Raw genomic sequence first — 115,343 nt, 5'->3', positions numbered from 1 at the left:
CAGTGTTGATGCCAGCAGCGCGGGTGAACTGGTTGTCGTCCAGCAGGTTGATTTTGTAGTCAACGTAGGTGGACATGTTTTTGTTGAAGTAGTAGGTAGCACCAACATCAACATATTTCAGGATATCTTCGTCGTCGTAGTTACGACCATTGATGACACCCAGGTTTTTACCTTTAGACTGCAGGTATGCTACAGACGGACGCAGACCGAAGTCGAACTGGTACTGAGCAACAGCTTCGAAGTTCTGTGCTTTGTTCGCCCAACCCAAGGAACCTACGCGAGTTGCGTTGTAGGTCTGGGTGTACTGAGCAGCCAGGTAGATGTTGTTAGCGTCGTATTTCAGACCACCAGTGTAGGTTTCAGCACGGTCGCCGTTACCCAAATAACGCTCACCATAACCGTTCAGACCGAAGTTCTGAGCATCAGTACGTTTGGAGCTGGAAACTGCAGCACCGATACCGAAGCCTTCGTAATCATAAGTGATAGAACCGCCGACACCGTCGCCGTTCTGACGCAGAGCGCCACGACCGTTGTTGGTCATGCCTTCGCCGCTTACGCTACCGTTTTTGCCCTGGTACTGAACTGCAAAGTTCAGGCCGTCAACCAGACCGAAGAAGTCGGTGTTACGGTAGGTCGCGAAGCCGTTACCACGCTGCTGCATGAAGTTGTCAGAACCGTAGGTGTCGCCACCGAATTCTGGCAGTACGTCGGTCCAGGAAGTTACGTCGTAAACAACGCCGTAGTTACGACCGTAGTCGAAAGAACCAACGTCCTGGAATTTCAGACCAGCGAATGCCACACGGGTCCAGGAGTTTTCTTTGTTGTCTTCAGAGGTATTGCCCTGGATCTGATATTCCCACTGGCCGTAACCAGTCAGCTGGTCAGTAACCTGAGTTTCGCCTTTGAAACCAAGACGTACATAGGTCTGGTCGCCGTCTTCTGACTTGTTGTCAGAGAAATAGTGCAGGCCGTCTACTTTACCGTACAGATCTAATTTGTTGCCGTCTTTGTTGTAAACTTCAGCAGCATTTGCTGCGCCTGCTACCAGCAGAGCTGGGACCAGGAGGGACAGTACTTTAACTTTCATGTTATTAACCCTCTGTTATATGCCTTTATTTGCTTTTTTATGCCACTGCATACTGATTAACCCTCATTAATCAGTCGGCAGGTCCATTCTCCCCAAAAATGCAGAATAATCCAACACGAATATGATACTAAAACTTTTAAGATGTTTCAAATATCCACATAGGTATTTCAAAATGTAAATATGATGGAACTTTTTCAAATTCTAATGGTTGAGCAAATAACGCACTAAACATCAAGTAAGATTATTTCGACCTTTAAAACAATAACTTAATCTTAAGTCTTTGACCGCACTGAATGTTAAAACAAATTCTTCACTCGCAACTAAAATATCTCTCGCTATCATCATTAACTTTATTTATTACCGTCATTCATTTCTGAATGTCTGTTTACCCCTATTTCGGCCGGATGCATCGCATCCGGTTTTTTTTACCCTTCTTTACACATCTTTTATTTTCCTGTGCTACCATAGCAAAATTATAACAATCGTTAACTATTTCGTAAAAAACGACAACAATTACCGACAAAATCTATCTGCACTATTTTCCTGATAATTTTCTTCATGCCTGTGGGTTATTTGTACATTAACAACGCATTTGTACATTTATTTACCGCAGCGCAAAATGTGAAATATCGTCGGCTAATGCCTTAACATCAATCAGGTAAGAGTCTGGAATTTCACACTGTACCCTTTATACTGCCCTATCACTTTGCGAAGTTTTAACAGGTCATAAACACGAATGCGTCAGAAAGAGACAACGGCCACGACCCGCTTTTCACTCCTACCGGGGAGCATTACCCGCTTCTTTTTACTGCTGATCATCGTGTTACTGGTGACGATGGGTGTAATGGTACAAAGCGCCGTTAACGCCTGGCTGAAAGATAAAAGCTACCAGATCGTTGATATTACCCATGCCATACAAAAGCGCGTCGATACATGGCGTTATGTGACCTGGCAAATCTACGACAACATTGCCGCGACGGCCTCTACCTCCTCCAGCGAAGGGTTGCAGGAGACGCGCCTGAAACAGGATGTCTATTATCTGGAAAAACCGCGCCGCAAAACAGAAGCCCTGATCTTTGGTTCTCACGACAACTCAACGCTTGAAATGACCCAAAGAATGTCCACTTATCTGGACACATTATGGGGCGCAGAGAATGTTCCCTGGTCGATGTACTATCTGAACGGTCAGGATAACAGCCTGGTTTTGATCTCCACCCTACCGCTCAAAGATCTCACCTCGGGATTTAAAGAGTCGACCGTCAGTGACATTGTTGATTCTCGTCGCGCAGAGATGTTGCAACAGGCCAACGCCCTGGATGAACGCGAAAGTTTTTCTAACCTGCGCCGCCTGGCCTGGCAGAACGGACATTATTTTACCCTGCGCACCACCTTTAACCAGCCGGGGCATCTGGCGACGGTAGTCGCTTTTGATCTGCCTATTAATGATTTGATCCCGCCGGGGATGCCGCTGGATAGTTTCCGTCTGGAGCCAGACGCGACAGCTGCGGGAACCAATAATAATGAGAAAGAAGCGACGGATAGCGTCAGTATCCACTTTAATAGTTCGAAGATTGAAATCTCTTCGGCGCTAAACTCCACGGATATGCGTCTGGTCTGGCAGGTTCCTTATGGCACATTGCTGCTGGATACGTTGCAAAACATTCTCCTGCCGCTGCTGCTGAACATCGGTTTGCTGGCGCTGGCGCTGTTTGGCTATACCACCTTCCGCCATTTCTCTGGCCGCACCACCGAAAGCGTACCCAGCACGGCAGTGAACAATGAACTGCGCGTTTTGCGGGCCATCAATGAAGAGATCGTGTCACTGCTGCCGCTCGGCCTGCTGGTTCACGATCAGGAATCAAATCGCACAGTAATAAGTAACAAAATTGCCGATCACCTGCTGCCGCATTTGAATCTGCAAAACATCACCACTATGGCAGAGCAGCATCAGGGCATCATTCAGGCGACGATCAATAACGAACTGTATGAGATCCGTATGTTCCGCAGCCAGGTCGCGCCGCGTACACAAATCTTCATTATTCGCGATCAAGATCGAGAAGTACTGGTGAACAAGAAACTCAAGCAGGCGCAGCGTCTGTACGAGAAAAATCAGCAAGGCCGGATGGCCTTTATGAAAAATATTGGCGATGCACTAAAAGAACCTGCTCGCTCCCTGGCGGCAAGCGCAGCCAAACTCAACACACCGGAAAGCAAACAACTGGCGAATCAGGCTGATGTGCTGGTGCGCCTGGTCGATGAAATCCAGTTAGCAAATATGCTTGCCGACGATAGCTGGAAAAGCGAGAGCGAGCTTTTCTCCGTGCAGGATTTAATTGATGAAGTCGTGCCTTCCGTGTTGCCAGCCATCAAGCGTAAAGGTTTGCAGCTATTGATTAACAATCATCTAAAAGCACACGATATGCGCTGCGGCGATCGCGATGCCCTACGCCGTATTTTGCTGTTACTGATGCAATATGCTGTCACCTCAACGCAAATGGGGAAAATTACCCTTGAGGTTGACCAGGACGAATCTTCCGAAGAACGTCTGACTTTCCGCATTCTGGACACCGGAGATGGCATAAGTATTCATGAAATGGATAATTTGCACTTCCCGTTCATCAACCAGACCCAAAGCGATCGTTACGGCAAGGCGGATCCGTTAGCATTCTGGTTGAGCGATCAACTGGCGCGCAAGCTAGGCGGTCATTTAAACATCAAAACGCGCGACGAGCTTGGTACACGTTATTCCGTGCATATCAAAATGCCCACTGCGGAACCGGAAGTAGAAGAGGAAGAAGAGCGTTTACTGGATGATGTTAGCGTGATGATGGACATAACTTCCGCAGAAATTCGGAATATTGTCACTCGCCAGTTAGAAAATTGGGGGGCAACCTGCATCACACCGGATGAAAGATTAATTAGTCAAGATTATGATATCTTTTTAACGGATAATCCGTCTAATCTTACTGCCTCTGGCTTGCTTTTAAGCGATGATGAGTCTGGCGTACGGGAAATTGGACCTGGTCAATTGTGCGTCAACTTCAATATGAGCAACGCTATGCAGGAAGCGGTCTTACAATTGATCGAAGTGCAACTAGCGCAGGAAGAGGTGACTGAATCGCCTCTGGGCGGAGATGAAAATGCACAACTCCATGCCAGCGGCTATTATGCGCTCTTTGTAGACACAGTACCGGATGATGTTAAGAGGCTATATACTGAGGCAGCAACCAGTGACTTTGCTGCGTTAGCCCAAACGGCTCATCGTCTGAAAGGCGTGTTTGCCATGCTTAATCTGGTACCCGGCAAGCAGTTATGTGAAACGCTGGAACATCTTATTCGCGAGAAGGATGTCCCAGGAATAGAAAAATACATCAGCGACATTGACAGCTATGTCAAGAGCTTGCTGTAGCAAGGTAGCCTATTACATGAACAATATGAACGTAATTATTGCTGATGACCATCCGATAGTCTTGTTCGGTATTCGCAAATCACTTGAGCAAATCGAGTGGGTGAATGTTGTCGGCGAATTTGAGGACTCTACAGCACTGATCAATAACCTGCCGAAGCTGGATGCGCATGTTTTGATTACCGATCTCTCCATGCCTGGCGATAAATACGGCGATGGCATTACCTTAATCAAGTACATCAAGCGCCACTTCCCAAGTCTGTCGATTATTGTTCTGACCATGAACAACAACCCGGCTATTCTTAGCGCGGTACTGGACCTGGATATCGAAGGGATCGTTCTGAAACAAGGTGCGCCGACCGACCTGCCGAAAGCGCTCGCCGCGCTACAGAAAGGTAAGAAATTTACTCCGGAAAGCGTTTCTCGGCTGTTAGAGAAAATCAGTGCTGGCGGTTACGGTGACAAGCGCCTCTCACCAAAAGAGAGTGAAGTTCTGCGCCTGTTTGCCGAAGGCTTCCTGGTTACCGAGATTGCTAAAAAGCTGAACCGAAGCATTAAAACCATCAGTAGCCAGAAAAAATCCGCAATGATGAAGCTGGGTGTCGAGAACGATATCGCTCTGTTGAATTATCTCTCTTCTGTGACGTTAAGTCCGGCGGATAAAGAGTAATTTCCCGCATTCCCGATAAACTCCGATTACCGGATGCAGCGTAAACACCTTATCCGGCCTACAAATCCCATTATTTCAATGGATTACGATAATGTAGGCCAGATAAGACGCGCCAGCGCCGCATCTGGCATTTGCTCCGATTGCCGGATGCGGCGTAAACGCCTTATCCGGCCTACGAATTCCATTATTTCAATGGATTACGATAATGTAGGCCAGATAAGACGCGCCAGCGTCGCATCTGGCATTTGCTCCGATTGCCGGATGCGGCGTAAACGCCTTATCCGGCCTACAAATTCCATTATTTCAATGGATTTCGATAATGTAGGCCAGATAAGACGCGTCAGCGTCGCATCTGGCATTTGCTCCGATTGCCGGATGCAGCGTAAACGCCTTATCCGACCTACGAATTCCATTATTTCAATGGATTACGATAATGTAGACCAGATAAGACGCGCCAGCGCCGCATCTGGCATTTGCTCCGATTGCCGGATGCGGCGTAAACGCCTTATCCGGCCTACAAATTCCATTATTTCAATGGATTTCGATAATGTAGGCCAGATAAGACGCGTCAGCGTCGCATCTGGCATTTGCACCGATTACCGGATGCGGCGTAAACGGCTTATCCGGCTTACGATTCTCGCGCTTTCCTGACCCTCTCGGCATACATCGTCAGCGTCTGTTTTATAACATCCAACGTCACTGGCTTAGACAGACAGCTATCCATACCAGACTCCAGACACCGCTGTTTCTCTTCAGCCAACGCATTGGCCGTTACCCCTATTACCGGCAACGTCAGTCCCAGCTGGCGGATACGTTGCGTTAACCGATAGCCATCCATATTCGGCATGTTGACATCACTTAACACGATATCAATGTGATTCTTACTAAGAACATTAAGCGCATCAACACCATCATTCGCCGTCTTACACTGATAGCCTAACGATCCAAGCTGATCGGCCAACAGACGACGGTTAATTGGATGATCGTCCACGACCAGAATCATCATATCGTCGTTATTGCTGACCACTTTGTCGGTCGACGGCAGAGAGTTAGCAGGATCGTCGCTCTCCATTTCTATCAGATAGATGCGCGCCAGCAATGTCGGTAGCTCGTGCGGAGCTGCCACACTGTGTACCCATTCACCAGGCGCTTTCTCAAGAGGGATACCGATATGGCGACGACAGAAAGTCACAACCGCCCTGCCCTGCCATTTTTTACTCATCACATCATCGGTGATCAACACATCTTCGGAAGTCGGCTCCTGCCCTTCGTATGTAGCAACGACTATGCCGCTACGCTGCAAACTGGTTTCAAGGAACTGACAGAGCGACGCATTGCGTACCGCCAGCCAGCAACGTTTACCCGTTAATCCTTCGACACCTTTTTTCTGCGGATACTGAGCGCCATACAGTGGAATACGCACCGCAAACTGGCTGCCCATTCCCGGTTCAGAATCCACCGAGATGTCACCGTCCATCATGCTGATCAGTTTTTCACAAATCGCCAGCCCCAGACCAGTACCCTGGAAGTTACGCTGTACGCCCGTCCCTACCTGGAAGAATGGATCAAATAACCGCACCACTTCTTTAGCTGGAATGCCCACCCCGGTATCGCGAACGCGAATAGAAAGATAATCACCATCAACGCGAACATGCAGAACAATGCAGCCGGTATCGGTAAATTTAATAGCATTACTCAACAGGTTGGAGATCACCTGCTGCAAGCGCATTGGGTCGCCATTGAGCGCCATCGGTACATCTGGCTCAATAAAACAGTACAAACCAAGTTGCTTGCGTACCACCAGCGGCAAATAGTTGGCGGTGATGTGGTTCATGACTTCGCGCGGTGAAAACTCGCGAGGTTCGATTTTCAACTGTTCCGATTCAATCTTCGAGAAATCGAGAATGTCGCTAATAATTTTCAATAACAGGCTGGAAGAGTTATTCATTGCCGTCACCAGACGGTCGACACCTTTTGGTAACTCTTTGGTTTGTAATAGATCCAGGTTGCCGATAATGCCATACAGCGGCGTTCGCAGTTCGTGACTGACGGTAGCAAGGAACATCGATTTTGACTGGCTCGCCTGTTCTGCTGCCTGCGCCATTTCTTGCAGCGACTCTTCCATCTTCACACGTGAAGACACATCTACCAGTACGCAAATTGCCACGTTTTCATTACGATAGCGCGAATGAACAAAGCTGATTTGCAGGTTGGTATTGTTACTGGTAAGGACATCGACAAAATTGACCTGCTGGCCACAAATAATTTGCGTCAGCCGTTGGCGATCCTCATGCGTAAGCATGTTGAGATAGGTATGCGCCAGTTCGTTACTCAAAATATTAACGCCATCGACAGTTCGCAAAATGCAGATCCCCACAGGCGCTGAGGCGACTATCTTGCGGTTAAACTGCTCATGCTCTTCCAGTCGCTGGGCGTCACTTTCCGCCGGAATAAAAATACGTCGCTCATACATCCGTGCGAGGGTAAACAATGCAGCACCCGCAATCACGTTCAGCAAAATCGCGTTAAGTATCAACATGCGAATACGTTCCAGCACCTGATCAACAGGCACGGAATAGACAATACTTAGCGAAGACGGCGGTAGATTTTTTTTCAGCACCAGCTCACGGAAACCTGGCGTATAGCCAAACCAGGATCGCTCCTGCATCCAACGCGGTTCGGCTTTAATCTTACTTTCCGGTCCGGTCAGCGAAATCAGGGTATGGCCATTTTCATCAAGAATGGTGACACCCATCGGCAACGTCCCCGGCAGGAAGAAGTTCTCCATCCGAATTGTCTGTTCTACGCCTAAAAGCGCTTGCAAACGGTTTGCCAGATAAACCGGCGTCAGCGCGTAGAAATATCCCACCCCAGGACGCGGCCCTTCACTGATCCAGAAAAGGTTACTGCCACTGTCATCCTGTGGCGCGTTACGATATTTGTTAATGCGTTCATGCAGGGCTTTCAGAGCGGTGTCACGTTCGACGGGCATATCACGCAGGCCAAAGTTAGCCATACAGAGGTTATCGCTGCCGATTAAAAACACGCGGTTGAGATCGTAAGCCGCAGAGAAGTTATCGCGCCAGTAGCGCATAAACCACGCCAGTGACTCCAGGGAGCCTCGCCAGGTATTGCTCATTGCGGAACAATCGGAATCAGCAAACAGCGGTTCGAAAACCGGCACATCTGCTTGCGTTTCACGCCCACGCGGAGAAAGCACGCCGTTTTCCACGGATAAGCGATTTTCAGCAATGTACTTCAGCTCTTTCATGACATCAGAGGTGCGCTGAATAAACCGCTGGGCCTGATCGGAGCTCAGATTAAATTCCTGACGAATCTCAGATTCTCGTTGATGTAAAGCGTTGACGATGTAAAACACTGATGAAAAAGCAATCAACAGCCAGATCAATAACGCCAGCGCTCTAAACATGTAGCGCGAGACTTTCAGGGTTGTGCGAAAAGAAGCAAGGTATTTCAAAGGGGCGAAGCTCCGCCTCAGGTGACCGATGGAGTGTGGTTAAGGTAGCGGTAAAAGCGTGCCACCGCAATGTTCTGTCTTCTCTGGAATATGATACACCGCCGAGAAATCATTACCTTAACCCCTGATAATCGTCGTTTGCCTGAAAAACCAACCCGGATACCCAGCATGCACTCTCTGAAGTGGTTGTACCCACGTCGTCTGCGCAACCAGCTCATTATGATGGCAATCCTGATGGTCATCATTCCGACGCTATCTATTGGTTATATCGTAGAAACTGAGGGTCGGTCAGCGGTCTTATCTGAAAAAGAGAAAAAATTAGCGGCAGTTGTGCAGTTGCTGAACGCCGCACTGGAAGAACGCTTTGCGCTTTACCAACATCTGCCTCGTGAGGCACGCATCCAGGCACTGAATCATGAGTTGGCTCCCATCACTGAACGTATTACCCGAGCATTTCCCGGTGTCGGGGCTGGCTATTACCACAAAGGACTGGATGCAATTATCACTTATGCCCCGTCGGCACTCTATCAAAGCAATGTAGGTATTAGCATCACCCCGGATCATCCCGGCAATATCGTTATGCAAACCAACACGCCACAACTCTTTTCCGGCAGGCAAGTCCGCGGCGATATTATGAATTCCATGATCCCAATAGAACGCCAGGGCATCGTGCTTGGTTATATATGGGCGAATGAATTAACGGAGGATATTCGTCGTCAGGCATGGAAAATGGACGTGCGGATAATCATTGTCCTTTCTGCCGGGCTGCTGATTAGTCTGCTGTTGATTGTGCTTTTTTCCCGTCGTTTAAGCGCCAACATCGATATCATCACCGCGGGTCTGTCGACGCTAGCGCAGAATAATCCTACACAATTGCCACCGCTACCTGGCGAACTAGGGCAAATCAGCCGTTGTGTGAATAACCTTGCCGATGCGCTTCGTGAATCGAAAACACTCAATGACCTGATTATTGAAAATGCCGCCGATGCCGTGATTGCCATTGACCGACAAGGCGATGTGATCACCATGAATCCCGCAGCGGAAGCCATTACCGGATACAAACGTCACGAGCTGGTAGGCCAGCCTTACGCCACGCTATTTGCCAACACCCATTTTTATAGCCCTGTCCTCGATACGCTGGCGCACGGCATTGAACATATGGCACTGGAAATCAGCTATCCCGGACGCGACCGAACCATTGAAATCAGCGCCACCACCAGCCGAATCCATGACGGACATGGCCAAATGATTGGCGCTTTAGTGATTTTTTCCGATCTGACGGCGCGTAAAGAGGGCCAGCGGCGACTGGCGCAGACGGAAAGACTCGCCACCCTGGGGGAACTGATGGCGGGCGTAGCCCATGAAGTGCGCAATCCTCTCACCGCCATCCGGGGTTACGTGCAAATCATTCGCCAACAGACTCCCCAGTCAGAGCACAAGGAATATCTCTCAATTGTGCTGAATGAGATTGATTCCATTAATAAAGTTATTCAGCAGCTTTTGGATTTTTCCCGTCCGCGTAAAAGCCAGTGGCAACAAGTGTATCTCAATGCCTTGATCGAAGAGACGCTGATTCTTGCCCAAACCTCCGGCGTACAGGCACGAATCGACTTTATTACAGAGCTTGATCCTTCACTCACTGCGATCGTGGCAGATCGAGAACTACTCAAGCAGGTAATCCTGAATATGTTGATCAATGCCGTGCAAGCTATCACCGCGCGCGGGGAAATCCGCATTCGCACGTGGATGTATATGGCTAACCAGCAGGCGATCACGATTGAAGACAACGGCTGCGGCATCGACCTGTCACTACAGAGAAAAATCTTTGATCCCTTCTTTACCACCAAAGCGTCCGGTACGGGACTTGGCCTCGCCCTAAGCCAACGAATTATTAATGCGCATCAGGGCGATATACGCGTCGCCAGCCTCCCCGGCTGTGGTGCCACATTTACCCTTATCTTACCGATTGATCCGCAGGAAAATTTGCCCTTATGAATGCTGTTTACCGAATCCTGATTGTCGACGACGAAGAGAATGTGCGTCGTATGTTGTCCACCGCATTTTCTTTGCAGGGTTATGACACTCACTGCGCCAGTAATGGACAAGAAGCCTTGCCTCTGTTCACCCGTGTGCAGCCGGACGTAGTGCTGATGGATATCCGGATGCCGGAAATGGATGGCATCAGCGCGTTAAAAGCGATGCGTGGTCACAACCCTCGTACGCCCGTTGTCCTGATGACCGCGTATGCGGAGGTCGAAACGGCGGTGGAAGCCTTACGCAGCGGTGCGTTTGATTACGTAATCAAACCGTTTGATCTGGATGAACTGAACCTGGTCGTGCAGCGCGCATTACAGCTGCAGTCAATGAAGAAAGAGATTCGCCAGCTACATCAAGCGCTAAGCGCCAGTTGGCAGTGGGGCCACATATTAACCAACAGCCCGGCCATGAAGGAAATCTGCAAGGATACGGCAAAAATCGCCCTCTCCCAGGCCAGCGTATTAGTCAGCGGCGAAAGTGGTACGGGTAAAGAGCTGATCGCCCGGGCGATCCATTACAACTCCCGACGCGCCAATGGGCCATTTATTAAAATTAATTGTGCCGCGCTACCAGAATCCCTGCTTGAAAGCGAACTTTTTGGTCATGAAAAGGGCGCATTTACTGGTGCACAAGCGCTACGTCAGGGGCTTTTTGAGCGTGCCGACAGCGGAACGTTATTCCTGGATGAAATAGGTGAAATGCCATTGGTATTGCAGGCCAAATTATTGCGTATTTTACAGGAAAGGGAATTTGAACGGATTGGTGGTCATCAAACCATCAAAGTCGATATTCGCATTATTGCCGCTACCAATCGTGACCTGGACGCAATGGTAAAAGAAGGGACTTTCCGTGAAGATCTCTTTTATCGCCTTAACGTAATTCATTTAATATTGCCGCCGCTTCGCGAGAGACGTGAAGACATTTCCCTGTTAGCCAACCATTTTCTGCAAAAATTCAGTAGCGAAAACCAGCGCGATATTATCGAAATAGACCCCAGCGCGATGTCGTTGCTCGCCAGCTGGTCGTGGCCAGGCAATATCCGAGAGCTTTCCAACGTCATTGAACGCGCCGTGGTAATGAACTCAGGACCGGTGATTTTTGCAGAAGATCTACCACCACAATTTCGCCAGTCTGTAAGCCTGAATAGCGATGCGAAGAGCACTCCAGTTGGCGAACGCAATCTCAAAGAAGAGATTAAGCGTGAAGAGAAACGGATCATTATTGAAGTGCTGGAGCAACAGGAGGGAAACCGTACCCGCACCGCACTGATGCTCGGTATCAGTCGCCGCGCGTTAATGTACAAACTGCAAGAATACGGTATTGATCCAGCTGGTACGTAAGACAAAAACTGCTATGCAGAAATTTGCACAGTGCGCAAATTTCTGCATAGCAGTGTATTACCTCCTACCCTCCTTATTTTTTTAATTCCCTTTTTTTCAATACATTAGAAATCGACATCGAATAACTTCATTCTGGCACTCCCCTTGCTATGCCTTCTGTGTACCCACAACGGTGTATTCAAGAGGGATAAAAAATGAAAACAAAATTGATGAGCATAGAGGACGCCGCCAGCTTCTTTCGCGATGGCATGACCATTATGGTTGGTGGTTTTATGGGAATTGGCACGCCTCCCCGCCTCGTTGAGGCATTACTGGAGTCCGGTGTCAGGGATCTGACATTAATCGCCAATGACACGGCATTTATTGATACTGGTACTGGCCCGCTGATCGTCAACGGTCGGGTCAGCAAAGTCATCGCTTCACATATCGGCACCAACCCGGAAACCGGACGGCGTATGATTTCTGGCGAAATGGAGGTCGTTCTCGTACCGCAAGGTACGTTGATTGAGCAAATTCGCTGTGGCGGTGCTGGACTTGGTGGTTTTCTCACCCCAACCGGTGTCGGCACCGTCGTCGAAGAAGGCAAACAAACGCTCACCCTCGATGGCAAAACCTGGTTGCTTGAACGTCCATTGCGGGCAGACCTGGCGTTGATCCGCGCCCACCGTTGCGACGCACTCGGAAACCTCACCTACCAACTCAGCGCCCGCAACTTTAACCCCCTGATTGCTCTCGCAGCAGACATCACGCTGGTGGAACCCGACGAACTGGTCGACACCGGCGAATTGCAACCTGACCACATTGTCACCCCCGGTGCCGTTATCGACCACATCATCATTCCGCAGGAGAGCAAATAATGGACGCAAAACAACGTATTGCGCGCCGCGTGGCGCAGGAACTTTGTGATGGTGACATCGTTAACTTAGGGATCGGTTTACCCACAATGGTCGCCAACTATTTGCCGGAGGGTATTCATATTACTCTGCAATCGGAAAACGGCTTCCTCGGTTTAGGCCCAGTCACAACAGCGCATCCAGATCTGGTTAACGCAGGCGGACAACCGTGTGGCGTTTTACCCGGCGCAGCGATGTTCGACAGCGCGATGTCATTTGCGCTGATTCGTGGTGGTCATATTGATGCCTGTGTACTCGGTGGCTTACAGGTCGATGAACAAGGCAATCTCGCCAACTGGGTCGTGCCAGGAAAAATGGTACCTGGTATGGGTGGTGCGATGGATCTGGTGACCGGATCGCGCAAAGTGATCATTGCCATGGAACATTGCGCCAAAGATGGTTCAGCAAAAATTTTACGTCAATGCACCATGCCGCTAACCGCCCTTCACGCAGTTCATATACTGGTGACAGAACTGGCGGTGTTCCGCTTTATCGATGGCAAGATGTGGCTCACTGAAATTGCCGAAGGTTGTGATTTAGAAACTGTGCGTGCCAAAACTGAAGCGCAGTTCGCCGTCGCTGATGATCTTTTGCTCCCACAGGGGGCGCTATGATCGGTCGCATCTCGCGTTTTATGACGCGCTTTGTCAGTCGCTGGCTTCCCGATCCCCTGATCTTCGCCATGCTACTGACATTAATCACCTTTGCAGTAGCACTCTGGCTAACGCCACAAACTCCAGTCAGCATGGTGAAGCTCTGGGGCGACGGCTTCTGGAATCTGCTGGCATTCGGGATGCAGATGGCGCTCATCATCGTGACCGGACATGCACTCGCCAGTTCTGGTCCGGTGAAAAGTTTGTTACGTACTGCGGCGTCAGCAGCCAAAACGCCTACCCAAGGGGTCATGCTGGTCACCTTTTTTGGTTCCGTCGCCTGCGTAATCAACTGGGGATTCGGTCTGGTGGTTGGCGCAATGTTTGCTCGCGAAGTTGCACGTCGGGTACCAGGCTCCGACTATCCGTTGTTGATCGCTTGCGCCTACATCGGCTTTCTCACCTGGGGCGGTGGTTTTTCCGGCTCAATGCCGCTACTGGCAGCAACACCGGGGAATCCCGTTGAGCATGTCGCCGGGTTAATTCCGGTCAGCGATACCCTGTTTACTGGCTACAACATCTTTATCACCCTGGCCCTGATTGTGGTGATGCCGTTTATCACCCGCATGATGACGCCTAAGCCTTCCGACGTGGTGAGTATCGATCCGAAGCTGTTGTTGGAAGAAGCGGATTTCCAGAAGAAGCTCCCTGCAGACGCCCCACCTTCAGAGAAACTGGAAGAAAGTCGCATCCTGGCGTTGATTATTGGTGCTCTGGGCATTGCTTATCTGGTGCTGTACTTCTCCGAGAAGGGATTCAACATCACCATCAACACCGTCAACCTGATGTTTATGATTGCCGGTCTGTTGTTGCATAAAACGCCGATGGCCTATATGCGGGCGGTAAGTGCGGCTGCGCGCAGTACCGCCGGGATTCTGGTGCAATTCCCCTTCTATGCTGGGATCCAGTTAATGATGGAACACTCCGGCCTCGGTGGCCTGATCACCGAATTTTTCATCAATGTCGCCAACAAAGATACCTTCCCGCTGATGACCTTTTTTAGCTCTGCGCTAATTAACTTCGCCGTGCCTTCTGGCGGTGGACACTGGGTTATTCAGGGGCCATTCGTCCTTCCTGCCGCGCAGGCGTTAGGGGCCGATCTGGGTAAATCAGTCATGGCGATTGCTTACGGTGAACAGTGGATGAACATGGCACAACCGTTCTGGGCGCTACCTGCACTGGCAATAGCCGGGCTCGGTGTCCGAGACATCATGGGCTATTGCATCACCGCCCTGCTCTTTTCCGGCGTCATTTTCGTCATTGGTTTAACGCTGTTCTGACGGCAACTCATAAAAGGAAGAAAAATGAAAAATTGTGTCATCGTCAGTGCGGTACGTACTGCCATCGGTAGCTTTAACGGTTCTCTCGCCTCCACCAGTGCCATCGATTTGGGGGCAACGGTGATTCAAGCCGCCATTAAACGCGCGAGAATCGATTCACAACATATCGATGAAGTGATTATGGGGAACGTGTTGCAAGCCGGGCTGGGGCAAAACCCGGCGCGTCAGGCGCTGCTAAAAAGTGGACTAGCTGAAACGGTGTGCGGATTCACGGTCAACAAAGTGTGTGGTTCAGGTCTGAAAAGCGTGGCGCTTGCCGCACAAGCGATTCAGGCAGGTCAGGCGCAGAGCATCGTGGCGGGTGGAATGGAGAACATGAGTTTAGCGCCCTACTTGCTCGATGCAAAAGCACGCTCTGGTTATCGACTGGGAGACGGACAGATTTATGACGTAATCCTGCGCGATGGCCTGATGTGCGCCACCCACGGTTATCACATGGGGATTACCGCCGAGAACGTTGCCAAAGAGTATGGAATTACCCGTGAAATGCAGGATGAATTGGCGCTACATTCACAGCGTAAAGCGGCAGCCGCCATTGAGTCCGGTGCTTTTACAGCCGAAATCGTCCCGGTAAATGTTGTCACTCGGAAGAAAACCCTCGTCTTCAGTCAAGACGAATTCCCGAAAGCGGATTCTACGACTGAAGCGTTAGGCGCATTACGCCCGGCCTTCGATAAAGCAGGAACAGTCACCGCCGGGAACGCATCTGGTATTAACGACGGTGCTGCCGCTCTGGTGATTATGGAAGAATCTGCAGCACTGGAGGCTGGCCTTAAACCACTGGCACGCATTAAAAGTTATGCCAGCGGCGGCGTGGCCCCCGCGTTGATGGGAATGGGCCCCGTTCCCGCCACGCAAAAAGCGTTACAACTGGCGGAGCTACAACTGGCGGATATTGATCTCATTGAGGCTAATGAAGCGTTTGCTGCACAGTTTCTTGCTGTAGGGAAAACACTGGGCTTTGATCCTGAGAAAGTGAATGTCAACGGTGGTGCCATCGCGCTCGGGCATCCTATCGGTGCCAGTGGTGCTCGTATTCTGGTCACACTATTACATGCAATGCAGGCACGCGATAAAACGCTGGGGCTGGCAACACTGTGCATTGGTGGCGGCCAGGGAATTGCAATGGTGATTGAACGGTTGAATTAACGAACAAAAACGCCCGATAGCGAAAGTTATCGGGCGTTTTCTTGAACATCGGCAGCGAAGGTAACCCCATTAATCACCAGTCAAAACTTTTCACCAGCGTCAGCTCGCCAGCATTACGCATCGGTACAATAAAAGTTTCCTGTTTCTCATTGACCGATCCTTCATCGGTGATCAGTGTCAGTTGGGCGGTAGTTAATTCCGTTTCACTGCGCCCGCCGTAGTAGTTGATATACACCTGATAGCGCCCGTGAATCGGCGCTGGCATGGCGAAAATCTCTGGTCCGTACCCCGTCGTGACATCCATATCCAGTGCACCACTGTTTTTCAGCACCGTGTTACCGTACCAGGCATGTTCACCGTCAGGCGTAACGACATGAAGATCGAGGTCGGTATTATCCGTATCCCACGAGAGAACCAGCCGTAAACGCGCGCGGATCACTCCAGCGCCCGGCGTTGAGTAAAACTGCATTTTTTGTCGGCTTTGCCCATCTGGGCTGATGACCTGCACGCTGTTACTGCCTTCCGTGAAAATATAAGGGCGCGCAAAAGAACCATCTGACTCAATTCTCTGCGGCATACTGGCACCGTTGACCACCAGTCGCCCCTGCTGGACTTTGCCCGCCGCAGCATAATTCTTTATTTTGCCGCGGATCTGAGCTGAGATATTTTGATCATCTGCCATGTTGACGGACGACGCCGGGTAATTGATCGATTGTGAAAAACTGGCATCTTCGCCCTCTGCCGGATGCCAGCCAGAGAGCGGTGCATCAATCTCGACTTCCTGCACACCTTCACTGTGAGCGACAGGCGAAAGCGCCACCAGTAACAACGGAAGAAAAATCTTTCGCATAGCATTAGTCCATTAATAATTGTCGGGTCAGCGTTTCGATATAGTTCTCATCAAGCCCGGTGGGATAACCATCAAAGGCCAGGTGCAGATACTCATGGGTTAAATCCAGCCGATCCTGAAGCGTAAAGAAGTTACGAATAAACAGCCGTTTCTGCTGCCGATCGGTATAGGGGAAACCTGAGACTAAACGACAGACCGCAAACACGTCTGGTTCGTTGTACCCCGTCTCGCCTTGTAATATACGCCGCCACTGCGGCATTTTTTTCGCCAGCCAGGCTTTCGCTTTGGGTAATAACTGGCAGGTTGAGCGTGGCGCTCCCCAGCGGCTAAGGCTGTTGTCGGGATAAGCAAACGCGAGTATCTGGTCGTAACGCTCTCCCTGCCCCGCCTGGGCCGTGGCTTGCCGCCAGGAAAGCGTGCCTTCGGTAGCGCGACTGCCATGATAATGAACCGGATCGCCCGCATAGATGAGATCCTGCGTCCAGGCGGTCATCGTTCGCGCCCCCGTGGTGGCTGGCGAAGCAGAAACACGCTGCGTGGCGCTGCTGTCGGGAATGGTCAGGCAATCGCCTTCCCGATTGGCGTTTTGCTGTAAAAAAGTGCGAATCGCCACGGTCATGGCTTTCGCTGCCTCAGGGGGCGTACTTTTCGCCTCGCGATCCAGAACTCTGGCAACGTACTCTTCACGATCGAGATGCGACTGTAATTTCAGTTTGCCCTTCTCCGTCAGTAACGTCGTCTCACCACGGCTAACAAACGTAATGTGGTTACCATTGGCGAACGTCACACGATAGCGCCCATTGAGCACACCAGGTTTTACTGCCGTCGTGCTCTTTTCCTCAGTGACTTTCTTCAACGGATAGCGAGCAAACAGATCCACCAGTACACATTGCCCGCTGGCAACTTGCGTCGGCACAGGCAAAACCTGATTAAGTACCGTCGCATAACGGGTCAGTACTGTCTTGCTGGTGCCACCACCTGCAACCCACAGCGGCGTGCCATCAGTTAACCATCCGGCAAAACCACCCTGGCGGATTTCCTGTTTATCATCGGCAAACCAGCTCCAGGTTTTCACCCGCACACGACTACCGAGCATAGACGCAACACCGATTTTCGCCTCGTCCAGCACAACATCCAGTAAGACTTCCTGAGCTTTGTTTTGCGCGGGTAACGTCGCTAATGAATCAAGCAGCGATGTAACGGTTACCGACGTTTCTGGTTTCAGCGTAGAAAGAGATGCTAACCACGCCGGAGCCTGACGCTGTTGCCAGTATTGCCCCCATACATCCGCGCTAATGTGCAACCGCTGCGGTGCAAAATAGAGTCCGCAGGAGCGTACCAGCGCGGTATCGCGCGTTATGCTCTCCCCTGCCTGGCAACAATAAACTTCTTCCGGGGAGTTGCCGCGACACTGGTATGGCTGCTCCGGTTGATGGGTATCCTCCAGCCAGGCGTAAACATACAGTTTCCACAAACTCCCTAACGGCGTGGTGAGCGTTTCAGGTAACGTCGAGACATTTGTCACGCCTGACGACGATAACTGATACAGTTGGTCATGCTGCGCGCCCCGCAGCGCCAGTTGTAACGGCGTCTCCTGTGCAAACGTCGGCAGGGTAACCAGCGTTAATAGCCAAACGACTCTGCGCCAGTTCACTTATTTCACCTGCATTCCGGTCCATTCGCTACCTGCCGCAACGCTTTGCTGCGCAGGTGCATAGGAACGCACATAGCGAGCAGGCGGCAGAACGAATTGCCCTTTTTGTGAGAAGCGCAGCAGATGGCGGAAAGTGACCGTTCCCGTCAGTTCTTTCACCGGCACCATATAGGCCAGTTCGCCCATTTCATTACGCGCTTTTTCCAGCGATTGCCCCTGCTGTTTCGCGGCGTTGGGTTTATTGACCGAAATGCCCCACGTTGTCCGTTCAACATCGGCTCCCGGCGGCAGTGGGACTTCCACCTGACCGTAGCGCAGAACTGCATCCTGCTCGCTGGTAAGCGTGATTTCATCGAGATACAGCGCATCGCTGTTAATCTCATTGCTGGTCACCGGCTGCAACGTAAAACTCATTTCTTCATCACCGGGGATAAGCCGATACAACTGGCGTTCAACGGTCACCGGAAAATTACTTTGTTGAGCCGTTTTTGCCGGTTCACGCCAGCGGACCTGCACGTTTTGCGGCGGTAATTCGTCACCAAAAGAGAGAATTTCCGGCACGCCCTGACCAACCCAACGCCAGTATTCGCCCCCTCCGGTTAACTTATGTTTGGCCCATGCACCCGCAGGCACAGGTAATACAACCGGGGGCATCGTCGCCATATATTTCGCCAGCCAGTTCATGGCCAGCGCGCGCTCAATAGTGGATTGCTCAGCGGTCAAACCACTTAAAATAGCGGCCGCCTGGGTGGTGTCGCCACCGCTATTGAGCAGCACAACCGTGTGCGCCAGCGGCTGATTGCTGTTTGCCGCTTTATCCCACGCATATTGCTGAACCTGTGGCATCACAGTGGACTTCAACTGCGCTTTTTTCAGCAACGTCATGGTTAAGACGTTTGCCACCGCATCTGCCAGCGGAGATTCCGGTGTATCGAGGATCAAACTGTCATTGATATCGCTGGTGTCTTCCTCAGAGAAATCTTCTGTTTTAGTTCCGCGCCGGGCGATAGCTTCATCCAACCCTTTCAACAACGTTTTGCACGGCAGATTCATCTCCTGCGCCCACGCCAGCACCAGCGCCCGATGCAATAACGGCATGTTATCCGCCTGCTCCGCGTAGCTGTCGAGCATATGTTGCCAGTATTCCGGTTGTTGCGTTACGCCGAGCGCCTGGCTGGCCTGCCAGTCGGCGTACCATGCCCATGCCGTGAGGAATGCATCGCCATTGCCATCTTCACCCCACCAGGTAAAGCGCGCTCCTGGCCCCGCCAGTTGCATCAGCCGCAGACGGTTATCCTGAATCATCTGACGAATGTCGTTAGCGGCGGCACTTTGATGATCGGCAAGCGAACGCCAGGCAAGACTGAGCGGGATCAGACGGCTACCGGTGTTGATCACGCCCCCCCAGGGTTCCTCTATTAACGCATCAAGATTGTTGCGGAAAATCTCCTGCGGTGTTTCGCTACTTTGCAGCCGGATATTACTCGCCTGCTCGGGCAACATCAGCGCGTTATCGCCACCGCCGAGCATGACGTTTTTCTGCTGTTCAACGGGCCAGCTGTTATCAACAAAAGACAGTTTTGTGCTAATGCTGTCCTGCACTTGCCCATTTTGTTGCAGTTCTGCGCTTAACAAGCCAGATTGCTGAATGTTCTGCGCCAGCGAAATATAGTTCGCCCCCTTATGCAGTGTCAGCGTCTGGCGCATCTCGTCGCCCGCAAATTTACTCACCAGCTCTACCGGTTCGTTATCCTGCTGACTGAAGATAAACAGCCCTGCCGCTGGTTTGTCGCCAAGGCGATAGACCAGCGGCATACTCCACTTCATGTAGAGATTTTTTTCCGAACGCAGATAAGCACGCCCCTGCCCGACCAGTCCGTCGCCGTTCATCCCTCGAGCGGTAATGCGCCAGCGCGTTAACGAATCCGGCATCAGGAATGTAAAGTACGCTTTGCCTTGTTTATCCGTGGTTAGCGACGGTATCCATGCCGCGGTATCCACCTCTTCACGCCGTGGACGTTCAAGCATTTTTACTCGCCGCTCGCTGCGGTTAGTCGCGCCAGGCGCAACCGGCTCGCTGGAGAGCGCCTGGTCGTAGCTGATAAATGACAGACTGGAACTGGTGCGTACATTGTTACGTCCCAGCGGATAGAAAAATTTGCCGATACTCGGCGCGATTTCCGGTTGCAGCGCGTAGATCATTTCATCGACCACGCCAACCGTTAGCTGCGCAGAAACAGGTTTACCTTTCAGCGACGAGGTTAATTCGACATTGACCAGTTCACCTGGCTGGTAATGGGTTTTGTCCGTTTTCACCCGGATATCCAGCTGAGGAACGGCAACTTTGATCCCAGCATTCTGAAAACTGTACTGACCGTTACGGGTATACAGCACCGAAAAAGTGATGTTAGGCGCAAAGGAATTGCTCACCGGAACGCGGGCTTCATACTGGGTATCGTTTAAGCGTTGTAGCGTCAGCCAGTTTGCCGGTTGCGATAGCAGCGACTGCTGTTCCACGCGATCGCGTTCCAGCGTCAATAACGCTTCATCAATTGGCTCCGGGAAGGTAATCAGCATCTTCGCGGTTTCGCCTGGCTGGTACAGCGTTTTATCCGCCACGATATCTACCGTACCAGTATGCGCCGTGCTGCCCTTACCGCTGACTGCATGACTTAACCCAGCGAGAATTAAGCCGTCTTTATCGCGCAACGTCAGATTGTAGTTGCCAGGTTTTTCGAAATTAACGGTGAAGGATTTACCGCCTGACGGTAGCTCTCCGCTATGGCTCGTGCGGTCTTCGAGACGCAACCATTCATACGTAACAGGAACCTGTTTTGAAGATTCCAGCGCGGTATAACGGAACACAACCGACTCGCCGCTATTACTGTATTGTGCGGCGGTGCTTAGAGAGTAATGCGCCAGACCGCGTTCAATGAGGATCTCTTTGGTTGTGGTAACACGATATGCCGCGCCGTCGCTGGCGGAGACGGTCAGTAAATAGCGGCTCGGTTTATCTGCTGCGGGAAGATTTAACGCCACATGACCGCTGGCGTCTGAAACTGTTTCACTGCCTTCAAGCGACACAGGGAAGCGCCCGGCATAACGCAAATCGTTACCGACCATCGAAAGTTGTTGGGCGCGCAAACTTAACTGCACGCGGGCATTTTTTACCGGCTCGCCATCCGGGTAGAGCAGTTGCAGTTTGCCGCTGACCGCTTCGCCAGTTTTGAAATCTTTTTTGTCGAGAGCTAAACCAATTTCGAAATGTGGTTTGATGTAGTTTGCCACGCGAAAACTGCTGCTATAGACCTGCTTGCGGTAAGCCAGGCGTAACTCATAACCTCCGGCAACGGCATTTTCTGGCAGGCGGAAACTCCCCTGCCCGCCATTACGCGCATCAAGTGTGACATCGACGGTTTGCAACAGGCTGCCGTTGGCGTCCAGCACTGAAAGCTTCGCCGGTGCGCTGACGATAGGGGATGAATGCAACGGATCGTGAAACTCGCGGCCCATCACTTTAACATCGACACGATCGCCTGCGCGATACAGCGGGCGATCGGTAAAGATAAACAAGCGGGTATTGTAGATTTCGCTTTCGTAGAAGAAGTTCTCGGAGACAAAAACGCCGCCTTCAGCATCTTTACCCAGAATATATGAACGTTCAGGCGATATATGTTGTAACTGCAAGGTGCCGCTGTCATTGGTGACGCCTCGGGTCATCACGCCAAGACCGTCAGTCCACAGGATTTCTGATCCAGGCTTCGCGTCCCCCTGCTTTTTGCCAGCGGTCCACACCAGAAGCTCGTTACCCGACACTTTACTCAACGCCACGGTATTGGAGACAAACACCACCGTTGTTGCCCGATAACCACCCACCATCGCTTCGACGAGATACAGCCCCGGCTCTTGTTTGCCGAGAGGAATATAGATGTTGCCCGGCTGCGGCGAGATGAAGTTACTGGATGCGCCTTCCAGTTTTACCCCTTGCTGCGGTTCAACCGGTTTTGCCTGCCATAGTGGATAACGGAACTGTTCCACCAGTGGATATTTCTTCAGCGGTGAAAACTGGCTGTTTTGTACATAACGGGAAGGTTTGATGATGGCATTGCCGAGCTGCAATTCCGGTAATGCCTGGGTCACATTCTGCCGTGACTGATAAGAGAAAGAACGCTGCATGACACGGCGAGATTTGCCGTACCAGTTATCCCACAGCCAGGTTAGCGTATTGTTCAGACCGTCACCCAGATACTGCGGTTGTACTACAATGCGGTGCAGGTTTTTCTGCTGACGCAGAAATGCCATCGGATCAGGAATACGATACAGGCGAACATCCACGCCGCCGTACTCTTCCATCTGATAACGTTGATAATCGCGCCCCGGCGCTTCCAGACGTACTTTCGCCTCTTCGCTGCTGCTAAAACTGCTGTCAGCGAGCAAAAAGAACGTTCCCCCGGCTGGCGGCGCATAGTTGCTGGAAGGAAGCGAATCGTCAGCATTAACAAGCCCCGCCCCCACAAGAGACAGGCACAGGCAGGCCGCTATTGCGCCAGAAAATTTAAACGATAAATGCCAATGAAATTGGGATTGGAATCGTTGGGTATCCATCGGGTGTCCTTCCATGTCATAAGTTGTTGCAGACTGACTGCGCGCATTCCGTTGTCAGTTTTCGTGGCGCTTCCGGTGTGGTAGATGACGTAACGCCCCATCCAGACCATTAAGTGCTGGGCATCGCCCTGATCGAAAAAAATCATATCGCCAGGCAGTGCCTGGTTTATATCCTGGCCAATAAACTGGCTGTTGTACTGAATCAAATTAATCGCGGTCACATAGGGTCCGGTTTTCCCGCTCCCTTGGTTCCAGTTTTGTGCCAGTTGTCGTTGCTCAGGTGTTAGCGTCATTTCTGGCGGTAGATACTGGTTTGACAGACCGTTACTTTTTAGCCATTTGCTATCGTGAACTTTCAGCGACTCGTTCGCTGCAAAGCGCACCAGACCTGCGCAATCCTGCTGATACCAACGTGGGCTTGGCCCCTGGCGTAGCTGTTCCTGCGCAATGCGCACAAACCAGGCACGAAATAGCCCCGATTGTTCGACATTCAGCATTTCGCTATGAGCAACAAAACAACACAGCCAGCAAATCAGTGCCAGCAGTCCACGCCTCATAATGGCTGCCAGTTGATTGGTAACCATTGCCAGGCGGCGCCCGGTTTCATCTGGTCCAGCTTCATGACATAACGAGGCTGTTGCGATAAAGCGTCCAGTTTCGGCATTAATAAAGTTTGTGCGGCGTTATAAAAAACCGGTTCGAGATTCTTCGGCAGACTGGTCAGCGTTTCGTTACGCAGCAGTTTCGCCATTCCTTGTGGATTGATATATACCGGAACGACGCCATCAGTGGGTATCACATCCACCATTGCCGGGCGGGTTTTATTCAGTGTTTGCAGCGCATTATTAACCAGCGTGTCATCGAGGGAGAAAAGCAGCGTTTTGTTTTGCATCGCCAGCGACACGCGGAAAAAATAATCCGACATTAATTGATCTGGTTGCGCTGACTGTGCTTTCGGATACTGACCGTATCGGGAACTCACTTCGCGACGCCAGATTTGCGCTTCGCCCTGCTGAGTTTGAGTTACCGGTAATACGCCTTCTGGCGCTTTGCTTTCACGAGCACCAATATTTTGGGTAAACAGTTTCCCTGGCAATGGCGCCTGTTCGTCAGTGCCATCAAACTGACCAACAAACAGCGGGGTTTGCAGTTTTGAATCCTCATACCAGCACAGCCCGGCGGCACCATCTAATGCCCCATTCAACTTGTCGTTTTCCTGAGCGATTTGTGAGAGCATCTCTTCAGCAATACCGTGCGAGTAAGGCACCGCCACGCAGAAGCTTGCCCCGGCAGGCATACTGCTCCATACCGGCGTAAAATCGAAACTGGCATCCACGCTAGCGGATGCATCATTTAACGCCAGAAAGCTATGCCAGCCGTCGTTGCTCATTTCGAAGCGTACGCCAGCAAAAGAAGGCATTAATCGCTGGTAGCCAAAACCCAGCAAATTTGCACTGACCACGATGCGCTGGCGTACTGGTGTTTTTCCGGCAGCACGCTCTTCCAGACCGAAGCTGGCTTGCCAGCGTTTTTTGCCGCTCAACAAATCACTTGCGATCGCCGTGGCTTCGGTATCCTGCTGGTCATCTTTAAACAACATATCCGTGCTGGAAAACACCAGCATCTTGTCCTGATATGTCGCGAACATCAGGGCATTATTGCCGTTATAGCGCAACTGATAAACAGGGATGGTTTCACTATTTAGCTTAATACTACTGATTTCCGTCTTACTTAACTGGCTGTCGCTGGTAGCAGCAAACAGCAATGGCTCCAGCAACTTGCTCAAGCCACTACGCTGGATAAGCACCATATAATGTGAAAGATGGCCTTGTTTATCGTGCCACAGTGCCGCCTGCGCGGGCTGGTCTAAGAGCGACGAAAAGAGCTTATCTTTCAGCGTGAGATCGTGTTCATAGACAATGCGGCGAATACTGCCTTCAATGCCCAGACGATCGGCATGATTCTGATAATAGAAAACGAAATCTTCACTCAGGACATCGTGGAGATAAGGAATAGTAAGGAGATCTTTGGGAAGCTGGCTTAGAGAGTCGCTATCGAGAAAGAGGTCAGGCTCATTGAGATCGATTTGCAAATTATTATGCACTACCAGCGGCGACAACGTTTTTTCTGGACCGCTGCCAGTGTATTGCAATGCCCAGACGCCCGCGGAAAGGAGCGCAACAACACCGACACCTACAAGGCCATAAAACTGCCAGCCTTTCGCCTTTTTTTCACCGCTCATTGCCACATTCCTTGTGTATAACCGTCATTTTTGACGAACGAACTCGCCCTTTAGCGCGCCCTAATACGACAAAAGCCCAGACTTTGCAGCCTGGACTTTTCATTTCGAAGAAGGGATGTTTACTCCCTTCAGTCATGAAGCGATGAAATTATTCTTCTTCCGGTTCGTCGTCAACGTCCACTTCCGGAGCGATTTCATCGTCCCCTTCCGCGGCACTGCCGTCGATGGTATCCAGATCTTCTTCGTCAACCGGTTCAGCAACACGCTGCAGACCCACTACGTTTTCATCTTCCGCAGTACGGATGAGGATCACGCCCTGGGTGTTACGGCCAACGATGCTGATTTCCGAAACGCGAGTACGTACCAGCGTACCGGCATCGGTGATCATCATGATCTGGTCGCAATCATCTACCTGCACCGCGCCAACCACTAAACCGTTACGTTCGGTAACCTTGATGGAGATAACCCCTTTCGTCGCACGCGACTTGGTTGGGTATTCCGCCACTGCGGTACGTTTACCATAACCGTTCTGCGTTGCGGTGAGGATGGCGCCATCGCCACGCGGCACGATCAGAGAGACGACTTTATCGCCTTCGCCTAAGCGAATACCGCGAACACCGGTGGTGTTGCAGCCCATCGCACGGACAGAAGACTCTTTAAAGCGCACCACTTTACCTTCGGCGGAGAACAACATTACTTCATCTTCGCCACTGGTCAGGTCAACGCCGATCAGCTCATCGCCTTCAACCAGTTTGATCGCCACTTTACCGGCGGTACGCAGACGGTTGAACTCGGTGAGGACGGTTTTCTTCACAGTACCGTTAGCGGTCGCCATGAAGACTTTCACGCCTTCTTCAAACTCGGTCACCGGCAGGATCGCGGTGATACGTTCGTCCTGCTCCAGCGGCAGCAGGTTGACGATCGGACGACCGCGTGCACCACGAGAGGCTTCCGGCAACTGATAAACTTTCATCGAATAGACACGACCACGGCTGGAGAAGCACAGGATATGATCGTGAGTGTTCGCCACCAGCAGTCGGTCGATAAAGTCTTCTTCTTTAATACGTGCGGCAGATTTACCTTTCCCGCCACGACGCTGCGCTTCGTATTCAGAAAGCGGCTGATACTTCACGTAGCCCTGGTGAGAGAGCGTGACGACGACATCTTCCTGGGTGATCAGATCTTCCAGGTTGATGTCTGCGCTGTTGGCGGTGATTTCAGTACGACGTTTGTCGCCGAACTGTTCACGAACCAGCTCCAGCTCTTCGCGGATCACTTCCATCAGACGATCGGCGCTGCCAAGAATACGCAGCAGTTCCGCGATCTGATCCAGCAGTTCTTTGTATTCGTCGAGCAGTTTTTCGTGCTCAAGGCCAGTCAGTTTCTGCAAACGCAGATCCAGAATCGCCTGGGCTTGCTGTTCGGTCAGATAGTACAGACCATCGCGCACGCCGAACTCTGGCTCCAGCCATTCCGGACGCGCAGCATCGTCGCCAGCACGTTCCAGCATCGCGGCAACGTTGCCCAGCTGCCACGGATTAGCAACCAGCGCGGTTTTCGCTTCTGCAGGCGTCGGCGCATGACGGATCAGTTCGATGATCGGGTCGATGTTTGCCAGCGCCACGGCCAATGCTTCAAGGATATGCGCACGGTCGCGAGCTTTACGCAGTTCGAAAATGGTACGACGGGTCACCACTTCGCGGCGGTGACGAACAAACGCCGCGATGATGTCTTTCAGGTTCATGATCTTCGGCTGACCATGGTGCAATGCCACCATGTTGATACCGAAAGAAACCTGCAACTGGGTCTGGGAGTAGAGGTTGTTGAGCACCACTTCACCGACCGCATCGCGTTTCACTTCAATCACGATGCGCATGCCGTCTTTGTCAGACTCGTCACGCAGCGCGCTGATGCCTTCCACACGTTTTTCTTTTACCAGTTCCGCAATCTTCTCGATCAGGCGCGCTTTGTTCACCTGATACGGAATTTCGTGGACGATAATGGTTTCACGCCCGGTTTTGGCGTCAACTTCCACTTCTGCGCGAGCGCGGATATACACCTTGCCGCGACCGGTACGGTAAGCTTCTTCAATACCGCGGCGACCGTTAATGATTGCCGCCGTCGGGAAGTCCGGGCCCGGGATGTGTTCCATCAGCCCTTCAATGCTGATGTCTTCATCATCGATATACGCCAGACAACCATTGATGACTTCCGTCAGGTTGTGCGGCGGGATGTTGGTTGCCATACCTACGGCGATACCGGAAGAACCGTTCACCAGCAGGTTAGGAATTTTGGTCGGCATGACGTCAGGAATTTTTTCCGTGCCGTCATAGTTATCAACGAAATCGACCGTCTCTTTTTCGAGATCGGCCATCAGTTCATGGGCAATTTTCGCCAGACGGATTTCCGTATAACGCATTGCCGCCGCAGAGTCGCCGTCGATAGAACCGAAGTTACCCTGACCGTCTACCAGCATATAACGCAGCGAGAATGGCTGCGCCATGCGGACGATCGTGTCATAGACCGCCGAGTCACCATGGGGATGGTATTTACCGATTACGTCACCAACGACACGGGCAGATTTTTTATAGGCTTTGTTCCAGTCATTGCCTAGTACGTTCATGGCGTAAAGTACGCGACGGTGTACCGGCTTCAGGCCATCTCGGACATCTGGCAGCGCACGGCCAACAATGACCGACATCGCATAATCCAGATAGGAGCTCTTCAGCTCTTCCTCAATGTTGACCGGTGTAATTTCTCTCGCAAGGTCGCTCATCTAACCGCTATCCCTCTACTGTATCCCGGATTCAAAGGTCGCAAATTATAACACAGCCGCGCAGATTGAGGTAAACCAATACGCTTTATTCACATCCAATGCCTGATATACTCGATTGTCTTGCCAATTACGGAGTAGAAGTGCCAATGAATGCCGAAAAATCGCCGGTAAACCATAACGTAGACCACGAAGAGATCGCTAAATTTGAAGCCGTCGCCTCCCGCTGGTGGGATCTGGAAGGCGAGTTCAAACCACTGCACCGCATTAACCCGCTGCGTCTGGGCTATATTGCCGAGCGTGCTGGCGGTTTATTTGGCAAAAAGGTGCTCGATGTCGGTTGTGGCGGCGGCATTCTGGCCGAGAGTATGGCGCGCGAAGGCGCGACGGTGACCGGTCTGGATATGGGCTTTGAGCCATTGCAGGTGGCAAAGCTGCACGCGCTGGAAAGCGGTATTCAGGTAGAGTACGTACAGGAAACCGTGGAAGAACACGCGGCAAAACATGCCGGGCAGTATGATGTGGTGACCTGCATGGAGATGCTGGAACACGTTCCCGATCCGCAGTCAGTGGTCAGAGCCTGTGCACAACTGGTAAAACCGGGTGGCGATGTCTTTTTCTCCACGCTTAATCGTAATGGCAAGTCGTGGCTAATGGCGGTGGTCGGCGCTGAATATATTTTGCGCATGGTGCCTAAAGGCACGCACGACGTGAAGAAGTTTATTAAACCGGCAGAATTGCTGGGCTGGGTGGATCAAACCAGTCTAAAAGAGCGCCATATGATCGGGCTGCATTATAACCCGATCACTAATACTTTTAAGCTCGGCCCCGGCGTTGATGTGAACTATATGCTGCACACGCAGAATAAGTAAGGTTGTTGTTTGGATTCATCCGGCAACCGCGCCAATGCCTGATGCGACGCTTGCCACGTCTTATCAGGCCTACAAATACTCCCGTAGGCCGGATAAGGCGTTTACGCCGCATCCGGCAACGATGCCGGGCGGACAGCGATTACCATTTCACCGTCATCGACAAAAACCCTGCCGTCTGGGCAAAATCATCGCTTCCTTTCTGCCACGCCACGCTGCCACGCAGGGAAACTCGCTGACTGATATTGCCCGTTACTCCCACTTTTATTTCACCACGCTGCTTCGCCGCATCGTCGCTGATTTGGCTACCATCTTCTTCAATTTCCGTCGAATGGGGATCGTGATAATAATTCAAATCCAACGTTGGCGTGATATGAAGCGCAGTATGCCATTCGCTGTGTAATCCCAGCCGCGTCTGAATATCATCGCCCTGCGATTGTGACACCCGCGCATGGTTAGCGGCGGTAAAATCATCCTGCTGCACGCCCTGATAAATCACCTGCGCCTGCGGTTCAATTAACACACCACGCCCCGGTAACCACTGATAGCCGGCTTCCAGCGAAGCAACGATCCCCGACGAATGGTAATGATCCGCACCATCACCTTGTTCAGAAACATCATTGCTAAACCAGGCATATTGCAGCCAGCTATCCAGCCATGCCCCTTGTTTTTGGCTACCGTGCTGAAACCAGCTTGAGGTCAGCCCAACAGCATAACCGTGGTTCTGGTTATCGGCGCGAGTTCCGGTCATATTCGAGCGACTGTCCCCCTGATTATCACTGTAGCCACCTACGGCCCCTAGCATCCACTGGCCATCATCGCCCCAGTCTCCGCTTAACAGGTTGCCGCTAAGCTGTACCGTAGAAATGTCTTCATGCTGGGCCAACTGCCCTGCTGCTGTGTAATGATAATCTCCGCCGATAACGCGTAAATTCAGCGTCTGACCATCGCCACCAGCGTGATCGTGTCGCTCCATCATAAACGCCCGATTTGCCGCCCGAAGGTTATTAAAATATCCACCAACTTTGGCATTCAGCACAGGCTGATAAGCGGGTGTTGGGTCGGGCTCCGGCGTGGGATCGGGAGTCGGATCCGGATCGGGCGGTGGCGTCGGAGTGACTTTTTGCGAGCGCAGATACCAGTCATTATCATCTTCCACCAACGTATAGTCGTAAGCGCCCATATTGACGTAGCCGCTGCCCGCCAGACTAAACTGCGCATTGTTTTGAAATTGCGTGGGATCGGCTGTGAAATCAATCACTTTAATGCCTGTAGATGTCGGCTCACCAATCCCGGTAATGGGGTTAACCACCACGGTCGTGTTGCCAGCAGTATTACCGTTCAACACCAGTTGGTCGCTTGCTGAGTCATCGCCGTTTAATTCGCTATCGAGCAGTAGCGTACCGCCGCCGGTATAATCACCGTTTACCGTCAGCGTATCGCCAGCGACGCCATTTTGCAGGCTAACCGCACCGGACGTATTGGTCAGATCACCATTAACCGTCACGTCTGAAAGATAAGTCAGACTGTCAGTTTCCAGGTTGGTATTAAGCTCACCTGTCAACATCACACCATCGGTGGCATTCACCAACGTACCGTCGCCGTTAAACAGCGAGGCATCCAGTGCGGCGGAAGTATCCTGCCCGGTCAGGCGCAAAACCGTACCATCGCTGATGTCGATAGTGCCGCTGGAAGTAGCATCAATAGACTGAATATCCTGATCCGCACCAGTCTCGAACGTCGCCCCATCACCGACCCACAGCGATGATGCATAAGGAAAGATATCCACAGCATCGCCTTTCAACGTGCCTTCTTCCACTCGCACCGCCGACTGCGCCGTGCCACTGGCAGTCAGTTCCAACGTTCCTGCACCGGTTTTCGTCAGTGTGGTTCCCACGTCCTGCTGCTGCCCGCTGCTGTCAGCCATCAGTGCGCCCCACTGCGTGTCTACACCCGCATCCACCATCACTTCACCATCGGCGCGCATTTCGATATCACGTCCGTGGCCTGCCGCATCTGAACGCGTGTCAACGTTGGAGTTAATCTCCATCGTGCTATCTTGTTGATTATCAGCAAAGATAACCTGGCGGTTATAGTGGGTATCACCAAGCTGAGAGTTGTCGCTCACCACCAGCGTACCGGAAGCGATTTGTGTTGTGCCGAGGTATTGATTGTCATTTGCCAGGCTGACCTGCCCGTCACCTGCATCCACCACCACATAAACACCATTATTCCCGTCATCGCCAATATGCAGATCGTCGCCACCGTAAAGATCGACAACATCCTGCTGACCAATCACCGTACCGTCGCTGCCACTGATTTCCAGACCATCGTTCTCTGACGTACCGCTCTGCCAGGTAGTAAAATCGGAGAGATCCAATACGCCGCCATTTAACACGATGGACTGCGGATCGTCTTGCATCTCCGCAAGATCCGTGGCGTTACCCGAAAGCGAGAGGATTGCGCCATCTTCCACCACAATATCGCCGGTCAGCGCCATCGACTGCGCACCCGCCAGTACATAACTCCCGTTTTCAGCAATAGTCAGTTGCCCTTCCCCCTGAATAGTTCCGGCAAAACCGCCCTGGTTGACGGTAACATTGCCGCCAGCGTCAATATTTAAAGTGCCATTCTGAAAACCCGTTAACGAATGTACAAATGTTTGCTGAGTCGAACCGACGTTAAGCTCTGCCTGATTATCTGTTTGTCCGATACTACCAACGCTCAAGCCATAGCAATTTTGTGGATTACTTTGGCACTGACTGTCACCGACATTCATCAGCGAATTATTCCGCCCTAGCGTGACTTCACCGTTTTTAATTCTCATCTCGCCAGTAAAATAATTGTTATCAGCGTTAAGCACCAGTTCGCCCGCTCCGGCTTTGGTAATAACGCCCGTCCCCGCAATGGAGTCGATAGCCCCATCATTTTTTGTACTGCCAATGATCAAGGTTTTATCAGCCGCAACATCAAAACGGATTTCACTTGCCCCTGTATACAGAAAGCCTCCAGCTGCTGCCGAAGCGTCTTCACCATAAGCGGATGCGCTGTTATTCACATCTACTAATACGCCCCCGTTCTGGCTGTAGCTGTCATCAACAGCGATATCAATAAGATAAGGAGAAGTCGTGCTACTGGTATAAATTGCGCCACCATAACCTTCAGCAGTGTTATTTATGAACGAAGTATTGTTAATAATGGTAAATCCTGATGGGTGTGTTTTATCGCTATTATTATCAGTAATATCGATGGCTCCACCATCACCATCACTGTAACTTGTTGATGTATATGCCTGATTATTATCAAAAACAGTGTTATTTAAGTAGACATTATTATTAATTGAATAAATTGCGCCACCTTTACCATCATTAGCAACATTATCCGTAAATACAGCATTGGTAATGCTAAGATCAATATCACCAGCGTCATTTGTTCCCGCAGAGTAGATCGCCCCTCCATACCCTCCAGCGATGTTATTGTCAAAAATAACCTGAGTAAGGTTCAGCGTTGAGTTTTCTTTTGCAAAGATAGCTCCGCCATTATTATATTCACCGCTCACGGCATTATTTTCAAACAGAGTCATCCCTGTTCCGCCTTGTGCTGATAATGTGAAATCAGCACCTTGTTGTAAAAATACCGCGCCTCCACTGGCATCATTTGCCATAGAGGAAAAAACAAGCCATTGCCCGTCAGCAACATTCCAGGTCTGTGTACTACCTGAAAGACTTTGATAGCTGGCCCGACAACTGGCAGTCACGTTAACACCCTGACATGAAGCCAGAACCTGCGACGTTGCATTTGCACGCGTAAACACGCAAGCAACGACGGCTGGAATAATTAATAGATATCCTTTCCTGATAAAAACAATCCGTTTTTTATTCATAATCTGACAGCCTGTGAGAAATAACACGCCATCATTAAAAGACATATTGTGATTGTAGATAATGATTAATTGTAAATAAGAAACATTTAAAACATATATACTAAAATAATATCTTCTAAAAGAAATAAATTATTCCTTTTGATACTGACCAAATTATGAAATAACAATAATTAAAACACATTAAACTGATTAATTCGTTTCTTGTTTACCTGGAATAATCAACATAACAAACTTTTATTTCACATCTGTTGATTAAAAAATACCTGTTCCGTGAACCGCAGCCATTTACATTCGCTCACATCATAAACATAACATTAAGTGCCGACGTTATATGAATTTGTGATGGCATCAATTTTCACCACACCTGACAAAAGCACAACAAATAACCTGGATCAATAATTATCTTAAATTGAGCGTTCAAGAAATCACCGAACGGTTATTTTTAACAAATTTTTCTCTTCCCATTGACTTTCCCGGACACCTTGTCTGACCTAAGGTACGCGGAAGTCGCTTTTTCCTTCCTGAGTTATCCACAAAGTTATGCACTTGCAAGAGGGCCGTTTTCACACTATCTTGCAGTGAATCCCAAACATACCCCCTATATATAGTGTTCGTTGCAGCTTTCCTTACTACAGGTAGTTGCCGTGAAACTATTGCGGAAAGAATTCCAAAAACAGGTACGACATACATGAATCAGAATCTGCTGGTGACAAAGCGCGACGGTAGCACAGAGCGCATCAATCTCGACAAAATCCATCGCGTTCTGGACTGGGCGGCAGAAGGACTGCATAACGTTTCGATTTCCCAGGTCGAGCTGCGCTCCCATATTCAGTTTTATGACGGAATCAAGACCTCCGACATCCACGAAACTATTATCAAGGCTGCCGCTGACCTGATCTCCCGTGATGCACCGGACTATCAGTATCTCGCCGCGCGCCTGGCAATTTTCCACCTGCGTAAAAAAGCCTACGGCCAGTTTGAGCCGCCTGCGCTGTACGACCACGTGGTGAAAATGGTCGAGATGGGCAAATACGATAATCATCTGCTGGAAGACTACACGGAAGAAGAGTTCAAGCAGATGGACACGTTTATCGTTCACGACCGTGATATGACCTTCTCTTATGCTGCCGTTAAGCAACTGGAAGGCAAATATCTGGTACAGAACCGCGTGACCGGCGAAATCTACGAGAGCGCACAGTTCCTCTATATTCTGGTTGCTGCATGCCTGTTCTCGAACTACCCGCGCGAAACGCGTCTGCAATACGTGAAGCGTTTTTACGACGCGGTTTCCACATTTAAAATTTCGCTGCCGACGCCAATCATGTCCGGCGTGCGTACCCCGACTCGCCAGTTCAGCTCCTGCGTGCTGATCGAGTGCGGCGACAGCCTGGATTCCATTAACGCGACCTCCAGCGCGATTGTGAAATACGTTTCCCAGCGTGCGGGGATCGGCATCAACGCCGGGCGTATTCGTGCACTGGGTAGCCCGATTCGTGGCGGCGAAGCGTTCCATACCGGATGCATTCCGTTCTACAAACATTTCCAGACGGCGGTGAAATCCTGCTCCCAGGGCGGCGTGCGCGGCGGTGCGGCAACGCTGTTCTACCCAATCTGGCATCTGGAAGTGGAAAGCCTGCTGGTGTTGAAAAACAACCGTGGGGTTGAAGGCAACCGCGTGCGTCATATGGACTACGGGGTACAAATCAACAAACTGATGTATACCCGTCTGCTGAAAGGTGAAGATATCACCCTGTTCAGCCCGTCCGACGTACCGGGGCTGTACGACGCGTTCTTCGCCGATCAGGAAGAGTTTGAACGCCTGTACACCAAATATGAGAAAGACGACAGCATCCGCAAGCAGCGTGTGAAAGCCGTTGAGCTGTTCTCGCTGATGATGCAGGAACGTGCGTCTACCGGTCGTATCTATATTCAGAACGTTGACCACTGCAATACCCATAGCCCGTTTGATCCGGCCATCGCGCCAGTGCGCCAGTCTAACCTGTGCCTGGAAATCGCTCTGCCGACCAAACCGCTGAATGACGTTAACGACGAAAACGGTGAAATCGCGCTGTGTACGCTTTCTGCTTTCAACCTGGGGGCAATTAACAGCCTGGATGAACTGGAAGAGCTGGCCGTTCTGGCGGTACGCGCACTCGACGCGCTGCTGGATTATCAGGATTACCCGATCCCGGCAGCTAAACGTGGAGCGATGGGTCGTCGTACACTGGGTATTGGTGTGATCAACTTCGCTTACTATCTGGCGAAGCACGGTAAACGCTACTCCGACGGCAGCGCCAACAACCTGACACATAAAACCTTCGAAGCCATTCAGTATTACCTGCTGAAAGCGTCTAATGAGCTGGCGAAAGAGCAAGGCGCGTGCCCGTGGTTTAACGAAACCACCTATGCGAAAGGGATCCTGCCGATCGATACCTATAAGAAAGATCTGGATGCCATCGCTAATGAGCCGTTGCATTACGACTGGGAAGCATTGCGTGAGTCGATCAAAACTTACGGCCTGCGTAACTCTACACTGTCAGCGCTGATGCCTTCCGAGACCTCTTCGCAGATCTCTAATGCTACTAACGGCATTGAACCGCCGCGCGGTTATGTCAGCATTAAAGCGTCGAAAGACGGTATTCTGCGCCAGGTCGTTCCAGACTACGAACACCTGCACGATGCCTATGAACTGCTGTGGGAAATGCCGGGTAACGATGGTTATCTGCAACTGGTTGGTATCATGCAGAAATTTATCGATCAGTCGATCTCTGCGAATACTAACTACGATCCGTCACGCTTCCCGTCAGGAAAAGTGCCGATGCAGCAGTTGCTGAAAGACCTGCTCACCGCCTACAAATTCGGGGTCAAAACGCTGTATTATCAGAACACCCGTGACGGCGCAGAAGATGCGCAGGACGATCTGGTGCCGTCAATCCAGGACGATGGCTGCGAAAGCGGCGCATGTAAGATCTGATATTGAGATGCCGGATGTGGCGTAAAATGTCTTATCCGGCCTACGTCTCGAATTTTGTAGGCCTGATAAAACGCGCCAGCGTCGCATCAGGCTCTGGATGCCGGATGCGGCGTAAAATGCCTTATCCGGCATTAAACTCCCAACAGGACATATTCATGGCATATACCACATTTTCACAGACGAAGAATGATCAGCTCAAAGAACCGATGTTCTTTGGTCAGCCGGTCAACGTGGCCCGCTACGATCAGCAAAAATATGAAATCTTCGAAAAGCTGATCGAAAAGCAGCTCTCTTTCTTCTGGCGTCCGGAAGAAGTTGACGTCTCTCGCGACCGTATCGATTATCAGGCACTGCCTGAACACGAAAAGCACATTTTTATCAGCAACCTGAAGTACCAGACGTTGCTCGATTCCATTCAGGGTCGTAGTCCGAACGTGGCACTGCTGCCGCTAATTTCTATTCCGGAACTGGAAACCTGGGTAGAAACGTGGGCATTTTCAGAAACGATTCACTCTCGTTCTTATACCCATATCATTCGTAATATCGTTAACGATCCGTCTGTTGTATTCGACGATATCGTCACCAACGAACAGATCCAGAAACGCGCGGAAGGCATTTCCCGCTATTACGATGAACTGATCGAGATGACCAGTTACTGGCATTTGCTGGGCGAAGGCACCCACACCGTCAACGGTAAAACCGTGACCGTTAGCCTGCGCGAGCTGAAGAAAAAACTTTATCTCTGCCTGATGAGCGTTAACGCGCTGGAAGCCATTCGTTTCTACGTCAGCTTTGCTTGTTCCTTTGCCTTTGCAGAACGCGAACTGATGGAAGGTAACGCCAAGATTATTCGCCTGATTGCCCGTGACGAAGCCCTGCACCTGACCGGTACTCAGCATATGCTGAATCTACTGCGCAGCGGCGCGGATGATCCGGAAATGGCGGAAATAGCCGAAGAGTGTAAGCAAGAGTGCTATGAGCTGTTTGTTCAGGCGGCACAGCAGGAGAAAGACTGGGCGGATTATCTGTTCCGTGACGGTTCGATGATTGGTCTGAACAAGGACATTCTCTGCCAGTACGTCGAGTACATCACCAACATCCGCATGCAAGCTGTCGGTTTGGATCTGCCGTTCCAGACACGTTCCAACCCGATCCCGTGGATCAATACCTGGCTGGTGTCGGATAACGTGCAGGTTGCCCCACAGGAAGTTGAGGTGAGTTCTTATCTGGTCGGTCAAATTGACTCGGAAGTGGACACCGACGATTTGAGTAACTTCCAGCTCTGATGACCCGCGTTACCTTGCGCATCACTGGCACACAACTGCTGTGCCAGGATGAACACCCTTCCCTTCTGGCGGCGCTGGAATCCCATAATGTGGCGGTTGAGTACCAGTGTCGCGAAGGCTACTGCGGCTCCTGTCGCACTCGCCTGGTTGCAGGTCAGGTTGACTGGATTGCCGAACCGTTAGCCTTTATTCAGCCAGGGGAGATTTTGCCCTGTTGTTGCCGGGCAAAAGGCGATATTGAAATAGAGTTGTGATCGGGTACTAGTGCCAGATGCGACGCTTATGTGTCTTATCTGGCCTACAACGATTACATGGCGTAGTAATACGCTTTCACCTGCTCCCAGTCGTCGGGAGGAATGGGAGATAAATACTTCTCCAGTTGGGCGAAATCATGCTGAGCTGCTTTTTGACGACGCAATCGGCGGCGACTTTTTTCCAGATCAAGAAACCCCGCTTCCGCCACACCCTCCGTTTTCACATAAATATGACGAACGTAGCAACAGCCATGCTGACGCTTGACGCTATGCATTTTTTTAAACGCTTGTGCCACCGCGTGTAGCATTGCTTCACGCACATCGTCTGGGTAAGGGGTAATAGCATGTTGTGTATACCAGTCTGCAATACTGATGAAACCGGTCATATCCTCGGTAACCAGTAGCGCCCGCCATTCCCCTTCTCGTTTGATTGCTTCACCAAATACGATTTTCGGCACGATAACGCCCGCGCGCTCCAAATCGTTTATCACCTCAATCTCCCGCACAATCGTCGGGCGTCCAAAGGGATAGCGCAGCGAATGAAAGAGATGCTGAGTCATACGCTTCACATAAAGCTTTTTACCATCGCGCTCTACACACTGCACACCACTCATACCATTGCGTCGATAATTGGGTTCTTCGACCCAGTCTCCTGTGGTCGCCCACCAACGTTCAAATTGTTCGTCTTCCGTTCCTGAGATCATTACTTACTATCCGTCACTATGTGCACGTTAATTATCAGGATGGAAATATAAAGTGTTGCCTTAAGAAATCCTTAAGATTTTTGTGTACAAAAATGGACTTGTTACAGAAGCAAAGCGGCATTCCGGGCAGACCGGAATGCCGAAGGTGAGATTATTTCTGTTGTTGCAGGAAGGTAACCGCTTTATCCGGGAAGTCAGTGAACAAACCGTTCACTCCAGCTTTGTTATACAAAATGTCATAAAGCTGATTCACATTCGTTGTGTAGGCCGGTAGCTTGTCGGCCCGCACGGTATAAGGATGCACCACCAGCTTATTCTGCTGTGCATCTTTTACCATTCCGGTAAGCTTGATATTACCCGGCTGCGATGTCTCATCAATCACCATATGGTAATCCGGGCCAATACCATCAGCATATTCCGCTACCTGTTTCATGGCACCCGGCTTGAACATCCAGTCATAGCTGTAATTAACCCAGCTTCCGTCCGGTTGTTTCTGCTGAGTTTCGTTCCAGTCGGTGTATGCAATCAGCTGTACCAGGTTGAGGTCCATACCCATTTTAGGTTCCAGCTCATTCTTAATACGCTTCAGTTCATCAGCATCAAAGCATTGCAGATAAACCTTATCATCCTTACCGGTGTAGCCATATTTCTTCAGCACTTCCAGGGTTTTTGCCGCAATATCCTTCCCTTCCTGATGATGGAACCACGGCGCTTTAATCTCTGGATAGATACCAATATTTTTCCCGGTCGAATGGTTTAGCCCCTGAACAAATTCAATTTCCTCTTCGAAAGTGTGCACCCGGAAGTCAGATTTACCCATCGGGAAACGCCCGGGAAAAGTCTGCACTTTTTTACCGTTTTCAATATCGAAGCCTTCAGTGAATTTTAAAGACTTAATTTCATCCAGTGTAAAATCTATCGCGTAGTAACGGCCATCTTTACGCGCCCGATCCGGGAAACGATCGGCAACATCGGTTACCCGGTCAAGATAGTGGTCATGCAGAACGACCAGATGGTCGTCCTTCGTCATCACCAAATCCTGTTCCAGATAATCGGCCCCCTGCGCATACGCCATCGCCTTTGCAGGCAGCGTATGCTCCGGCAAATAACCACTGGCGCCGCGATGGGCAATCACTATTTTCTCACTGTTATCCGCCGCCATTGCACTGCTTCCCATGATCATTCCACTCATCATGATAGCCATGCTAAGTTTTTTCAGCGTCAATTTCATGCCATTAGCCTCCGTTGCGTTTTTGCTGTAATTCCTGATGGCGACGTTTTTCGCCAATCATCACGACAATTAACAAGATAACCGCCAGGATGCTGCCACCAATCATCACCATGAAGCCGCCATCCCAGCCAAAGTAGTCAACGGTGTAGCCGACAATCGCGCTTGCCGCTACGGAGCCACCAAGGTAACCAAACAGTCCGGTAAAGCCCGCCGCCGTACCTGCCGCTTTCTTCGGCGCCAGTTCCAGCGCGTGCAGACCAATCAGCATGACTGGGCCGTAGATCAGGAAGCCGATAACAATCATACAAATCATATCGACAGTTGGGTTGCCTGCCGGGTTCATCCAGTAAACGATGGTGGCGATAGTCACCAGAGTCATAAAGAAGATGCCGGTTGCCCCACGGTTACCGCGGAAGACTTTGTCCGACATCCAGCCGCACAGCAGAGTGCCTGGAATGCCCGCATACTCATAGAAGAAGTAGGCCCAGGAGGATTTATCCAGCGCGAAGTGTTTCACCTCTTTCAGGTAAGTCGGTGACCAGTCGAGGATACCGTAGCGCAGCAGATAGACGAACACGTTGGCGATGGCGATGTACCACAGCAGTTTATTCGGCAGCACGTACTGCATGAAGATCTGTTTCGCGGTCAGTTCCTGTTCCGCTTTTTCGTTATAGTCGTCCGGGTAATCATTTTTGTACTCTTCGATCGGCGGCAGGCCACAGGATTGTGGGGTATCGCGCATCATCGCAAAGGCGAACAGAGCCACCAGAATGGCACAGAAAGCCGGCATATAAAGCGCCGCGTGCCAGTCATTAAACCAGGCCATCCCCAGCAGGAACAGCAGCGGCGGAATACCACCACCGACGTTATGCGCACAGTTCCACACCGACACAATGCCGCCACGTTCTTTCTGCGACCACCAGTGCACCATAGTACGACCGCACGGCGGCCATCCCATCCCCTGGAACCAACCGCAGAGGAACAGCAGCACAAACATCACCGCAATGCTCGATGTCGCCCACGGTACAAAGCCCATAAAAAGCATAACTGCCGCAGCAAGAATCAGACCTGCCGGCAGGAAAACGCGCGGATTCGAGCGGTCCGACACTGACCCCATGATGAATTTGGAAAATCCGTAGGCAATTGAGATCCCTGAAAGGGCAAAACCTAAATCACCACGTGAGAACCCCTGCTCCACCAGGTAGGGCATCGCGAGAGCAAAGTTCTTACGAACCAAATAGTAAGCGGCATAACCAAAGAATATCCCCAGGAAAATTTGCCAGCGTAATCGACGGTAAGTCGGGTCGATCTCCGCAGCAGGTAAGCGCGCCTTGTGTGGCGCTGGTTTAAAAATACTCAACATTTATAGCCTCCGTGGCCGTGGTCTTATTTATGATTAACAGCCTGATTCAATGGAAGAACCTGCCGTTTCTTGAGTTGCCGCGATGTTAATTAATCATTCATTCAATGAATGTGAATTACCGCACACATTATTAAATAAGATTTACAAAATGTTCAAAATGACGCATGAAATCACGTTTCACTTTCGAATTATGAGCGATTATGCGCGAAATCAAACAATCTATGTTTTTTCTGTGGCTAAATGAGACAAAACGAACTTTTGAGGGATAACAATGAAAACTCGCGATTCGCAAACAAGTGACGTGATTATCATTGGCGGCGGCGCAACGGGAGCCGGGATTGCCCGCGACTGTGCCCTGCGCGGGCTGAAAGTGATTTTGGTTGAACGCCACGACATCGCAACGGGAGCCACCGGGCGTAACCACGGTCTGCTGCACAGCGGCGCACGCTATGCGGTTACCGATGCGGAATCGGCCCGCGAATGTATTAGTGAAAACCAGATTTTAAAACGCATTGCGCGTCACTGTGTCGAACCAACCAACGGCCTGTTTATCACCCTGCCGGAAGATGATCTCTCCTTCCAGGCGACTTTTATTCGTGCTTGCGAAGAGGCTGGAATCAGTGCTGAAGCCATTGATCCGCAGCAAGCACGCATTATCGAACCTTCCGTTAACCCGGCACTGATTGGCGCGGTAAAAGTTCCGGATGGCACCGTTGACCCATTCCGGCTGACCGCAGCGAACATGCTCGATGCAAAAGAACATGGTGCCGTTATCCTTACCGCTCATGAAGTCACGGGACTAATTCGTGAAGGCGCGACGGTGTGCGGTGTTCGTGTACGTAATCATCTCACCGGCGAAACTCAGGCACTCCATGCGCCAGTGGTGGTTAACGCTGCTGGGATCTGGGGGCAACATATTGCCGAATATGCCGATCTACGCATTCGCATGTTCCCAGCGAAAGGATCGCTGCTGATCATGGACCACCGCATTAATCAGCATGTGATCAACCGCTGCCGTAAACCTTCCGACGCCGATATTCTGGTGCCTGGCGATACCATTTCGCTGATTGGCACCACCTCTTTACGCATTAATTACGATGAGATAGACGACAACCGAGTGACGGCAGAAGAAGTGGATATTCTGCTGCGTGAAGGGGAAAAACTGGCCCCCGTTATGGCGAAAACGCGCATTTTGCGGGCCTACTCTGGCGTGCGCCCGTTGGTTGCCAGCGATGACGACCCGAGCGGCCGTAACGTCAGTCGTGGCATCGTGCTGCTCGACCATGCCGAACGCGATGGTCTGGACGGATTTATCACCATCACCGGCGGCAAACTGATGACCTATCGTCTGATGGCGGAATGGGCTACGGATGCCGTCTGCCGCAAGCTGGGCAACACGCGCCCCTGTACGACCGCCGATCTGGCACTTCCTGGTTCACAGGAACCTGCTGAAGTCACCTTACGTAAAGTCATTTCCCTTCCTGCCCCACTACGCGGCTCTGCGGTTTACCGTCATGGCGATCGCACGCCAGCATGGTTAAGCGAAGGCCGTTTGCGCCGCAGCCTGGTTTGTGAGTGTGAAGCCGTTACCGCTGGCGAAGTACAGTACGCGGTAGAAAATCTAAACGTGAATAGCCTGTTAGATTTACGCCGTCGCACCCGTGTGGGGATGGGCACCTGCCAGGGCGAGCTCTGCGCCTGCCGCGCCGCCGGGCTGCTGCAACGCTTTAACGTCACCACCTCCGCACAATCTATCGAACAACTTTCCACTTTCCTTAACGAACGCTGGAAAGGTGTGCAGCCCATTGCATGGGGAGACGCATTGCGCGAAAGCGAATTTACCCGCTGGGTTTATCAGGGACTGTGTGGTCTGGAGAAGGAGCAGAAAGATGCGATTTGATACTGTCATTATGGGCGGCGGTCTTGCCGGATTACTCTGCGGCCTGCGATTGCAAAAACACGGTCTGCGCTGTGCCATTGTCACCCGTGGACAGAGCGCTCTGCATTTCTCATCCGGATCGCTGGACTTACTGAGCCACCTGCCAGACGGTCAGCCGGTGGCAGACATTCATGCAGGGCTGGAGTCCTTGTGCCATCAGGCACCTGTCCACCCTTACAGTCTTCTCGGCCCACAACGCGTACTGGATCTCGCTTGTCAGGCGCAGACATTAATTGCGGAAAGCGGCGCGCAATTGCAGGGCAGCGTGGAACTGGCCCATCAGCGCGTTACCCCGCTCGGCACTTTGCGTTCGACCTGGTTAAGTTCGCCAGAAGTTCCCGTCTGGCCGCTACCCGCGAAGAAGATATGTGTAGTGGGGATAAGCGGTCTGATGGATTTTCAGGCACATCTTGCGGCGGCTTCGTTGCGCGAACTGGATCTTTCGGTTGAAACTGCTGAAATTGAACTGCCGGAACTGGATGTGTTACGCAATAACGCCACCGAGTTTCGCGCGGTGAATATCGCCCGTTTCCTTGATAACGAAGAAAACTGGCCGCTGTTAATTGATGCACTAATCCCTGTCGCCAATACCTGTGAAATGATCCTGATGCCCGCCTGCTTCGGCCTGGCCGATGACAAACTGTGGCGCTGGCTGAATGAAAAACTACCTTGCTCACTGATGCTTTTGCCAACGCTGCCGCCTTCCGTGCTGGGTATTCGTCTGCAAAACCAGTTACAGCGCCAGTTTGTACGCCAGGGCGGCGTGTGGATGCCGGGCGATGAAGTGAAAAAAGTCACCTGTAAAAACGGCGTGGTGAGTGAAATCTGGACCCGCAATCACGCCGACATCCCGCTGCGTCCACGTTTCGCGGTTCTCGCCAGCGGCAGTTTCTTTAGCGGCGGGCTGGTGGCAGAACGCGACGGCATTCGTGAGCCGATTCTCGGCCTTGATGTACTGCAAACCCCCACGCGGGGTGAGTGGTATAGAAGTGACTTTTTTGCTGCGCAACCGTGGCAACAGTTCGGCGTAACCACTGACGAGGCGCTACGCCCGTCACAGGCTGGTCAAACAGTAGAGAACTTGTTTGCCATCGGTTCGGTGCTGGGCGGATTTGATCCCATCGCCCAGGGATGCGGCGGCGGTGTCTGTGCCGTCAGTGCTTTACATGCCGCTCAACAGATTGCCCAACGCGCAGGAGGCCAATAATGAACGATACCAGCTTCGAAAATTGCATTAAGTGCACCGTCTGCACCACCGCCTGCCCGGTGAGCCGGGTGAATCCCGGCTATCCAGGGCCAAAACAAGCCGGGCCGGATGGCGAGCGTCTGCGTCTGAAAGATGGCGCACTGTATGACGAGGCGCTGAAATATTGCATCAACTGCAAACGTTGCGAAGTCGCCTGCCCGTCCGATGTGAAGATTGGCGATATCATCCAGCGCGCACGAGCGAAATATGACACCACGCGTCCCTCGCTGCGTAACTTCGTTTTAAGTCATACCGATCTGATGGGCAGCGTTTCCACGCCGTTCGCGCCAATCGTCAACACCGCAACTTCACTGAAACCGGTGCGGCAACTGCTTGATGCGGCGTTAAAAATCGATCATCGCCGCACGCTACCGAAATACTCCTTCGGCACGTTCCGTCGCTGGTATCGCAGCGTAGCGGCCCAGCAAGCGCAGTATAAAGACCAGGTCGCCTTTTTCCACGGCTGCTTCGTCAACTACAACCATCCGCAACTGGGTAAAGATTTAATTAAAGTGCTCAACGCGATGGGAACGGGAGTGCAATTACTCAGCAAAGAAAAATGCTGCGGTGTACCACTGATCGCCAACGGCTTTACCGATAAAGCACGTAAACAGGCAATTACGAATGTAGAGTCGATCCGCGAAGCTGTGGGAGTAAAAGGCATTCCGGTGATTGCCACCTCCTCAACCTGTACATTTGCCCTGCGCGACGAATACCCGGAAGTGCTGAATGTCGACAACAAAGGCTTGCGCGATCATATTGAACTGGCGACCCGCTGGCTGTGGCGCAAGCTGGACGAAGGCAAAACGTTACCGCTGAAACCGCTGCCGCTGAAAGTGGTTTATCACACTCCGTGCCATATGGAAAAAATGGGCTGGACGCTCTACACCCTGGAACTGTTGCGTAAGATCCCAGGGCTTGAGCTGACAGTGCTGGATTCCCAGTGCTGCGGTATTGCGGGTACTTACGGTTTCAAAAAAGAGAACTATCCCACCTCACAAGCCATCGGCGCACCACTGTTCCGCCAGATAGAAGAGAGCGGCGCAGATCTGGTCGTTACCGACTGCGAAACCTGCAAATGGCAGATTGAGATGTCCACAAGCCTTCGCTGCGAACATCCGATCACACTGTTGGCAAAAGCGCTGGCTTAAGCGCCCTTCTGATGCCCGATGAGTTCATGGCTTATCGGGCATTTTTGCGTGCACGGTTCCGGACCCAATGTATGCGTTGCATCGCAGTAAAAATACTTCTGAAAACGTCTCGCAAAGGCTAAAACTGGCAGATGCCATCGGCCTGCGATCCCCGTAATGTCCCGTCATCATAAAAATCAGGTGACGGACAACCATGACCGAATCAACAACCTCCTCCCCGCATGATGCGGTGTTTAAAACCTTTATGTTCTCACCCGAAACTGCGCGGGATTTTCTGGAAATACATCTGCCGGAACCGCTGAGAAAACTTTGCAATCTGCAAACTTTAAGGCTGGAGCCCACCAGTTTTATTGAAAAAAGTTTACGCGCTTACTACTCGGATGTTTTGTGGTCGGTAGAAACCACCGACGGCGAAGGTTATATCTACTGCGTGATTGAGCATCAGAGTACTGCGGAAAAAAACATGGCCTTTCGACTGATGCGTTATGCCACTGCCGTCATGCAGCGCCATCTGGACAAAGGCTATGACAGAGTCCCTCTGGTAGTGCCAATGCTGTTTTATCACGGCGAAACCTCACCCTACCCATATTCACTTAACTGGCTGGATGAATTTGACGACCCGCAGCTTGCCCGGCAGTTGTACACCGAAGCTTTTCCGTTGGTGGATATCACCATCGTACCTGACGATGAGATCATGCAACATCGGCGTATAGCTCTGCTGGAACTGATTCAAAAGCATATTCGCGAGCGCGATTTAATCGGTCTGGTCGACAGGATCACCACGCTTTTGGTTAGGGGCTTCACTAATGACAGCCAGGTGCAAACGCTGTTTAATTATCTACTGCAATGCGGCGATACCTCCCGTTTCACCCGCTTTATTCAGGAGATTGCCGAACGTTCACCACTACAAAAGGAGAGATTGATGACTATTGCTGAACGGCTGCGGCAGGAAGGACACCAAATTGGCTGGCAGGAGGGCATGCATGAACAAGCCATTAAAATTGCTTTGCGCATGCTGGAACAGGGCTTTGAACGTGAGATTGTGCTGGCGACAACCCAACTCACTGATGCTGATATTCCGAACTGTCATTAAAAGGAGAGATTGATGACTATTGCTGAACGGCTACGGCAGGAAGGGCACCAAATTGGCTGGCAGCAAGGTAAATTAGAAGGTTTGCAGGAAGGCATGCATGAACAAGCCATTAAAATTGCCTTGCGAATGCTGGAACAGGGCATCGATCGTGACCTGGTACTCGCAACCACCCAGCTAAACGAAGCCGATCTGACAGTGAAAAACCACTAACTAACATACCGGCCCACAGGTAATCCCTATGGGCCGTTGATATTAATAACTTCCTGTTATGCGTGGCCCATTTTTGCCTGATTTAAATATCGCCAGTCGTTGATCCAGGGCATCGCTATAGAGCATCGTGTCAACGCCAACAGCGACAAAGTTCGCTCCCCACGCCAAACATTGCTGCGCCATATCAGGAGCCACAGCCAGAAAACCAGCCGCTTTACCCGCAGCGCGGATCCGATGAATGCTTAAGTTCGTTAAGCAGCAGATAGGCCGTGCTTTTCGGGATCCCCAATGTGTCAATGATCGTTGCAGCACTACAAGGGCCAATGCGGGCAATCAGATTGAGAATATCAATAGCCCGTGTCAGGGCGGGTACTTTGCTTGATTCCAACATACTGGACTCCAGTCTTAGATACTGGAATCAGTCTCGTCGCTCAGGGTGAGTAAAATTGTGAAGCGCATCAAATCCCGTTTCTCGTCCAGCGGACTGGAGAAATTACGCACAAATTTGTGAATCAGCGCACGGATTTTTTCTTATTGAGTACAACAGGTTGGACAAATTTGCGGGAGGGGAATGTGCCGGTGCAGTAAACCGGCACAGAATGACTGATCAGACGGATAAGGTCATGGACTCAACAACCTCAATCCAGCCGTGCTCGCTGGCGATGTCCTGACTGTTCAGCCAACGGCGCAGCATATTCAACGCCATCATTGCACACACTTCCTGACGAATAGCCAGACTGTAGCGCGTAATGCTGAAATGTACGCGCAGAGCATAAGTGCCGTCCGGCGTGGCTAGCGCAAAGTTGAGATATTCGTTCTCGAACCCCGAAACAGCCAGTGCCAGCCCGGCAAAATGGTTGGCCCGCCGTTCTGTAATCCAGTGCGCGGTTTGTGCCAGAGTCTCTTCCTGTGAAGGAACCACTTCACACGCCAGCAATGGCGCACCTGCGCGAGAAAGTTGCAAAGCCAATAAACCACCGGTGAATTGCTCACTCAACGTCAGGCTGAACTGGCGGTTTTGCAATTCGCGACTGATCTGCGCGGGCAGTCCTTCGGTGCCTTCGTAAATCACGCTCTGTCCGGCAACACGTTTAACGTCCAGCCACAGTTTTTCCATCGCCTGTTGCTCGCTTGCCGGTCCGGTCAGCTTCAGTTCAATTATCGGCATCGAGGAGCGATAGCCCATTGTTACGCCCGGCGGCAGTTGTAGAGTGTCCAGGCTTTGTGCCAGATCGCTTTCCGAACGACCAAAGGTAGTCAAACGCAGACAAACCGGCGGCTGCGGTAAAGAAAAACGCTCGCGCAGGCGCGGCAGGATTTCGTGCTCGACCATCACCTTAAATTCTGACGGTACGCCGGGGGTAAAGAACATCAGGCAACGATTAAGCTGCACGGCAAAACCACAGGCGGTGCCTACGGGGTTATTGATGAACTCGGCACTCGCTGGCAATTCTGCCTGTTTACGGTTGCTCGGCGCCATCACGCGACCACGTTCGCGGAAATAACGTTCCATCTCTTTAAGCCAGGCTTCATGTAGCACCAGACCTTCACCTTTTGCTGTCGCAGCAGCGAGCGCGCTTAAATCATCGCTGGTTGGCCCCAGTCCGCCGTTGACGATCAGCACATCGGCGTGCTGACTGCGCTCTCGAAGAATGGTGACTAAATCTTCAAGGTTATCGCCTACCGTATTACGGCGAGATAGCGGCAAGCCCTGATGAAAGAAAAAGTCGGCCAGCCAGGCTGCATTCGTGTCAACGATTTGCCCGTGTAACACCTCATCCCCGGTGGATAGCATTTCCACTTTTAACATGGTTATCTCCTGCTTTTGTTATCGAATCACTATAACGCAAAGGGAGATAAGGCGTAGTAAGAAACTGAATGGCGCGACAGAACGCCGCGCCGGAAGGTATCAGAAGCTGGCGTTAACCCCGACATAAGGGCCGTCAGCCACGGCATTATCGCGATTGCCGTCTTTCCCCGACAGGTTCAGATAACGGTAGCCTGCCTCAATACTGACTGGACGCATAACGGTATAACGCGCGCCAGCATTCGCTTCTTCATAACTTTGAATACCGCTGGAGAGCGAATCCGGAGAGTAATAATACTCGCCAAACAGACGGAAGCTGTCGCCAATTTGCCACTGCAAACCACCACCGACTGCTGCCGCGTAGCCTTCATCGCCGTAATTCGGGTTGGTATAAACACCTTTCCCACCTACAGTTGCCATTAACGGCCCCAGAGGAAGATTCAGGCCCAACCCCACGCCCGCGACATCACCGTCGTCGTCGTTATGTGTCCAGTTACCGCTTAACGCCAGTCCCGTAGACTCGGTCCCGAAACCGACGCCAATATTGGTGTATTCCTTACCTGCCTGGCCGCTGATGCTTATCGCATTTGCCGATGCAGAAACCAACAGCATTCCAGCCAGAACTGGTAGCGCAAATTTTTTCATTTTTACCTTTTTCCGCAAGAAGATAATCAACATTCCCCAAAGCTGCGGGATTGTACTGCCTGACGCAGAGGATTCAATGCGTGAAAAAAGCGATCTGCTAACTTATTGTAACTAAATACGTCTTTAATAATTTAACGCCGAAAAAATAAACATGATTTACGTTATAAACCAAAATAATAATCAGCGCAGTTATCATCGCAAAAGAGACTAATGTCACTTTCGCATATTTCTGAGTTGCCGTATTCTCTTGGTTTATTTTCGATTATAAGGAACATCCCTGTGCGACAACGGACTATTGTTTGCCCTTTGATTCAAAATGATGGTGCTTATCTGCTATGCAAAATGGCTGACGATCGCGGCGTTTTCCCGGGTCAATGGGCGCTTTCGGGTGGTGGCGTGGAACCTGGCGAACGTATTGAAGAAGCATTACGCCGTGAAATCAGAGAAGAGTTAGGCGAGCAACTGATTCTTACCGACATCACTCCGTGGACTTTCAGCGATGACATTCGCACTAAGACATATGCAGATGGTCGTAAGGAAGAGATTTATATGATTTACCTGATCTTTGATTGTGTTTCTGCCAACCGTGAAGTGAAAATAAACGAAGAGTTTCAGGAATACGCGTGGGTAAAACCTGAAGATCTGGCGCAATACGATTTGAATGTTGCGACCAAGAAAACATTACGTTTGAAGGGTCTTCTGTGATAGTGATGACAGCCATTACTGGCTGTCAGATTCAAAGATCAGTGATTGACAAATTCCCCATCCAGTAAAACTTTACCGTTTTCCACATGCATCACCAGTCCATCCAGATAATCTGGTTTAAATGTCACGTTACGTTTATCTTTCGCGATATACGTCAGACAGTGATTGTGGGTGAAGATAACAATATTTTTATCAGGCGCTTTACTTTGTAAGTCTTTAATTGCGCTATAAATCTCATTACTACATTGTAGCAGTCGTTTATCTACCGTCAGTTTTTTGCCCGCAGAAAACCAGGTTGCCGACTGAATAGTCCGAACGGTATTACTGGAATAAAGATCGAAATCAGGGATATCTGCGCTGAAGGCTTTGCCCAGTTCACGCGCATCCTGAGAGCCATTTACCGTAATACCTGTTTTGTCTGACAAGCATTGATTGGAGGAACGATCGCAGCGTTCTCCATGGCGAAACAGAACCACCACCGGATGCTGCTGCGCCAGCCTGGCCAACGTTTTATTGTCGATTCGTGGTAACCCATTGCTACTCCAGGCTGCATGACTACCCAACCCGGCAATTACAGCAAGCACCAGTAAAATGAAGATATATTTTTTAGACTTCATCGAAGTCCGACAAAAAGCTAACACTTAAGCTCCACCTATAGACACGCGTAGCCAGCTAAATGACCGTGAAAAAAAATAACATTTTCACCGGAAAATAGGGGCTGGGGATAGTATTAAAACATTACGATGCACGCAAAATGCCTTAAATCTTGTCAAATGAAAAGCCTGAAAAAGATAAAAAAACGAAAAAAACTAATATTTAAGTACTATATTAGTTCCTTAAGGTTAAATTAATATTCTACCCTTAGAATTTTACGCCAAATGGCAAAATACATATAACGCTCCCTATAACCAATATTAGTGAATAGATGGGAAAAGTATTCAATGGCCGAAGGAATAATAATGTCAGATTTTTTGCCCTTTTCACGTCCGGCAATGGGTGTGGAAGAACTCGCTGCGGTTAAAGATGTTCTCGAATCTGGATGGATCACCACAGGTCCGAAGAATCAGGCGCTTGAACAAGCCTTTTGCCAGTTGACGGGAAACCAACATGCCATCGCGGTCAGTTCAGCCACAGCCGGAATGCATATTACGCTGATGGCGCTGGAGATAGGTGCTGGCGATGAAGTGATCACGCCTTCTCTGACCTGGGTATCAACTCTTAATATGATTTCTTTGTTGGGCGCTACGCCGGTAATGGTAGATGTCGATCGCGATATGCTGATGGTCACGCCTGAAGCGATCGAAGCAGCCATTACGCCGCGTACCAAAGCCATCATTCCAGTGCATTATGCCGGTGCGCCAGCAGATATTGACGCCATTCGCGCCATTGGCGAACGTTACGGTATCGCGGTTATTGAAGATGCCGCCCATGCCGTCGGTACGTATTACAAAGGCCGACATATTGGTGCGAAAGGTACTGCTATTTTTTCGTTTCACGCCATCAAAAATATTACCTGTGCAGAAGGCGGCCTGATTGTTACTGATGATGAAAACCTCGCCCGCCAGCTACGGATGCTGAAATTTCATGGTCTGGGCGTCGATGCATATGACAGACAAACCTGGGGCCGTGCACCGCAGGCAGAAGTATTAACGCCAGGCTATAAGTACAATCTGACCGATATTAACGCCGCGATTGCCCTGACACAGTTAGCCAAATTAGAGCAACTCAACACCCGTCGTCGGGAAATTGCCCTGCAATATCAGCAAGCACTGGCAGCTCTCCCGTTCCAGCCTTTAAGCCTTCCCGCATGGCCGCACATTCACGCCTGGCATCTGTTTATTATTCGTGTTGATGAACAACGTTGTGGTATCAGCCGCGATGCGTTGATGGAAGCGTTAAAAGAAAAAGGCATAGGCACCGGGTTACATTTCCGCGCCGCTCACACGCAAAAATATTATCGCGAGCGTTTTCCCACACTGTCGTTACCGAATACCGAATGGAACAGCGAACGCATCTGTTCGTTGCCGCTTTTTCCAGATATGACCACCGCCGATGCCGACCGCGTCATCGCTGCCCTTCAGCAACTCGCAGGACAATAAGCCATGTTTGAAATCCACCCTGTTAAGAAAGTCTCGGTGGTTATTCCCGTCTATAACGAGCAGGAAAGCTTACCGGAATTAATCAGGCGCACCACCGCAGCCTGTGAATCGCTGGGGAAAGAGTATGAGATCCTGCTGATTGATGACGGCAGTAGCGATAATTCCGCACAAATGCTCGTCGATGCCTCACAAGCAGAGGGCAGCCACATCGTGTCTATTTTGCTTAATCGTAATTACGGACAGCATTCAGCGATCATGGCAGGTTTCAGCCACGTTACCGGCGACTTAATTATTACCCTCGATGCCGATCTCCAGAATCCGCCAGAGGAGATCCCCCGTCTGGTAGAAAAAGCCGATGAAGGTTACGACGTAGTGGGTACTGTGCGCCAGAATCGCCAGGATACCTGGTTTCGTAAAACGGCATCGAAGATGATTAATCGACTTATTCAGCGCACCACCGGCAAAGCGATGGGCGACTATGGCTGTATGTTACGCGCCTATCGCCGTCATATTATCGATGCCATGTTGCACTGCCATGAACGCAGCACCTTTATCCCGATTCTGGCGAATATCTTCGCTCGCCGCGCCATTGAAATTCCGGTGCATCATGCCGAGCGTGAGTATGGCGAATCTAAATACAGCTTTATGCGCCTGATTAATTTGATGTACGACCTGGTGACCTGCCTCACGACCACACCGCTACGTATGCTGAGTCTTCTCGGCAGCGTGATTGCGATTGGGGGTTTCAGCATTGCGGTACTGCTGGTGATTTTACGCCTGACCTTCGGACCACAATGGGCCGCGGAAGGCGTCTTTATGCTATTTGCCGTGCTGTTTACTTTTATTGGCGCTCAGTTTATCGGCATGGGATTGCTCGGTGAATATATTGGCAGGATCTACACCGATGTCCGCGCCCGCCCCCGCTATTTTGTTCAGCAAGTTATCCGTCCATCCAGCAAGGAAAATGAATAATGAAAACCGTCGTTTTTGCCTACCACGATATGGGATGCCTCGGTATTGAAGCCCTGCTGGCTGCCGGTTACGAAATTAGCGCCATTTTTACCCATACTGATAATCCTGGCGAAAAAGCCTTTTATGGTTCGGTCGCTCGCCTGGCGGCGGAAAGAGGCATTCCGGTTTACGCGCCGGATAACATTAATCATCCGCTGTGGGTGGAACGCATTGCCCAACTGTCACCAGAGGTGATTTTCTCTTTTTATTATCGCCATCTCATTAGCGATGAGATTTTGCAGCTCGCTCCCGCAGGTGCATTTAATCTGCATGGTTCGCTGTTACCAAAATATCGTGGTCGCGCGCCGCTGAACTGGGTGCTGGTGAACGGTGAAACGGAAACGGGCGTTACATTGCACCGAATGGTTAAACGTGCCGATGCCGGGGCCATTGTTGCCCAACTGCGCGTTGCCATTGCGCCAGATGATATCGCCATTACGCTGCATCATAAATTGTGCCATGCCGCGCGTCAGTTGCTGGAACAGACGTTACCCGCCATTAAACACGGTAAGATTCTGGAAATAGCCCAACGCGAGAACGAAGCCACCTGTTTTGGTCGCAGAACACCAGAAGACAGCTTCCTCGAGTGGCACAAACCGGCAGCCGTATTGCATAACATGGTCCGCGCCGTCGCCGATCCGTGGCCGGGTGCCTTCAGCTATGTTGGTAATCAAAAATTTACCGTCTGGTCGTCACGCGTACATCCTCATACATCCGCAGCGCAGCCGGGAAGCGTGAATTCTGTTGCGCCGTTGCTGATTGCCTGTGGCGATGGCGCGCTGGAAATCGTCACCGGACAAGCGGGCGACGGCATTACTATGCAGGGCTCACAATTAGCGCAGACACTGGGCCTGGTGCAAGGTTCACGCTTGAATAGCCAGCCTGCCTGTGCCGCCCGACGCCGTACCCGGGTACTCATCCTCGGGGTGAATGGCTTTATCGGTAACCATTTGACAGAACGCCTGCTGCGCGAAGATCACTATGAAGTTTACGGTCTGGATATTGGCAGCGACGCGATAAGCCGTTTTCTGAATCATCCGCATTTTCATTTTGTTGAAGGCGATATCAGCATTCATTCCGAATGGATTGAGTATCACGTCAAAAAATGTGATGTCGTGTTGCCGCTGGTGGCGATAGCTACGCCGATTGAATATACCCGCAACCCGCTACGCGTATTTGAACTCGATTTTGAAGAGAATCTGCGCATTATCCGTTATTGCGTGAAGTACCGTAAGCGAATCATCTTCCCGTCGACTTCAGAAGTTTATGGGATGTGTAGCGATAAATACTTCGATGAGGACCATTCTAATTTAATCGTCGGCCCGGTGAATAAACCACGCTGGATTTATTCAGTATCAAAACAATTACTTGATCGGGTGATCTGGGCCTATGGCGAAAAAGAGGGGTTGCAGTTCACCCTCTTCCGCCCGTTTAACTGGATGGGGCCACGACTGGATAACCTTAATGCGGCGCGAATTGGTAGCTCACGCGCTATTACGCAACTCATTCTCAATCTGGTGGAAGGTTCACCGATTAAGCTGATTGATGGCGGAAAACAAAAACGCTGCTTTACTGATATTCGCGATGGAATCGAAGCGTTATACCGCATTATCGAAAATGCGGGAAATCGCTGCGACGGCGAAATTATCAACATTGGCAATCCTGATAACGAAGCGAGTATTGAAGAGCTCGGCGAGATGCTGCTGGCGAGCTTCGAAAAACATCCGCTGCGCCATCACTTCCCACCGTTTGCGGGCTTTCGCGTGGTAGAAAGTAGCAGCTACTACGGCAAAGGATATCAGGACGTAGAGCATCGTAAACCGAGCATCCGCAATGCCCGCCGTTGCCTCGGCTGGGAACCGAAAATTGATATGCAGGAAACCATCGATGAGACGCTGGATTTCTTCCTGCGCACTGTCGATCTTACGGATAAGTCATCATGACCAAAGTAGGTTTACGTATTGATGTCGATACTTTTCGTGGCACCCGCGAAGGGGTGCCACGTCTGCTGGAAACCTTAAGTAAGCATAATATTCAGGCCAGCATTTTTTTCAGCGTCGGCCCGGACAATATGGGCCGCCATCTCTGGCGACTGGTGAAGCCCCAGTTTTTGTGGAAGATGCTGCGCTCAAACGCGGCATCGCTTTATGGCTGGGATATTTTACTGGCAGGTACGGCATGGCCAGGAAAAGAGATTGGTCATGCCAATGCCGATATCATTCGTGAAGCGGCTAAATACCACGAAGTCGGCCTGCACGCCTGGGATCACCACGCCTGGCAAGCCCATAGCGGCAACTGGGATCGGCAAACAATGGTCGATGATATTGCCCGCGGCCTTCGCACCCTGGAAGAGATTATCGGCCAACCGATAACCTGCTCCGCTGCCGCTGGCTGGCGTGCCGACCAACAGGTGATCGAAGCAAAAGAAGCGTTCCATTTGCGCTACAACAGCGATTGTCGTGGGGCGATGCCGTTTCGTCCCTTGCTCGAATCAGGAAAACCTGGCACTGCACAAATTCCAGTGACATTACCTACCTGGGATGAAGTGATTGGCCGGGATGTGAAAGCGCAAGATTTTAACGGCTGGCTACTCAACCGCATCCTGCGAGATAAAGGGACGCCGGTTTATACCATCCATGCTGAAGTTGAAGGTTGTGCTTATCATCCTGATTTTGTTGATCTCCTGAAGCGTGCCGCCCGTGAAGGCATTACTTTTTGTCCATTAGGCGAGCTGCTGCCGGAGACGTTGCCGCTCGGACATGTGGTGCGTGGAAGAATCGCTGGACGTGAAGGCTGGCTGGGTTGCCAACAAGTTGCGGGAACTCGTCCATGAAATCCATTCGCTATTACGCCGCATTATTTGCGTTTATTACCGTCTATTATCTCTTACCGATTAATTATCGCCTGCTCTGGCAACCTGATGAAACGCGGTATGCGGAAATCAGTCGGGAAATGCTGGCTTCCGGCGACTGGATTGTGCCCCATCTGTTAGGGCTACGTTATTTCGAAAAACCGATTGCCGGATACTGGATTAACAGTATTGGGCAATGGCTGTTTGGCGCGAATAACTTTGGTGTGCGAGCAGGTGTTATCTTTGCGACTCTGTTAACCGCCGCGCTGGTGACCTGGTTTACTCTGCGCTTATGGCGCGATAAACGTCTGGCACTACTCGCCGCTGTGATTTATCTCTCGCTGCTTATTGTCTACGCCATCGGCACTTACGCCGTGCTCGATCCGTTTATTGCATTCTGGCTGGTGGCGGGAATGTGTAGCTTCTGGTTGGCAATGGATGCGCAAACGTGGAAAGGCAAAAGCGCGGGATTTTTACTGCTGGGAATCACCTGCGGTATGGGGGTAATGACCAAAGGTTTTCTCGCCCTCGCCGTGCCGGTATTAAGCGTGCTGCCATGGGTGGCGACGCAAAAACGCTGGAAAGATTTCTTTATTTACGGCTGGCTGGCAATCATCAGTTGTGTACTGACGGTTCTCCCCTGGGGGTTAGCAATAGCGCAACGGGAGCCTGACTTCTGGCACTATTTTTTCTGGATTGAGCATATTCAACGCTTTGCGATGGATGATGCCCAACATAAAGCCCCGTTCTGGTACTACTTGCCTATCATCATTGCCGGTAGCCTGCCATGGCTGGGATTACTCCCCGGTGCGCTGCGTTCTGGCTGGAAAAACCGCAACCATTCCGCAACCGTCTATCTCTTGAGCTGGACGGTGATGCCACTGCTGTTTTTCTCCGTCGCTAAAGGCAAGCTGCCGACCTATATTCTTTCCTGCTTTGCGCCTCTGGCAATACTGGTGGCGTATTACGCGTTGCAGGCAGCAAAAAATAATCCTCTGGCGTTGCGGATTAATGGCTGGATCAATATCGCATTTGGCGTCACTGGCATTATTGCCACGTTTATCGTTTCGCCCTGGGGCCCCATGGGCACACCCGTCTGGCAGGCTTTCGAAATCTATAAGGTCTTTTGCGCATGGTCGATTTTTTCGCTGTGGGCATTTTTCGGCTGGTATACGTTAACGAACGTGGAAAAAAACTGGCCCTTTGCGGCGCTTTGTCCGTTGGGGCTGGCGTTGCTCGTGGGTATTGCGATCCCCGATAGAGTCATGGAAGGCAAACATCCGCAATTTTTTGTCGAGATGACGCAAGAATCACTCCAGCCGAGCCGCTATATTCTTACGGATAGCGTCGGTGTTGCCGCAGGTCTGGCATGGAGTCTGCAACGCGATGACATCATCATGTATCGCCAGACGGGGGAGTTGAAATATGGCCTCAATTATCCGGATGCGAAAGGCAGATTTGTCAGCGGTGATGATTTCGCCAGCTGGCTTACTCAACATCGCCAGGAGGGGATTATTACTCTCGTGCTTTCGGTAGACCGCGATGAGGATATCAACAGCCTTGCCATTCCACCTGCAGATGCTATCGATCATCAGGGGCGTCTGGTGCTCATTCAGTATCGGCCCAAATGATCTGGCTGATTTTAGTCTTTGCCAGCCTGCTTAGCGTAGCCGGGCAGCTCTGCCAGAAACAGGCAACTCGCTTTGTGGCAATAAGTAAACGGCGCAAACATATTGCACTGTGGCTGGCGCTGGCATTGATGTGTCTGGGGCTGGCAATGGTGCTCTGGCTGCTGGTATTACAGAACGTGCCGGTAGGCATTGCCTATCCAATGTTGAGCCTGAATTTTGTCTGGGTGACGCTGGCAGCAGTAAAACTGTGGCACGAACCAGTGTCTTTTCGTCACTGGTGTGGGGTGGCCTTCATTATTGGCGGCATTGTGATTCTCGGGAGTACGGTGTAATGGGCCTGATGTGGGGATTATTCAGCGTCATTATTGCTTCTGCTGCGCAATTAAGCCTCGGTTTTGCGGCGAATCATCTACCGCCGATGACGCAATTATGGAATTTTATCGCGGCGCTTTTTACTTTTGATTTCGGTGCCCGGATGCTGGTCGTCGGCCTGGTTGGCTATCTGATCTCCGTTTTTTGCTGGTATAAGGCGTTGCATCGGCTGGCACTCAGCAAAGCCTATGCCTTACTGAGTATGAGTTATGTACTGGTATGGATTGCATCAATGGTACTTCCCGGCTGGGAAGGGACCTTCTCGTTGAAGGCTATGCTGGGCGTAGCCTGTATTATGGGTGGATTAACGCTGATTTTTCTACCAGCAGCAAAACAACGCTGCTAACTTTTGCAGCCAGACTGACATTGTCGCCCCCATTCTTCAACACTATAACTGCTCGCCGAAATGACTTTCACCGTGCGCTGTTTTTCCCGGTTGATGCAATAAAGCGCATCCTGTAGCGGAGAAAGCAGGTCACCTGATTTAACGCTAAAGTCAGTTTGCACTTCGGCAATCATTTTTATCGTGCCGCCAGTATCACAAAGCTTCAGTACATGTCTGTTGTCTTGTTTATCGCTGCATGATTTTTTAACCAGCCATTCCATTGCACTATCCTGTCTGATAAGAATTGTCACATTAATTTACAGATTAACAGATAAACTCATTATCAATGGCAATGGAATAGCGGAAATGAGAGATGAAACTAATGATTTATTAATACTGGCGTTGCACCCACTCTTTTAATGCCTGACGTGAAATTTTAATGCCGCCGTTTTTCAGCTCCGGCGGAAGCGTCAGCCAACGCACCGGGTGTTGAAAACGGGCCAACTTGTCTTTCACCCATTCGCTAAGATCAACGGTTTCGTGGTCATACTCCACCACCGCTACCGGTCGATGACCAAACTCCTTGTCAGTAACGGGGACGATAAACACCTGCAAAACCGCAGGATGCGCGGCAATCACACGTTCGACTTCTTCTGGCTGAATGCCTTCGCCACCACTGAAGAACAGATTGTCTAAACGTCCGACAATGGTCAGCTTGCCATTATGCATCTCACCGCGATCGCGCGTGGCGTACCAGCCTTCGTCATTAACCAGCGGCACCAGTTTCCCGTTACGCCAGTAACCTTCTGCCATACTGGCAGCCCGCAGCCACACTTCATCGTTAACGATTTTTACTTGCCGCCCCGGCAGAGGCGAACCGACGTCAGCCAGGCCGTCCGCTTCTTTCGCGCAAACCGTGGAAGCGAACTCCGTCAGACCATAGCCGCAAAAGCAACGAATGCCCTGCTCGCGCGCCTGCTCCGTCAACTCAACCGGAATTGCCGCGCCGCCAAGTAACACCGCTTTCAGGGAAACTGAACTGCGGTTAACCAGCAAACGCCAGAGCTGTGTTGGCACCAGTGAAGCGTGAGTACAGCCTGCCAGCATTTGCTCCAATGGCTGTTTATCACGTACCGTCATCCGCGCACCAGCGTATAACCAGCGCCACATAATTCCCTGACCAGAGACGTGAAACAACGGCAAAGAGAGCAACCAGTCATCGTGATCGCCAAACGGAATCAGCGATAACACCCCTTCGGCACTGGCAAGATGGGCCTGATAAGTATGAACTGCGGCTTTCGGCAAGCCAGTGGAGCCAGAGGTTAACGTCATTGAGCACAGGCGCGTCGGCTGCCACGCAGCGGCATGTGCGCCTTCAACCAGCTGAATGTGCAGCGACGTTAACGCCGGAAACGTGTTTTCCCCTTCCGGCACCAGCGCAAATTGCAGAGTGAGATTTGGCAGCAATTCCTCAAGCAACGGTTGCGGCAGTTGTGGATTCACGGGCAGCACCCGCGCCCCACATTGCAGTAACGCCAGCCAGGCCAGCAGCGTTTGCGGCGTATTCCACGCCCGCAACATTACGCCGCTGCCCTCAACCACACCCTGCGCCGCAAAGCCGGAGGCTAATTCATCGACGCGAGCACAAAGCTTGCGCCAGTTGAGTTGCTCGTCATTAAGACGTAAGGCGATGGCTTCTCCCCGCACCTGCCGCCAGTGACGCCACGGCCAGTCAGAGAAGATCATAACAGCCGCTCCAGTGCATCAACTTCCACTAATGGCAGCGGGCTACCCGGCCAGCAACGAACCTGCTGCGCCTGCATCAGATCCAGCGTGTCCAGACCCGGAATGGTGTCTGGCGTTAACCAGGCAGCAATCCGTGCCAGTTGCGTTAAGCCTAAGCTCGACTCAATGGAAGAACTGATCACCGCCGTCAGCCCCAGCGCGTGCGCCGCCTGCACCTGCTCGCGGACTTTCTCCAGGCTGCCCGTGAGCGTGGGTTTGATCACCACCGCACGCACGCCCTCTTCCGCCACAAAGGCAAAATCCGGCTCGCGCAGGCTTTCATCCCAGGCAATGGCAATGCCGGTTTCACGGGCAAACGCACGCGAATCATCGCGGGTTTTGCACGGCTCTTCGAGAAACGCGATGCGGTGGCGATAGTCCGGGTTAACGTATTTGGCAAACTGCTGGCCTTTCAGCGGCGTCCAGGCGCGGTTCGCGTCAAGACGCAAATGCAGATCCGGAATTGCCTCCAGCAAAAGATTGACCACCATGCCGTCGCGCACGGCTTCGTACAATCCCACTTTGACCTTCGCCACTTTCTCGCCAGGCATATCGGCAAGTTTGAGGATCAGATCGTCCGGATCGCCATTACACAGCGGCGCAGCACGGTAATTGGCCGCCTGCGGGAGCGTATCTGCCAGTTCAGCCAGCGCGCAGCTTACGCCAAAGGCGACGGAAGGCATCTGTGGTAGCTCGCAATCGCCTGCCAGCCAGTTATGTACCCAGGCAAGCAGCACACTTTGCGCCTCTTCCCAGGTTTCCTGACTGAAGCCCGGCAGTGGGGAGATCTCCCCCCACCCTTCGCGCTCGCCCTCACGCAGGCAAACGTATAGCCCGTCGCGGGTTTTTAACCGCCTGTCGCGCAGAACCACCCCCGCGTCCATGGGGATCTGCCAGCGGTATACCTGCGCGCTACGCATTACGGATTCCGTTTAAATTTGCTGAAATCAGGCTGACGTTTCTGGTTGAAAGCGTTGCGACCTTCCTGACCTTCTTCCGTCATGTAGAACAGCATGGTGGCGTTACCCGCCAGTTCCTGCAGACCCGCCTGACCGTCACAGTCGGCGTTCAGTGCAGCTTTCAGGCAACGCAGCGCCATCGGGCTGTTTTGCAGCATTTCGCGGCACCAGCGGACAGTCTCTTTTTCCAGATCGGCCAGCGGCACCACGGTGTTCACAAGGCCCATATCCAGCGCCTGTTTTGCATCATACTGACGGCACAGGAACCAGATTTCACGCGCTTTTTTCTGCCCGACGATGCGAGCCATGTAGGAAGCGCCCCAGCCGCCGTCGAAGGAACCGACTTTCGGGCCAGTCTGACCGAAGATGGCATTATCTGCCGCGATAGTCAGGTCGCACATCATGTGCAGAACATGACCGCCGCCGATGGAGTAGCCAGCCACCATCGCGACAACCGGTTTCGGACAGGTACGGATCTGACGCTGGAAGTCCAGCACGTTGAGGTGATGTACGCCGGAATCATCTTTATAACCGCCGTAGTCGCCACGTACTTTCTGGTCACCGCCGGAGCAGAACGCTTTATCGCCCGCGCCAGTCAGAATGATCACGCCGATGTTGTCGTCATAACGGGCATCCGCCAGCGCCTGGATCATCTCTTTTACCGTCAGAGGACGGAAGGCATTGCGCACCTGCGGACGATTAATGGTGATTTTTGCTATACCGTCGGTGGATTTTTCATAACGAATGTCCTCGAAACCTTCGGAGCAGTCGTGCCATTCAACCGGTGCGTAAAGCATTGCTTCATCAGGATAAATCATATTGTGTCCTTTAGTCAGAAACGCAAGATCTGCGCCAGACTTGCGATTACGCCAGCGGGATTTTCCCGATGCGCGTTATGTCCGGCGCGAGGAATGACATGGCAGTCGGCAGCCAGTTCCGCCGCCAGAGCGCGGAATTTGCTGTCACGTTCACCACATAAATAATAAAACGCAAATGTGCGGGCGCTAAGGTTAGCACGTAAATCAGGCTGGACGGCGAGAGAAGTGGCCTCCAGCATCGCGGCAAGGGTTGCGCCGTTATTGTTGCTGCGCAGCGCCACCAGCTCCCGGCGTTGATCGTCATTGAGCGAGGCAAAAACAGGCTGTTGATACCAGTCGGCAAATACCGCCGTTAACGGTTCTGTGCGAAAACGCTGCGCCCAGCGATGATCGGAAAGCTGACGTTCCGTGCGTTGTTCAGCATTTTGCAGCCCGGGATGCCCACCTTCGACAATCACGCCACAAAGCCCCGCCATCCCCTGACAAGCCGCCATCATCGCCACCCGTCCACCGAGCGAGTACCCCACCAGCCAGAAGTTAAGGATGTTGTAACTAACAAAGGTTTTACGCAGTAAGTCGGTGACATCATCAAATCCATCGACACTAATTACCGCCGAACCGCCGTGACCTGGAAGATCAACATACAACCGCGAGTAGTCTGCAAACGCCTCGCCGACTTCCTGCCATTCGAGGCAATCGCCGGAGAAACCATGCAAAAACACCAGCCAGGGTAAACCTGGCTTGCCGTGTTTTGCCTGTGCGTGCAGGATCATAAATGGCTTACCTGCGCCAGCAGTTGCTGGAGGGTTTGCGCGCCGTCGGTGTCGTTAACCACCATCTCAATCACCGTGGTGGTCGGAGTGCGCCAGGCGTCGGCAAGTGCCGTTTCAAGTTCCTGCCAGTTTTGCGGACGATGATATTTCAGCTCAAACATCGCGGCAGCGTGCTCAAAATGGACGTTTTGCGGCATCAGATAGAAACGCTCGCGCTCGCTTTTCGGCGTCGGCAACAGCGAGAAAATTTGTCCGCCGTTGTTGTTCACCACAATTAATACCAGCGGCGCGGAAACCTGACGCAATAGTGCCAGCGCGTTGAGATCGTAAAGAGCAGAGAGATCGCCCACAATCGCCAGCGTCGGTTTACCACTAGCCCTCTGAACGCCTGCGGCGGTAGAAATCAGCCCATCTATTCCGCTGGCCCCACGGTTGCTATATACCGGGTAACCTGCCGGAAGTTGCGAAAGCGCATCAATCAGACGTACCACCAGGCTATTACCGACAAACAGTTGCCCCTGTTCAGGCAAATAGTCGCTGATGCGATGCGCCAGTTGCGCTTCGCCAAACGCATCACGACGGGCAACAACTGCCTGCATTGCCTGTTCAGCCAGACGCGGGATCTCCACGCACCAGGGCTGGCGTTTTTCAGCCGGATGCAGCTCCAGCCAGTCGGCAATATTGGCGACCAGGCGACGTCCACGGTGGTGTGCCGGGTCAAGCTGCCCTTCGATGTTATCAACAATCCAGTACTCTTCTGGTTCACAGCTTGCCTGCCATTGCAGTAACCGTTTACCGGTCAGGCTGCTCCCCAGTTGCACGACAATCTGCGCCTGTTGCAGTTCGCTGGTCGCTTTGGCATTGCCTAACCAGAGATCGGCACACGGCAGCGGCTGCCCGGTTTGCGACAGCACGTCGCCAATCAGCGGCCAGCCAAGTGTTTGCGCCCACAGGGCAACTTTTTTGCCCTCTTCCGCACTCATGCGCCCGGCAACCACCACGCCGCGCTTTTGCCGCCAGAAGAACCAGTCGCGCTGTTTTTCGCTCTCAAGACGAGGCGCTTCACGCAGCCACGGTTTGTCGCCCTGCCACCAGTCGCCAAGACGTTGTTGCCAGCTAAGTCCGGTATCGTCCATCTCGCCATAAAGCGGTTCGGCAAACGGGCAGTTGATATGGACTCCACCCGCATGCAGCGTGCCTAAAGCATGGTCGATAGTAGAAACCAGCCAACGGGCAGGAATATCCTGCGTCGGGCGCGGCAGTGAAATGCTATGCGTAGGATGAGAGGCGAACATGCCCGGCTGACGAATTGCCTGATTTGCGCCGCAGTCAATCAATTCCGGAGGACGATCGGCGGTTAACAGGATCAGTTTTTCTCCGGTTAACCCAGCTTCAATCAGTGCCGGATAGAGATTCGCTACCGCCGTGCCGGAAGTCACTATCACCGCCACCGGCTGCTTGCTGACTTTCGCCAGCCCCAGCGCCAAATGCCCCAGCCCACGCTCATCAAAATGAGTGTGATGAATGAAAGCGGAATTTTCCGCCGCCGCCAGAGTTAATGGCGTAGAACGAGAGCCAGGGGCGATGCAGACGTGTCTGACGCCGTGACGTGTTAATGCTTCCAGAATGACCGCCGCCCAGCGTCGGTTAAATGCGCTTACTGACATGAGTTTGTCCGGTATCAATATTGCGGCTAAGTATAAGGAGCTACAAAAAGAGATTATTGATATGAATCGGTAATGATGCGACTCATTACTATTCCAATTGTAATAAAGTGCGCAGTCCTGCCGCTTTGTTGTCGATTTCCTGCCACTCCAGTTCGGGGTCTGAGCCTCGGACAATACCCGCTCCGGCATACAATCGCACGACATTGCCACTGATTTTCGCCGAGCGCAGGGAAACGCAGAATTCGCTTTGTTGTAATGAGAGATAGCCCGCAGAACCCGCATACCATTCACGGGTAAACGGTTCGTGCCGGGCGATGAACTGCCGTGCCAAATCGCGCGGTAAACCTGCCACCGCTGCCGTTGGCTGCAACTGATGCAGACAAACCACATCATCTGCCGTATTAAGCGAGGTCCAGATACAGCGACGCAGATGCTGCACTTTACGCAGACGAAGCACCTGCGGCGGTAAAACATCCAGCGCCTGGGTGTCGCTCTGTAATCGCTGGCAGATATCTTCCACCACCAGCATATTCTCGCGCTGGTTTTTATCATCCGCCATCAGCCACTCGCCCAGTTGCTGCGCCTGTTTATCATCAGGATGATTCGCCACCGTTCCCGCCAGTGCTTCAGTACGCAACGCTTTGTCACGCCGCCGCCAAAGCCGCTCAGGAGATGAACCCAGGAACGCGCTTTCGCCATCAAAGGCCATGTAGAAATGGTAGCAGTTCAGGTTCAACCGACGACTGGCAGCCATCATTGCCGCCGCGTTAACTGAATCGGAGAAATGCAGGTCGGTCGCCCGCGCCAACACCACTTTATCCAGTTCACCTTCAGCAATGGTGTCAGTCGCCAGTTTAATTAACCCCGTCCAGGCTGGTTTGTCCGGCCAGTGATTTTCTTGGATGATGGTTAAATGCAGAGCTGGCAACGGTTTAATGTTTGCCAGAGCAGCAATGTATTCCTTTGCCTGATGTGCGTCTTGCTGAAGGGAGTTTTCGCTGAAAAGGGTCAGTCGAAGGGTCGCTTTGCCTGCACAGCGTCGCCATTCCAACCGCGGGAGGAGTAAATTGCCCTGGGAAGGGTCAAACGCATTCAGTCCCCAGATACGCAAGTCGGTGTGATCCGGGTGTTGTCGGAGAAAACGCTGCGCCTGCGCCAGCGACGAAAAGCTGGCTATTGTACCCAGCACGGCAGCCTCTTCATCACCATTGCGTTGTTGCCAGTAAAATTGCGGATACATTTTCTGGCTGGCCAGCCAGCTTAAGGCATCAAAGGCGTCATTTAATGGGAAAGGAACATCAAAAACCCGAATGCCGGGCGTCGCTGGAAACTCTTGCGACAGATGGCGCAATAGATTTTCCAGCGCCGTAGTGAGTGATTGCACGCGGACCTCTCCCTGTTAAAAGCCTCACATTATACGGGGTACTGCAAAAAAAATGCAGTACCCCAGTGTAGGGAGGTTTTAACGGCGTGCCAGCAACAGTCCTAATACCAAACCAACCGCAGCGCCAACGCCAATCCCCTGCCACGGTTTTTCATGAACGTAGTCGTCGGCGCGATAAACCGCTTGCTTCGCCCGATAGTAATAGCTGTCTGAAGCCTGACTGACTCTTTTTTTCACATCATCCAGCGCCTTCTCTGCTCGCGCCTTCAGCTCAACATATTTCTGATCGGCGGGATCGCCAGAGGAGCGCAGCACTTCTTCCAGTGTTTCACTCAGCAACGTCAGGTCGTCATCGATGCGTGTATCACCAAATTGATTAGACATTCTCGTTCTCCATTTGCTTAAAACCTGCCACTAACTATAGACAACGGTTATCAATTACGCCTGAATGACTTCGCGCGCCATCCCAATGTGGGGAATACCATCTTCCTCGTAGATATCCGTTACGGGGATAAAGCCAAAACTGCGGTAAAAGTTTTGTAAGTGCGCCTGCGCTCCCAGATAAATCGCCTTGTCCGGCCAGTGGCGCGTACATGATTCCAGCACCTTACTCATCAGTTGCTGCCCCACTTTTTCGCCCCGCAACGCTTCGCTGACAATCACCCGACCAATCACCACCGGTTCGAGATCATCATCACTTTTCAGAATCCTCGCATACGCTACCAGTTTCCCGTTTTGCCAGCCGAGAATATGACGATTTTCCCCTACCAGATCGTCACCATCGACATCCTGATAAGGACAGTTTTGTTCGACAACGAATACCGCACAACGCAGTTGTAATAAGGTATAAAGCTGAGAAACCGATAATTCAGAGTGATGAAGATCCTGCCAGTCGATCATGATGCGCTCCTTTTGGTTGTATGCCTTATACTAGCCGGATTATTTTTAGAAATGTGATGGTCTTATGGAATTAATTTTCTTAGGTACTTCGGCGGGAGTTCCGACCCGGGCGCGTAATGTCACGGCGATATTGCTCAATCTGCAACATCCGACCCAGGCCGGACTTTGGTTATTTGACTGTGGCGAAGGCACTCAACACCAAATGCTGCACACGGTGTTTAATCCCGGCAAACTGGACAGGATTTTTATTAGCCATCTTCATGGCGATCATCTTTTCGGCCTGCCCGGTTTGCTGTGCAGTCGTTCCATGTCAGGTATTGTGCAACCCTTAACCATTTATGGTCCGAAAGGTATCCGTGAATTTGTTGAGACAGCGTTACGCATTAGTGGCTCGTGGACCGATTATCCACTGGAGATTATTGAAATTAGCGCAGGCGAAATTCTTGATGATGGCTTGCGTAAAGTGACAGCTTATCCGATGGAACATCCGCTGGAATGTTACGGCTATCGCGTAGAAGAACATGATAAGCCTGGTGCGCTGAATGCCCGGGCATTAAAGGCTGCAGGCGTACCGCCAGGCCCATTGTTTCAGGATTTGAAAGCCGGAAAAACTGTCACACTGGAAGACGGTCGGCAGATTAACGGCGCTGATTACTTAGTCGCGCCTACACCAGGAAAAGCGATCGCCATTTTCGGCGATACTGGTCCTTGCGATGCCGCGCTGGCGCTGGCCAAAGGTGTCGACGTAATGGTTCACGAAGCGACTCTGGATTTGGCGATGGAGGCCAAAGCCAACAGTCGCGGCCACAGCTCCACACGCCAGGCGGCGGCACTGGCCCGTGAAGCTGGTGTCGATAAGCTAATCATTACCCATGTTAGTTCGCGCTATGATGATAAAGGCTGTCAGCACTTGTTACACGAGTGCCGGACGATTTTCCCGGCAACTGAACTGGCGAGCGATTTCGCGGTGTTTAGCATTTAAGTCGAAAGCGGTGGTTAGTTGGCAGATTAATTTAATGATGCCAACGCATTTATTTTTCATCTGTTTGCCGAATACGCTTGATGTCGATATCCGGCAAACAGATTTATCATTTATAGTTTTGTGAATTGTCCAGATCTTCCGCCAGCCCAATCAGACGAATAAATTCCGCTCTGTAGCCTTGTTGATCCGGTCCTTTTGCTTGCCGCGCCCACTGTTCGATCTGCTGCCAAGATGTATTATTCAGGTATTCAGAACCGCGCAATTTTAGCCCATACGCAGAGACTGCTGCGCGAAAACGCATATCTTCTGACGGTGCGTTTATTGTGGGTGCCAACGGGAATTCAACTAACTGACTTTCTTTTCCCTGCGGGTATTTCCAACGAATCTTTAACCAGGCCAGTTCTTTCGCTTTATCTGATTTCGCTGATTTGTTATCCGGGGCATAGCGTAACTTATCAATTGATGCTTTTTGCCCATTCAGAGTTAGCTGCCGGTGTCGACGTCAAGGCTAAACGTCGCCAACGGGTTTTGCGCTACCTGCTTAACCGGATTATCATCGAACTGCTGATAGCGAGCGGTTCCTGGATTTGCGATACGTGTAGCTTTTGCTTTAGCCGCTCTTTCAAATGTTGGCGCTTCCTGTAATCGCCCCTGCAAAGCCTGTTTGTCTGAGGATTGTTGCGCTTCATGCTGGGCTAAGGTTTTTGCTTTAGCGGCGGCGGCTCTTTGCTCCGCCACTTTTGTTGCCGCTTGTTGCGCGGCAAGTACTTGCTGGTCTGTGGGTGTAGTAGATTGTTGTTGCTGACTTTCCTTATCATCAGATTCCGGCCTACATCCTGACAAAATCAAACTACTAATAAGCAACATGATTATATTTTTATTTCGCATATAAAATCCTTTTAAATAAACTCAACCACCAGACATAAAATAGACTCTTTGTATAATCCGGCCAATCTTAATAAAATACGATCTCGAAACCTATAACAAATAATGATTCAACAACGAAACCTATCAACAATTTATATATGAAAAAAATAACCTTTTCCTTTTTTATATTATTCCTGTTTTCACTTCCTCTGATTGTTTTTTACCAACCCTGGGTCAATGCATTACCGCCAACGCCCCAGCACGCAAGTCCCGAGCAATTAGAAAAAACAGTTCGTTATCTTACACAAACTGTGCATCCACGTAGTGCCGACAATATTGATAATCAGAATAGGTCCGCAGAGTATATAAAAGAGGTCTTTGTCAGTAGCGGCGCCAGAGTTACCGGGCAGGATGTCCCCATTACTGGTAGCCCCTACAAAAACATTGTTGCTGATTATGGTCCTACCGATGGACCGCAGATTATTATTGGTACGCACTATGACTCTGCCAGCAGTTACGAAAACGATCAATTAACCTATACGCCGGGTGCGGATGATAACGCCAGCGGCGTGGCAGGATTACTCGAACTGGCACGTTTGTTACAGCAGCAAGCGCCGAAAATAGGTGTGCAACTGGTCGCCTATGCGTCGGAAGAACCGCCCTTCTTTCGTAGCAATGAAATGGGGAGCGCGGTACACGCCGCTTCGCTTGAGCGTCCGGTGAAATTAATGATAGCACTGGAGATGATAGGTTATTACGACTCCGCACCTGGGAGTCAGGATTACCCTTACTCTGTCATGTCCTGGCTTTATCCCGACCATGGTGATTTTATTGCTGTCGTCGGCAGAGTGCAGGGTATCAGCGCTGTGCGTCAGGTAAAATCTGCGTTGTTATCAGCAAAAGAGTTGCCTGTTTATTCTATTAATGCACCTGGTTTTATTCCCGGTATCGATTTCTCCGACCACCTTAATTATTGGCAACACGATATTCCCGCCGTAATGATTACTGACACCGCTTTTTATCGTAATAAACAATATCACTTACCTGGCGATACCGCAGACAGACTCAATTATCAGAAAATGGCTCAGGTGGTGGATGGCGTTATAACCTTGTTGCAAAACAGTAAATAATAAAAATTTCTCGAGGAAGATCCAGAAAAAGCAACATGCGCATTTTATTTTCCCTCGTCTGTTTTAAGATGCGAAAAATTAAATTCAACGGAGGAAAAACAAATGGGAATGATTGGCTATTTTGCAGAAATTGACTCAGAAAGAATTAACCGACTGCTTGAGTCTACTGAAAAACCCTTAATGGACAATATTCATGACACGCTTTCAGGTTTACGGCGACTGGATATTGATAAACGCTGGGATTTTTTACATTTTGGCCTAACGGGTACCTCTGCTTTTGATCCAGCGAAGAATGATCCGCTGAGTCGTGCCGTGCTTGGTGAACACAGCCTCGAAGATGGCATAGATGGTTTCCTGGGATTGACCTGGAATCAGGAGTTAGCCGCGACAATCGACCGACTGGAAGCTCTGGATCGAAGTGAGCTGCGTAAACAGTTTTCCATTCAGCGACTCAATGAAATGGAGATTTATCCGGGAGTGACCTTTTCAGAAGAGTTAGAGGGGCAACTCTTTGCTTCGATCATGCTTGATATGGAAAAGCTGATTAGCGCGTATCGACGTATGCTGCGACAAGGGAATCATGCGCTGACGGTTATTGTTGGGTGACATAGCTTGATGTCTGGGGGAGAAAGACCTATCAGTTTAGATTTATGCAAAGATCATCTTAAATAAATCTTTAACCAAGACCCGGTTTTGATCCCCTTGTATAAACACTGCTATATGCTTGCTTTATCGCATTCTTAAGTTAAACCCGTTTATTCAGTATATAACAGCGATACCACTAGTGCTGGCAACGATCTGGCCTGTTAGATGAAAACAGTGTTTAACCATTCGTTATCTGAAAATAATCAGGCGAGCAAAAAGCCTGTTCAATTTTGCGATGATTTTTTATAGATCGTGTTGGTTATGGCGACAAGGAAAAGCATCAATGTTATCTTTCACAAATTGCAGTAATACAGAATCAACATCTTTTGCAAGTTGGTCACATTGCATTATCAGCATTTTGAATATTTCATCATTTGCAATTTCATTAAAAGTATTAACTTTCTCTTTTAATTCCCCATATCTGATTCTTGCAGTAACCATTTTTTTGGCAAGTTCTGACAATCCCAACGCTTGCAATTGTTGGTGAATATGATCACTTTCAAAAAAGATCCCACAATCCATTCCTTCCCAACCAACATATTCATGCCATTCATAAACCAGCATAAAAGTTTGTAAAACTGGCTGTAATAATTGGATATCTGCAAAACTAAACCAAAACTTACGCTTGAGATCCCACTCATATTCAATCGCCAATGCTATTTTGTTTAAGGCATCTCCGGCATCCTTATTTTTACGCAAAATCAATTCCGTCAGTGTATAGCGTTGTTCATCAATACGCCGAAGAGCTTCTGCAATATCATAGTTTGTAGCCAACAAAACATTCTCTGCTTCCTGATGTGTGACGTCTACTTTTGCAGTCAATATATTGATTTGATCAATATGAAAGAATTTAATGGCCTCATCAACATTACCGCCAGTCCTCTCTAGCAAACGTCTGGCAGACTGGATACCGACAGGTACGTGCTCCCGAAGTTTGCGAATTTCACTTAACCATTCCATGTCAAACCCCTTTAAATATTTATGATGCTATATATAACAACGTCTGGATCACGACCCAGCCTGACTGAATATTTCACCTTTTCCTGCTTAACATCCATGTTATGATGCGCCTGAAACTAATAAGACGTGTGGCATTGTCACTATTTATCCGCTAATGAATTCAAACAATGCCATTCATTTGATGAATACATTATTTCAGGGAATAATTATGACACCTTTAGAACGCATTACCCAACTTGTTAATATCAATGGTGATGTTAACGAGCCTGCTACCCCCCGTCCATTGTTATCTCTTGGGGATTTTTTTATCGGCAATAATATCCTCGGTTCAATATGTTGCAATGTGACTCCAGAACAATCTCCGCAAGCTATCTACCACCATTTGCTGAAAATTCGTGAGCGTAACGATGTCAGTGATGTTTTGGTAGAAATTACGATGTTCGATGACCCTAACTGGCCCTTTAGCGAAAGAATTTCAGTTATCACTTCTGCCTCACCCGAAGAAGTTCAGAATTGGTTTGCAGAAGAAATTGCCCCTGATGAGTGCCGGGAAGGATGGGAAGAAGATACAGATCATGGATGGGTTGAAGTCCCTGCGGGTATGCATCCGGTTAATTGTTGGTGGGATTAAAACATATTGCTCATTACGAAAAATTTTTAAAATACTTCATGGAGGATGTATATTGTCATTTTCAACGGGTGCTGTAATTATCATTTTTGCGTGTTATGCATTAGCCTTTATCATACCAATACTCTTTATCGTACCGTTTCTTCTTCGATGGGATAAAGATAAAAGGGATAACACCGGTTTCATTTCTTTAATCTATCTGGAATTGCCAATCGGCACTACCGCATTAGCCTATTTATTTTATTTCAATAAGTATTTCGATTCTTTCTTTGAATATATTTTCAACCTCATACCCTATACATTAATTTTATGGTATGTGTGTTTTCTAAGGAAAAGCATATATTGCAGCCCACGCAAGATTTTATTTACAGGCTGGCGCGCCTTTGCCATTATATTTGTTTTACATACATTCTATTTATTCCCCATGAAAAACGAATCAGATTATGACACTGCTGTGAATACGGCACTAAGACAAGGGGATGGTACTGCATTGGATAAACTTTGGAAAACATGCCCGGAGGGTATCAATTCACTTTTGTTCAATATGAAATTTAACTATAACAGAACATATAACTTTGACTACCCAATCACTTCATTCGAGAAAGTTATCCAGTGTAGTGAATTTAAAGACGACTTTACCAGCGATTATGCTGTCAACTATTCTTTTGCTAACGTAACAAGCATTAATTTCTTAAAATTTCTATATAGAAAAATAGATGATAATAAAAAGAAAGAGATTCAGAATGATAAAGGTATTATAGACACTAGATTAATTGATTTAAAGCGATGTTTAAGAGACGAAAAGTGCAGTGCACAAAAAATCCAAATGCTCGATTTTCTACTAAAGCTCGTTCCAAAATGGCAAAAGCATTTATTTATCAAACCGGTAGACTTGCATAATTCTATTTTAAACTCAAATAAGCTTAGTGCTTCTTATTTTTCAAAATTTGTTCAACCTGAAAATGAAAATGACATTATCGCTATGAATGTTGTTTTAGGTGATAACCAGTCCGTAATATCAAAAATAAAGAACAAAGAATACCTACCTTCCGTGATTGGTCAAGAATATGGTGATTTTGGTGAAAATATAACATTAGTAAAGTTTATTATAATGAATGGTACAGAAGACATGATCGACTTCATCATTAACGATTTAAACGTTGATGTGGCGTGTTATGCAAGTGCGTCAACCATAAACTATAATACTATTGTCTCTTCAGACTATAATTATAAATACAATAAACGTTTCCAAAATAAAACCTGCACAAACCCAATCAAATCATAACACCATAAAAAAACCGCCGAAATCGGCGGTTTTTTAACATCAATATTCAACCTTACATTAGCGGCATGGCTAACCGCACAATGCTAATCAGCGGTTGCGGCCATACACCCAGCACCAGTACCAACAGTGCAGAGATCAGCACCACGATACCGCCCGCGCTGTACTGCCAATTTGACGGTGCATCGCGACCCGGTTGTTCCGGGGCGTGCAGGTATAAGCTCACCGCCACGCGCAGGTAGTAGTAAAGGCCGATTGCCGAACCGACAACCACGGCCCCCACCAGCCACCACAAGTGCGCCTGGACACCGACTGCCAGCACGTAGAACTTACCGATAAAGCCCAGCGTCATCGGGATACCGGCCAGAGACAGCATCATCACCGTCATCACTGCCGCGAGGATCGGACGATGCCAAAACAGACCGCGGTAAGAGAACAGGGAATCAGCATCCGGGCCACGATACGGGCTGGACATCAGGCTGACCACGCCAAACGCCCCGAGGCTGCTGAACAGATAACCGGCCAGGTAAACCCCTACCGCTTCCATCGACATCTCGCCAGTTTGCAGCGCAATCAGCGCCACCAGCAGATAGCCGAGGTGAGAGATAGATGAGTAACCGAGCAGACGTTTGATATTGGTCTGGCTCAGCGCCATCAGGTTACCGAAGATGATGGAGGCAAAGGCGATAATCGCCAGCACCACGCGAATCGCTTCGCTGTCACCCACTGGTGCGTAAAGGAACAGACGCATCACCACACCGAAGATAGCGATTTTGCTCGCCGTCGCCAGGAAAGTGGAAACCGGCGCAGGCGCGCCCTGGTATACGTCTGGCGTCCACAGGTGGAACGGCACCAGAGAGAGTTTGAAGCCGAGGCCAACAATCATCAGGCCGAAACCTGCCAGCAACAGCGGCTCGTTGAGCATACCGTCGCCGAGGTTTTTACCCAGTGCAACGAACGACAGATCCCCAGACTGCGCATACACCAGCGCCATACCAAACAGCAGGAAAGAAGACGCTGCGGCAGAAAGAATGGTGTATTTGATACTGGCTTCCAGCGAACGTTTCTGGCGGAAAGCGTAACCGACCAGACCAAACAGCGGCAAAGAGATCAGTTCGATACCGAGGAACAAAGACGCCAGATGGTTGGCATTCGCCAGCAGGATCCCGCCCAGTGCGGCAATTAACACCAACAGGTAGAACTCGTCCTTGTTGTCGTTATAGCCTTCAAGCCACGGGTAGGCGAAAGTACAGGTGGCGAGGCTCGCCAACAATACCAGCCCGGTGTAAAGCATGGCGAAACCATCAACACGCATCAGTGGCGTAACGTCCATAGCGCCCGCCTGGCCGACAAACCAGAGCGAAACCAGCGCCGCGTTAAGCCCAATAACCGAGAGCGTAGCGTTGAGGAAATGATTGCGTCGCCACGCAATGGAGAGCATCACAACCACCACCGTCAAGCCGACGATCAGCAACGGTAGCAGTGCGATCAGGTTTTGTGGAGTTATTGTCATGGCGATTTACGGCCTTGTAGTAGTAACGGAATTAACAAACCACTGCTGGATATTGCCAATCGCGGAGTGCGAGGTATCCAGAATCGGCTGCGGATAGAAGCCCAGCAGTACCAGCAGCACCACCAGCAACAGGATCATAAACAGCTCGCGCAGCGACATCCCTGGCAGTTCTTTGCTGGCAATCTCGCTTTTCGCTTTACCGAAGTAAGCGCGATGTAACATTGCCAGCGAATAAACAGATGCAAAGACCAGCCCAAAGGTAGAGATAACGGTAATCACCGGGACAACCTGGAAGCTGCCGAACAGAATCATAAATTCGCCGACGAAGTTACCGGTGCCTGGCATCCCAAGCGTTGCCACCGCAAAGAACAGCGACAGTGCTGGCAGCCATTTCATCTTGCTCCACAGACCGCCCATCATGCGCATGTCGCGGGTATGGATACGTTCATAGAGCTGACCGCAGAGAATAAACAGACCCGCCGCTGACAAGCCGTGCGCAATCATCTGAATTACCGCGCCCTGGTAGGCCAACTGGCTGCCGGTGTAGATGGCAATCAGCACGAAGCCCATGTGGGAAACCGAGGTGTAGGCGATCAGACGTTTGATATCGGTCTGGGCGAAGGCCATCCACGCACCGTAGAAGATGCCGATAACACCCAGCCACATAGCGATTGGTGCAAACTCTGCCGACGCGTTCGGGAACAGCGGCAGGGAGAAACGCAGCAGACCGTAAGCGGCGGTTTTCAGCAAGATCCCCGCGAGGTCAACGGAACCGGCGGTCGGAGCCTGGGAGTGCGCATCCGGCAGCCAGCCATGCAGCGGAACCACCGGCATTTTCACCGCGAAGGCGATGAAGAAGCCCAGCATCAACAGGTATTCCACGCCGTTAGACATCGGCGTATTCAGCAGCTCTTCATAGTTGAAGGTCCAGACGCCGGTCGCGTTGTAGTGAACAAAGACCAGCGCCAGGATGGCGATCAACATCACCAGACCACTCGCCTGGGTATAAATGAAGAACTTGGTTGCCGCCGTGATACGCGTTTTACCGTCAGAAGCTTTATGCCCCCACAGTGCGATCAGGAAGTACATCGGCACCAACATCATTTCCCAGAAGAAGAAGAACAGGAACATGTCGATGGCAAGGAACACGCCGATAACGCCGCCCAGGATCCACATCAGGTTTAGGTGGAAGAAGCCCTGATATTTTTCGATCTCGTTCCACGAACAGAGTACCGCCAGCACGCCGAGCAGACCGGTCAGCACGACCATCAGCAGCGACAGACCGTCAATGGCGAGATGGATAGAGATACCAAAACGCGGGATCCACGGCATGTCGAATTCAGACTGCCACTGCGGAATTCCGGCGGATTGCGTCAGTGAATAACCGCCCTGCAACCACAGTTGCAGCGACAGCGCCAGCGTCAATCCCATGGTGATCAGCGCTACCCAGCGCGGCACCTTTACGCCAAAGCGTTCGGTCTGCCAGCACAGGAAGCCGCCGATAAAGGGGATTAGTATTAACCAGGGTAATAACATAGCTAAGTATGTCCCTTATATTTACTCCTGCTCAGGCTATCTCACTCGCCAGCCCGAATCCCGGCAGTGCTCGCAATCCTCACGTACTTAAGTACGTTCCGGTTGCTGTGCGCTGGCGGTATCCGGTCTGACTTCGCCGATGACGCCTGTACTTCAGGAACAGTTACCTAAAATTTATTCTTAGTTCACAGACCCGGCGCAGCGCCGGGTATATTCACTCAGCCAACAACTCAACGCAGTACCATCAACAGTGCCAGCACCACGACCGCACCGATGCTCATGGATGCCACATACCAGCGCAGGTAGCCGTTCTCGCTTAACAGCAGACCTTTACCTGCAAAGCGGGAAAGAACCGCCGGGATGTTCATCATTGAGTTCAGCGGATCGCGTTTCAGCAACCAGGCAATCCCCAGGAACGGCTTGACGAATACTTTGTCATACAGCCAGTCGAAGCCCCAGGCGTTGTACCACCAGGTGCCCAGCAGGCGGCCCGGCGCACTGTTGGCGATGGAGGTCACCAGAGTACGTTTACCCAGCCACAGCCAGGCTGCCAGCAGAATGCCGACAACCGCGACCACGCCAGAGGTAATTTCCAGGGTCAACATGCTGCCGTGCGCCAGTTCCGTCGTTTGCGGAAGCACGCCCTGCAGCGGCGGTACAATCAGTGCGCCAACGAAGGTGGAAAGGATCAGCAGCACAATCAGCGGCAGGCTGTGAGTTACCCCTTTCACGGCGTGAGCGTGAATTTGTTCTTTTCCGTGGAAGACGATGAAAATCATACGGAAGGTGTAGAGCGAGGTCATAAACGCACCGACCAGACCTGCCACCATCAGATTGATATGACCATTCGCCATCGCACCCGCGAGGATCTCATCCTTACTGAAGAAGCCCGCAGTGACCAGCGGCAGTGCCGACAGTGCTGCGCCGCCCACCAGGAAGCAGAGATAAACCAGCGGAATAGATTTACGCAGACCGCCCATCTTGAAGATGTTCTGTTCGTGATGGCAGGCCAGAATGACGGAACCGGATGCCAGGAACAGCAGCGCTTTAAAGAACGCGTGGGTCATCAAGTGGAAAATCGCCGCATCCCATGCCTGCACGCCAAGCGCGAGGAACATGTAGCCAATCTGGCTCATGGTAGAGTAAGCGAGAACACGTTTGATGTCGGTCTGTACCAGCGCGGCAAAACCGGCCAGCAGCAGCGTAACCGCCCCAACAATACCCACCAGATGCAGAACTTCCGGCGTCATCAGGAACAGGCCGTGGGTACGGGCGATCAGGTAGACACCTGCGGTTACCATCGTTGCGGCGTGGATCAGCGCGGAGACAGGCGTCGGGCCCGCCATCGCGTCAGCAAGCCATGTCTGCAACGGCAGCTGCGCAGATTTACCAACCGCACCGCCCAGCAGCATCAGCGTCGCCCACATCAGCATGTTATTGCCGTCAGCAAAGTGCGCAGGCGCCAGTTCCACCATTTCACGGAAGTTCAGCGTACCCAACTCGTTGTAGAGAATGAACAGCGCGAAAGCGAGGAACACGTCACCCACACGGGTCACGACGAACGCTTTCATTGCCGCTGCGCCATTCTTCGGATCGGTGTAATAGAAACCGATCAGCAGATAGGAGCACAGGCCCACGCCTTCCCAGCCGAGGTACATCAGCAGCAGGTTATCGGCGAGCACCAGAACCACCATGCTGGCGATGAACAGGTTGGTGTAGGCGAAGAAGCGAGAGTAGCCCTCTTCACCGCGCATGTACCAGGAGGCGTACATGTGGATCAGGAAACCCACACCGGTAACCACCGAGAGCATGGTCAGCGACAGGCCGTCCAGCACCAGATTGAAACCGATGTTAAAGTCGCCTACCGACATCCACGTCCACAGCGGCTGGCTGTATGCCTGCTCACCGTTAGCGAAGAAGTCAACGCCGATAAAGGCAGTTACCAGCGCCGCCAGGCCCACAGAGCCAACGCCGACGATCGCCGAGACGTTTTCAGACCAGCGCCCACGGGAGAACGCCAGCAGGACGAAGCCAATCAATGGCAAAATAATGGTTAAGGCAAGCATGTTCATCCGCGCATCTCACTTACTGAATCGATGTTCAGGTTCTGGCGACGACGGTGAAGTTGCAGCAGCAGCGCAAGGCCGATACTCGCTTCTGCCGCCGCGAGGCTGATGGCGAGAATGTACATCACCTGACCGTCGGTCTGGCCCCAGTAGCTTCCGGCGACCACAAAGGCCAGCGCGGAGGCGTTAATCATGATTTCCAGACCAATCAGCATAAACAGCAGATTGCGACGGATAACCAGACCGGTTAAGCCAAGAACGAATAAGATTGCCGCGAGGATCAGTCCATGTTGTAAGGGGATCATGCGTGCTCCTCCGTTTTTCTTTTCGCGCTGTCGTCTTTACGATTGCTCAGCACTTCACCCGCACGCTCTTCACGACCGACGTGGAAGGCCACAACCAGACCCGCGAGCAGCAGCATAGAAGCCAGTTCTACCGCCAGTACATAAGGCCCGAACAGCGTAATACCCACTGCTTTAGCACTGATTGGCGTACCGTCGATACCCTGATCGTTAACACCGAGAATGGCGTAAACAATCACCACCAGCATGATGGCCGACAAAATTGCCGGACCAATCCACACCTGCGGTTTCAGCCACTGGCGTTCCTGTTCGATTTCTGAACCGCCCAGGTTGAGCATCATCACCACGAACACGAACAGCACCATAATGGCACCCGCGTAGACGATAATTTCCAGCGCACCGGCGAAGTAAGCGCCCAGTGAGAAGAACACCCCGGAAATCGCCAGCAGCGAAATAATCAGGTACAGCAGTGCGTGTACCGGATTGGTATGGGTGATCACTCGCAAGGTCGCAAGTATGGCTATCAGGCCACAGATATAAAAAGCGAACTCCATTGCCCCTCTCCTTACGGTAACAGGCTCTTGACGTCGATAGGCTTGGCTTCGTTCTCTGCTTCGCCCTTATCTTTGCCGTCGATTGCCATACCTGCCATCCGGTAGAAGTTATATTCCGGGTATTTGCCCGGACCGGAGATCAGCAGATCCTCTTTCTCGTAAACCAGGTCCTGGCGCTTGTATTCCCCCATTTCGAAATCCGGGGTTAACTGAATCGCCGTGGTCGGACAGGCTTCTTCGCACAAACCACAGAAAATGCAGCGTGAGAAGTTGATGCGGAAAAATTCCGGATACCAGCGACCGTCTTTGGTTTCTGCTTTTTGCAGCGAGATACAGCCGACCGGGCAGGCTACCGCGCAGAGGTTACAAGCTACGCAACGCTCTTCGCCGTCCGGGTCGCGGGTCAGAACGATACGACCACGATAACGGGGCGGCAGATAGACCGGCTCTTCCGGGTACATTCGCGTTTCGCGTTTGGCGAACGCGTGCAGGCCGATCATCCAGATACTACGAACCTGGGTGCCGAAACCTACTAACAATTCTTTTAAGGTCATGGTCTTATTGCCCCTTATTGCGCCTGCCAGAGAATGACAGCCGCCGTTACCAGCAAGTTGATCAGCGTCAGCGGCAGGCAGATTTTCCAGCCGAAGGACATTACCTGGTCATAACGCGGACGCGGTAACGACGCACGAATCAAAATGAACATCATCATAAAGAACGCGGTTTTCAGCGCGAACCAGATGAATGGCGGTAACAACGGGCCTTGCCAGCCACCGAAGAACAGCGTCACCATCAGTGCAGAGATGGTCACAATCCCGATGTATTCACCCACGAAAAACAGACCGAACTTCATGCCGGAATATTCAATGTGGTAACCATCCGCCAGTTCCTGCTCGGCTTCCGGCTGGTCAAATGGGTGACGGTGACACACCGCCACGCCCGCGATGGCAAAGGTAATAAAACCAAAGAATTGCGGGATGACGTTCCACACATGCGCCTGGCTGTTGACGATGTCGGTCATGTTGAATGAACCGGCCTGCGCCACCACGCCCATCAGGGAAAGCCCGAGGAACACTTCGTAGCTCAGGGTCTGCGCAGAAGCACGCATCGCACCCAGCAGCGAGTATTTGTTGTTACTTGACCAGCCCGCAAACAGCACCGCGTAAACCGCCAGACCGGCCATCATCAGGAAGAACAAAATCCCGATGTTCAGGTCGGCAACCACCCAACCTGGGCTGACCGGCACAATCGCAAAGGCCAGCAGCAGCGAGGTAAAAGCAATCATCGGTGCCAGGGTAAAGATGACGTGATCCGAGAATTTCGGGATCCAGTCTTCTTTAAAGAACATTTTGATCATGTCCGCAACCAGCTGGAGCGAACCGCCCCAGCCAACACGGTTAGGTCCGTAACGGTTCTGGAACAGACCCAGCAGGCGACGTTCGCCAAAGCTCATGAATGCCCCACAGGTGACAACCACCAGCAGGATCACCACCGCTTTGAGGATGGTCAGCAGGATCTCAATCAGTTCCGGTGATATCCAACTCATTGTTGTGCCTCCTTGAGATCCTCAAGATGCGCGCCGGCCAGCACCGGAGCAATGCCGGACATACCCATCGGCAAGCCAACCTGTCCTGCCGTCAGCCCTTCGGCGATTTCAACCGGCAGCGTGACCGTGTTGCCATCGTAACTAAAGGAGACGCGTGTCCCCGCATTCACGCCCAACTTCGCGGCATCTGCCGGGTTGAGTTTGATGTACGGCTGCGGCATACGGCTCTGGAAGACCGGAGCACGCTGTGACAATTCATCGCTGCCAAACAGGTGGTAGTACGGCGCGATACGCCATTTCCCGTCCTGCGGCTGGAAGCGTGCCGGTACGCTGGTGAAGTAATCCAGACCGTTTTCGCTGGTTTCAAACAGACGCACGCCCGGATCGCCAAAGCGCAGTTTGCCGCCCACTTCGTCCTGGAATTTGTTCCACGCCTGCGGGGAGTTCCAGCCTGGCGCCCAGGCAAACGGCACTTGCGAACGGTGCGCCGTCGGCTGGTTGTTACCTTCCATCGAGAAGGTGAACATGGTGTCAATGTCCTGCGGCTGACGCGGCTCATGAACGCTGATGTTGGCGCGCATGGCAGTACGACCGCTGTAACGGTGCGGCTCACGGGCCAGTTTCTGCCCACGAATGCGGAATGTCGCATCCGGTGCGGCATCTTTGATACCCGCCAGTTCCGGGATTTTCGCCACAACGGCGTCAATCACGTGGTCGAGCTGCGTCCAGTCCACTTCTCGGCTCAGCAGGGTGCTGTGCAACGAGTGCAGCCAGCGCCAGCTTTCCAGCATGACAGTTTTGCTGTCGTAATAGGACGGGTCGTAAACCTGGAAGAAACGTTGGGCGCGGCCTTCATTATTAATTACCGTACCGTCGCTTTCAGCAAAGCTGGCGGCGGAAAGCACCAGATGGGCGTTTTCCATGATAGCTGTGCGTTGATGGTCAACCACCATCACCAGCGGCGCTTTAGCCAGCGCAGCATTCACGCGGGTAGCGGAAGCGTGACGATGCAGATCGTTTTCCAGCACCACCACCGCGTCGGCGCGTCCGGTTTCCAGTTCGGTTAACGCTTCTTCCAGCGAACCACCACCCATAATGCCCAGCCCCATGCTGTTTACAGAACGGGCAATCATGGTGATACCGACGTCAGCGCCGCGACCTTTCAGGGCTTTCGCGACGTTAGCCGCAGCCTGAATTACTTCAGCGCTACCGGCGTTCGTCCCGGAGATAATCAACGGTTTCTTCGCACCCGCCAGTGCCTGCACGATGACGTCGATTTTGCTTTGCAGCTCAGGTTCGATACCGTCAACCGCTGGTGCAGAGTTATCCAGCGCATGGGCGATGGCAAAACCTAAACGCGCCTGATCTTCAACCGGTGCGCGGTAAGTCCACGCCGCGATATCATCCAGACGGGTGTCATCAACGTTGGTAACAAACAGCGGATGCTTCGCACGCTGACCGATGTTGAGGATTGCCGCAATCTGCCAGTCAGCCACTTTCTGTGCTGCCGCCATTTCGCGCGCTTTACCTTTCACCGCCTGACGCACTGCCAGCGCGACGCGCGCGCCGGTCTGGGTAACGTCTTCGCCCAGCACCAGTACCGCATCATAAGATTCGATTTCGCGCAGTGCCGGAGTATAAATGCCGCCTTCACGCAGCACTTTTAGTGCCAGTTGCAGACGTTCCTGCTCACCGTGAGCGATACCGGTATAGAAGTTTTCTTCGCCCACCAGCTCACGCAGCGCAAAGTTGCTTTCCACGCTGGCGCGCGGAGAACCGATGCCGATCACTTTCTTCGACTGACGCAGAATATCTGCCGCGCCCTGCATTGCCTGTTCGGCGTTGAGGGTAATGAAATCATCGCCACGACGCTGTACTGGCTGACGCGGACGATCTTTCAGGTTGACGTAGCCGTAACCGAAACGACCACGGTCGCAGAGGAAGTAGTGGTTTACCGTACCGTTGTAACGGTTTTCGATACGACGCAGTTCGCCATAACGCTCGCCGGGGCTGATGTTACAGCCGATGGAACATTGCTGGCAGATGCTCGGCGCAAACTGCATATCCCATTTACGGTTGTAACGCTCGGAGTGCGTTTTGTCGGTAAATACGCCGGTCGGGCAAATTTCGACCAGGTTACCGGAAAATTCGCTTTCCAGCGTGCCGTCTTCCGGGCGACCGAAGTAGACGTTGTCATGCGCGCCATAAACGCCCAGATCTGTACCGTCAGCGTAATCTTTGTAGTAACGCACGCAGCGGTAGCAGGCGATGCAGCGGTTCATTTCGTGAGAGATGAACGGCCCCAGGTCCTGATTGCGGTGGGTACGTTTGGTGAAACGGTAGCGACGGAAGGTATGCCCGGTCATCACGGTCATATCCTGAAGATGGCAGTTACCGCCTTCTTCACATACCGGACAGTCGTGCGGATGGTTAGTCATCAACCACTCGACCACACTTTCACGGAACTGTTTCGCTTCTTCGTCGTCAATGGAAATAAAGGTGCCATCGGAAGCCGGTGTCATACAGGACATCACCAGGCGACCACGCGTGTCTTCCGCGTTTTGGTATTGCTTCACCGCACACTGGCGGCAAGCACCGACGCTTCCCAGCGCCGGATGCCAGCAAAAGTAAGGAATATCAAGGCCCAGAGACAGACAAGCTTCCAGCAGGTTGTCCGCTCCGTTGACCTCGTATTCTTTGCCGTCTACATGAATTGTAGCCATTAGCATGCTTCCAGTTTTCTCGGTCAGGGACCGAGCGTTAATCGAAATTCGGTTACCAGCGCTCTTTCAGCAGGTTCGGCTGAATCCCATTAATCAAATGGGTATTGCTGAACGGCTGTTTGATTCCCGCCTCAAATTCTTCGCGGAAATATTTGATGGCGCTCTGTAACGGCTCCACTGCACCAGGTGCGTGGGCACAGAAAGTTTTACCCGGGCCTAAGAATCGACACAGTTGCTCAAGTGTTTCGATATCGCCCGGCTGACCTTCGCCACGCTCCAGCGCACGCAGAATTTTCACGCTCCACGGCAGACCGTCGCGGCACGGAGTACACCAGCCGCAGGACTCACGGGCGAAAAACTCTTCCAGGTTACGCACCAGCGACACCATGTTGATCTCATGGTCAACCGCCATCGCCAGCGCCGTACCCAGACGGCTTCCCGCTTTACCGATACTTTCGAATTCCATCGGCAGGTCAAGGTGCGCTTCGGTCAGGAAGTCGGTGCCCGCGCCGCCTGGCTGCCAGGCTTTGAATTTCAGACCGTCACGCATACCACCGGCGTAATCTTCGAGGATCTCGCGCGCGGTGGTGCCGAACGGCAGTTCCCACAGGCCCGGATTTTTCACCCGACCGGAGAAGCCCATCAGCTTGGTGCCAGCATCTTTACTTTTCGAGATGTTCTGATACCACTCCACGCCGTTTGCGAGGATTGCCGGAACGTTACACAGAGTTTCGACGTTGTTGACGCAGGTCGGTTTACCCCATGCGCCGGAGGTTGCCGGGAAGGGAGGTTTCGAGCGTGGGTTAGCGCGACGCCCTTCCAGGGAGTTGATTAACGCCGTTTCTTCACCGCAGATATAGCGCCCTGCCCCGGTATGGACGAACAGTTCAAAATCAAAACCTGTTCCCATAATATTTTTACCGAGCAGACCCGCTTCGGTCGCTTCGGCAATGGCACGGCGCAGATTCACGGCTGCTTCAATATATTCGCCACGCAGGAAGATGTAGCCACGGTAGGCTTTCAGCGCAAACGCGGAAATAAGCATGCCTTCCACCAGCAGATGCGGCAGTTGCTCCATCAGCAGACGGTCTTTATAAGTGCCAGGCTCCATTTCATCGGCGTTACATAGCAGGTAACGGATGTTCATGGATTCGTCTTTCGGCATCAGGCTCCACTTCAGGCCAGTTGAAAAGCCTGCACCGCCGCGCCCTTTCAGACCAGAGTCTTTAACCTGATTAACGATCTCGTCCGGAGACAGCCCGGTCAGCGCCTTACGCGCGCCTTCGTAACCGTTTTTGCTGCGGTATTCGTCCAGCCATACTGGCTGTTTGTCATCACGCAGACGCCAGGTTAGCGGATGCGTTTCGGGAGTACGGATAATGTTTTTCATTTATACCGCTCCAGCAGTTCAGGGATCGCTTCCGGGGTCAGATGCGCGTGAGTGTCCTCATCGATCATCATGTTTGGCCCTTTATCACAGTTCCCCAGGCAGCAAGTTGGCAGCAGCGTAAAGCGGCCATCAAATGTCGTTTGCCCTGGTTTGATGTTCAGTTTTTTCTCCAGCGCCGCCTGAATGCCCTGGTAACCGTTGATATGACAGACCACGCTGTCGCAATAACGGATCACATGGCGGCCTACTGGCTGACGGAAGATCTGGCTATAAAACGTTGCCACGCCTTCGACGTCGCTAGCAGGAATACCCAGCACATCGGCGATCGCGTGGATCGCGCCATCCGGCACCCAGCCACGCTGCTTCTGAACGATTTTCAGCGCTTCAATGGACGCCGCACGCGGGTCTTCGTAGTGGTGCATCTCGTGCTCAATCGCTTCACGCTCTGCCGCACTCAGCTCAAAAGCCTCGGTTTGTGGTTGTTGATTCTCGTGCATAATTAGCGGTCCACATCTGACATAACAAAATCGATACTGCCCAGATAAACAATCAGGTCAGACACCAGGCTGCCGCGGATCGCCGCCGGAATTTGCTGCAAATGCGCATAACTTGGCGTACGGATACGGGTGCGATAACTCATGGTGCTACCGTCGCTGGTCAGGTAGTAACTATTGATCCCTTTAGTCGCCTCAATCATCTGGAAAGATTCATTGGCAGGCATCACCGGACCCCACGACACTTGCAGGAAGTGGGTGATCAGGGTTTCGATATGTTGCAGCGTGCGCTCTTTCGGCGGCGGTGTGGTCAGCGGGTGATCCGCTTTGAACGGGCCTTCCGGCATGTTGTTGAGGCACTGCTCAAGAATGCGCAGACTCTGGCGCAGCTCTTCCACTTTAAGCATTACGCGGGTGTAGCAGTCAGAAACACCACCACCCACCGGGATTTCAAAGTCGAAGTTTTCATAGCCAGAATAAGGACGCGCCTTACGCACGTCGAAGTCGATCCCGGTAGCACGCAGGCCCGCGCCAGTGGTGCCCCACTCCAGCGCCTCTTTCGCGCCATAGGCGGCAACGCCCTGGGAACGACCTTTCAGAATGGTGTTTTGCAGCGCCGCTTTCTCGTAAGACGCCAGACGTTTCGGCATCCAGTCGAGGAACTCACGCAGCAGACGATCCCAGCCACGCGGCAGGTCGTGCGCTACGCCGCCAATACGGAACCACGCCGGGTGCATACGGAAACCAGTGATTGCTTCCACCAGATCGTAAATTTTCTGCCGATCGGTAAAGGCAAAGAACACTGGCGTCATTGCGCCGACGTCCTGAATAAAGGTCGAGATATAGAGCAGGTGACTGTTGATGCGGAACAGTTCGGAGAGCATTACGCGAATGACGTTAACGCGATCCGGCACGGTGATCCCGGCCAGTTTCTCTACCGCCAGCACGTAAGGCATTTCGTTAACGCAGCCGCCGAGATATTCGATACGGTCGGTATACGGAATGTAGCTGTGCCAGGACTGGCGTTCGCCCATTTTCTCAGCACCACGGTGGTGGTAGCCGATGTCGGGTACGCAGTCGACAATCTCTTCGCCATCGAGTTGCAAAACGATACGGAAAGCCCCGTGCGCCGACGGGTGGTTCGGACCGAGGTTGAGGAACATGAAGTCCTCGTTTTCGGTGCCGCGCTTCATCCCCCACTCTTCTGGTTTGAAGGTCAGGGCTTCCATCTCCAGATCCTGTTTGGCTTTGGTCAGCTCAAACGGCGAGAATTCGGTAGCGCGCGCCGGGTAATCTTTACGCAGCGGGTGACCTTTCCAGGTTTGCGGCATCATGATGCGGCGCAGGTTCGGGTGACCGTCGAACGTAATGCCAAACAGATCCCAGGTTTCACGCTCATACCAGTTAGCGTTCGGGAACAGTTTGGTAAAGGTCGGTACGTGCAGGTCGTTTTCTGCCAGCGCCACCTTCAGCATGATGTCGCGGTTACGATCGATAGAAATCAGATGGTAGAAAACGGAAAAATCCGCGGCAGGTAACCCTTCGCGGTGTGTGCGCAGACGTTCGTCCATGCCGTGTAAGTCAAACAGCATGACGTAAGGTTTCGGCAGTTTCTTTAAGAAATCGCCCACTTCCAGTAATTGTTCACGCTTGATCCACACAACGGGAACCCCGGTGCGAGTCGCCTGAACAGTAAAGGCATCCGGCCCAAAACGGTTGCGCAGTTCGCCAATCACCGGATCATCAAGATGATCGCGGGTCTGCCAGGCGGGTTCTTGCGCGGTTAAGTCGGTCATATTGTTCACCATTGCAAATGGTCCGTGGTGACTGTCGGCGCAGTAAGCTTCGCGAAATAGATTTAGGAATAAGCGAAGAAAAATCCCTTTGCCGACAGGCGCAAATTAAATCTCGTCAGGTGTACGCAGGTTGGTTACGGCAATGCGTTCACCGCGCTTGCGTTCGCGCTCTGATTGCATATTGGCGCGATAAACGCCCTGATCGCCAACCACCCAGGAGAGCGGACGACGTTCTTTACCGATAGATTCCTGCAACAGCATCAGTGCCTGCATGTACGCTTCAGGACGCGGCGGGCAGCCCGGGATATACACATCAACCGGGATGAATTTATCGACGCCCTGCACAACGGAATAAATATCGTACATACCGCCGGAGTTGGCACAGGCACCCATTGAGATAACCCATTTTGGTTCCAGCATCTGGTCATAAAGACGCTGAATAACCGGTGCCATTTTTGTAAAGCAGGTTCCTGCCACCACCATCAGGTCAGCCTGACGCGGCGAAGCACGCAATACTTCTGCGCCAAAACGCGCCACGTCATGCACCGCGGTAAACGAAGTCACCATCTCAACGTAACAGCAGGAAAGACCGAAGTTATACGGCCAAATTGAGTTTTTACGACCCCAGTTAACCATGTCATTGAGCTTGCCCATAAACACGTTTTTGTTAACTTCTTGCTCCAGAGGGTCGGTTACGATCTCCTGCTTTTGCAGGGGGTAACGGTCGTTCTCACCGTTGGGATCTATGCGGGTGAGCGTATAATCCATCTTAATGCCTCGCGGTTAGCGTTGACGATTAGCGATACTGTTCGTTTCCGGGTTCATACGCTCGCGGCGTGAACGCGCGGGCGTCCAGTCCAGCGCGCCAATACGCACCAGATAAACCAGACCTGCCAGTAACACAAAAATAAAAATTGCAGCTTCCACAAAGCCTACCCAGCCGCTTTCGCGAATAGAGGTTGACCATGCGAACAGATACAGCGCTTCAACGTCGAAGATAACGAAGAACATGGCCACCAGATAAAACTTGGCGGACAGGCGTAAGCGGGCGGAGCCGACCGAGTCGATACCGGATTCAAACGGCACGTTTTTCGACCTCGCGCGTGCGCGACCGCCTAAAAACCAACCGCCTACCAGCATCAGGCAACACAGGCCAATGGCAACGATAAGAAAGATAGCGAATGCCCAGTGATGAGCGATGACTTCAGTGGATGTTGACATACTCATTGCTTACTCATCAAAAGTAGCGCCAGATTCACTGCTCTTCACGGCAGATGGACGCCACATCGATTCATGGGGAGGAATAAAAAAAACCTTACAACTACTGTAATAACAATTTTATACAGTGAATTGATGTGGTCTTTTACCCCTTTCTATAACCTTTTGTCAACTTTAACAAAAGTTTCTTCACATTAATTTACATAATACCAACAACCCTTGCATTTAATGCTCTTCATCCCAGATCATTGACGACTCCAGGAAAATTAGATGTTGTTGAATCGTGTCCGTTGTGAAGCAATGGAAAAAATACGGGCCTATTTTGACAGGAATTTGTGTCGATTCCTCCCCCTAAAAGAGAGTATTTTCTTGATCTGTGACACGCTTCTGTTAATCCATAACAAAAACACAGCAACAAGTTCACGTATTTTTTAACATTATTGTAGCAGGAGATTTTTATCAGGCGATTTTTTGTTCGCGCGTATAGAGAATGGAGGGCGATTGAAAAATGAACACATTTGTTCAAAATCAGGAAAAGTCGTCATCATTTATTGTAAAAAAAAGCCACTGACGTTCAAAAAAACATCAGTGGCTTGTTTTTACAAATGTGGTTACCTGGTACCAGGCAATTATTCGTAATCGCCTTCAATTAACAGAGAATCATCCCCTTCATGGGCTCCTGTCGCGCTGAACTGCCATGGATTCTGATAACTCTCCATAGCCTGATATATCACCTGGGCCAGTTCATTACCGCTGGACGGATCATAGCAGAGCAAATATTCGGTATCTGGCAGTGGTGGTAAACCGTCCACAGCACTCAAGACGCGCAGGTCCGGACTCATCATTTCAACCGGCCTGGCCGTTACACCCAAACCCGCTTTCACGGCAGCACGGACCGCCGGCAACGTGGAGGCGACATAAGCCAGACGCCATGGAATATCTGCTTTATTGAGTGTTGCCAGAACCATATCGCGGAACGGACTAGGATCATCCAGCAACACCAGAGGGATCGGCTCGCCTTTTTGCAATACGTATTCCGCAGCGCAATACCAGTGCGTTGGAGAAGTTCTCAGGTTCAACGCCTTAAAGGTATCAGGACGATTTGTGGTAACCATTAAATCCACTTCCTGGGACTTCAGCATATCTGCCATATAAGCATTACGCTTAACGCGGACATCCAGCGCAAGTTTCGGATAAACCGAACTCACGCGATTAAGCAGGAAAGGTAAGATCGTATCAGCAGATTCATCTGAAGCGCCGATTGTTAACACGCCCTGAAGATTACTGAACATCAATGATGAGCAAGCTTCATCATTAAAACGCAGGATCTTCCTGGCATAGCCAAGAAGCTGAATGCCATGTTCAGTTAACAGTTTGTTACGACCATGCCGAGCGAACAGTTCTTTCCCAACGAGTTGTTCAAGACGTTGCATTTGCTGACTAACAGCGGACTGAGTACGACACACGGCGGCAGCTGCGGCAGCAAAAGTGTTCAGATCGGCAACAGCAACAAATGTTCTCAGCAGATCGAGGTCGAGGTTAATTATCGGACGATTTGCACTTATCATATATTATCACTTACTGGCGGCTCATACTGAGCTGGTTAATGCTGTGCACACACAAACAAGCAATTCCATTTGTAATGTGCCTCCCTGGCAGTTTCATCCGGAAGTCTGGATGAAAGTTAAAATGCATATGAGTTGCACTAATAAGAACGACTCACATTGTTCCGTTATAATGCCTGAAGTAGTTCACAGAATATATCTTCAGGAATCGCATATCTATTAAGTTACTCACTCTTTTCTATTTATGACATGCGAGTGTTTGTGTAAATGTAAATGTTGATCCTTGTTCCACTACTAGCAAAGCGGCGCCAACCCAGCGTGAACACGCATAAGCGGCGATGATTTGTCTGCATCAAAAGTGGGGGTTCCGTCATTTAAGCGAGCATTTTACCCTAAAACCCATTTATTTATAAGGGCCATTGCGAATTATCTGATGCAAAGTTATGTTATGTTAGGCAAAGTAATCTTCTATTATTAATAAGCACAACAAAACCTTTTTGAATATTAAATAATAATTAATTAGCACACCCTGCATTCATTAATTACGCTTAACAATAGTTTCGCACGTCATCACCTATACGACACTTCGGCAATCACTACTCTGTTAATGTTTCACTTATAATGAAAATATCATGAATATGTTATGTTCGTGATTTCTTAAATCAAAGGAAATTCGCACATTTATCTACCAGACAAAAAACTATGCATTAGATTAATACTTAGAATAAATCACTACAAAACACAAATCATTAAGCATATGCATCTCAATATTTAACGATTATTAAGTTATTAACAGCACATTCCCTTCTTTTACTCTCGCAAAATCTTGTTCTGCAGAACTTCAAAACACCGCCTCGGGGGAGTACATTGTTCTAAGCTGACTTCCACGGCAGGGAGTGGCGATAACAGCAAAAAAGGTCAAGATTCATGTCACCCATTGAAAAATCCAGCAAGTTAGAGAATGTCTGTTATGACATCCGTGGTCCGGTGCTGAAAGAAGCAAAACGCCTGGAAGAAGAAGGTAACAAGGTATTGAAACTGAACATCGGCAACCCAGCCCCGTTCGGTTTTGACGCTCCTGATGAGATCCTGGTTGACGTGATACGCAACCTCCCGACCGCTCAGGGCTATTGTGATTCAAAAGGCCTCTACTCTGCGCGTAAAGCCATCATGCAGCACTATCAGGCGCGAGGCATGCGTGATGTTACCGTGGAAGACATTTACATCGGCAATGGTGTATCGGAGCTTATCGTTCAGGCAATGCAGGCCTTGCTGAACAGCGGGGATGAAATGTTGGTTCCTGCACCTGATTACCCACTATGGACCGCGGCGGTTTCGCTCTCCAGCGGTAAAGCGGTGCACTACCTTTGTGACGAGTCCTCTGACTGGTTTCCGGACCTTGATGATATTCGCGCTAAAATTACGCCTCGTACGCGCGGTATCGTTATTATCAACCCGAACAACCCTACCGGCGCGGTTTATTCCAAAGAGCTTTTAATGGAAATTGTGGAGATTGCGCGTCAGCATAATCTCATTATCTTCGCCGATGAAATTTACGACAAAATTCTCTACGACGACGCCGAGCATCACTCGATCGCGGCGATGGCGCCTGACCTGCTGACCATTACCTTTAACGGTCTGTCGAAAACGTATCGCGTGGCAGGCTTCCGTCAGGGCTGGATGGTGCTGAACGGGCCGAAAAAACACGCCAAAGGCTACATCGAAGGTCTGGAGATGCTGGCCTCAATGCGACTTTGCGCCAACGTTCCCGCACAACACGCGATTCAGACCGCATTGGGTGGCTATCAGAGTATCAGTGAATTTATCTTACCAGGCGGGCGTCTTTACGAGCAGCGTAATCGCGCATGGGAATTGATTAACGACATTCCAGGCGTTTCCTGCGTGAAGCCACGCGGCGCGCTGTACATGTTCCCAAAAATCGACGCCAAACGTTTTAATATTCACGACGACCAGAAGATGGTGCTGGACTTCCTGTTACAGGAAAAAGTTCTGCTGGTTCAGGGAACGGCTTTTAACTGGCCGTGGCCGGATCACTTCCGCATAGTTACGCTGCCGCGCGTTGATGATATCGAACTGTCATTAAGTAAATTCGCTCGTTTCCTTTCTGGCTATCATCAGCTGTAATCTTAAATTCACTGCCGGAGATTGCATCCGGCAGTGTTATCCCCCCACAATGATCTCATGAAGTCATCACACGCAAGGTCGTTATGAAGCAGAGCCATTTTTTTGCCCATCTCTCCCGTCTGAAACTCATTAACCGCTGGCCGTTAATGCGCAATGTACGGACAGAAAATGTGTCTGAGCACAGTTTGCAGGTGGCGATGGTCGCCCATGCGCTGGCTGCCATTAAAAACCGTAAGTTTGGCGGAAATGTCAACGCTGAACGCATCGCTCTGCTGGCGATGTACCACGATGCCTCTGAAGTGCTCACCGGCGATCTCCCTACCCCAGTGAAATATTTCAACTCGCAAATCGCTCAGGAATACAAAGCCATTGAAAAAATCGCCCAACAAAAGCTGGTCGATATGGTTCCGGAGGAGTTGCGGGATATTTTCGCGCCATTAATCGATGAAAATGCGTATAGCGATGAAGAAAAGTCGCTGGTGAAACAGGCTGATGCACTTTGTGCCTATCTGAAATGTCTGGAAGAGCTCGCAGCCGGAAATAATGAATTTTTGCTGGCAAAAACGCGGCTGGAAGCGACGCTTGAAGCGCGCCGCAGCCAGGAGATGGACTACTTCATTGAAGTCTTTGTTCCCAGCTTCCAACTATCGCTCGATGAGATTAGCCAGGATTCGCCGCTGTAAGCAGACAGATACCAGCCGACGCAGCCTGATAAGACGCGCCAGCGTCGCATCGGGCTCTCGTTAAAACGGAAACAGCATCGGAATCATCACCACGCAAACCGCCATCACAATAACGGTGAACGGTACTCCCAGCTTCACAAAATCACTAAAGCTGTAATTTCCCGGCCCTAAAACCAACGTGTTAACCGGCGAGGAAACTGGCGTCATAAAGGCGGCGGATGCTGCCATCGCCACCACCATGGCAAATGGATACGGCGAGACGCCCATTGTTTTCGCCGCGGCCAGCGCAATCGGCGCCATCAACACAGCCGTTGCCGTATTCGAAATAAACAAACCAATCACCGCCGACAAGACAAACAAACAGCCAAGCATTATATGCGGCCCGTAACCGCCGCCGATGTCCATTAACCCTTTCACCGCCAGCGCGACACCGCCTGTTTTCTGTAGCGCTACCGCGAACGGCATCATCCCAACGATCAAAATAATGCTCGGCCAGTGAATGGATTTATAGGCGCTTTCAGCATCGATACAGCGGAATTTCCCCATCAGCAGGCAGGCAATGATAGCCGCGATGGGATTAGGGATTTCATCAGTCAGCATTAACGCCACCATCAACACCAGACAGAAAATGGCATGGGGTGCCTGACTGTGCGCAGGCGATGCTTCACTCACTTCTTCCGGTAAGTTCAGCGCCACGAAGTCGCGGCCCTGTTTTGCCAACATACCGATAAGCTTCCAGTTACCGACGACCAGAATGATATCGCCCAGCAGCAGAGGCTCATCCGCCAGCGAACCTTCCAGCGCCACGCCGTTGCGTTTCAGGCCCACCACATTCAGTCCGTAGCGCGTACGAAAGCCAATTTCGCGCACCGATTTACCAATCAACTCAGACTCAGGAATTAATGAAATCTCCGCCATGCCAACATCAAGGGCTTGATCGGAAAAATACTCGCCGCGCAGCACCATCGGTTCCAGCAATTGTTCACTACAAAATTGTCGGAGATCGACATCAGCCGCAGACATATCAATAAGCAAAACGTCACGCGCCCGGAATTCAGAAACCCCGTTCACGTTCACAATAACGCGACGAAAACGCCGCCAGCGTTCAACACCGATGACGTTAGCGCCATAACGTTCACGTAATTTGAGATCGTCCAGTCGCTGGCCAATCATCGGCGAACCGGGACGAATGGCCAGGCGACGCGCGCGCCCGGTAAGTCGGTATTCACGGATAAGATCGCGGAAGGTACGACGCGTCCAGCCTTCGCGCGGCGGGGTCTGGGCATCCCCTTTCAGCATGAAACGCATCACTAACATATACAAGATGCCCAGCACCAGTACGACCAGGCCGATGGGGGTTACGCTAAAGAAACTAAAACCATGATAGCCTTCACGCAGCAATTCACTGTTAATCACCAGGTTAGGTGGCGTTGCCACCAGCGTCATCATGCCGCTGATCAGCCCGGCAAAACTCAACGGCATCATCAGGCGCGACGGCGACGTTTGCATGCGCATAGCGACGCTTAACACCACAGGGATAAAGATAGCGACGACGCCCGTTGAACTCATAAACGCGCCAAGGCCCGCAACGGTCAGCATCAACAAAACCAACATTTTGATTTCACTGTTGCCTGCCACTTTAACCAGCCATGTCCCCATTACAGTGGCGACACCCGTGCGGACTAAACCATCGCCAATAATAAACAAGGCGGCGATCAGTACCACGTTAGGATCGGAAAAACCGGAAAACACTTCAGGGACGGTCAGCGTACCGCTTAATGCAAACGCAACAATGACAAACAAAGCGACCGCATCCATACGCACTCTGCCAGTCGCAAACAAGACGATGGCAACCGCCAGTAATGAAAGAACCCAGATCAATTCACCGTTCACAACGTATCCTTGTTAATTGAGGGGGATGGCCTGATTCTGCCACAAAAAAGCCCCGTCGGGACGGGGCTAAATCATGATCTGGCGTTTCACGCAATAATAACGTCACCATTTGGCTGTTTGATCACAGTAATTTGTTCCAGACTATGGAGGACCAAATCTACCTCATTCAGACGCGGCGTCTCAGTCGGCGCATTGACTGCGATAACCTTGCAACCCGCCGCCAGGCCAGAAAGCACACCAGCGGGCGCATCCTCTACCACCACGCATTCCTGCGGCGCAAGGCCCAACAGTTGTGCACCTAACAGATATGCATCCGGCTCTGGTTTTCCACGTTTAACCCGCTCTGCGGTAACAAACACTTCCGGCGCGGGAAGTCCGGCGACTTTGTGACGTGCTCGCGCAACAGGCATGGAACCAGAAGTGACAATGGCCCACGGAATCCCCGCTTTATTCAAATGATTGAGTAAAACTATCGCCCCTGGGAGTGCGGTAATACCTTCGGTTTCCGTGGCCTCGATTTGTTCCAGACGGGTAAACTCGGCGGCAATTTCCGTCTCCGATTTGCCCATCATGAAATGGCGCAGAGACGTAATCGCCTGTTTACCATGAATAAACGCCAGCACATCTTCCGGTGCTAGCCCATGACGTCTGGCCCAGTTGCTCCACGCCCGCTCTACCGCGGGCAGAGAATCCACCAGCGTTCCATCCAGATCAAACAGAAAACCTTTACACCGCACGCGGGCCTCCTCAGGCGTTGATGATTTGGTTAATTTCGTTAGCGCTCAGGTGATACTGACGCGGGCAGGCATGCCAGACATTCAACATGCGCAGATATTTCTCCCACATTGGCGTCTGGGCATTAAAACCGTGAGTTCCGGCATCAAAATGGGTGTAACGCCCTTCAACGTTAACCATAAAGCGGACATAACCGAGATAACGTGCTTCGGTAGCAGCGTCAAAGCCGAGGAAGGTGACACGACGTTCATCGATGGATTGCTGGTCCTGTAAATTAGACCAGGAAACATGCAGCGCGTGATACATCTCCATAATGTCGATGATAGTGCGGCAGGTTTCTTCTTTCAGCTCGCCAAACTCGCGATCCAGTTCACGCATTTGTAAACCATAACCACGCTCAATGATTGTTTGCAGGCGACGGTAACGTTCAGCATTTGCCGGATCGAGCATAGTCATCATTTTGTACTGGTTAGACAAAATAAGACGTTGCGCGTTGGTCATTTCCATTGTTGACTCCTGTATCACTCTACTACGGTGAAAAAAAAGAAGGCCGATGTCTGCCTTCTTTTATATGCGTAATCAGGGGTCAATTACAAATCATCAAGGAAAGTTTTATCCAGTTGTTTGAAGGCGCGCTTAAGCGTGTCAGCTAATGCCTGGTAATCTGGCTTGCCTTCAACAGGTGCCAGCACCTGTCCAGACTCCTGCAATTTACCGCGAACTTCATAAAACCAGTTGAGGATTGCAGGTGGTAATGGCGTTACAGAACGCTTGCCCAGCCACCACAGTCCCTGCATGGGTAAGCTTAGGGCGAACAACGCAGTGGCGACTGCCGGACCAAGCTGACCGCCCAGCGCAATCTGCCAGCAGAGAGTAAACACGGCGATCGGCGGCATAAAGCGGATCGCATAGCGCGTCATCTTAATGACTCGATTCTCAACAAAGACCGGGGCAAGGCGTTTTTCCAGCGGCCACGTCTTTGAGTAATGCTGTCCCCGGCGAAACAAGCTAAAAAAATTAACAGAACGATTATCCGGCGTTGACATGCTTCACCTCAACTTCACATATAAAGATTCAAAAATTTGTGCAAATTCACAACTCAGCGGGACAACGTTCAAAACATTTTGTCTTCCATACCCACAATCAGGTATCCTTTAGCAGCCTGAAATGGCCGAGTAGTACATATTCATTGAGTCGTCAAATTCATAAACATTATGCCATTGGCTGAAAATTACGCAAAATGGCATAGACTCAAGATATTTCTTCCATCATGCAAAAAAAATTTGCAGTGCATGATGTTAATCATAAATGTCGGTGTCATCATGCGCTACGCTCTATGGCTCCCTGACGTTTTTTTAGCCACGTATCAATTATAGGTACTTCCATGTCGAGTAAGTTAGTACTGGTTCTGAACTGCGGTAGTTCTTCACTGAAATTTGCAATCATCGATGCAGCGAATGGTGAAGAGTACCTTTCTGGTTTAGCCGAATGTTTCCACCTGCCCGAAGCACGTATCAAATGGAAAATGGACGGCAATAAACAAGAAGCGGCTTTAGGTGCAGGCGCCGCTCACAGCGAAGCGCTCAACTTTATCGTTAATACTATTCTGGCACAAAAACCAGAACTGTCTGCGCAGCTGACCGCTATCGGTCACCGTATCGTACACGGCGGTGAGAAGTATACCAGCTCCGTAGTGATCGACGAGTCTGTTATTCAGGGTATCAAAGATGCAGCTTCTTTTGCACCGCTGCACAACCCGGCTCACCTGATCGGTATCGAAGAAGCACTGAAATCTTTCCCGCAGTTGAAAGATAAAAACGTTGCTGTATTTGACACGGCGTTCCACCAGACTATGCCGGAAGAGTCTTACCTCTACGCCCTGCCGTACAACCTGTACAAAGAGCACGGCATCCGTCGTTATGGCGCGCACGGCACCAGCCACTTCTATGTAACTCAGGAAGCGGCAAAAATGCTGAACAAACCGGTAGAAGAACTGAACATCATCACCTGTCACCTGGGCAACGGTGGTTCCGTTTCTGCTATCCGTAACGGCAAATGCGTTGATACCTCTATGGGTCTGACTCCGCTGGAAGGCCTGGTAATGGGTACTCGTTCTGGTGACATCGATCCGGCGATCATTTTCCACCTGCACGACACCCTCGGCATGAGCGTTGATGCCATCAACAAACTGCTGACCAAAGAGTCTGGCCTGCTGGGTCTGACCGAAGTGACCAGCGACTGCCGCTATGTTGAAGATAACTACGCGACGAAAGAAGACGCGAAGCGCGCAATGGACGTTTACTGCCACCGCCTGGCGAAATACATCGGTGCATACACCGCGCTGATGGATGGTCGTCTGGACGCTGTTGTATTCACCGGTGGTATCGGTGAAAACGCAGCGATGGTTCGTGAACTGTCTCTGGGCAAACTGGGCGTGCTGGGCTTTGAAGTTGATCGCGAACGCAACCTGGCTGCACGTTTCGGCAAATCTGGTTTCATCAACAAAGAAGGTACCCGTCCTGCGGTGGTTATCCCAACCAACGAAGAACTGGTTATCGCGCAAGACGCGAGCCGCCTGACTGCCTGATTTCACACCGCCAGCCCAGCTGGCGGTGCTGTTTTGTAACCCGCCAACCGGCGGTAACGAAAGAGGATAAACCGTGTCCCGTATTATTATGCTGATCCCTACCGGAACCAGCGTCGGTCTGACCAGCGTCAGCCTCGGCGTGATCCGTGCAATGGAACGCAAAGGCGTTCGTCTGAGCGTTTTCAAACCTATTGCTCAGCCGCGTACCGGTGGCGATGCGCCCGATCAGACAACAACTATAGTGCGTGCGAGCTCTTCCACCACGACAGCCGCCGAACCGCTGAAAATGAGCTACGTTGAAGGTCTGCTTTCCAGCAATAAAAAAGATGTGCTGATGGAAGAGATCGTCGCGAACTACCACGCTAACACCAAAGACGCTGAAGTGGTTCTGGTTGAAGGTCTGGTACCGACACGTAAACACCAGTTTGCCCAGTCTCTGAACTACGAAATCGCCAAAACGCTGAACGCGGAAATCGTCTTCGTTATGTCTCAGGGTACTGACACCCCGGAACAGCTGAAAGAGCGTATCGAACTGACTCGTAACAGCTTCGGTGGTGCCAAAAACACCAACATCACTGGCGTTATCGTTAACAAACTGAACGCACCGGTTGATGAACAGGGCCGTACTCGCCCGGATCTGTCCGAGATTTTCGACGACTCTTCCAAAGCTAAAATCAACAATGTTGATCCAGCGAAGCTGCAAGAATCCAGCCCGCTGCCGGTTCTCGGCGCTGTGCCGTGGAGCTTTGATCTGATCGCGACTCGTGCTATCGATATGGCACGCCACCTGAATGCCACCATCATCAACGAAGGCGACATCAACACTCGCCGCGTGAAATCTGTAACTTTCTGTGCACGCAGCATTCCGCACATGCTGGAGCACTTCCGTGCAGGTTCTCTGCTGGTAACTTCCGCAGACCGTCCTGACGTACTGGTTGCCGCTTGCCTTGCTGCAATGAACGGCGTAGAAATCGGCGCCCTGCTGCTGACTGGCGGCTATGAAATGGACGCGCGCATTTCTAAACTGTGCGAACGCGCTTTCGCCACCGGCCTGCCGGTATTCATGGTGAACACCAACACCTGGCAGACTTCTCTGAGCCTGCAGAGCTTCAACCTGGAAGTTCCGGTTGACGATCACGAGCGCATTGAGAAAGTTCAGGAATACGTTGCTAACTACATCAACGCTGACTGGATTGACTCTCTGACTGCCACTTCCGAGCGCAGCCGTCGTCTGTCTCCGCCTGCGTTCCGTTATCAGCTGACCGAACTGGCGCGCAAAGCGGGCAAACGTATCGTTCTGCCGGAAGGCGACGAACCGCGTACCGTTAAAGCAGCCGCCATCTGTGCTGAACGTGGTATCGCAACTTGCGTACTGTTGGGTAACCCGGCAGAGATCAACCGAGTTGCAGCGTCTCAAGGCGTAGAACTGGGCGCAGGCATTGAAATCGTTGATCCGGAAGTGGTTCGCGAAAAATATGTTGCTCGTCTGGTCGAACTGCGTAAGAACAAAGGCATGACCGAAACCGTTGCCCGCGAACAGCTGGAAGACAACGTGGTTCTCGGTACCCTGATGCTGGAACAGGATGAAGTTGATGGCCTGGTTTCCGGTGCTGTTCACACCACCGCAAACACCATCCGTCCGCCGCTGCAGCTGATCAAAACTGCACCGGGTAGCTCTCTGGTATCTTCCGTGTTCTTCATGCTGCTGCCGGAACAGGTTTACGTTTACGGTGACTGTGCGATCAACCCGGATCCGACCGCAGAACAGCTGGCTGAAATCGCCATCCAGTCCGCGGATTCCGCCGCAGCCTTCGGTATCGAACCGCGTGTGGCTATGCTCTCCTACTCCACCGGTACTTCTGGTGCAGGTAGCGACGTAGAGAAAGTTCGCGAAGCAACTCGTCTGGCGCAGGAAAAACGTCCTGACCTGATGATCGACGGCCCGCTGCAGTACGACGCTGCGGTAATGGCTGACGTTGCGAAATCTAAAGCGCCGAACTCTCCGGTTGCAGGTCGCGCTACCGTGTTCATCTTCCCGGATCTGAACACCGGTAACACCACCTACAAAGCGGTACAGCGTTCTGCCGACCTGATCTCCATCGGGCCGATGCTGCAGGGTATGCGCAAGCCGGTTAACGACCTGTCCCGTGGCGCACTGGTTGACGATATCGTCTACACCATCGCGCTGACTGCGATTCAGTCTGCACAGCAGCAGTAATCTCGTCATAATCCGCAGCCTTACTGCTGCGGATATCAGAACCGGAAATAGCCACTATTTCCGGTTTTTTATTCTCTTAATTTGCATTACTCCTTTCTGATTATCTTGCTTAACTGCGCTGCATCAATGAATTGCGTCATCTCACTTTGCATACTTACCACTTTGTCTTGTGCAAGGGAAAATTTGCGCTATGTCAGCAATCACTGAATCCAAACCAACCAGAAGATGGGCAATGCCCGATACTCTGGTGATTATCTTTTTTGTTGCTATTTTAACCAGTCTCGCCACCTGGGTTGTTCCGGTGGGAATGTTTGACAGTCAGGAAGTGCAATATCAGGTTGATGGTCAGACAAAAACACGCAAGGTTGTAGACCCTCACTCATTTCGCATTCTGACCAACGAGGCGGGCGAACCAGAGTATCACCGCGTACAACTGTTCTCGACGGGCGATGAACGTCCCGGCCTGATGAACTTCCCGTTTGAAGGGCTAACCTCTGGTTCGAAATATGGGACCGCCGTTGGCATCATCATGTTTATGCTGGTGATTGGCGGCGCGTTTGGCATCGTGATGCGTACAGGAACTATTGATAACGGCATCCTGGCGCTTATCCGCCACACACGAGGGAATGAAATTCTTTTCATTCCGGCGTTATTTATTCTCTTTTCACTCGGCGGTGCGGTATTTGGCATGGGAGAAGAGGCAGTCGCCTTTGCCATCATCATCGCGCCACTCATGGTACGGCTAGGTTATGACAGTATCACCACCGTCCTGGTAACCTATATCGCTACGCAAATCGGTTTTGCCAGCTCGTGGATGAACCCGTTCTGCGTGGTCGTCGCCCAGGGGATCGCTGGTGTTCCGGTGCTTTCTGGCTCCGGTTTGCGCATCGTGGTATGGGTAATCTCTACTCTGATTGGCCTGGTCTTCACCATGGTGTACGCCTCACGGGTGAAAAAGAATCCTCTGTTGTCACGCGTTCATGAGTCCGATCGTTTCTTCCGCGAAAAACAGGCGGATGTCGAACAGCGCCCATTTACCTTTGGTGACTGGCTGGTATTAATTGTTTTAACCGCCGTCATGATCTGGGTGATTTGGGGCGTTATTGTCAATGCCTGGTTTATTCCTGAAATTGCCAGCCAGTTCTTCGCTATGGGTCTGGTAATTGGCATCATCGGCGTTGTCTTCCGTCTGAATGGTATGACGGTAAACACCATGGCTTCATCATTTACCGAAGGCGCGCGAATGATGATAGCCCCCGCCCTGCTGGTTGGTTTCGCCAAAGGGATTTTGCTGCTGGTAGGTAACGGCGAAGCCGGTGATGCCAGCGTACTGAATACCATCCTCAACAGCATTGCCAATGCCATTAGCGGTCTTGATAACGCGGTCGCGGCGTGGTTTATGCTGCTCTTCCAGGCGGTATTTAATTTCTTCGTGACATCCGGTTCTGGCCAGGCCGCATTAACCATGCCGTTACTGGCACCGCTTGGCGATCTGGTCGGCGTTAACCGTCAGGTTACCGTGCTGGCCTTCCAGTTTGGCGATGGCTTCAGTCATATCATTTACCCGACCTCGGCTTCGTTAATGGCCACGCTCGGTGTTTGCCGGGTGGACTTCCGTAACTGGATAAAAGTGGGGGCAACACTGCTTGGGCTGCTGTTTATTATGTCCAGCGTGGTGGTGATAGGCGCCCAGTTGATGGGCTACCATTAAAAACGTTAAGAGCCGCGATTGCGGCTCTTAGATTGATGACAACGGAAAAATTGCCTGATGCGCTACGCTTATCATGCCTACATGGCCCATGCAATATATTGAATTTGCAATATTTTGTAGGCCGGATAAGGCATTTACGCCGCATCCGGCATAAACAAAGCGCACTTTGTCTACAACCTGAGAGCCGCAACTGCGGCTCTTTTTTCATTCTGCCGTTTCAGTCTCTACGGCTTCATTGTTGGCATTGCGCTTCATCCACAACGCCAAAGCTTTTAGCGAGTCTGGTGTGAACTCATCGCAACGCGCGGTGATTTCTTCTGGCGTCAGCCAGCAGACCTCGCTGACTTCATCTTCCTGAAGGGCGAAAGGGCCGTGAGAAACACAGCTGAACAACGCGCCCCAGACACGGCAATTTTTATCTTCGAAATAGAACTGCCCGTGCTCGGCAAAGGGGACACCGGCAATGCCCAACTCTTCTTCCGCTTCGCGACGTGCGGATTCCAGCAGTTGTTCATCAGCCTGGACCACACCACCAGCAGTAGCATCTAACATGCCGGGTAAAAAGTCTTTTGTCTCGGTACGACGCTGGACCAGAATTTTGCCCATACCATCATGCACGACGATGTAAGTTGCACGATGACGCAGACACTGTGCCCGCATTTGTTCCCGGCTGGCTTGTGCAATGACTTCGTTATCTTCATTGACAATATCCACCCATTCAGTACTTGCCAAACGACGCTGTTCCATTATCAGGAAACCTTCTTTTTCTGGCGCTCTTACGGCGCATTTTGAGTTGTTGGGTAAATTACGGATTAATCGCGACCTGCGCAATGATACTTTGATCATTGAGTGCGATTACGCTTAGTACGTCATCTTCGAGCATGCCGTAGCTCGCCAGATTGCCGCCTTTCGGAATGCTAACCGAACCGGGGTTGAAGTGGAAAATCTCCCCCCGCTGCTCCGCCACCGGCAGATGGGTATGACCATACACCAGCACGTCGTTCTGGTTTAACGCCGGCAGATTATCCGGGCCAAACAGATGCCCATGTGTCAGAAACAGGCGCTGTTTTTCCAGCAACACCTGTTGCCATGGCGCGGTCATTGGGAAATGCAGCAGCATTTGGTCCACTTCACTGTCGCAGTTGCCACGTACAGCGATGACTTTATGCGCCACTTCATTCAAGCGTTCCGCCACCTTAGCCGGCGCATAGCCCTCCGGTAAAGCATTGCGTGGGCCGTGATTCAACACGTCGCCAAGAATCACCAGCCACTGCGCGCCGCTTTGGGCAAACAACTCCAGTACACGTTCCGTCGCCGGTAACGACCCATGAATGTCCGATGCAAACATCAGTTTCATCACTCACTCCTCGTCGAAAAAACGTAAGCTATGATACTGGATTCTGTCGCTGCTATCAGCCAGATTGCTTTGCTGAAAGTGCAATAAAACGCTGAACTGAAGCCCGCTGCCACTGGAATGCCGCATAATCCACCATACGCTCCGGCACCTCATCGCCGTGCAGCACCAGACGATTAATCATTAGCGCTAAATCAGTGTCGGCAATGCACCACTCGCCAAACAAATTAGGCTGGTTATGCGTCAGTAAATGTTCTGCCATTGCGAACAATTTCTGCGCGCTGGCTTTTCCCTCCGCCGTTAGCGGTGCTTTTTTTGCGCCAGCAAAAACGACATCCGTCGAACGCTCTTCACGCAGAGGCATCAGGTCGCTCCGCAGCCATGCCTGAATCTGCCGTGCACGCGCCCGGTTTTGCAGATCCAATGGATAAATGCGTTCCCAGGTCGGCGGCGCAAAACGGTCTTCCAGATATTCTGCTATGGCAGAGGATTCACTCAACTCAAAATCATCAATCTGTAACAAAGGCACGCGGCGTGTCTGCCCGTAACCTTGCCACGTCGGCTGTAAATGTTCACCGCTGTCAAGGTCGATAGTCTTTATATGAAAAGGTAGTCCTTTCTCCTGCAACGCCACCCAGGCAGATAACACGTAGGGGGAGAAAAAATGGGCATCTGACCAAAGCGTGATAGCGGGTTTACTCATTATATCCTCGGCGATAAAGGGGCTTGCTCTCAAACTATAGAGCCTTTTTGCCACGGTTACTTGATGAAAACTCACGCGAGTCTCCGGGGTTTCTATACTTGAGATGTTCAGATTATTAGACAACCGGAGCTGCAATGATCGATCTCTATTACGCCCCTACCCCAAATGGCCACAAAATTACGCTGTTTCTCGAAGAGGCTGGTCTGGAATATCGTTTAATCAAGGTTGACCTGGGGAAAGGCAGTCAGTTTCGCCCGGAGTTTTTGCGCATATCGCCGAACAATAAGATTCCGGCAATTGTTGATCATTCACCGACTGATGGCGGCGAACCGTTAAACCTCTTTGAGTCAGGTGCAATTTTGTTGTATCTGGCAGAGAAAACGGGACTATTTTTAAGTCACGACCCGCGTGAGCGCGCCACCACCTTACAATGGTTATTCTGGCAGGTTGGCGGCCTGGGGCCAATGCTCGGACAGAATCATCATTTTAATCATGCTGCGCCACAGACTATTCCTTACGCTATTGAACGTTATCAGGTTGAAACCCAGCGTCTGTATCAGGTACTCAATAAGCGCCTGGAAAACGCCCCCTGGCTTGGCGGCGAAGATTACAGCATTGCGGATATTGCCTGTTGGCCGTGGGTAAATGCATATGCTCGCCAGCGAATTGACCTTGCTATGTACCCGGCAGCGAAGAACTGGCATGAGCGGATCCGTTCGCGCCCTGCCACCGGGCAATCACTATTAAAGGCTCAATTGAATGATGAGATCTCAGATAGTTAACTGAGAAAGGTTCTCGTGTATTATTCCAGTCTAAGTAAAACAACAGGGAACCTGCAATGTCACAACCTGCCGCTATTATTCGTATAAAGAACCTTCGTTTACGTACATTTATCGGAATTAAGGACGAAGAGATTAACAACCGTCAGGATATCGTTATCAATGTCACGATCCACTACCCCGCCGATAAAGCGCGTACCAGTGAAGATATTAATGACGCGCTGAACTATCGCACCGTCACCAAAAACATCATTCAACACGTGGAGAATAACCGTTTCTCTTTGCTGGAAAAATTAACTCAGGATGTGCTCGATATCGCACGTGAACATCACTGGGTAACCTATGCTGAAGTGGAGATCGATAAACTGCACGCGCTGCGCTACGCCGATTCGGTATCAATGACCTTGAGCTGGCAGCGTTAACCGCCATATCGGGAGGCTGCATGAATATAGTGATCACCGGAGGGACTGGATTAATTGGTCGCCATTTAATCCCGCGTTTGCTGGAGTTGGGCCATCAGGTCACTGTGGTGACGCGTAACACGCAGAAAGCCAGTTCAATCCTCGGCCCTCAAGTGACACTATGGCAAGGGCTTGCCGATCAAAGCAACCTCAACGGCGTTGATGCGGTAATCAACCTGGCTGGCGAACCGATTGCCGACAAACGCTGGACTCGCGAGCAAAAAGACCGACTGTGCCAAAGTCGCTGGAATATTACGCAAAAACTGGTGGATTTAATTAACGCCAGCGACACGCCGCCGTCGGTCCTTATTTCTGGTTCGGCGGCGGGATATTACGGTGATTTAGGTGAAGTAGTGGTTACCGAAGAAGAGCCTCCGCATAACGAATTTACTCATAAACTCTGCGCTCGTTGGGAAGAAATTGCCTGTCGGGCGCAAAGCGACAAAACGCGTGTGTGCCTGCTGCGTACCGGTGTGGTGCTGGCACCAGATGGCGGAATTCTCGGCAAAATGCTGCCGCCGTTTCGCCTCGGTTTAGGTGGCCCAATTGGCTCTGGTCGGCAGTATCTGGCCTGGATTCATATCGATGATATGGTCAACGGGATTCTCTGGCTGCTGGATAACGATCTGCGCGGACCGTTTAATATGGTTGCCCCCTATCCGGTACGCAACGAACAATTTGCCCACGCGCTCGGTCATGCACTGCATCGCCCAGCAATTATGCGCGTCCCCGCCACCGCTATTCGGCTGTTAATGGGCGAATCTTCAGTTCTGGTATTAGGCGGGCAACGTGCGCTGCCAAAAAGGCTGGAAGAAGCGGGATTCGCTTTTCGCTGGTACGATTTAGACGAGGCGCTGGCAGACGTTATTCACTGATGTGTTTTACCGCGAACATCCGCCAGTTAGTTCCTGGTAATTCAGAATTAGTGGCTTTTCGCCAAAAGCTCGTCTGGCGAAAGTCGGGTCAGTGTCAAAACTAACTCTCGGTCTAAACCTCTCTCCAGCATCTCCTGAGCAATACGCAGGGCTTCTTCGTGTTTGCCCTGCATTGCGCCTTCTTCACGTAATCTGTCAGCAATGGTCATCAGTTTCTCCTTTTCTTGTGGTGCGCGTTCTGTTATCTCACCAATAAATGCACGGAAACGCTGGGCATCTCCCGTTTGTAATACATAATTAAACAGGGCTTTTAGCTGTCTGTCATTAGTGTTCCCTGTAACTAGCAGCGAAACAATTTGATCGACTAATCCTAACAGATCGCGCTGGCGAATATGTTTCTGCATTAACTCCAGTAACGCCATTTTGCGGTGTTGCATAATCTCGTCATCCGGCACTACGGTAATATCCACCAGCGGAAAAGCCGATGAATAAATTTGGCGGGCAATAGCAGGCTCCGCAAATTCATCAAGCCAACAGAGAGAATAAGGATAAGGACTTCTGCAACCATGATAAAACAGCATCGGGATCACCAAAGGCAGTTCTTTATAGCCTGCATCAAGATGGTTTTGCATTGCCGCAATAGAATAGCGCATCATGCGAAAAGCCATTAATTCTTCCGCCTTACTTTGGTGTTCAATGACGACATAAATATATCCCATCCCCTCCTCAGTTTTCACTGACCACAAGATGTCGGAGTAATATTGTCGCAGGTTTTCATCAATAAAACTGTTGGGTTCCAGTTTTAACGTCGATAAATCACAAAGTTTACGTAGCTGCGCGGGAAGGTGAATATCAATAAAGTCCCGCGCGGTGTCCGGATGACGTAAAAAGGATTTAAATACCGCATCATGCGGTGTGGAAGTTGTCGATATGGTCATGGCGTTCCGTCACCTCTCAAATTTAAGATGACGAGACAATAACCACCCTTTATAAGCAAGGCAGCAGGCAGTTTTTATATCTGGACAGCGAATTCAGAACTATTTTAAGTGGACTGCAATATATACATTTCAACGGAAGCTAACTCGCAAATTAGCCTTGAAAATACTCCGACAGCATTAGCCACCGGAGAGGCAATTATTTCAGCGATCCCTTAAGGAACTGTTGCAAACGAGGACTTTGCGGGTTGCCAAATAATTGTTCTGGCGCACCCTCTTCTTCGATTTTCCCCTGATGGAGGAAAATAACATGTGTGGAGACATGGCGAGCAAATTCCATTTCGTGGGTTACCACCACCATCGTTTTGCCCTCTTCCGCCAGCTGCTGCATAATGCGCAGCACTTCGCCCACCAGCTCCGGATCAAGGGCCGATGTAGGTTCATCAAACAGCAGAACTTCTGGTTCCATTGCCAGCGCCCTTGCGATGGAAACACGCTGTTGCTGACCGCCGGACAGATGCACCGGATATTTCCCCTGCGCACGTTCGTCTATGCCGACTTTCGCCAGATATTTCACCGCCCGCTCGCGCGCTTCATGCTTGCTCAGGCCCAGCACCTGAATGGGCGCTTCCATGACGTTTTCCAGCACCGTCATGTGGCTCCAGAGATTGAAGTGCTGGAACACCATCGTCAGGCGCGTGCGCAGTAAACGCAGCTGATTTTTATCGGCGACTTTCAGTTGACCGTCTTTGTCCCGCACCAGATTGATAGTCTGGCCGTTAACCACGATCGTGCCTTCACTCGGTTTTTCGAGGAAGTTAATGCAACGCAGAAAGGTACTTTTCCCCGATCCCGACGATCCGATGATGCTGATCACATCTCCGGCGTTCGCTTGCAGTGACACCCCTTTCAGCACTTCATGTTCGCCGTAGCGTTTGTGCAAATCGATAACGTTTAATTTATTCTCGGACATCGTATTCTCAGTGCGTTGAAGAAGGTTTCACATGCTGCAACCAGCGTTTTTCCGCTCTGCGAAAGAGGCTGATCAGGACATAAGAGATGATTAAATAGAGCACCGCGGCAATGCCGAAGGCGGTAAAAGGTTGATACGTGGCGGCGTTAATATCGCGGGCTATTTTCAGCAGATCCGGCACCGTGGCAGTAAATGCCAGCGCAGTAGAGTGCAGCATCAGGATCACTTCGTTGCTGTATGCCGGTAACGCAATACGCAGCGCAGAAGGCAAAATAATGCAGCGATACATTTTAAAGGTCGAGAAGCCATAGGCTCTGGCGGCTTCAATTTCCCCATGCGGCACTGAACGGATTGCCCCGGCAAAAATCTCGGTGGTGTAAGCGCAGGTGTTAAGCGTCAGCGCCAGCACGGTACAGTTCAGGCCACTGCGAAAAAAGGCGTTAAGGAACTCGGTTCCCTTAACAATCTCCAGCGTGTACATGCCGGAATAGAACACCAGCAACTGAACATACAGCGGCGTACCGCGAAAAATATAGGTAAATAACCAGATTGGAAACTGGATGTATTTATTACTGGAGACGCGACCAATCGCCAGAAACAGCGCCAGGACTCCGCCTATCACTACCGACAAAATAAGCAGCCACAGAGTGATCGCCACACCAGTAAAGCGATAACCGTCGGTCCACAGCAGCGGTTTCCAGTATTCATGTAAGATTTCGATCACAGGTCAGCCCTCTTCACACCCACGGAGTAGCGGCGCTCAAGGAACAGCAGCACACCATTGGAAACGGTGGTGAAAACCAGATAAATCACGCCACAGACGATGGCGAAATAGAACGGTTCCCATGTACTTTTGCCTGCCAATTGGGTGGCTTTCACCACATCTTCCAGGCCGAGTAACGAAACCAGAGCGGTAGATTTGAGGATCACCTGCCAGTTGTTGCCAATGCCCGGCAGAGCGTAACGCATCATCGCCGGAAACATAATCCGCCGAAATACTTGCCCGCGAGTAAAACCGAACGCCGTAGCCGCCTCTATTTGTCCTTTCGGCACCGCCATAAACGCGCCACGGAACGTTTCGGTGAAGTAAGCACCGTAAATAAAACCCAGGGTGATAATACCGGCAACCATCGGGTCGATATCAATCTGTCCGACGCCCATCGCTTCCGTCACCGCGTTTAGCGCAATCTGCAAACCGTAAAATATCAGCAGCATCAACACCAAGTCCGGCACGCCGCGAATCAGCGTGGTGTACCCTTCGAAAATCAGCCCCGAAAGCCGATTTTGCGAGAGCTTACCGCCAGCGCCAATTAAACCGATGATTACAGCGAGCACTACAGAGCTGATAGCCAGCTCCAGCGTGACGAGCGCCCCCTGTAAAATAACACCTGAAAACCCATACAACATGCAGCCTGTCCTGTCGTGTGTGGTGAATTTCCTGCCTCTTGTCTCCCTCCGGTTACCCAAAGGGAGCGGGCTTTCTTTCACCGATGGTGATTAACCACCATAAACATCAAAATCGAAGTACTTTTTCGCTAATTTCTCGTAAGTACCGTCAGCGCGCATTTCGGCAAAGGCTTTGTTCAGTGCCTCGCGCAGTTCGTTATCTTCTTTACGCAGGCCCATGCCGGTGCCTACGCCAAACAGTTTTTCATCTTTAACAGACGGGCCACCGAATTTGTAATCTTTACCGACGGGCTGTTTGAGGAAACCTTCGCTGGCGGCAACTTCGTCCTGGAACGCGGCATCAATACGCCCGGCGGTCAGGTCAGAATAAATGTTGTCCTGCCCCTGATAAGAGACGATTTCAATGCCTTTTGGCGCCCAGTGCTCGTTACCAAATGTCTCCTGGGTCGTGCCCTGCAATACGCCCACCCGCTTGCCTTTCAGCGATTCTACTGTCGGCTGAATGTCGGAATTTTTCGCCACAACCAGGCGAGAATCGGCGGCGTACAATTTGTCGGTGAAGGCTATTTCCTGCTGACGTTTTTCGGTGATGGAAAGCGATGACATGATGGCGTCAATCTTCTTCGCTTTTAATGACGGAATTAACGCATCCAGCGGGTTTTCTACAAATGTACATTGCGTATTGATGCGTTTGCACAGTTCCTTCGCCAGGTCGATATCAAAGCCAACCAATTCACCTTGTGAATTTTTTGATTCAAACGGTGCATAAGTCGGGTCAGTACCGATGCGAATATTTTGCGGAATAGCAGCAAAAGCAGCAGTCGCGCTGGAGAAGGCCAGAACCAAGGAGAGCGATAGCACCAGTTTTTTCATAATGTCCTCAACTGACAGTCTTTTAATAGGGAATATTTACAGGTTTGTTACACTTATCGTGCCATAAAATTGACCAACAAGGCAAAATATCCCGGCCCGTTAATCGTATTATTTTTCATTAAAATTGCTTAAGTATGCATTTCAATGCACCACGATAGTGCAACAAACCTATAATGCACCATGATAATGACGCTCTCAGGTGCAGCTTCCCTGCGACGTATCAGTCACCGTAGACATTAAAATCGAAGTACTTTTTCGCCATCTTGTCGTAAGTACCATCCTGGCGCAGTTCGCCAAGCGCCTTATTAAACGCAGCCGTCAGTTCAGCATCATCTTTACGTAGCCCGACACCGGTGCCGTCACCGAAGTATTTTTTGTCTTTCACTGAAGGGCCAGCAAAGGCGAACTCTTTACCGGCAGGTTGCTTAAGGAATCCTTCACTGGCAGCAACTTCATCTTGCAGAGCGGCATCCAGACGTCCTGCAGCCAGATCGGAATAAACTAAATCCTGGTTGGCATAAGCCACAACATCAATACCTTTACTGCGCCAGGTATCGTTAGCGTAGGCTTCCTGAGTGGAGCCTTGCAGCACTCCGACATGTTTACCTTTCAGTGAATCCAGCGTTGGCTGAATCGGCGAACCTTTAGCGGCAATCAGACGGGAATCCGCGGCGTACAGCTTGTCGGAGAAAGCAATCTCCTGCTGACGTTTATCGGTAATGGAGAGCGACGAAATAATGGCGTCGATTTTTTTCGCTTTCAGTGAGGGGATCAGCGCGTCAAAGTCACTGGCAACCCAGGTACATTTCACCTGCATCCGTTTGCACATCTCGTTACCGAGATCGATATCAAAGCCAACAAAGTCACCTTTGGCATCTTTCGATGAGAACGGTGCATAGGTGGTATCCGTTCCGATACGTACCGTCTCCGGCAGCGCCGCGTAGCTGGAAGCTGCTGCGGAGATACCGACTAACAAAGACAGAGCGAGAATCGACTTCTTCATACATAACCCTCAAGTGAAATGGCTTTTTTATATTGTGTATTGTGTTTGCAGGCTCATTCATGCAGGTCTTATGCCATCTTGCCGACAGCAGCAACATTCAACGTAAAATATGTTAATAAGACGTTGCATTATTGTCCTGAAATTGAAGATAGCAGGTATGGCGGTTGAATCGCAGCGTTTCGATTCAATGGAAGGAACAAAATGTCGAGGATTTGATCGCGGTTGCAAAATTGCCCTGAAACAGGGCAACAGCAGAGTTATGCGCCCTGCCAGCGGGCAAAGAGATCTTCGGGAAGGGTTATCGCAAACTGGTCAAGAACACGGTTAACCGTCTGATTTATCACATCATCAAGCGACTGCGGGCGATGATAAAACGCAGGAACGGGGGGCATAATTACCGCACCAATTTCCGCCGCCTGCGTCATTAAACGCAGATGGCCCAAATGCAGTGGCGTTTCACGCACGCAGAGCACCAGCGGGCGGCGCTCTTTCAGCACCACATCTGCCGCACGGGTCAGTAAGCCATCAGTATAGCTATGGACAATGCCGGACAGAGTTTTGATTGAACAGGGTAAAATCACCATCCCCAGCGTCTGGAAAGAACCGGAAGAGATGCTGGCGGCAATATCGCGCGCATCGTGCGTCACATCGGCTAATGCCTGCACTTCGCGCAGGGAAAAATCCGTTTCGAGGGATAAGGTCTGTCGCGCCGCCTGGCTCATCACCAGATGCGTTTCGACATCTGCGACATCGCGCAGAACCTGTAATAAACGCACGCCATAAATTGCACCGCTGGCACCGCTGATTCCCACAATGAGTCGTTTCATAAATAGTTGCCCTGTCAGACTTGCAGGCAGACTTTGCAGGATTTCGGCAGGAGTTGCAAGTCAGGGTGCCAGACCGGCACCCTGCGGGAAGGCGTCATCCTTCGTTATGCATTTCGAGATTTTCTACTTCGTTCTGGCGCTGCACTGCTTTGGCGTCGTCATTACGCAAAGTATCGAGGAAATCGAGGTAGCCCTGATCAACATCTTTGGTGACGTAGACGCCGTTGAACACCGAGCATTCAAACTGCTGGATATCCGGGTTTTCAGCGCGAACGGCTTCGATCAGATCGTTGAGATCCTGGAAAATCAAACCGTCGGCACCGATGATCTGGCGAATTTCATCTACTTCGCGCCCGTGAGCGATAAGCTCCGTGGCGCTCGGCATATCAATACCATAAACGTTCGGGAAGCGAATTTCCGGTGCCGCAGAGGCGAGGTACACTTTCTTCGCTCCGGCTTCGCGTGCCATCTCGATAATCTGCTCAGAAGTGGTGCCACGCACGATGGAGTCGTCGACCAGCAGGACGTTTTTATCACGGAACTCGGCGCGGTTAGCGTTCAGTTTACGGCGCACGGACTTACGACGCAGCTGCTGGCCTGGCATGATGAAGGTGCGGCCAACGTAGCGGTTTTTCACAAAGCCCTGACGATACGGTTTGCCCAGAATACGAGCGATTTCCAGCGCGATATCACACGAGGTTTCCGGAATGGGGATCACCACATCGATATCAAGATCCTCCCATTCGCGGGCAATTTTCTCGCCCAGCTTCGTCCCCATATTCACACGGGCACTGTAAACGGAAATTTTGTCGATGAACGAGTCAGGACGGGCAAAGTAAACATACTCAAACAGGCACGGATTGCTGACCGGATTGTCAGCACACTGACGGGTAAACAACTGCCCTTCTTCAGTGATGTAAATCGCTTCGCCTGGGGCGACGTCACGCAGGAACTCAAAGCCCAGCGTATCGAGCGCAACGCTTTCGGAAGCGACCATATATTCTGTGCGATTCTCGTCGATATCACGTTTCCCCAACACCAGCGGACGAATCCCGTTAGGATCGCGGAAGGCGACCATACCGTGGCCGATAATCATCGCCACGCAGGCATACGCGCCGCGAATTTGGCGGTTAGTCGCGGCAATGGCGGAGAAAATGTTGTCGGCTTCCAGCGGATAGTGGCGGAAGTTATCCAGCTCGCTGGCGAAGATATTAAGCAGAATTTCCGAGTCAGAAGTGGTGTTGATGTGGCGGCGTTTTTCTTCAAACAGTTTTTTACGCAACTCGTGAGCGTTGGTCAGATTGCCGTTGTGGGCAAGCGTAATACCATACGGAGAGTTAACGTAAAACGGCTGCGCTTCAGAGGCACTGGAGCTGCCAGCCGTAGGGTAACGCACATGACCAATGCCCATATTGCCCTGCAAACGCTGCATATGGCGAGCTTCAAATACATCGCTCACCAGCCCGTTCGCTTTACGCAAACGGAAGCAGTTATTGGCATCTATGGTGATGATGCCGGCGGCATCCTGACCGCGATGCTGAAGCACCGTTAAGGCATCATAAATCGACTGGTTAACCGGCATAACACCGGCGATACCGACAATACCGCACATACGTCTTTTTCCTCGTTAAGCCACATCTCAGAGCACTTACGCCCTGGGCAAGAAACTTGACGAGCTTTGCAGATAATCAAAAAACCATCTGATGATAAAACTGAACTGCGGGATCAGCTGTGATTTGCTCCAGTCTTCGCTTTTCGACACCCCGGTAAAGGAGTCGAGAAAGAAGAGAATGGCAGCAACAATCAACACACCGCGCAACGCACCGAAACAGACGCCCAGCACCCGATCGGTGCCTGACAACCCCGTTTTCTCCACCAGCTGGCCTATCACGAAGTTCACGATAGCACCAACGATCAGGGTAGCGATAAACAGTACCGCGATGGCAATCCCATTTCGAACCAGTTCGTCTTCAAAGCCCGTAAACCAGACTGACAGGTAAGTGTAGTAATGACTGGCAACAAAGAAAGCACAACCCCATGTCACCAGCGATAACGCTTCACGAACAAAGCCGCGGATCAGGCTAACCAGAGAGGAAAAAGCAATCACCGCGATTATGGCGTAATCAATCCAGACCATATGTGTCCCACGATTTTACGCCCTGTCATCCTGTTCGGGGCGCATTCTAACAGAAAAAGAAAACGTTTGCGTAGGGATTTCCTTCCCGCGCATCAATAAAAATGGCGCTGAAAAAATATTCAACGCCATCGACTTTTTATGCCTTTGCGGCATCGGGCAATGCGTGTCGGATGCGGCGTAAACGCCTTATCCGACCTACAGTTCTGCTCCAGCACAGGCCTGATAAGACGCGCCAGCGTCACATCAGGCAACGACTGTCGGATGCGGCGTGAACGCCTTATCCGACCTACGGTTCTGCCCCTGCGTAGGCCTGATAAGACGCGCCAGCGTCGCATCAGGCAACGACTGTCGGATGCGGCGTGAACGCCTTATCCGACCTACGGTTCTGCCCCTGCATAGGCCTGATAAGACGCGCCAGCGTCACATCAGGCAACGGCTGTCGGATGCGGCGTAAACGCCTTATCCGACCTACGGGTCTATCCCTGCGTAGGCCTGATAAGACGCGCCAGCGTCGCATCAGGCAACGGCTGCCGGGTGCAGCGTGAACGCCTTATCCGACCTACAGTTCTGCTCCAGCACAGGCCTGATAAGACATGCTGGCGTCGCATCAGGCAAAACCGTATTAATTCGGCGTGTAACCCATCACCACGCCGCTCAAACCAGAGATCTGCTTCAGTTCGCCAAGCGATCCTTTCAGCTTATCTTTTGAGGCATCTGGCCCCACGAGAATACGGGTGATTTTACCCTGCACTGGCGTTGACGGCGAAGTATAAACCCGATATCCCGCACCACGCAGCTTACCGACAATCTCATTCACTTTATCGGCATTTTTCAGCGCGCCCAGTTGCACAACATAGGCTTTACCCGTCGGCGCTGCCTTTTCTTCAACAACCGGCTTCGGTTCTGGCTTCGGCGGGGGCGGCACTTCAACCTTCGGCTTAGGCGGATCCACCGGTTTCGGTTTCGGTGGAGCGACCGGTGCAGGCTCCGGTTCAAACACGGTATTATTGGCCGCAATGGTTGTCGGATCGAGCGAAGGCGCTGCGGCATCACCTGCCCGCACCTCTTCTGCAGCGCCTTCTGGCGGCTGTGTCGGCAACGCCTGAGTGGCGGCTGGCATCATATCTGGTTCGTCACGATCGCCCGCTTTCGGCACCAGCGGGATCGCTGCAAACTCATCCTGATAATGTTTTTTCTGCCCATCAAGCAATCCTGGAAGCACAATAACTCCCAGAGCTACCAGCACAATAGTGCCAACTAACCGATTCTGAAACTTACTCGCCACCACTTCTCCTCGCGTCAATCACTTCCATGACATGTGCGACCGTATGGAACGAACCACACACCAGCACGGTATCTTCCGGTTTAGCGTCCGCCATTGCGGCTTCCCATGCCTGCGCAACGCTATCGAATGGTTTGCCGTTCCCCAGATGCTCAAGCAGTTGTGCTGCCGTGGCACCACGCGGCCCTTCCAGTGGCGCACAATACCAGTCATCAACCACGCTTTTCAACCAGGCCAGTGTTCCGGCAATATCTTTATCATGTAGCATACCGATAACCGCCAACACGCGCCCGTTTTTCGGTAACGCTTTCATGCGTCCGGTAAGATATTCCGCCGCATGAGGATTATGGGCGACATCAAAAATAACGCGTGGCGTCTCGCTCACAATCTGGAAACGTCCAGGCAAAATTGCGCTGGCGATACCGTCGCGAATTGCCTTTTCACTGACTTCCA

General features: G+C 51.2%; 94 protein-coding genes and 4 pseudogenes (2 of these 98 running past the window's edge). 38 read left to right on the top strand and 60 right to left on the bottom strand.

Annotated elements, in window-relative coordinates; all coding sequences use genetic code 11:
* On the bottom strand, positions 1-1,087 hold the 5' portion of the coding sequence (gene ompC, locus FEK42_RS01310; RefSeq protein WP_135492805.1) for a porin OmpC. 38 nt of this gene lie to the left of the window's left edge; only the first 1,087 of its 1,125 coding nucleotides appear in the window; the start codon lies at positions 1,085-1,087; the stop codon falls past the left edge of the window.
* A 736-nt stretch (positions 1,088-1,823) separates the two neighbouring features.
* Between ompC and rcsD the strand changes: the two genes are divergently transcribed.
* Complete coding sequence (gene rcsD / locus FEK42_RS01305; protein ID WP_135410185.1) at positions 1,824-4,496, top strand: phosphotransferase RcsD; 2,673 nt, start codon at positions 1,824-1,826, stop codon at positions 4,494-4,496.
* A 16-nt stretch (positions 4,497-4,512) separates the two neighbouring features.
* Entirely contained in the window at positions 4,513-5,163 is a 651-nt protein-coding gene (rcsB, locus tag FEK42_RS01300; protein ID WP_042290573.1) for a response regulator transcription factor RcsB, read from the top strand.
* 628 nt (positions 5,164-5,791) lie between these two features.
* Here rcsB and rcsC read toward each other — a convergent pair.
* Positions 5,792-8,641, bottom strand: a complete 2,850-nt coding sequence (gene rcsC / locus FEK42_RS01295) for a two-component system sensor histidine kinase RcsC (protein WP_130260524.1) — start codon at positions 8,639-8,641, stop codon at positions 5,792-5,794.
* Positions 8,642-8,809: 168 nt separating this feature from the next.
* On the opposite strand from rcsC, the gene atoS reads away from it, so the two are divergent.
* The 6 genes from atoS to atoB all read left to right on the top strand — a co-directional run bounded on the left by atoS (position 8,810) and on the right by atoB (position 16,053).
* Complete coding sequence (atoS, locus tag FEK42_RS01290) at positions 8,810-10,636, top strand: two-component system sensor histidine kinase AtoS (RefSeq protein ID WP_138211711.1); 1,827 nt, start codon at positions 8,810-8,812, stop codon at positions 10,634-10,636.
* On the top strand, positions 10,633-12,018 hold the full coding sequence (gene atoC, locus FEK42_RS01285; protein WP_135492828.1) for an acetoacetate metabolism transcriptional regulator AtoC: 1,386 nt from the start codon (positions 10,633-10,635) through the stop codon (positions 12,016-12,018). Before atoS ends, atoC begins: the two co-directional genes overlap by 4 nt.
* 194 nt (positions 12,019-12,212) lie before the next feature.
* Positions 12,213-12,875 carry an acetate CoA-transferase subunit alpha gene (gene atoD, locus FEK42_RS01280; RefSeq protein ID WP_000850521.1) on the top strand — a complete coding sequence of 221 codons (663 nt, stop codon included), beginning with the start codon at positions 12,213-12,215 and terminating at the stop codon, positions 12,873-12,875.
* Positions 12,875-13,525, top strand: coding sequence for a 3-oxoacid CoA-transferase subunit B (locus FEK42_RS01275; protein ID WP_130207151.1), 651 nt, complete (start codon positions 12,875-12,877; stop codon positions 13,523-13,525). Before atoD ends, FEK42_RS01275 begins: the two co-directional genes overlap by 1 nt.
* Entirely contained in the window at positions 13,522-14,844 is a 1,323-nt protein-coding gene (locus FEK42_RS01270; protein WP_130207152.1) for a TIGR00366 family protein, read from the top strand. Before FEK42_RS01275 ends, FEK42_RS01270 begins: the two co-directional genes overlap by 4 nt.
* Before the next feature lie 24 nt (positions 14,845-14,868).
* The gene (atoB, locus tag FEK42_RS01265; RefSeq protein ID WP_135492829.1) at positions 14,869-16,053 is read left to right on the top strand and encodes an acetyl-CoA acetyltransferase; all 1,185 of its coding nucleotides are present in this window, start codon (positions 14,869-14,871) and stop codon (positions 16,051-16,053) included.
* A gap of 73 nt (positions 16,054-16,126) precedes the next feature.
* On the opposite strand, the gene FEK42_RS01260 is transcribed toward atoB, so the two are convergent.
* From FEK42_RS01260 to gyrA, 6 genes are all read right to left on the bottom strand, one after another.
* The gene (locus tag FEK42_RS01260; RefSeq protein WP_001559478.1) at positions 16,127-16,903 is read right to left on the bottom strand and encodes a YfaP family protein; all 777 of its coding nucleotides are present in this window, start codon (positions 16,901-16,903) and stop codon (positions 16,127-16,129) included.
* A gap of 4 nt (positions 16,904-16,907) precedes the next feature.
* Positions 16,908-18,557, bottom strand: coding sequence for a YfaQ family protein (locus FEK42_RS01255; RefSeq protein ID WP_138211710.1), 1,650 nt, complete (start codon positions 18,555-18,557; stop codon positions 16,908-16,910).
* Positions 18,558-23,072, bottom strand: coding sequence for an alpha-2-macroglobulin (locus FEK42_RS01250; RefSeq protein ID WP_205714127.1), 4,515 nt, complete (start codon positions 23,070-23,072; stop codon positions 18,558-18,560).
* Between the two features lie 23 nt (positions 23,073-23,095).
* Positions 23,096-23,719 (bottom strand): DUF1175 domain-containing protein, encoded by a 624-nt coding sequence (locus FEK42_RS01245; RefSeq protein WP_135491689.1) that lies wholly within the window; start codon positions 23,717-23,719, stop codon positions 23,096-23,098.
* Entirely contained in the window at positions 23,716-25,404 is a 1,689-nt protein-coding gene (locus FEK42_RS01240) for a DUF2138 domain-containing protein (protein ID WP_135492830.1), read from the bottom strand. Before FEK42_RS01240 ends, FEK42_RS01245 begins: the two co-directional genes overlap by 4 nt.
* A gap of 148 nt (positions 25,405-25,552) precedes the next feature.
* Positions 25,553-28,180 carry a DNA topoisomerase (ATP-hydrolyzing) subunit A gene (gene gyrA / locus FEK42_RS01235; RefSeq protein WP_001281237.1) on the bottom strand — a complete coding sequence of 876 codons (2,628 nt, stop codon included), beginning with the start codon at positions 28,178-28,180 and terminating at the stop codon, positions 25,553-25,555.
* A 146-nt stretch (positions 28,181-28,326) separates the two neighbouring features.
* Between gyrA and ubiG the strand changes: the two genes are divergently transcribed.
* Positions 28,327-29,049, top strand: a complete 723-nt coding sequence (ubiG, locus tag FEK42_RS01230) for a bifunctional 2-polyprenyl-6-hydroxyphenol methylase/3-demethylubiquinol 3-O-methyltransferase UbiG (RefSeq protein ID WP_130207157.1) — start codon at positions 28,327-28,329, stop codon at positions 29,047-29,049.
* 139 nt (positions 29,050-29,188) lie between these two features.
* On the opposite strand, the gene yfaL is transcribed toward ubiG, so the two are convergent.
* Positions 29,189-32,929, bottom strand: coding sequence for an AIDA-I family autotransporter adhesin YfaL/EhaC (yfaL, locus tag FEK42_RS01225; RefSeq protein ID WP_135492831.1), 3,741 nt, complete (start codon positions 32,927-32,929; stop codon positions 29,189-29,191).
* Positions 32,930-33,617: 688 nt separating this feature from the next.
* Between yfaL and nrdA the strand changes: the two genes are divergently transcribed.
* From nrdA to yfaE, 3 genes are all read left to right on the top strand, one after another.
* Positions 33,618-35,903 (top strand): class 1a ribonucleoside-diphosphate reductase subunit alpha, encoded by a 2,286-nt coding sequence (gene nrdA, locus FEK42_RS01220; protein ID WP_130207159.1) that lies wholly within the window; start codon positions 33,618-33,620, stop codon positions 35,901-35,903.
* 155 nt (positions 35,904-36,058) lie between these two features.
* On the top strand, positions 36,059-37,189 hold the full coding sequence (gene nrdB, locus FEK42_RS01215; protein ID WP_130207160.1) for a class Ia ribonucleoside-diphosphate reductase subunit beta: 1,131 nt from the start codon (positions 36,059-36,061) through the stop codon (positions 37,187-37,189).
* Entirely contained in the window at positions 37,189-37,443 is a 255-nt protein-coding gene (yfaE, locus tag FEK42_RS01210) for a ferredoxin-like diferric-tyrosyl radical cofactor maintenance protein YfaE (protein ID WP_130207161.1), read from the top strand. The genes nrdB and yfaE overlap by 1 nt, the downstream gene beginning before the upstream one ends.
* Before the next feature lie 53 nt (positions 37,444-37,496).
* Here yfaE and inaA read toward each other — a convergent pair whose 3' ends face one another.
* From inaA to glpT, 3 genes are all read right to left on the bottom strand, one after another.
* Entirely contained in the window at positions 37,497-38,147 is a 651-nt protein-coding gene (gene inaA / locus FEK42_RS01205) for a lipopolysaccharide kinase InaA (RefSeq protein WP_135492832.1), read from the bottom strand.
* 151 nt (positions 38,148-38,298) lie between these two features.
* Positions 38,299-39,378 carry a glycerophosphodiester phosphodiesterase gene (gene glpQ, locus FEK42_RS01200; RefSeq protein WP_130207163.1) on the bottom strand — a complete coding sequence of 360 codons (1,080 nt, stop codon included), beginning with the start codon at positions 39,376-39,378 and terminating at the stop codon, positions 38,299-38,301.
* Positions 39,379-39,382: 4 nt separating this feature from the next.
* Positions 39,383-40,741 (bottom strand): glycerol-3-phosphate transporter, encoded by a 1,359-nt coding sequence (glpT, locus tag FEK42_RS01195; RefSeq protein ID WP_135492833.1) that lies wholly within the window; start codon positions 40,739-40,741, stop codon positions 39,383-39,385.
* Positions 40,742-41,012: 271 nt separating this feature from the next.
* Between glpT and glpA the strand changes: the two genes are divergently transcribed.
* From glpA to FEK42_RS01170, 5 genes and pseudogenes are all read left to right on the top strand, one after another.
* The gene (glpA, locus tag FEK42_RS01190; protein WP_135492834.1) at positions 41,013-42,641 is read left to right on the top strand and encodes an anaerobic glycerol-3-phosphate dehydrogenase subunit A; all 1,629 of its coding nucleotides are present in this window, start codon (positions 41,013-41,015) and stop codon (positions 42,639-42,641) included.
* Complete coding sequence (gene glpB / locus FEK42_RS01185) at positions 42,631-43,887, top strand: glycerol-3-phosphate dehydrogenase subunit GlpB (RefSeq protein WP_135492835.1); 1,257 nt, start codon at positions 42,631-42,633, stop codon at positions 43,885-43,887. The genes glpA and glpB overlap by 11 nt, the downstream gene beginning before the upstream one ends.
* Entirely contained in the window at positions 43,887-45,077 is a 1,191-nt protein-coding gene (gene glpC / locus FEK42_RS01180) for an anaerobic glycerol-3-phosphate dehydrogenase subunit GlpC (RefSeq protein ID WP_135407434.1), read from the top strand. The genes glpB and glpC overlap by 1 nt, the downstream gene beginning before the upstream one ends.
* 193 nt (positions 45,078-45,270) lie before the next feature.
* The gene (locus tag FEK42_RS01175) at positions 45,271-46,170 is read left to right on the top strand and encodes an ISNCY family transposase (RefSeq protein WP_135492836.1); all 900 of its coding nucleotides are present in this window, start codon (positions 45,271-45,273) and stop codon (positions 46,168-46,170) included.
* A pseudogene (locus FEK42_RS01170) lies at positions 46,171-46,380 on the top strand (hypothetical protein); the annotation flags it as partial. It lies immediately after the preceding gene.
* Between the two features lie 42 nt (positions 46,381-46,422).
* Here FEK42_RS01170 and FEK42_RS01165 read toward each other — a convergent pair.
* The 4 genes and pseudogenes from FEK42_RS01165 to FEK42_RS01150 form a co-directional block, all read right to left on the bottom strand.
* Positions 46,423-46,623 (bottom strand): annotated as a pseudogene (locus FEK42_RS01165) (aldolase/citrate lyase family protein); the annotation flags it as partial.
* Positions 46,622-46,771, bottom strand: a pseudogene (locus FEK42_RS01160) (helix-turn-helix domain-containing protein); the annotation flags it as partial. The pseudogenes FEK42_RS01160 and FEK42_RS01165, both read right to left, overlap by 2 nt.
* 216 nt (positions 46,772-46,987) lie before the next feature.
* A complete protein-coding gene (locus tag FEK42_RS01155) occupies positions 46,988-48,190 on the bottom strand; it encodes a nicotinamide mononucleotide deamidase-related protein YfaY (RefSeq protein WP_138211709.1) in 1,203 nt (400 codons plus the stop codon).
* A gap of 99 nt (positions 48,191-48,289) precedes the next feature.
* The gene (locus tag FEK42_RS01150) at positions 48,290-48,832 is read right to left on the bottom strand and encodes a YfaZ family outer membrane protein (RefSeq protein ID WP_135492837.1); all 543 of its coding nucleotides are present in this window, start codon (positions 48,830-48,832) and stop codon (positions 48,290-48,292) included.
* A 279-nt stretch (positions 48,833-49,111) separates the two neighbouring features.
* Here FEK42_RS01150 and nudI point away from each other — a divergent pair, with 279 nt between their 5' ends.
* Complete coding sequence (nudI, locus tag FEK42_RS01145) at positions 49,112-49,537, top strand: nucleoside triphosphatase NudI (protein ID WP_130207172.1); 426 nt, start codon at positions 49,112-49,114, stop codon at positions 49,535-49,537.
* Positions 49,538-49,575: 38 nt separating this feature from the next.
* Here nudI and ais read toward each other — a convergent pair whose 3' ends face one another.
* On the bottom strand, positions 49,576-50,178 hold the full coding sequence (gene ais, locus FEK42_RS01140; protein ID WP_130260545.1) for a lipopolysaccharide core heptose(II)-phosphate phosphatase Ais: 603 nt from the start codon (positions 50,176-50,178) through the stop codon (positions 49,576-49,578).
* 318 nt (positions 50,179-50,496) lie between these two features.
* Between ais and arnB the strand changes: the two genes are divergently transcribed.
* From arnB to arnF, 7 genes are read left to right on the top strand one after another with little or no spacing between them, the layout of a single operon-like run.
* Positions 50,497-51,636 carry a UDP-4-amino-4-deoxy-L-arabinose aminotransferase gene (gene arnB / locus FEK42_RS01135; RefSeq protein ID WP_130260546.1) on the top strand — a complete coding sequence of 380 codons (1,140 nt, stop codon included), beginning with the start codon at positions 50,497-50,499 and terminating at the stop codon, positions 51,634-51,636.
* Between the two features lie 3 nt (positions 51,637-51,639).
* Positions 51,640-52,608, top strand: coding sequence for an undecaprenyl-phosphate 4-deoxy-4-formamido-L-arabinose transferase (arnC, locus tag FEK42_RS01130; protein ID WP_130257477.1), 969 nt, complete (start codon positions 51,640-51,642; stop codon positions 52,606-52,608).
* Complete coding sequence (gene arnA, locus FEK42_RS01125; RefSeq protein WP_135492838.1) at positions 52,608-54,590, top strand: bifunctional UDP-4-amino-4-deoxy-L-arabinose formyltransferase/UDP-glucuronic acid oxidase ArnA; 1,983 nt, start codon at positions 52,608-52,610, stop codon at positions 54,588-54,590. The genes arnC and arnA overlap by 1 nt, the downstream gene beginning before the upstream one ends.
* The gene (gene arnD, locus FEK42_RS01120; RefSeq protein ID WP_130207178.1) at positions 54,587-55,480 is read left to right on the top strand and encodes a 4-deoxy-4-formamido-L-arabinose-phosphoundecaprenol deformylase; all 894 of its coding nucleotides are present in this window, start codon (positions 54,587-54,589) and stop codon (positions 55,478-55,480) included. The genes arnA and arnD overlap by 4 nt, the downstream gene beginning before the upstream one ends.
* Positions 55,477-57,129 (top strand): lipid IV(A) 4-amino-4-deoxy-L-arabinosyltransferase, encoded by a 1,653-nt coding sequence (gene arnT / locus FEK42_RS01115; protein WP_138211708.1) that lies wholly within the window; start codon positions 55,477-55,479, stop codon positions 57,127-57,129. The genes arnD and arnT overlap by 4 nt, the downstream gene beginning before the upstream one ends.
* Positions 57,126-57,461 carry a 4-amino-4-deoxy-L-arabinose-phosphoundecaprenol flippase subunit ArnE gene (gene arnE / locus FEK42_RS01110; RefSeq protein ID WP_130207182.1) on the top strand — a complete coding sequence of 112 codons (336 nt, stop codon included), beginning with the start codon at positions 57,126-57,128 and terminating at the stop codon, positions 57,459-57,461. Before arnT ends, arnE begins: the two co-directional genes overlap by 4 nt.
* Positions 57,461-57,847 (top strand): 4-amino-4-deoxy-L-arabinose-phosphoundecaprenol flippase subunit ArnF, encoded by a 387-nt coding sequence (arnF, locus tag FEK42_RS01105; RefSeq protein WP_130260549.1) that lies wholly within the window; start codon positions 57,461-57,463, stop codon positions 57,845-57,847. The genes arnE and arnF overlap by 1 nt, the downstream gene beginning before the upstream one ends.
* On the opposite strand, the gene pmrD is transcribed toward arnF, so the two are convergent.
* The 9 genes from pmrD to FEK42_RS01060 form a co-directional block, all read right to left on the bottom strand.
* Positions 57,844-58,107, bottom strand: a complete 264-nt coding sequence (pmrD, locus tag FEK42_RS01100; RefSeq protein WP_130260550.1) for a signal transduction protein PmrD — start codon at positions 58,105-58,107, stop codon at positions 57,844-57,846. The genes arnF and pmrD overlap by 4 nt on opposite strands.
* Before the next feature lie 109 nt (positions 58,108-58,216).
* Positions 58,217-59,572, bottom strand: coding sequence for an o-succinylbenzoate--CoA ligase (gene menE / locus FEK42_RS01095; protein ID WP_135492839.1), 1,356 nt, complete (start codon positions 59,570-59,572; stop codon positions 58,217-58,219).
* Positions 59,569-60,531 carry an o-succinylbenzoate synthase gene (menC, locus tag FEK42_RS01090; protein ID WP_135410201.1) on the bottom strand — a complete coding sequence of 321 codons (963 nt, stop codon included), beginning with the start codon at positions 60,529-60,531 and terminating at the stop codon, positions 59,569-59,571. The genes menE and menC overlap by 4 nt, the downstream gene beginning before the upstream one ends.
* A complete protein-coding gene (menB, locus tag FEK42_RS01085; RefSeq protein WP_000639996.1) occupies positions 60,531-61,388 on the bottom strand; it encodes a 1,4-dihydroxy-2-naphthoyl-CoA synthase in 858 nt (285 codons plus the stop codon). Before menB ends, menC begins: the two co-directional genes overlap by 1 nt.
* A 14-nt stretch (positions 61,389-61,402) precedes the next feature.
* Positions 61,403-62,161: a 2-succinyl-6-hydroxy-2,4-cyclohexadiene-1-carboxylate synthase gene (gene menH, locus FEK42_RS01080; protein ID WP_135492840.1), complete on the bottom strand. Its 759-nt coding sequence runs from the start codon at positions 62,159-62,161 to the stop codon at positions 61,403-61,405.
* Positions 62,158-63,828 carry a 2-succinyl-5-enolpyruvyl-6-hydroxy-3-cyclohexene-1-carboxylic-acid synthase gene (menD, locus tag FEK42_RS01075; protein WP_135491662.1) on the bottom strand — a complete coding sequence of 557 codons (1,671 nt, stop codon included), beginning with the start codon at positions 63,826-63,828 and terminating at the stop codon, positions 62,158-62,160. Before menD ends, menH begins: the two co-directional genes overlap by 4 nt.
* An 88-nt stretch (positions 63,829-63,916) precedes the next feature.
* Complete coding sequence (menF, locus tag FEK42_RS01070) at positions 63,917-65,212, bottom strand: isochorismate synthase MenF (RefSeq protein WP_135492841.1); 1,296 nt, start codon at positions 65,210-65,212, stop codon at positions 63,917-63,919.
* 78 nt (positions 65,213-65,290) lie between these two features.
* Complete coding sequence (gene elaB, locus FEK42_RS01065) at positions 65,291-65,596, bottom strand: stress response protein ElaB (RefSeq protein ID WP_000070621.1); 306 nt, start codon at positions 65,594-65,596, stop codon at positions 65,291-65,293.
* Positions 65,597-65,650: 54 nt separating this feature from the next.
* Positions 65,651-66,112 carry a GNAT family N-acetyltransferase gene (locus FEK42_RS01060; protein WP_131162033.1) on the bottom strand — a complete coding sequence of 154 codons (462 nt, stop codon included), beginning with the start codon at positions 66,110-66,112 and terminating at the stop codon, positions 65,651-65,653.
* A gap of 64 nt (positions 66,113-66,176) precedes the next feature.
* On the opposite strand from FEK42_RS01060, the gene rbn reads away from it, so the two are divergent.
* Positions 66,177-67,094, top strand: coding sequence for a ribonuclease BN (gene rbn / locus FEK42_RS01055; protein ID WP_135492842.1), 918 nt, complete (start codon positions 66,177-66,179; stop codon positions 67,092-67,094).
* A gap of 106 nt (positions 67,095-67,200) precedes the next feature.
* On the opposite strand, the pseudogene FEK42_RS01050 reads toward rbn, so the two are convergent.
* Positions 67,201-67,982 (bottom strand): annotated as a pseudogene (locus tag FEK42_RS01050) (von Willebrand factor type A domain-containing protein).
* A gap of 137 nt (positions 67,983-68,119) precedes the next feature.
* Between FEK42_RS01050 and FEK42_RS01045 the strand changes: the two are divergent.
* Positions 68,120-69,091: a M28 family metallopeptidase gene (locus tag FEK42_RS01045; RefSeq protein ID WP_135492843.1), complete on the top strand. Its 972-nt coding sequence runs from the start codon at positions 68,120-68,122 to the stop codon at positions 69,089-69,091.
* 102 nt (positions 69,092-69,193) lie between these two features.
* A complete protein-coding gene (locus FEK42_RS01040; RefSeq protein ID WP_130207202.1) occupies positions 69,194-69,697 on the top strand; it encodes a YfbM family protein in 504 nt (167 codons plus the stop codon).
* A 282-nt stretch (positions 69,698-69,979) separates the two neighbouring features.
* Here FEK42_RS01040 and FEK42_RS01035 read toward each other — a convergent pair whose 3' ends face one another.
* On the bottom strand, positions 69,980-70,696 hold the full coding sequence (locus FEK42_RS01035; protein ID WP_135492844.1) for a hypothetical protein: 717 nt from the start codon (positions 70,694-70,696) through the stop codon (positions 69,980-69,982).
* Positions 70,697-70,904: 208 nt separating this feature from the next.
* On the opposite strand from FEK42_RS01035, the gene FEK42_RS01030 reads away from it, so the two are divergent.
* Entirely contained in the window at positions 70,905-71,327 is a 423-nt protein-coding gene (locus FEK42_RS01030; protein WP_135492845.1) for a hypothetical protein, read from the top strand.
* 52 nt (positions 71,328-71,379) lie between these two features.
* Positions 71,380-72,609, top strand: a complete 1,230-nt coding sequence (locus tag FEK42_RS01025; RefSeq protein ID WP_135492846.1) for a hypothetical protein — start codon at positions 71,380-71,382, stop codon at positions 72,607-72,609.
* Between the two features lie 52 nt (positions 72,610-72,661).
* Here the strand turns inward: FEK42_RS01025 and nuoN are convergent, their stop codons facing one another.
* From nuoN to lrhA, 14 genes are all read right to left on the bottom strand, one after another.
* A complete protein-coding gene (gene nuoN, locus FEK42_RS01020) occupies positions 72,662-74,119 on the bottom strand; it encodes an NADH-quinone oxidoreductase subunit NuoN (protein WP_000156701.1) in 1,458 nt (485 codons plus the stop codon).
* Between the two features lie 6 nt (positions 74,120-74,125).
* Entirely contained in the window at positions 74,126-75,655 is a 1,530-nt protein-coding gene (gene nuoM, locus FEK42_RS01015; protein ID WP_130257464.1) for an NADH-quinone oxidoreductase subunit M, read from the bottom strand.
* A gap of 230 nt (positions 75,656-75,885) precedes the next feature.
* The gene (gene nuoL / locus FEK42_RS01010) at positions 75,886-77,727 is read right to left on the bottom strand and encodes an NADH-quinone oxidoreductase subunit L (protein ID WP_001056618.1); all 1,842 of its coding nucleotides are present in this window, start codon (positions 77,725-77,727) and stop codon (positions 75,886-75,888) included.
* Positions 77,724-78,026: an NADH-quinone oxidoreductase subunit NuoK gene (gene nuoK / locus FEK42_RS01005; RefSeq protein ID WP_000612644.1), complete on the bottom strand. Its 303-nt coding sequence runs from the start codon at positions 78,024-78,026 to the stop codon at positions 77,724-77,726. The genes nuoL and nuoK overlap by 4 nt, the downstream gene beginning before the upstream one ends.
* A complete protein-coding gene (gene nuoJ, locus FEK42_RS01000; RefSeq protein WP_000393511.1) occupies positions 78,023-78,577 on the bottom strand; it encodes an NADH-quinone oxidoreductase subunit J in 555 nt (184 codons plus the stop codon). The genes nuoK and nuoJ overlap by 4 nt, the downstream gene beginning before the upstream one ends.
* Positions 78,578-78,588: 11 nt before the next feature.
* On the bottom strand, positions 78,589-79,131 hold the full coding sequence (gene nuoI, locus FEK42_RS00995; protein ID WP_000172749.1) for an NADH-quinone oxidoreductase subunit NuoI: 543 nt from the start codon (positions 79,129-79,131) through the stop codon (positions 78,589-78,591).
* Between the two features lie 14 nt (positions 79,132-79,145).
* Positions 79,146-80,123, bottom strand: a complete 978-nt coding sequence (gene nuoH, locus FEK42_RS00990; RefSeq protein WP_135492847.1) for an NADH-quinone oxidoreductase subunit NuoH — start codon at positions 80,121-80,123, stop codon at positions 79,146-79,148.
* Complete coding sequence (gene nuoG, locus FEK42_RS00985; RefSeq protein ID WP_130207217.1) at positions 80,120-82,846, bottom strand: NADH-quinone oxidoreductase subunit NuoG; 2,727 nt, start codon at positions 82,844-82,846, stop codon at positions 80,120-80,122. The genes nuoH and nuoG overlap by 4 nt, the downstream gene beginning before the upstream one ends.
* Before the next feature lie 52 nt (positions 82,847-82,898).
* Positions 82,899-84,236 (bottom strand): NADH-quinone oxidoreductase subunit NuoF, encoded by a 1,338-nt coding sequence (gene nuoF / locus FEK42_RS00980; protein WP_000789507.1) that lies wholly within the window; start codon positions 84,234-84,236, stop codon positions 82,899-82,901.
* Complete coding sequence (gene nuoE / locus FEK42_RS00975; protein ID WP_000545042.1) at positions 84,233-84,733, bottom strand: NADH-quinone oxidoreductase subunit NuoE; 501 nt, start codon at positions 84,731-84,733, stop codon at positions 84,233-84,235. The genes nuoF and nuoE overlap by 4 nt, the downstream gene beginning before the upstream one ends.
* A 2-nt stretch (positions 84,734-84,735) precedes the next feature.
* The gene (gene nuoC / locus FEK42_RS00970; RefSeq protein WP_000247878.1) at positions 84,736-86,538 is read right to left on the bottom strand and encodes an NADH-quinone oxidoreductase subunit C/D; all 1,803 of its coding nucleotides are present in this window, start codon (positions 86,536-86,538) and stop codon (positions 84,736-84,738) included.
* Positions 86,539-86,631: 93 nt separating this feature from the next.
* The gene (nuoB, locus tag FEK42_RS00965) at positions 86,632-87,294 is read right to left on the bottom strand and encodes an NADH-quinone oxidoreductase subunit NuoB (protein ID WP_000386733.1); all 663 of its coding nucleotides are present in this window, start codon (positions 87,292-87,294) and stop codon (positions 86,632-86,634) included.
* A gap of 15 nt (positions 87,295-87,309) precedes the next feature.
* Entirely contained in the window at positions 87,310-87,753 is a 444-nt protein-coding gene (gene nuoA, locus FEK42_RS00960; protein ID WP_000062997.1) for an NADH-quinone oxidoreductase subunit NuoA, read from the bottom strand.
* Between the two features lie 620 nt (positions 87,754-88,373).
* Entirely contained in the window at positions 88,374-89,312 is a 939-nt protein-coding gene (gene lrhA, locus FEK42_RS00955; RefSeq protein WP_130207219.1) for a transcriptional regulator LrhA, read from the bottom strand.
* Positions 89,313-90,236: 924 nt separating this feature from the next.
* Between lrhA and alaA the strand changes: the two genes are divergently transcribed.
* Entirely contained in the window at positions 90,237-91,454 is a 1,218-nt protein-coding gene (alaA, locus tag FEK42_RS00950; protein WP_064526608.1) for an alanine transaminase AlaA, read from the top strand.
* Positions 91,455-91,537: 83 nt separating this feature from the next.
* The gene (gene yfbR / locus FEK42_RS00945) at positions 91,538-92,137 is read left to right on the top strand and encodes a 5'-deoxynucleotidase (RefSeq protein ID WP_130207221.1); all 600 of its coding nucleotides are present in this window, start codon (positions 91,538-91,540) and stop codon (positions 92,135-92,137) included.
* A 60-nt stretch (positions 92,138-92,197) separates the two neighbouring features.
* Here the strand turns inward: yfbR and FEK42_RS00940 are convergent, their stop codons facing one another.
* The 4 genes from FEK42_RS00940 to yfbV all read right to left on the bottom strand — a co-directional run bounded on the left by FEK42_RS00940 (position 92,198) and on the right by yfbV (position 95,811).
* Positions 92,198-94,030, bottom strand: a complete 1,833-nt coding sequence (locus FEK42_RS00940; protein WP_135492848.1) for an SLC13 family permease — start codon at positions 94,028-94,030, stop codon at positions 92,198-92,200.
* An 86-nt stretch (positions 94,031-94,116) separates the two neighbouring features.
* Entirely contained in the window at positions 94,117-94,767 is a 651-nt protein-coding gene (hxpA, locus tag FEK42_RS00935) for a hexitol phosphatase HxpA (RefSeq protein ID WP_135492849.1), read from the bottom strand.
* A 10-nt stretch (positions 94,768-94,777) separates the two neighbouring features.
* Positions 94,778-95,272 (bottom strand): YfbU family protein, encoded by a 495-nt coding sequence (locus tag FEK42_RS00930; protein ID WP_064526599.1) that lies wholly within the window; start codon positions 95,270-95,272, stop codon positions 94,778-94,780.
* An 83-nt stretch (positions 95,273-95,355) separates the two neighbouring features.
* Complete coding sequence (yfbV, locus tag FEK42_RS00925) at positions 95,356-95,811, bottom strand: terminus macrodomain insulation protein YfbV (RefSeq protein ID WP_000106627.1); 456 nt, start codon at positions 95,809-95,811, stop codon at positions 95,356-95,358.
* Positions 95,812-96,149: 338 nt separating this feature from the next.
* On the opposite strand from yfbV, the gene ackA reads away from it, so the two are divergent.
* From ackA to yfcC, 3 genes are all read left to right on the top strand, one after another.
* Positions 96,150-97,352 carry an acetate kinase gene (ackA, locus tag FEK42_RS00920; RefSeq protein WP_130207228.1) on the top strand — a complete coding sequence of 401 codons (1,203 nt, stop codon included), beginning with the start codon at positions 96,150-96,152 and terminating at the stop codon, positions 97,350-97,352.
* A gap of 73 nt (positions 97,353-97,425) precedes the next feature.
* Positions 97,426-99,570, top strand: coding sequence for a phosphate acetyltransferase (pta, locus tag FEK42_RS00915; RefSeq protein ID WP_130207230.1), 2,145 nt, complete (start codon positions 97,426-97,428; stop codon positions 99,568-99,570).
* Positions 99,571-99,760: 190 nt separating this feature from the next.
* The gene (gene yfcC, locus FEK42_RS00910) at positions 99,761-101,281 is read left to right on the top strand and encodes a putative basic amino acid antiporter YfcC (RefSeq protein ID WP_130207232.1); all 1,521 of its coding nucleotides are present in this window, start codon (positions 99,761-99,763) and stop codon (positions 101,279-101,281) included.
* 204 nt (positions 101,282-101,485) lie between these two features.
* Here yfcC and yfcD read toward each other — a convergent pair whose 3' ends face one another.
* Genes yfcD through yfcF form a run of 3 tightly spaced genes read right to left on the bottom strand, consistent with a single transcriptional unit; the run spans position 101,486 to position 103,338 of the window.
* Positions 101,486-102,028 (bottom strand): NUDIX hydrolase YfcD, encoded by a 543-nt coding sequence (gene yfcD, locus FEK42_RS00905; RefSeq protein WP_130207234.1) that lies wholly within the window; start codon positions 102,026-102,028, stop codon positions 101,486-101,488.
* A 58-nt stretch (positions 102,029-102,086) separates the two neighbouring features.
* Positions 102,087-102,638, bottom strand: a complete 552-nt coding sequence (yfcE, locus tag FEK42_RS00900; protein WP_064526570.1) for a phosphodiesterase — start codon at positions 102,636-102,638, stop codon at positions 102,087-102,089.
* A 55-nt stretch (positions 102,639-102,693) separates the two neighbouring features.
* Positions 102,694-103,338 carry a glutathione transferase gene (yfcF, locus tag FEK42_RS00895; RefSeq protein ID WP_130207236.1) on the bottom strand — a complete coding sequence of 215 codons (645 nt, stop codon included), beginning with the start codon at positions 103,336-103,338 and terminating at the stop codon, positions 102,694-102,696.
* Positions 103,339-103,472: 134 nt separating this feature from the next.
* Between yfcF and yfcG the strand changes: the two genes are divergently transcribed.
* From yfcG to FEK42_RS00880, 3 genes are read left to right on the top strand one after another with little or no spacing between them, the layout of a single operon-like run.
* Positions 103,473-104,120, top strand: a complete 648-nt coding sequence (gene yfcG, locus FEK42_RS00890) for a GSH-dependent disulfide bond oxidoreductase (RefSeq protein WP_135492850.1) — start codon at positions 103,473-103,475, stop codon at positions 104,118-104,120.
* Positions 104,121-104,176: 56 nt separating this feature from the next.
* Complete coding sequence (gene folX, locus FEK42_RS00885) at positions 104,177-104,539, top strand: dihydroneopterin triphosphate 2'-epimerase (RefSeq protein ID WP_130207240.1); 363 nt, start codon at positions 104,177-104,179, stop codon at positions 104,537-104,539.
* Positions 104,540-104,559: 20 nt separating this feature from the next.
* Positions 104,560-105,453, top strand: a complete 894-nt coding sequence (locus tag FEK42_RS00880) for a TIGR01777 family oxidoreductase (protein WP_130260567.1) — start codon at positions 104,560-104,562, stop codon at positions 105,451-105,453.
* A 47-nt stretch (positions 105,454-105,500) separates the two neighbouring features.
* Here the strand turns inward: FEK42_RS00880 and FEK42_RS00875 are convergent, their stop codons facing one another.
* The 11 genes from FEK42_RS00875 to folC form a co-directional block, all read right to left on the bottom strand.
* Complete coding sequence (locus tag FEK42_RS00875; RefSeq protein ID WP_135492851.1) at positions 105,501-106,391, bottom strand: Rpn family recombination-promoting nuclease/putative transposase; 891 nt, start codon at positions 106,389-106,391, stop codon at positions 105,501-105,503.
* A 196-nt stretch (positions 106,392-106,587) separates the two neighbouring features.
* Complete coding sequence (gene hisP, locus FEK42_RS00870; protein WP_130207246.1) at positions 106,588-107,361, bottom strand: histidine ABC transporter ATP-binding protein HisP; 774 nt, start codon at positions 107,359-107,361, stop codon at positions 106,588-106,590.
* Between the two features lie 7 nt (positions 107,362-107,368).
* A complete protein-coding gene (locus FEK42_RS00865) occupies positions 107,369-108,085 on the bottom strand; it encodes an ABC transporter permease (RefSeq protein ID WP_000569958.1) in 717 nt (238 codons plus the stop codon).
* Positions 108,082-108,768 carry a histidine ABC transporter permease HisQ gene (gene hisQ, locus FEK42_RS00860; protein ID WP_130207250.1) on the bottom strand — a complete coding sequence of 229 codons (687 nt, stop codon included), beginning with the start codon at positions 108,766-108,768 and terminating at the stop codon, positions 108,082-108,084. Before hisQ ends, FEK42_RS00865 begins: the two co-directional genes overlap by 4 nt.
* A gap of 90 nt (positions 108,769-108,858) precedes the next feature.
* Positions 108,859-109,641 (bottom strand): histidine ABC transporter substrate-binding protein HisJ, encoded by a 783-nt coding sequence (gene hisJ / locus FEK42_RS00855; RefSeq protein WP_000737621.1) that lies wholly within the window; start codon positions 109,639-109,641, stop codon positions 108,859-108,861.
* A gap of 220 nt (positions 109,642-109,861) precedes the next feature.
* Positions 109,862-110,644: a lysine/arginine/ornithine ABC transporter substrate-binding protein ArgT gene (gene argT / locus FEK42_RS00850; RefSeq protein WP_130207252.1), complete on the bottom strand. Its 783-nt coding sequence runs from the start codon at positions 110,642-110,644 to the stop codon at positions 109,862-109,864.
* A 257-nt stretch (positions 110,645-110,901) separates the two neighbouring features.
* Positions 110,902-111,471 carry a flavin prenyltransferase UbiX gene (gene ubiX, locus FEK42_RS00845; protein WP_000825691.1) on the bottom strand — a complete coding sequence of 190 codons (570 nt, stop codon included), beginning with the start codon at positions 111,469-111,471 and terminating at the stop codon, positions 110,902-110,904.
* A 94-nt stretch (positions 111,472-111,565) separates the two neighbouring features.
* Positions 111,566-113,083: an amidophosphoribosyltransferase gene (gene purF / locus FEK42_RS00840; protein ID WP_135492852.1), complete on the bottom strand. Its 1,518-nt coding sequence runs from the start codon at positions 113,081-113,083 to the stop codon at positions 111,566-111,568.
* A gap of 36 nt (positions 113,084-113,119) precedes the next feature.
* Positions 113,120-113,608: a colicin V production protein gene (cvpA, locus tag FEK42_RS00835; protein WP_000262113.1), complete on the bottom strand. Its 489-nt coding sequence runs from the start codon at positions 113,606-113,608 to the stop codon at positions 113,120-113,122.
* A gap of 622 nt (positions 113,609-114,230) precedes the next feature.
* Positions 114,231-114,893 carry a cell division protein DedD gene (gene dedD, locus FEK42_RS00830; RefSeq protein WP_130207256.1) on the bottom strand — a complete coding sequence of 221 codons (663 nt, stop codon included), beginning with the start codon at positions 114,891-114,893 and terminating at the stop codon, positions 114,231-114,233.
* Positions 114,883-115,343: the 3' portion of a bifunctional tetrahydrofolate synthase/dihydrofolate synthase gene (folC, locus tag FEK42_RS00825; protein WP_135490981.1), read on the bottom strand. The gene runs 808 nt beyond the window's last position; the window shows 461 of its 1,269 coding nt (coding positions 809-1,269); its start codon lies off the right edge, out of view; its stop codon occupies positions 114,883-114,885. The genes dedD and folC overlap by 11 nt, the downstream gene beginning before the upstream one ends.

The sequence above is a fragment of the Escherichia sp. E2748 genome, assembly GCF_005781125.1.
Classification (GTDB): domain Bacteria; phylum Pseudomonadota; class Gammaproteobacteria; order Enterobacterales; family Enterobacteriaceae; genus Escherichia.
The sequence above is the reverse complement of the archived record's forward strand: the minus strand, read 5'-3'. Positions and strand labels throughout refer to the sequence as shown.

Bases quoted from the DNA above. Each gene is read 5' to 3' on its own strand.
- yfcE (WP_064526570.1), bottom strand. From the start codon at position 102,638: ATGAAACTGATGTTTGCATCGGACATTCATGGGTCGTTACCGGCGACG.
- FEK42_RS01260 (WP_001559478.1), bottom strand. From the start codon at position 16,903: ATGCGAAAGATTTTTCTTCCGTTGTTACTGGTGGCGCTTTCGCCTGTC.
- nuoC (WP_000247878.1), bottom strand. From the start codon at position 86,538: ATGGTGAACAATATGACCGACTTAACCGCGCAAGAACCCGCCTGGCAG.
- arnT (WP_138211708.1), top strand. From the start codon at position 55,477: ATGAAATCCATTCGCTATTACGCCGCATTATTTGCGTTTATTACCGTC.
- yfcD (WP_130207234.1), bottom strand. From the start codon at position 102,028: ATGGAACAGCGTCGTTTGGCAAGTACTGAATGGGTGGATATTGTCAAT.
- FEK42_RS01240 (WP_135492830.1), bottom strand. From the start codon at position 25,404: ATGAGCGGTGAAAAAAAGGCGAAAGGCTGGCAGTTTTATGGCCTTGTA.
- menB (WP_000639996.1), bottom strand. From the start codon at position 61,388: ATGATTTATCCTGATGAAGCAATGCTTTACGCACCGGTTGAATGGCAC.
- atoS (WP_138211711.1), top strand. From the start codon at position 8,810: ATGCACTCTCTGAAGTGGTTGTACCCACGTCGTCTGCGCAACCAGCTC.
- arnD (WP_130207178.1), top strand. From the start codon at position 54,587: ATGACCAAAGTAGGTTTACGTATTGATGTCGATACTTTTCGTGGCACC.
- yfbV (WP_000106627.1), bottom strand. From the start codon at position 95,811: ATGTCAACGCCGGATAATCGTTCTGTTAATTTTTTTAGCTTGTTTCGC.
- FEK42_RS01155 (WP_138211709.1), bottom strand. From the start codon at position 48,190: ATGTTAAAAGTGGAAATGCTATCCACCGGGGATGAGGTGTTACACGGG.
- atoC (WP_135492828.1), top strand. From the start codon at position 10,633: ATGAATGCTGTTTACCGAATCCTGATTGTCGACGACGAAGAGAATGTG.
- yfcF (WP_130207236.1), bottom strand. From the start codon at position 103,338: ATGAGTAAACCCGCTATCACGCTTTGGTCAGATGCCCATTTTTTCTCC.
- rcsB (WP_042290573.1), top strand. From the start codon at position 4,513: ATGAACAATATGAACGTAATTATTGCTGATGACCATCCGATAGTCTTG.
- FEK42_RS00875 (WP_135492851.1), bottom strand. From the start codon at position 106,391: ATGACCATATCGACAACTTCCACACCGCATGATGCGGTATTTAAATCC.
- folX (WP_130207240.1), top strand. From the start codon at position 104,177: ATGTCACAACCTGCCGCTATTATTCGTATAAAGAACCTTCGTTTACGT.
- nuoA (WP_000062997.1), bottom strand. From the start codon at position 87,753: ATGAGTATGTCAACATCCACTGAAGTCATCGCTCATCACTGGGCATTC.
- arnF (WP_130260549.1), top strand. From the start codon at position 57,461: ATGGGCCTGATGTGGGGATTATTCAGCGTCATTATTGCTTCTGCTGCG.
- FEK42_RS01245 (WP_135491689.1), bottom strand. From the start codon at position 23,719: ATGAGGCGTGGACTGCTGGCACTGATTTGCTGGCTGTGTTGTTTTGTT.
- FEK42_RS01035 (WP_135492844.1), bottom strand. From the start codon at position 70,696: ATGGAATGGTTAAGTGAAATTCGCAAACTTCGGGAGCACGTACCTGTC.
- rbn (WP_135492842.1), top strand. From the start codon at position 66,177: ATGGAATTAATTTTCTTAGGTACTTCGGCGGGAGTTCCGACCCGGGCG.
- FEK42_RS01270 (WP_130207152.1), top strand. From the start codon at position 13,522: ATGATCGGTCGCATCTCGCGTTTTATGACGCGCTTTGTCAGTCGCTGG.
- nuoB (WP_000386733.1), bottom strand. From the start codon at position 87,294: ATGGATTATACGCTCACCCGCATAGATCCCAACGGTGAGAACGACCGT.
- FEK42_RS01060 (WP_131162033.1), bottom strand. From the start codon at position 66,112: ATGATCGACTGGCAGGATCTTCATCACTCTGAATTATCGGTTTCTCAG.
- menH (WP_135492840.1), bottom strand. From the start codon at position 62,161: ATGATCCTGCACGCACAGGCAAAACACGGCAAGCCAGGTTTACCCTGG.
- nuoN (WP_000156701.1), bottom strand. From the start codon at position 74,119: ATGACAATAACTCCACAAAACCTGATCGCACTGCTACCGTTGCTGATC.
- glpB (WP_135492835.1), top strand. From the start codon at position 42,631: ATGCGATTTGATACTGTCATTATGGGCGGCGGTCTTGCCGGATTACTC.
- glpC (WP_135407434.1), top strand. From the start codon at position 43,887: ATGAACGATACCAGCTTCGAAAATTGCATTAAGTGCACCGTCTGCACC.
- cvpA (WP_000262113.1), bottom strand. From the start codon at position 113,608: ATGGTCTGGATTGATTACGCCATAATCGCGGTGATTGCTTTTTCCTCT.
- argT (WP_130207252.1), bottom strand. From the start codon at position 110,644: ATGAAGAAGTCGATTCTCGCTCTGTCTTTGTTAGTCGGTATCTCCGCA.
- rcsD (WP_135410185.1), top strand. From the start codon at position 1,824: ATGCGTCAGAAAGAGACAACGGCCACGACCCGCTTTTCACTCCTACCG.
- atoD (WP_000850521.1), top strand. From the start codon at position 12,213: ATGAAAACAAAATTGATGAGCATAGAGGACGCCGCCAGCTTCTTTCGC.
- nrdB (WP_130207160.1), top strand. From the start codon at position 36,059: ATGGCATATACCACATTTTCACAGACGAAGAATGATCAGCTCAAAGAA.
- hisP (WP_130207246.1), bottom strand. From the start codon at position 107,361: ATGTCCGAGAATAAATTAAACGTTATCGATTTGCACAAACGCTACGGC.
- nuoE (WP_000545042.1), bottom strand. From the start codon at position 84,733: ATGCACGAGAATCAACAACCACAAACCGAGGCTTTTGAGCTGAGTGCG.
- nuoL (WP_001056618.1), bottom strand. From the start codon at position 77,727: ATGAACATGCTTGCCTTAACCATTATTTTGCCATTGATTGGCTTCGTC.
- nuoM (WP_130257464.1), bottom strand. From the start codon at position 75,655: ATGTTATTACCCTGGTTAATACTAATCCCCTTTATCGGCGGCTTCCTG.
- FEK42_RS01150 (WP_135492837.1), bottom strand. From the start codon at position 48,832: ATGAAAAAATTTGCGCTACCAGTTCTGGCTGGAATGCTGTTGGTTTCT.
- purF (WP_135492852.1), bottom strand. From the start codon at position 113,083: ATGTGCGGTATTGTCGGTATCGCCGGTGTTATGCCGGTTAACCAGTCG.
- arnE (WP_130207182.1), top strand. From the start codon at position 57,126: ATGATCTGGCTGATTTTAGTCTTTGCCAGCCTGCTTAGCGTAGCCGGG.
- pmrD (WP_130260550.1), bottom strand. From the start codon at position 58,107: ATGGAATGGCTGGTTAAAAAATCATGCAGCGATAAACAAGACAACAGA.
- yfcC (WP_130207232.1), top strand. From the start codon at position 99,761: ATGTCAGCAATCACTGAATCCAAACCAACCAGAAGATGGGCAATGCCC.
- menD (WP_135491662.1), bottom strand. From the start codon at position 63,828: ATGTCAGTAAGCGCATTTAACCGACGCTGGGCGGCGGTCATTCTGGAA.
- glpQ (WP_130207163.1), bottom strand. From the start codon at position 39,378: ATGAAATTGACGCTGAAAAAACTTAGCATGGCTATCATGATGAGTGGA.
- arnB (WP_130260546.1), top strand. From the start codon at position 50,497: ATGTCAGATTTTTTGCCCTTTTCACGTCCGGCAATGGGTGTGGAAGAA.
- inaA (WP_135492832.1), bottom strand. From the start codon at position 38,147: ATGATCTCAGGAACGGAAGACGAACAATTTGAACGTTGGTGGGCGACC.
- ubiX (WP_000825691.1), bottom strand. From the start codon at position 111,471: ATGAAACGACTCATTGTGGGAATCAGCGGTGCCAGCGGTGCAATTTAT.
- FEK42_RS01045 (WP_135492843.1), top strand. From the start codon at position 68,120: ATGAAAAAAATAACCTTTTCCTTTTTTATATTATTCCTGTTTTCACTT.
- atoB (WP_135492829.1), top strand. From the start codon at position 14,869: ATGAAAAATTGTGTCATCGTCAGTGCGGTACGTACTGCCATCGGTAGC.
- lrhA (WP_130207219.1), bottom strand. From the start codon at position 89,312: ATGATAAGTGCAAATCGTCCGATAATTAACCTCGACCTCGATCTGCTG.
- nuoG (WP_130207217.1), bottom strand. From the start codon at position 82,846: ATGGCTACAATTCATGTAGACGGCAAAGAATACGAGGTCAACGGAGCG.
- yfcG (WP_135492850.1), top strand. From the start codon at position 103,473: ATGATCGATCTCTATTACGCCCCTACCCCAAATGGCCACAAAATTACG.
- nuoJ (WP_000393511.1), bottom strand. From the start codon at position 78,577: ATGGAGTTCGCTTTTTATATCTGTGGCCTGATAGCCATACTTGCGACC.
- nuoF (WP_000789507.1), bottom strand. From the start codon at position 84,236: ATGAAAAACATTATCCGTACTCCCGAAACGCATCCGCTAACCTGGCGT.
- menE (WP_135492839.1), bottom strand. From the start codon at position 59,572: ATGATCTTCTCTGACTGGCCGTGGCGTCACTGGCGGCAGGTGCGGGGA.
- yfbR (WP_130207221.1), top strand. From the start codon at position 91,538: ATGAAGCAGAGCCATTTTTTTGCCCATCTCTCCCGTCTGAAACTCATT.
- ackA (WP_130207228.1), top strand. From the start codon at position 96,150: ATGTCGAGTAAGTTAGTACTGGTTCTGAACTGCGGTAGTTCTTCACTG.
- FEK42_RS01040 (WP_130207202.1), top strand. From the start codon at position 69,194: ATGGGAATGATTGGCTATTTTGCAGAAATTGACTCAGAAAGAATTAAC.
- glpA (WP_135492834.1), top strand. From the start codon at position 41,013: ATGAAAACTCGCGATTCGCAAACAAGTGACGTGATTATCATTGGCGGC.
- arnA (WP_135492838.1), top strand. From the start codon at position 52,608: ATGAAAACCGTCGTTTTTGCCTACCACGATATGGGATGCCTCGGTATT.
- FEK42_RS00930 (WP_064526599.1), bottom strand. From the start codon at position 95,272: ATGGAAATGACCAACGCGCAACGTCTTATTTTGTCTAACCAGTACAAA.
- hisQ (WP_130207250.1), bottom strand. From the start codon at position 108,768: ATGTTGTATGGGTTTTCAGGTGTTATTTTACAGGGGGCGCTCGTCACG.
- nuoH (WP_135492847.1), bottom strand. From the start codon at position 80,123: ATGAGTTGGATATCACCGGAACTGATTGAGATCCTGCTGACCATCCTC.
- FEK42_RS00880 (WP_130260567.1), top strand. From the start codon at position 104,560: ATGAATATAGTGATCACCGGAGGGACTGGATTAATTGGTCGCCATTTA.
- ubiG (WP_130207157.1), top strand. From the start codon at position 28,327: ATGAATGCCGAAAAATCGCCGGTAAACCATAACGTAGACCACGAAGAG.
- nuoI (WP_000172749.1), bottom strand. From the start codon at position 79,131: ATGACCTTAAAAGAATTGTTAGTAGGTTTCGGCACCCAGGTTCGTAGT.
- alaA (WP_064526608.1), top strand. From the start codon at position 90,237: ATGTCACCCATTGAAAAATCCAGCAAGTTAGAGAATGTCTGTTATGAC.
- nuoK (WP_000612644.1), bottom strand. From the start codon at position 78,026: ATGATCCCCTTACAACATGGACTGATCCTCGCGGCAATCTTATTCGTT.
- FEK42_RS01175 (WP_135492836.1), top strand. From the start codon at position 45,271: ATGACCGAATCAACAACCTCCTCCCCGCATGATGCGGTGTTTAAAACC.
- nrdA (WP_130207159.1), top strand. From the start codon at position 33,618: ATGAATCAGAATCTGCTGGTGACAAAGCGCGACGGTAGCACAGAGCGC.
- gyrA (WP_001281237.1), bottom strand. From the start codon at position 28,180: ATGAGCGACCTTGCGAGAGAAATTACACCGGTCAACATTGAGGAAGAG.
- arnC (WP_130257477.1), top strand. From the start codon at position 51,640: ATGTTTGAAATCCACCCTGTTAAGAAAGTCTCGGTGGTTATTCCCGTC.
- yfaE (WP_130207161.1), top strand. From the start codon at position 37,189: ATGACCCGCGTTACCTTGCGCATCACTGGCACACAACTGCTGTGCCAG.
- FEK42_RS01030 (WP_135492845.1), top strand. From the start codon at position 70,905: ATGACACCTTTAGAACGCATTACCCAACTTGTTAATATCAATGGTGAT.
- menC (WP_135410201.1), bottom strand. From the start codon at position 60,531: ATGCGTAGCGCGCAGGTATACCGCTGGCAGATCCCCATGGACGCGGGG.
- glpT (WP_135492833.1), bottom strand. From the start codon at position 40,741: ATGTTGAGTATTTTTAAACCAGCGCCACACAAGGCGCGCTTACCTGCT.
- hisJ (WP_000737621.1), bottom strand. From the start codon at position 109,641: ATGAAAAAACTGGTGCTATCGCTCTCCTTGGTTCTGGCCTTCTCCAGC.
- FEK42_RS01275 (WP_130207151.1), top strand. From the start codon at position 12,875: ATGGACGCAAAACAACGTATTGCGCGCCGCGTGGCGCAGGAACTTTGT.
- yfaL (WP_135492831.1), bottom strand. From the start codon at position 32,929: ATGAATAAAAAACGGATTGTTTTTATCAGGAAAGGATATCTATTAATT.
- elaB (WP_000070621.1), bottom strand. From the start codon at position 65,596: ATGTCTAATCAATTTGGTGATACACGCATCGATGACGACCTGACGTTG.